Below are 113320 nucleotides of genomic sequence, written 5' to 3' on the forward strand. Positions count from 1 at the left end.
ACTCAACGACAGACCCCGCCAACGATTCGACTTCTGCACCCCAAATGAGATGATCAGAACCTTCCTGTTGCGATAACCGCTAGAAACCGCCCGCTGAAAACCACCACAAATGCCAGTCAGTTGCCAACCACCCAAGAAAAGGACCGCATCCATGGGCTTTGCCGACGAACTGAAGAACGCCTCCGCCGCCGATTGGGATGCGGCTGTCAACCATCCCTTCGTTGACCGGCTGATCGACGGCAGCCTCGAGGACGAGGACCTCCGCCGGTACCTGGTGCAGGACTACCAGTTCTGCGATGCCTTCACCGCACTCCTGGGCCAGGCAGTCGCCTCAGCGCCATCGCTCCCGTCGCGGCTGGTGTTCGCCAAGGTCCTGGGCGCCTTCGCCTCGGATGAGAACACCTATTTCCAAGACAGCTTCGACCAACTCGGCGTCCCGGAAGAGGACAGGCTCGCACCGGAACTGGGAACAGCAACCCGTTCCTTCGACGCCCTGATGCGCAGCGCGCTGGACACCCGCTCCTACCCGGACGTCCTTGCCGTCCTGCTCGTCGCCGAATGGCTGTATGGCGACTGGGCCGCGCGGGCCGGGGACATCGCCACCTGGCCGGCCGCGCCGAAGCATGCTGATTGGATCCGCCTGCACAACAACCCCGGGTACAACGCGTGGGTGACCTGGCTGCGCGGGGAATTCGACGCCGTCGAGCCCGTATCCGCCGAGGTGCGCGGGCGCGTTGCCATGACGTTCCGCGAGGCGGTACGCCTGGAACGTGAGTTCTTTGACGCCGCACTGGAGTCGTCGCCCGTCCACTGAGTCAGGGACTCTGCAGCTCCACCAATGTGAGGTCGAGGATCTGCAGATCAGTGCTTTCCACCGGCATGATGCCTTGGATGAAGGCTTCAAACTCTTCTGCGCCTGCCATGCCACCGCGGGCAAAGAACTCGATCCACAGGTCAGTCAGGGTCAGGTCACCTTCGGCGAGGACGTCCGTCGCCTCACGCCGGACACTCTCCTGATTCACCACGTCCGGAACCTTCCGCTCCGTCATTACTGACACCCCCCGGCAGGTCAGTCCTTGTACGTCTTCTGTCTCGGCACGCCTATATTATCAGCATACTTAGCAATGGGCCATGGGGGTCCGGCTCTTCGGTATGGTCCAAGCTGGGGCACTGCTCCAGGACCCCGGCGAGGTCGGTCCAATGCCAACTGTCCGGGCAGCGGTGGTTGTCGCAGAATTGCCACGTCATGGAGATCCCCGTTCACGGTCGATGGGGCCCGCCCTCATGACGGCCCGCCGCCGATTAGTGCCGGAATGGGCTATTAGTGACGCAGAAAGGCCAGTGAGCTGCGCCCTACCGGGTAAAGGTGTAGATGAGCGCCGAGACCAGGGACAGGGCCGCGATTCCGTAGCCGACCACCAAGGCCGAGATGGCGAAGGGACGTCCGCGCTCCCCGCGCTGCTCAATCTGCTTCAACGCAACATGCCCGGCACCCACCACGAACACGGCGATGATGGCCATGCCGGCGAGGAACAACCCCACGACCGCCAGCGCCGCCATGGCCGCCGAGACGATGGCGAGGTTGTTGACCGGCTGGCTCTCCCCTGCGGGCTCTGCTCCGGTTTCCGACGATTCGGCGCGAACACTCTCCATTGACATGTTTCTCTCCCCATTTGGTCCGTGCCAAGGAGTCTAACCGGGGCACTCGCCGATTCCGCGTTGCAAGGCCTGTTGTGCGCGCCCCAACCCAAAAATGACGCGCACAGCGGGCCACTCAACGGTGTTTGAACTCCGGTTGCCGCTTTTCGGCAAACGCGGCCATGCCTTCTTTTTGGTCCTCGGTGGCGAACAGCGAATGGAACACCCGGCGCTCGAAGACCACACCCTGCGCGAGCCCCATCTCGAACGCCGCATTGACGGCCTCCTTGGCCACCATCGCAGCCGGCTTGGACTTTGATGCGATGACCTCGGCCGCCTTCAACGCCTCGTCCACCACCTCGGCGGCGGGCACCACGCGCGAGACCAGTCCGGACCGCTCAGCCTCGTCGGCTTCCATGAAGCGCCCCGTGAGGACCATGTCCATCGCTTTCGCCTTGCCCACGGCCCGGGTGAGGCGTTGGGAGCCGCCCATCCCCGGGATCACGCCCAGGTTGATCTCCGGCTGGCCGAACTTGGCGTTGTCCCCGGCGATGATGAAATCTGCCATCATCGCCAGTTCGCAGCCACCACCCAAGGCGAACCCCGAAACAGCAGCGATGACCGGGATCCGCAAACGCGTGAGGTCCTCCCAGTGCCGGAACCAGTCGGCCGCGTACATCTCCATGTAGCTGTTGGAGGACATTTCCTTGATGTCGGCACCGGCAGCGAAGGCCTTGGCTGATCCGGTTATTACCACCGCGCCCACGCCCGGATCCCGGTCCATGTCCGTCACCACCGCAACGAGTTCATTCATGAGCGCCGTGTTCAACGCATTCAGCGCCGACGGCCGGTTCAGTGTCACCAGGCCAACCCGGCCCCGGCGCTCCACCAGAATGTTCTCGAACGTCATGCTCTCCCTCTCCACAGCAGTGGCCATCAACAAACCCTCACTCAGATTTTTCACGGATCTCGGTGATGATGCCGGAGAAATCCCGTGCCGCACCGTCTCCTGCCGCAAATGCATCGTAAATCCGGGAGGCCAAAGGACCCATTTCAGCCGCGACCCCCGTACTCTCCAGGGCATTCACCGCCAGGCGCAGGTCCTTGGCCATCAGGGCCCCAGCGAACCCGGGCTGGTAATCGCGGTTGGCAGGGCTGGTGGGCACGGGACCGGGAACAGGGCAGTTGGTGGTCAGCGCCCAGCACTGCCCCGAAGCGTTGGATGCAACGTCGAACAGGGCCTGATGGGTGAGCCCCAGCTTTTCACCGAGCACGAACGCCTCGGACACGGCGATCATGGACACTCCAAGGATCATGTTGTTGCACACCTTGGCGGCCTGCCCCGCCCCGTGGTCGCCACAGTGGACAATCCGCTTGCCCATGAGTTCAAGGATGGGCTTCACGGTGTCGAAGTCCTCCGGCAAGGCCCCCACCATGAACGTCAAGGTCCCTGCCTCAGCACCCACCACTCCACCGGACACGGGAGCATCCACCGAACGGTGGCCGGCATCCACCGCCAGCGATGCAGCTTCCCGGGCCTCGTCGACGTTGATGGTGGAGCAGTCCAGGAACAGCGTGTCCGGCCCGGCAACGGAGAGCAGCCCTGGCCCGCCCACTCCGCGGTAGGCGTCCAGTACGTGCTTGCCGCTGGGGAGCATCGTCAAGACCACGGCCGCCCCGGATACGGCGTCCGCTGCCGAATCCGCCATGGGCACTCCGTGCCCTTTCGCCGCTTCCACAGCTGCCGGAACGGGATCGTAACCGATCACATCGTGCCCGGCCTTGATCAGGTTGGCCGCCATGGGACCGCCCATATGGCCGAGGCCGAGGAAAGCGATGAGTCCCGTTGCTGATGCTGCGTTCTCTGTCATTTTCGTCTCCTCAACTGGGTTGGACTGACTCACACCGATTGGACTGGCTCAACTGCTTTGGACCTGCCCGACTGCCAGCCCCAACTCCCGCTCGCCGAGCGGCGCGAAGTAGGCCTCGACGTCGGACGTGTGGACCTCCGCAAGCGACGCCGGCTTCCACTGCGGGTTGCGGTCCTTGTCCACCACCTGCGCGCGGATGCCTTCCCGGAAATCCGGACCGGACAGGCAACGAAGTCCCACGCGGTACTCCTGGTCGAGCGCCTCTTCGAGGGTCATGCCGTGTTCAACGGACAGCCCCCGCACGCGCCGCAGCGACTCCAAGGTGACCTTGACCGACGTCGGCGATTTGCCCTCGATGGTGTCCGCGGCAGCAGAGGCCTCGCCGCCGGTCCCACGCAAACGCCGGACGATCTCCTCCGCGTCATCGCCCGCGTAACAGGAATCGATCCACTCCCGCTGGGCCGCCAGCGGCGAGTCCGGCGCGGCGTGGGCAAAACGCCCGACGGCGTCTGCCGCCGTCGAGCTTTCCAGCGCTTCGGCGAGTGCCGGGAGGCTTTCGGACCGCACGAACGAGTCCGCGAGCCCGAGGAAAATGGCGTCCGCGCCGCTCAGGTGCGCCCCCGTGAGCGCGGCGTGGGTTCCCGCCTCGCCGGGTGCGCGGGACAGCAAGAGGGTGCCACCGACGTCGGGCACGAACCCGATGGTGGTTTCCGGCATGCCGGTACGCGTCCGCTCGGTGACCACCCGGACGGAACCGTGCGCCGAAACACCAACGCCGCCGCCGAGGACCAGGCCGTCCATGAACGCAACGTACGGCTTGGGGTAGCCGGCGATCAGGGCGTTGAGCCGGTACTCGTCGGCCCAGAATTCGGCCGTTTCCGTGCCGCCGTGCAGCATGTCCTTGTAGATGGCCACGATGTCGCCGCCGGCACAGAGACCGCGGTCACCGGCGCCCCGCACCAGGACGGTCCGGACGGAATCGTCATCAGCCCAGGCAGCCAACTGCTGCAGCATGGCTTTCACCATGCCCGCATTGAGGGCGTTGACTGCCCGGGGCCGGTTGAGCGTCACGATGCCGAGGTGCCCGCGTCGCTCAAAAAGGACTTCTTCCTCCTGCTGCTCTGTTTCATTGCCCGCCACTCCCATCAACTGCCCGCCGGCATCACGAAGCTGGCGCCCTGGCGGATGCCTGAGGGCCACCGCGAGGTGACGGTCTTGGTCTTGGTGTAGAAACGGAACGCATCGGCGCCGTGCTGGTTGAGGTCGCCGAATCCGGAGGCCTTCCAGCCGCCGAACGTGTAATAGGCGATCGGCACCGGAATCGGAACGTTGATGCCCACCATGCCCACTTCGACGCGGCTGGCGAAGTCGCGGGCGGCGTCGCCGTCGCGGGTGAAAATTGCGACGCCGTTGCCAAACTCATGTTCGCTGCAGAGCCGGAGCGCCTCGTCGTAGTCGGCGGCGCGCAGGATGCTGAGGACGGGACCGAAGATCTCTTCCTTGTAGATCTTCATGTCCTTGGTGACGTTGTCGAATAGCGTGGGGCCAACCCAGAAGCCGCCGTCATAGCCGTCCACCGTGAGGCCGCGGCCGTCCGTGACCAGGGTGGCGCCTTCGTCGACGCCGGACTGGATGTAGCCTTCGATCCGTTCCTTCGCCGAGGCCGCCACCACCGGGCCGAAGTCCACGTCCTTGTCCATGCTGTGCCCCACACGGAGGTCCTTGACCCGTTCAGCCAGCTTGGCAACCAGGGCGTCTGCGGTTTCCTGCCCCACCGGAACCGCCACGGAGATGGCCATGCAGCGCTCGCCCGCGGAACCGTACCCGGCACCAATCAGGGCGTCGGCAGCCATGTCCAGGTCGGCGTCGGGCATGACCACCATGTGGTTCTTCGCCCCGCCAAAGCATTGCGCGCGCTTCCCATGCGCCGCCGCCGTCGCATAGATGTACTGGGCGATCGGAGTGGAACCCACGAACCCGATGGCCTTGACCCGCGGGTCTTCAAGCAGGGCATCTACAGCTTCTTTGTCGCCGTTGATCACGTTGAAGACGCCGTTCGGGACGCCTGCTTCGCTGTAGAGCTCGGCAAGCCGCAACGGTACGGAGGGGTCGCGTTCGGACGGTTTCAGGATGAAGGCGTTGCCGGCGGCGAGCGCAGGGCCCGACTTCCACAACGGGATCATGGCCGGGAAGTTGAACGGCGTGATCCCGGCAACCACCCCCAGCGGCTGGCGCAGCGAGTGGACGTCGATTCCCTGCCCCGCACTGTCCGAGAACTCGCCTTTGAGCAGGTGCGGCGCTCCCGCGGAGAACTCCACCACTTCGATGCCGCGCTGGATGTCGCCCTTGGCATCGGCGAAGGTCTTGCCGTGTTCGGAGGAGAGGAGTGTTGCGAGCTCGTCCATGTTCTCGTTGACCAGGTCCACGAACTTCAGCAGGATCCGACCGCGCCGCTGCGGGTTCATGGCGGCCCACTCGAGCTGGCCCTTCTCCGCATTGGCTATGGCGTTGCGGACCTCCTCGGCGCCGGCCAACGGGAGCCTGGCCTGGACCTCGCCCGTGCAGGGATCGTAGACGTCACTGAAACGGCCGGATGTGCCGTCGATCCGTTGCCCGTCTACATAGTGTGAAAGCTCGCGCACCATGGTGGAAATGCTCCTTTGCATTCGTGAATGATCGCCGTGCCGATCGGCTGTGGCGCCTGGCTGGAGCACCGCGGCAAGACGTCGCCAACTGTGATCCAGATCATCTCTGAACCCGAATATACTCGGACTTCCTACTAATTTCCAGAGGGCACCATGCGTGCAGCCACGCGGGCGTCAGTGCACCTCCTTCAGCTCCTTGTACGCCTCCAGGGCCTCTTGCCGGGTGGTCTTCAGATCAACGATTTCCTCCGGATAGTCCGGTGTCCCGAACTCCGGAATCCAGTGGGCGATGTACTTACCCTGCGGATCGAACCTGGTCCGCTGCGCCTCCGGGTTGAAGATCCTGAAAAACGGGGAGGCATCCGCTCCCGAGCCGGCAACCCACTGCCAGTTGGCCGGATTGGAGGCCGGATCGGCATCCACCAGCGTGTCCCAGAACCACTGCTCGCCCACTTGCCAATGGATGCCGAGGTTCTTGACCAGGAAGCTCGCGGCCACCATGCGCACCCGGTTGTGCATCCAACCGGTGTGCCACAACTGGCGCTGCCCGGCATCAACCATGGGAAAGCCGGTCTCCCCCTTCTGCCAGGCCCGGAGTTCCTGCGCGGCCGACTCGTGGCCGGGGTGCTTGCCGCCTTCCGCGTGGCCTGAGGCACCTGGCCAGGCCCAAGGGAACCGGTCGAATTCGGTGCGCAGGTTGGCCGTCGCCAGATTCGGATTGTGGAAATACTGGTGCCAGCAGAATTCCCGCCAGCCCAGTTCGGAAGCGTAGATTCCGGCGCTTTCCGAGCGTTTGGCCCCCAACGCATGCCACACCTCGAACGGACTGAGCTCGCCCCAGCGAAGATACGGCGACAGGCTGCTGCTCCCGTCCTGGTCCGGTCGGTTGCGGCCATCCTTGTACTCGTCCAGCCCCTGTGCCACGAATGCCTTCAAACGTTGGTGTCCCGCAGCTGCCCCAGGGGTCCAGCGCTCCCGCAGGCCACCCGCCCAGTCCGGCCTGGTGGGCAGCAGGTGCCACGATTCCAGGTCCTCGTAGGCCGGAAGGTCGCCAGTGAAACCGTGCCCCTTGGCCGGGATGGCCAACGGCTTGCGGAAGTCCAGCCCGGAGACGGCCTTCCAGAAGGGGGTGAAGACCTTGTACTGGCCGCCGGTCTTGGTGGATACCTTCCACGGTTCGTGCAACAGGGATGCCTGGAAGCTCTCCACATGGAGCCCCTCATCGCCGGCCCACGACTTGATATCGGCGTCGATGGTCCGTTCAACTTCGCCGTAGCGCCGGTTCCAGTACAGCGCGCCGGCACCTGCCGCCGTCGTGGTCTTCCGGACGATCTCCGCAGCGGGCCCGCGGCGCAGCAGCAGCGGGATGCCCAGCGCATCGAGGTCCTCGCGCAGGGCCGTCAAGGAGTGGTGCAGCCACCACCGCGCGGCGCCGCCGTGGGGGCGGATTCCCGGCGATTCTTCATCGAGGACGAAGAGGGCCACGGCCGCTCCATCGTCGACGGCGGCACGCAGGGCGGGATTGTCCCGGACCCTGAGATCGTCACGGAACCAGACGATGGATGGCTTCACTTGAGTCCCACTTCCGGGTCTAGAAACGGCAAATGCCCCTAAGAAGGCATCTTAGGGACACCTGCTGTGCGAACACTCAGACGGCAGCCGGGAGGGCCTCGTCGTCATCGGTCAACGGCACAGGGGGAACGCTGACCTCGTAGGCTTCCGGCACGCTGTTCAGGACGTAGTCACGGGCGGCGTCACCCACCATGCGCAGTCCCGGGTAGTAACGGTTGCCGTCGCGCTTGTGGTGCTTCACGCCGTTGAGGCGAATGGACGTGCGGAAGGCGCTGTCAGGGACGGGAATCTTGTTCCCCAGGACGCACCAGCTGATGTAAAGGCCGTACAGGGCATCGAGGTCCAGGCCCTCTTCGCTGTCTTCTTCGTACACAACGCACTCCCGCAGGAATGCGCCAATTTGGGTATCGGTCATTGGATAGGCCTCCGGCCATAAAAGGGCCGCCGGTCTGCATCAGCGAGTACTGCAAGTCTCACTATAGACGCAATTCTCCGCCCACACGCCGGGGCGAAGGTTAACTCTCGGTTGCGACCCGTCCGCGCCGCAATTTGGCGCCTCCGGGGCCTGGCGGGTCTGGTTTCCGGGGGTCCTCCGGCGTAGCGTCGAGTACGTCCCTGCCGACGCTTAATAAGGAGCTTCACGTGGCTGGATGGAATGCTGACACGGCCGCCGGTCCCTTGGGTTCCGGAACCGTCACGCTGGTTGAGGGCTCGTCCTTTTGCATCTCTGCCTCCAACGGGGACATCCGGCCGGAGCTTCCGCACGGCGTGTTCCACCTGGATACCCGGATCCTGTCCCGTTGGGAACTGACCATCAACGATCAGCCCCTGGAATCCCTGGCAGCGGAGACCAAGGAACCCTACCGGGCGCTCTTCGCCTGCCGCGTTCCACGCGCCGACGGCTACGCCGACAGCCCGCTGCTGGTGGAACGCCTGCGGGAGGTGGGCGCCGGGATCCTCGAGGAAATCACAGTCCGCAACTACTCCAGGCAGCCCGCCGAATGCCGCATCACCCTGGTGGTCGAGGCCGACTTCGCGGACCTGTTCGAGGTCAAGGAAGCCCGCATCACGCGCGATTGGCATGAAACGCGGCGGATCGAAAACGACTCGCTGGAAATCCGGGGCGTCTGGGAGGGCATCAGGAAGTCGGTGGTCATCCGGGCCGAGGGCGCAGGCGTCGGGGCCAAGGCCCTGGGCTTCAGGGTGACGGTTCCGGCGTTCGGTAAATGGAGCACGCACGTGAGCGTCGCCCCCACGTTGGAGGGGAGTTCGGTCCCGTTCACCCATCCGGCCGGCGGCGAGCTGTCACCGAGTGACCGGCGCCGGCAGGAATGGGTTGCGAAAATCCCCGCCCTGCAGATCGGCAACCGGTCCATTGAGCGCACGCTGCGCCGCAGCTACGAGGACCTGGGCGCCCTGCGCATCCAGGATCCGGACCATCCGGACAGGGTGGTGGTGGCTGCCGGCGCCCCTTGGTTCATGACGCTGTTCGGGCGCGACTCGCTGTGGGCCTCGGAGATGGCCCTGCCGGTTGACCCGTCCTTGGCGTTGGGCACGCTGCGGACGCTCGCTGACCGGCAAGGCACCGAGGTCAATACCGAGACCGAGGAAGAGCCAGGCAAGATCCTGCACGAGGTCCGCCTGGATGTCAGCACGGGGCAGGCCTTGCAAGGGAACTCCGCCTATTACGGCAGCGTGGATGCCACTCCCCTGTTCGTGGTGGTGCTCGGTTCCGTGAGCCGCTGGGGATTCTCCAAGGACACCATCACCGCCCTCCTGCCCAACGCGGACCGCGCCCTCGATTGGATCCGGAACTACGGCGACCGGGACGGCGACGGTTTCGTGGAGTACGGCCGGCCCAACGAGCACGGCCTCATCAACCAGGGCTGGAAGGACTCCTGGGACGGCATCAACTTTGCGGACGGCACGCTGGCGCAGGCGCCCATCGCGCTCGCCGAGGTCCAGGCGTACGTGCACGGCGCCTATGTGGCGCGCGCCTGGATGGCCTACGACGACGGCGACCTCGCGTTGGCGAATGAGCTGCGGGAACGCGCGGATCGCCTCAAGCAAAGATTCAACGAAGACTTCTGGCTGCCGGACAAGGGCTACTACGCCGTGGCCTTGGACCGGGACAAACGGCCCGTGGATGCCTGCGCCTCCAACATGGGCCACTGCCTCTGGTTCGGGCTCATGGATGAGGACAAGGTTCCATCCGTGGTGGAGCACTTGATGTCGCCCAGGATGTTCAGCGGCTGGGGCGTCCGGACCCTCGCCACGGACATGGCCGCCTACAACCCGGCCAGCTACCACAACGGGTCGGTCTGGCCGCACGACAATGCCCTGATCATGTCCGGTCTCCTGCGCTACGGGTACGTCGAGGAGGCTCAGAGGATCGGTACCGCGCTCCTGGAAGCCGCCGAGTACTCCGGCGGACGGTTGCCCGAGCTCTTCTGCGGCTTCGACCGGGGGCAGTTCACGGAACCCGTTCCCTACCCCACGGCCTGTTCACCGCAAGCGTGGGCCGCCACCACGCCCATCCACGTGGTCACCTCGCTCATGCGCTATGACACGCACATTTCCCTGGGCGGCATTTGGCTTGATCCCGTTCTTCCACGCGAATTCGGGGATCTCCACATCAGCAACGCCCCCATGGGGGATGCCCGGATCACGATCGACGCTTCAGGCGACCAAGCCACGGTCCACGGCATCCCCGACGGCCTCACGGTCCACCGCGGACAACGTCCGTGGATGTCCGAGCTGGTGGAGTGGGCGCACCAGGGAAAGCCGCAGGACTAGGCGTCGATCACCAGGTCGGTCTGCGCCGTGGAGCAGCAGGGCAGGAACTTGCCGGCATCGATTTCCCGTTTCCGGATTCCTCCCTGGTGGTTCATGTCCACGTCGCCGGACAGCTTGACCACCTTGCAGGAGCCACACATGCCCTCCTGGCAGTTGGCACCAATCCGTACACCCGCACGCTGGGCCACCCCCAGGATGTGCTCGGAAGGATCGATCCGCACGTTGATGCCCGTACGGAGGAAGGACATGGTGAGGCTGCCTGTTCCCACGGTGTCGAAATTCGAGGCATCCGGAGTTGCGGCTTCCGGCTCCGGGCTGGCTTCAGGGGCCTCCGGGCCGGTTGTTTCCGGTTCCACGGTTTCCAGCGGCAGTCCGGTCGCCTCCAAAGTACCCTCGGCGTCGTATCCGGGTTCGTAGATCCCGAAGGCCGCAGGCTGGCTCTCAAAGTAGTCCTCGGCGGAATCCGAGATCTCCTCGGCGATTTCCTCCGCGATATCCACGGCAAGTGCCAGTTCGGCCGCGTATTCAAGGAGCGTCTGGCGGTCCCCCGAGAAGAACTCCATGTAAATGGAGGTATCGTCCACGCCCACCTTCTGGAGGAGTTCGGTGGCGGTGTTCAGGTAACCTTCCGGGCCGCAGGCATAAACTTGGCGGCCGTTGGCGTCGGGGGCAACCTCGTCCAGCATGGCTGCTGTCAGCCGTCCGCTGAGTCCCTCCCACTCTTCGGGCTTGTTGCGGTCTCCCAGGGAGTAGAACACCTTGATCCGCGAGTCCACGGAGGCGATGTAGGCCAGCTCCCGGTGGAAGGCGAAGCCCCCGGCTTCCGCGCCGTGATAGAGCACCACTACATCGGCATGCCCGGGCAGCGAGTGGATGGTGCGGACCATGGACATGATGGGCGTGATGCCCGCGCCGGCGGCGAGGAACAGATACCGTGCCCGGCGGTCGGCGTCGGGCAGGTGGAAGGCACCCACCGGCCCGAGCATCTCAAGGACGGTTCCCGGCCTGACGTTCTGGTGCACCCAGGGTGAAACCAGACCGGCAGGGTCGAGCTTGACGGTGATGTTGAAGGTCCACGGTTCCGTGGGCGAACTGGACAGCGAATAGCTGCGGTCCACCGGATCCTGGTCTTCACCATTCACAGGAAAGGCGATGTTGACGTACTGGCCTGCGCGGAACGCCAGCGGTGCACCGTCAGTGCGACGGAACACGAACGTCATCAGTCCGCCGGCCTCGGGAACGGTCTCGACGCATTCGGCCATGAACTCCTGCGGGTGCCATGGACCCAGGGCGCGGGCAGCGCGGGCGGGCGCCTCAGTGCTGCCCATCACCCGGTTCCACGGCATCTCAAGACCGCGGATGCGCTGCGGTTCCTGGATTGCCGTTTCGGTGAGGACTTCGATCATGCCAAGTGCTCCTGAACACGCTGTACGTACCAGTTGATGAAGGCCCCTACCTGGTATTCGCTCTTCATGTACGGGCCGGGTTCGTAGGCGGGGCTGGCCGCGCCCTGCTGGCACAGCTCCACGAACGCCTTGTCCTGGATGTTGGTCTGCTCCCAGGTGTAGGTGAGCTTCTCGCGGTCGTAGTCGACGCCCTCCACGGCGTCGTCGGCAACGAGCCAGGTGGTGCGGACCAGGGTCTGGTGTTCGTTGATCGGGAAGACACCAAACGTGATCACATGGTCGCTCTGGAAGTGGAACCAGCTGTTGGGCTGCAGGTGCATGGAGCAGCGGCCCAAGCGGAAGTCCCGCAGGTCGCCGAGGAGCTTCTTGGAGAGCCTGCGGCCATCAGCCGAGAACGACTCACCCTCGCCATCGAGCGATTCCCGCGAAATGCGGATTCCCGCGATACGCGTGTCCAGCTCTTCCACCACCTCGTAAGGGAGGCCATAGCGGCGGCACCGCTCTTCAAGGGAGGACTGGGCTTCCTTGTTGCGCTCCCACACCTCTTCCAGGTGGGTGGGGATCAAGCCCTCCGTCAGGCCCCAGGTGGGGAAGAGCGAGCAGGCAAGCTCGGGGTGGCCGTCACAGTGGTAGCACTCACGGTTGTTCTCCATGACGAGCTTCCAGTTGCCCTCTTCGATGATGTTCTGCTGGTAGGCAATCTTCGTCTTGGAGAGATCGTGCGGAGCGAGGTAGGGCTCGAAGATCTTGGAGGTCTCGTCGAAATCCGTGGGCGGTTCGTTGGCGATGCAGACGAAGATGAGGCCGGCCACCTCGCGGCTGTGGGCGCGCTTGAGGGCAAAGCAGTTCTTGTCGAACTTCGCCTCGCCGGGAGCCGAAGCGTGGATCAGGTTGCCCTCCGGGGAGTAGGTCCAGGAGTGGTAGCCGCACACCAGGTTGCCCGTGGAGCCGGCAGCTTCGGTGAGGACGCGGGCACCGCGGTGGCGGCAGACGTTGTGCAGGACGTTGACTTCGCCTTCATCCGTGCGCAGCACGATGAGGGAGTAGGGGCCGTAGTCCACCGTGATGTAGTCGCCCGGCTCCGGCAGTTCCGCGACGCTTCCGGCGAAGATCCAGTGCTGGCCGAAGATCGCTTCCATGTCGATCTTGAAAAGGGTGGGGTCGGTGTAGAACGGGGCGTCGAGGGAATAGCCCGTGCGACGGAACTCGAACAACGCGGAGATTTCCGCCAGCTGTTCGGCAGGCAGCGTTGAGGCAAGTTTTCCGCGGGTGTTGAGGGGTGCGTTCGCTGGAGCAGTCATGGGTTCCTCCCGGGAGGCTGGGTCAGTGTCTGGTGATTCGTGGGACCGCGGGTGCGTCGTCGCGACCGGCGTTGTCGAAGTCTTCGTAGTAAGAGATTAGGGATTCTTGAACTGCAACAAAAGCGCAAGATTCAGTAGATAACCATGCACAATAGGTGCATGATCGATCCACGTCTCATTACACTCCGGGTGTTCGCCCGGTGCGGCACCGTCGGGGCCACGGCTGAGCTCACCGGTTACTCCCCCTCGGCCGTCTCAGCGCAACTGCGCGAGCTCCAACGCGTGCTCGGTTTGCAGCTGCTCACCAAGGACGGACGGGGTGTGCGGCTGACCGCCACGGGCCGCTTCCTGGTGGAAGGCTCGGACGCCCTCATTGCCGAGTGGGAGAGCCTCCGCGCCGCAGCCATGGAGGCCGGCGACCAGGTGCAGTCCCGCTTCGGTCTCGGTGGATTCTCGACGGCGGCCGCCCAGTTGCTTGCGCCGCTCGCCGCCACGCTGCGCGCCACACGTCCACAATTGGAGGTCCAGGTCCTCGAGGCCAACCCGTCCCGTTGCTTCGACCTGCTGGTGGCAGAGCGCATTGACCTGGCGGTGATCGTTGCCATGCAATCAGACAACCATGGCGAGGACGATCCCCGCTTCGAGCAGACGGTCCTCCTGGACGATCCTTTGGACGTGATCATTCCCGCGGACCATCCGCTCGCGTCGCGGGAAACCGTGACGCTGGAGGAGTTGGCATCGGAACCGTGGATCACCGAGACCGCAGGGTCCACCTATCACGCACTGTTCACCGCAGCTTTCACGGCCGTGGGGGTGACCCCGCGGATTGCGCATGAGGCGGTTGAGTGGGAAACCCAGATCGCGTTCGTGGGCGCCGGCCTGGGCGTGGGCCTGCTGCCACGCCTGGCGCCCCTGAACAACGCCGAAAACGTGGTCCGGCTGCGCATCACGGGCAAGGGGAAGCCGGCGCGCCGCATCGTCGCCGCAGCGCGAAGGGGCAGCATGTCGTCGCCGCTGATCAAGGAGTCACTGGACGTCCTGCAAAAGAGGGCGCAATGGATCCTGACGGCCCGCCCCGAGAACGAGGCGTAAACCTGGCGCGCAGCATCCATCCGCGCACACCGCCGAGACCCGCGATATGCCGGACGGTCTCCATGAAAGGCGATCACCCGGCGTCGTAGATCAACTCCAGCACCTCATGCTGAGGGCAGTGGCGATCCGGCAGCGTGCGTGAAAGGGGCCCTGCGCCCGACTGCCGCGGAAATGGCGGCTGCGTGCGAAGAAGGGGCCCCGCCCCCGACTGCCGCGGAAACGGCGGCAGCGAGCGGCGGGGAATAGCACGCAGGGGATTGCCGCTGTCCGGCCCAGGCTGCGCGGGAGCGATCAGGCGGCAAACAGCGCCTGGCGCACCGCTTGCTCAAAGCCGCTGACGTGGACGCGGGCCAACTCGGCCGCTTTCGCCTCATCGCCGTCAATAACGGCCTGCAGGAGATCCACGTGCTCATGGACGTGGTGTTCCAGGTTGGGCAGCCGGTCCAGCACCATGCACCAGATCCGGGTTGCCAGGTTGTCATAGCGGATCAGGACGTCTTCCAGGTGCGGGTTTGCCGCGGCAGCGTAGATGCCTTGGTGGACGCTCGCATCCAGCTTGAGCGTTTCCACCACCGTGGCCGCGCGGAGGTCGAACGCCTTGACTTCGGCCGCTACGCGCCGCAGGTGTTCCCGGCTGGCGGGGGTCGCAACCCGGGCTGCCCTGGCTGCCGCCACCGGCTCCAGTTGGACCCTGATCTCGGAGATGAAGGCCAGGTCTGTCACTTCCACGCGGGTGGCGAAGGTGCCCCGGCGCGGATAGGTCACCACCAGCCGATCCAGTTCCAGCCGCTTGAGCGCTTCCCGCACGGGGGTGCGCCCAATCCCGATCTCTTTGGCGAGCTGGTCGTCATTGAGGAGGTCGCCCGGCTTGATGTCGAGTGTCAGCAGCCGGTCACGCACGCTCTCGTAGGCGATGTCCGCCAAGGACTTCCTGCTGGCGTCCGCAGCAGGTGCCAGAGTTTCGAGTGCCATGATGCCGAGCCCCTTCCGCGGTGACGAAAAAACCTATTGACCCCGTTCCAAGGTCCAGTATACGCTGATCTCAATCCTAATATATCAGTACGCATTTCAGGAATATATCTAGGAAACCCATCTAAGGAGGACACATGACCCTCGTGGCTTCAGACTCACACCTCAGCACCCTGCCGGCTGAACGCGGTCAGCTCAAGGAAGAGCAGGCCCAAAAGTTCGTACTCACACTGTCGTGCGTCGAACAGCCCGGCATCATGCAGGCAGTCACCACTTTTCTCTTCGACCGTGGATTCAACATCGAAGAGCACCAGCAGTTCGATGACAGCCTGCGCCAGACCCTGCACCTGCGCACTGCCTTCTCCGGACCGTCGAGCTACTCGCCGGAGCAACTCGAGGACGAATTCCGTTCCATCGCGGACCGCTTCGACATGAAGTTCAGCTTCCACGACCAGACCAAGCAGCGCGTCCTGGTGATGGTTTCCAAGTTCGGCCACTGCCTGAACGACCTCATCTTCCGCTGGCGCGGCGGCAGCCTGGGTGGCGAACTGGTGGCCGTGGTTTCCAACCACGAGACCCACCGTGCCATGGCCGAGGCGGCCGGACTGCCCTTCATCTACGTTCCTGTCACCCCGGACACCAAGGCCGAAGCCGAGCAGAAACTCCTGGACCTGGTGGACGAATACCAGGCGGACCTGGTGGTCCTGGCCCGGTACATGCAGGTTCTTTCCGATGACTTGTGCCGCAAGCTCGAAGGACGCGCGATCAACATCCACCACTCCTTCCTCCCCGGTTTCAAGGGTGCCCGCCCCTACCACCAGGCCTACGACCGCGGCGTGAAGCAGGTAGGTGCCACGGCCCACTACGTGACCGCCGACCTGGACGAGGGACCGATCATCGAGCAGGAAGTGATCCGCGTGGACCACAGCTACGGTCCCACCGCCCTTTCCACTGTTGGCCAGGACGCCGAAGCCCTCGCCCTGTCCCGCGCCGTCCGCTGGCACTGCGAACACCGCGTCCTGCTGGACCAGACCAGCACGGTCGTTTTCCGGTAACCAGCCCGCCCTTGCCCCGCACGACTTACTAGCAGGAGAATCTTTCATGGCATCGACGCCCCGAATTGTCATTATCGGAGCCGGCATCGTCGGCACCAACCTCGCCGACGAACTCGTTCAGCGCGGGTGGAACAACATCACCGTCCTGGACCAAGGCCCCCTGAACATGCCGGGCGGCTCCACCTCGCACGCCCCGGGCCTGGTGTTCCAGACCAACCCGTCCAAGACCATGGCGCTGTTCGCCAAGTACACAGTGGAGAAGCTGCTCTCCCTGACCGAGGACGGCCAGAGCTGCTTCAACCAGGTGGGCGGCCTTGAAGTGGCCACCACGGAGACCCGCCTCACCGACCTCAAGCGCAAGCTTGGCTACGCACAGTCCTGGGGCATCGATGGCAAGATCCTCACCCGCGAGGAGTGCAAGGCGCTCTACCCGCTCATCAACGAGGAAGACATCCTGGGCGGCCTCCACGTCCCCTCGGACGGCCTCGCCTTAGCAGCCCGCGCCGTGCAGCTCCTTATCAAGCGCACCGAAGCCGCAGGGGTCAAGTACCAGGGCAACACGGAAGTCACCGGCATTGAACAGTCCGGCCGCCGGGTCACCGGCGTGCAGACGGCCGACGGCGTGATCCCGGCTGACATCGTGGTGTCCTGCGCAGGTTTCTGGGGTGCCAAGATCGGCGAAATGATCGGCATGTCCGTGCCGCTGCTCCCGCTGGCCCACCAGTACGTCAAGACCACCCCGGTCCCGGCGCAGCAAGGCAAGAACGAGCTGCCCAACGGCGCCCAACTGCCCATCCTCCGCCACCAGGACCAGGACCTCTACTACCGCGAGCACGGCGACCGCTACGGCATCGGCTCCTACGCCCACCGCCCCATGCCCGTGGACCTGGACGAACTGGGCAAGTACACCCCGGAAAGCATCAGCGAGCACAACATGCCCTCGCGCCTGGACTTCACCCTGGAGGACTTCCTCCCGGCTTGGGAAGCCACCAAGCAGATCCTTCCGGCCCTGCGCGAGAGCGAAATCGAAGACGGCTTCAACGGCATCTTCTCCTTCACCCCGGACGGCGGCTCCCTGGTGGGCGAGTCCAAGGAAGTGGACGGCTTCTTCGTGGCTGAGGCCGTGTGGGTCACCCACTCCGCCGGCGTTGCCCGCGCCGTGGCCGAGGTCCTGGTGGACGGCAAGTCCACGATCGACCTGGGCGACTGCGACATCCACCGCTTCGAGGAAGTACAGCTCACCCCGGAGTACGTCAGCGAAACCTCGCAACAGAACTTCGTGGAGATCTACGACGTCCTGCACCCGCTCCAGCCCAAGCTCTCCCCGCGCAACCTGCGCGTCAGCCCGTTCCACGCCCGCCACAAGCAGCTGGGTGGCTTCTTCCTCGAAGGCGCAGGCTGGGAGCGCCCGTACTGGTTCGAGGCCAACGCCGAACTGCTCAAGGAAATGCCGGACGAGTGGCAGCCCCCGGCACGTGACGCTTGGTCCGGCATGTTCAGCTCCCCGATCGCCGCTGCGGAGGCCTGGAAGACCCGCACGGCTGTGGCCATGTACGACATGACCCCGCTCAAGCGCCTGGAAGTCTCCGGTCCCGGAGCCTTGAAGCTGCTGCAGGAGCTGACCACGGGCGACCTCGCCAAGAAGCCCGGCGCCGTGACCTACACCCTCCTGCTGGACCACGCCGGCGGCATCCGAAGCGACATCACCGTGGCTCGACTGGACGAGACCACCTTCCAGCTCGGCGCCAACGGCAACATCGACACCGCCTACTTTGACCGCGCAGCACGCCACCAGACCGAAAACGGCGGAGCCGAAGACTGGGTCCAGGTCCGCGACACCACCGGCGGCACCTGCTGCATCGGCCTCTGGGGTCCGCTGGCCCGCGACCTGGTGGGAACCATCAGCAACGACGACTTCAGCAACGACGGCCTGAAGTACTTCCGCTCCAAGGAGGTTGTCATTGGCGGGATCCCCGTCACGGCAATGCGTTTGTCCTACGTTGGCGAACTGGGCTGGGAGCTCTACACCAGCGCCGACAACGGCCAGCGCCTGTGGGATGCACTGTGGAAGGCCGGCCAGCCGTTCGGTGTCATCGCCGCCGGCCGCGCCGCCTTCAGCTCGCTCCGCCTCGAGAAGGGCTACCGGTCCTGGGGCACGGACATGACCACCGAACACGACCCCTTCGAAGCGGGCCTCGGCTTCGCGGTCAAGATGGCCAAGGAAAACTTCGTCGGCAAAGCCGCCTTGGAAGGCCGCAGCGAAGAAAGCTCCGCACGTCGCCTGCGCTGCCTGACCGTCGACGACGGCCGCAGCCTCGTCCTCGGCAAGGAACCGGTGTTCTATAAGGACCAGGCCGTTGGTTACGTGACCAGCGCAGCCTTCGGCTACACCGTCAAGAAGCCGATCGCCTACGCCTACCTGCCCTCGGCCGTCTCCTTGGGCGACTCGGTGGAAATCGAGTACTTCGGACGCCGGATCCAGGCCACCGTCACCGAGGATCCGCTGTACGACCCCACCATGAGCAGGCTCCGCGGCTAACCCGGCCCTCCAGCCGCCACAGGCAGCGTCCCGGACCCGATTCACCCCGCAACCGGGTCCGGGCGCTGCCTTCGCTCTTTCTCCAGCCAGCACTTTCGCCACCCGGGATGACCCCACTCCGGACGCCCGCCCAGGAAGACACATGATCAGCTCAGAAACCATCAACGACTACCTCGCCCGGCTCGCGGCGCGCCAGCCGACTCCGGGCGGTGGTGCAGCAGCAGCCTTGCACGCAGCACAGGGCGCCGCCCTCGTGGCCATGGTGGCCCGCTACACCACCGGTGAGAAATATGCCGCCCACGCAGGACTCGTGGAGCGCATCACCAACGACGCCGACCAGTACAGGCTCGAGGCCCTGGGCCTCGCCGACGCCGACGAAACCGCCTTCCAAGGCGTCATCGATTCCTACAAACTTCCGGCCGGCACGGACGAACTCAAGGTTGCCAGGAAGGCAGCCATCGACGCAGCCCTGGTGGAAGCCGCCCAAACCCCCGCACAGCTCATCAAACTGTCAGGCAGCATTGTTGACCTCGCCACCGAGCTCTTCGAGGTGGCCAACATGAACGTCATCAGCGACGTCGCCGCTGCAGCGGACGCCGCCCGGGCCGCAGCCACCACCGCCCGGGTAAACATCGACATCAACGTTGTGGCCATCAAGGACCAGGCCATCCGGGCCGAACTCGCGGGGCGGACCGACGGGCTCGAGGACAAAGTGGTCCTCGCCGCCGATTCCCTGGTGAAGCGGGTCCGCGAAAGGATCCTCGCATGAACACCGCCACCCTCTCCGGCAAGCGCCTGGCCTCCCTCATCCAGCAGCGCGCCCAGGACCAGGCCCGGCTGGCCCAACACGAAGGCATCCACCCCACCCTCGCCGTGGTGGTGGCCACCGATGACGAGTCCACCCACTGGTACGTCCGGTCCATCGAACGGGCGGCAGACAGGGCAGGCATCGACTGCCGGATCGTGGACCTTGGACCCGATGCGACGGAACAGGTCCTCGCGAGCGTCTTGAAGGACCTCAGCTCCGAGCCCTCGGTGCACGGCATCATCCTGCAGACGCCACTGCCAACCGGCGTTGCGGCTGACAGCCTGGTGGGGCTGATCGCTCCGGAAAAAGACATCGACGGCGCCAATCCCCTGAGCCTGGGCCGCTTGGCTGTGGGGCGGCCCGCTTTCGCTCCGGCCACGGCCCGCGCGGTGGTGGAGCTTCTTGAGCACTTCGAGGTGCCGGTAGCGGGCCGCAACGTGACCGTCGTCGGGCGTTCCGCGGTGGTGGGCAAGCCGTTGGCGCTGCTGCTGCTGGAACGGGACGCAACCGTTACTGTCTGCCATTCCAAGTCAGGTCCCCTGGAGACGCATACCCGGCCGGCCGACGTCGTGGTTGTCGCCGCGGGCCGCACCGGCCTCCTGACGGGCGCGCACGTCACCGAAAAGACGGTAGTGATCGACGTCGGCACCAACGTCCTGCCCGACGGAACCTTGGTGGGTGACGTCGACGAAGCGAGCGTCACCGGAAGAGCGGCGGCCTTGACGCCGGTACCCGGCGGCGTAGGCTCAGTGACTACCGCACTCTTGCTGCTCCACACCACAGAAGCCGCCCGGCTTCAGGCCGGGGTTCCGGCATCCGCCGAACAGCCCGTGGCAGCCGGCGCCGCCTGACCCGCGGCATCGCCGCCCGTTCCTGATCTGGAGGGAAGACCACCATGGCTTCCAAAGCACCACGCCATAACATCGACGAGTCGAAGCTGACCGTCACCAAACCCAAGACCAAGGCCGTAGGCATCCCTGCCGTAGCCAATGCTTTGAAGATCTCGTTCGAGCAGATGGGCGCGGTGCGCAGCGTGCAGACGCTGATGGCCGTGAACCAGCTGGATGGGTTCGACTGCATGGGTTGCGCCTGGCCGGAGCATGAGAAGCGCAACGCCGCGGAATTCTGTGAGAACGGTGCCAAGGCAGTCGCCGAGGAAGCCACGCGGCGCCGGGTCACCCCGGAGTTCTTTGCCGCGCATTCCGTAGCGGACCTGAAGACCCGCGATGATTACTGGCTGGGACAGCAGGGACGGCTGACGCATCCGATGTTCCTCGATGAGGGTGCCACCCACTACGTGCCCATCGACTGGGACGAGGCCTACGAACTGATGGCCGGGGAGCTCCGAGGCCTGGCGTCGCCGGACGAGGCTGTTTTCTACACGTCCGGCCGGACCTCCAATGAGGCCGCCTTCGTGTACCAGCTGTTGGTCCGCGGGATCGGCACCAACAACCTGCCGGACTGTTCCAACATGTGCCACGAATCGTCGGGCTCGGCCCTGGTGCAGACCATCGGGATCGGCAAGGGCTCAGTCAGCCTGACGGACCTGGAGACGGCATCGCTGATCTTCGTGGCTGGACAGAACCCGGGGACCAACCACCCCCGCATGCTGAGCGCCTTGGAGAAGGCCAAGAAAAACGGCGCCATCATCGTCTCCATCAACCCGCTCCCCGAAGCCGGACTCCTCCACTTCGAGAACCCGCAGAACGTCTCCGGCATGCTGGTGGGCACCGAGCTGACCGACGACTTCCTGCAGATCCGCGCCGGCGGGGACCAGGCACTCTTCCAGGGCCTTGGGAAGTACCTGCTCGAGGCTGAAACCGCAGGCCGTTCCACGCCGGGATTGGACACTGTGCTGGACCACGCGTTCATTACCAACCACACCGTGGGCGTGGATGACTACCTGCGGCACCTGGAGAAGGTGGAGTGGGAAGACATTGTTGAAGCCTCCGGCCTGACCCTGGAACAGATCCACGCCACCGGCGAACGGCTCCTGGCTTCCAACGCCACCATCGTGTGCTGGGCCATGGGACTGACCCAGCACAAACACTCCGTACCCACCCTGCGGGACGTGGTCAACGTCCTGCTGCTCCAAGGCAATATCGGCAAACCCGGTGCCGGTGTGTGCCCCGTGCGCGGCCACTCGAACGTCCAGGGCGACCGCACCATGGGCATCTTCGAGAAGATGCCTTCGACGTTCCACGACCGGCTGGACCACGAGTTCGAGTTCCTCTCACCACGTGAGCACGGCTACGACACCGTGGCGGCCATCCGTGCCATGCGGGACGGCAAGGTCCGGTTCTTCATGGGCATGGGCGGCAACTTCGTCCGGGCAGCCCCGGATTCCCTGGTCACCGAGGACGCGCTGGCCAACACGGCCCTGACCGTGCAGATCTCCACGAAGCTCAACCACTCCCACCTCTCCACTGGCCGCCGGGCCCTCATCCTGCCCACCCTGGGCCGCACCGAGAAGGACGCCCAGGCCTCGGGCGACCAACGCGTCACCGTGGAGGATTCCATGAGCGCCGTCCATGCCTCCCGGGGACGCCTCAAGCCCGCCAGCGAGCACCTGCACTCCGAGGTGGCCATTGTGTGCAACCTCGCACACAAGCTCTTCACTGATGCCGAGGGCCGGCCGTTGCCCAATACTCCCCGGGCATCCTGGATCTCCCTGCGGGACGACTACTCCTTGGTGCGGAAGCACATCCAGGCAGTGATCGATGGCTTTGAAGACTTCGAGGAACGCATCGCCCATCCGGGCGGCTTCGTGCTGCCGCATCCCCCACGGGACGCCCGGGCGTTCGATACCCCCACCGGCAAGGCGCTCTTCACCGGGAACGAGCTGGAATACATCAAGATCCCCCCGGGCCGCCTGGTACTGCAGACCCTGCGCTCGCACGACCAGTACAACACCACCATCTACGGCAAGGACGATCGCTACCGCGGCATCCATGGCGGCCGGCGCGTGGTCCTGGTCAGCCAAGCCGACATCGACGAACTCGGCTTCACCGACGGGCAGATGGTACATCTGGTCTCGGAGTTCCAGGGCGTCGAGCGCCTGGCGGAAAACTTCCGGATCGTTGCCTATTCAACCCCCAAGGGCTGTGCTGCGGCCTACTACCCCGAAACCAACGTCCTCGTGCCCCTGGATTCGGTGGCCGACACCAGCGGGACGCCTACGTCGAAGTCCGTCATCATCCGGATGGAAGCCGCCTAGGTCCTGTACAGAGTGTGATCGGTGCCATAGTATGTGACTGATATATCTTTCCGATGCTTTGGAAGATATCAGTGGCCCCTCTCGCCACCCACAGCCTTCCCCATGAAAAACGCCAGTGACAAGACATGAATCAAAGGAGAAGCATTGTCTGACATCACCCAAGCCAACGCGGAGGCCGTCCTGGCCGCCGCCCTCGGATCAGCCCGCGAAACCGGCACGGCCATGAACATCGCCGTCGTCGATACCGGCGGCAACCTCAAAGCCTTCACCCGCATGGACGGGGCCTGGCTGGGCAGCATCGATATTTCCATCAAGAAGGCCCGCACGGCGCGCTATTTCGATATGCCAACGGGATCCATTGGTGGGTTGTCGCAGCCCGGCGGACCGCTCTTCAACATTGAAGTCTCCAACGGCGGGCTCATCACCTTCCCCGGCGGCATTCCGCTCCAGGACAGCAACGGCACCGTAATCGGAGCGATCGGCGTCAGCGGCAGCACCGTGGAGAACGACCACACGGTGGCATCGGCAGGAGCGGCCGTTCAACTCCAGGACGCCGCCTAGAGCCAAAAAGTTGTCCAGTTGCCCGTGAACGGCGCTTCGGTGGCCTGAAACCTGGGGAGGTATTTCCTCACCGAAGCGCCGCTTTCGGGCAACTGGCCAGTCCCATTTCCATCAGCAAATGGCCAAAGGAGTGTCATGTCAGGAAACAGAGCAGTCGCCTACAAGGAACCCGGTGTAGTTGAGATCATCAACACCGAGTATCCGACGTTCGAGCTCAAGGACGGCCCGGGCGTCAACCCTGCAAATGTTGGCAGGAAGGTGCCCCACGGCGTCATCCTGCGCACCGTGACCACCAACATCTGCGGTTCGGACCAGCACATGGTCCGCGGCCGGACCACGGCACCGCAGAATTTGGTCCTTGGCCACGAAATCACCGGCGAAGTGGTTGAGGTTGGACCCGACGTCGAATTCACCAAGGTGGGCGACATCGTCTCGGTGCCGTTCAATATCTCCTGTGGCCGCTGCCGGAACTGCAAGGAACGCAAGACCGGCATCTGCCTCAACGTCAACCCCGACCGTCCCGGCAGCGCCTACGGTTACGTGGACATGGGCGGCTGGGTGGGAGGCCAGGCCGAGTATGTCCTGGTTCCCTACGCCGACTGGAACCTGCTGCGTTTCCCGGACCGTGACCAGGCGCTCGAGAAGATCATGGACCTGACCATGCTCTCGGACATTTTCCCCACCGGCTTCCATGGCGCCGTCACCGCAGGTGTCGGCGTGGGCTCCACGGTGTACGTGGCAGGCGCCGGCCCCGTGGGTATCGCTGCGGCCGTGGGCGCCCAACTGTTGGGTGCCGCCGTCGTGATTGTGGGCGACATGAACGAGGACCGCCTGGCCCAGGCACGTTCGTTCGGTTGCGAAACCGTCAATGTCTCCAAGGGCGACCCGAAGGACCAGATCGAGCAGATCCTCGGCGTTCCGGAAGTCGATTCCGGCATCGACGCCGTGGGCTTCGAGGCCCGCGGCCACGGCAAGGACGCCTCCCACGAGGCCCCTGCCACGGTGCTGAACTCCCTCATGGATATCACGGCCGCCGGTGGCGCCCTGGGTATCCCGGGCCTGTACGTCACCGGTGATCCGGGCGGAATCGATGAGGCAGCCCAGCACGGCTCGCTTTCGCTGTCCCTGGGTACCGGTTGGGCCAAATCCCTGTCCTTCACCACCGGGCAGTGCCCGGTGATGAAGTACAACCGCCAACTCATGATGGCGATCCTCCATGACAAGGTCCAGATCGCCAAGGCCGTCAACGCCAAGGCCATCCCGCTCGAAGACGCACCCCGCGGCTACGCGGAGTTCGACGCCGGAGCGGCAACAAAGTTCGTACTGAACCCCAACGGATACGTGAAGGCTTAGTACGGAACCACAGATACCGGGAGTGGCAGGGTAAGCACCACGGGAAGGCCCTGCCGCCCCCGGCATCTGCACTTAACAGCACCCCCGCACCACTTAACAGCACCCGCGCACCAGGAAGTGGCCGCCATGCTCGCACAGGTCGTCGCCGACCCTCCTACCACCAGCCCGCCCTGCGGGAATCAACACGCGCCCGGTTGGGCCCCGGCGCGCCGACTTGCCTTTGACTGCGCCGCACCGCTTGGCTCCCTCTTGGTACCGCTTCGGGACGGGATCGGACGCGAGCTGACCTCCGCCGTGACAGCAACCCGGGCCATCCCGCACTACGCCTCCTCGGCCATGGACGGCTGGTCCATCAGCGGCAGCGGGCCATGGACCCTCACCACGCCGGGAGCGCCGTTGGAACCGCACCAGGCAAGCATCATCGCCACAGGCGGCCTGGTACCCGCAGGAGCCTCAGGCATCCTCCGCAAGGAAAGCGGCCTCGTGACCGCCAACGCGCCAGGACACCTTCTGCTCAAACCCGACGCGAAGCCCGGAGAAACCCTCCCGGGCCGCCACATCAGGCCTGCCGGAGAGGAAGCCGCCGCCGGCGATGTCCTCATTCCCGCAGGGACCCTCCTGAATCCGGCACACATTGCCCTCGCCGCCGTAGCAGGCCACGACGAGGTGGAGGTTCGGCGCAAGCCGATGGTCGCCGTCGTACTGACCGGATCGGAAGTGGTCACCTCAGGTGAGCCCGGCCCCGGGCAAGTCCGCGATACCTTCGGGCCACAGCTCGGAACGGTCATTTCCCAACTGGGTGGCCTGCCCGGGGGTCAGCTGAGGATTGGCGACTCCTACCAGGAATGGCTGTGGGCCCTCTCCGGCCCGGACGGCCCGTGGGCGGATGTCACCATCACTACCGGAGGCACGGGTAAATCCGGGACCGACCACTTCCGCGCTGCAATTGCCGCGATGGGCGGACGGTTGCTGCTCGACGGCATAGCCATGCGGCCAGGCCACCCCGCGGTCCTGGCGGAACTTCCGGATGGACGGTTCGTGATCGGGCTCCCGGGAAATCCGCTGGCCGCCATGATCGCCCTCATTACCCTTGGCGGACCGCTGCTGGCCGCCCTCGGAAACCGGGACCTGCCCGCCGCCGTGGACTTGACGTCCGGCGCGGACATCGACGCCGACCCCGGCAGGACACGACTGGTTCCCTGCACCGTCGAGCACGGACTCGCCTTGCCCGTACCGCACACCGGCCCGGGAATGATGCGGGGACTGGCTTGGGCAGATGGGTTCATGGCTGTTCCACCCGAAGGCGTCGAGGCCGGCCAGGGAGTTCCCGTCATGTCCCTGCCGTGGACTGCGCCCAGCAGGTGGCCCGCATGAGCCAGGAGGCCGCATGAGCCGCTGAGCGTCCCGAGGGGCGGTCCGGGCCGGTCTAGGATGAGAATCATGGCCGCACCCAGCAACCCGGACATCGACAAGGACGCAGACGCCCAGGGCGGAGGCGTCCAGTCAGTGGACCGCGCCCTCCAGATCCTGGAAATCCTTGCCCGCGAGGGAGACGCCGGCGTCAGCGAGATCGCCGAGGAAATGGGCGTGCATAAGTCCACGGTGTCCCGGCTTGTGGGTTCCCTGGTCACGCGCGAACTGGTCCGGCAGAACAGCGAGCGGGGCAAGTACCAGCTCGGCTTCGGAATCCTGCGCCTGGCCTCCTCCATCCCCGGCAGGCTGAGCGTGGTGCACGAGGCCAGGGAAGTCCTGGAAGCACTGGCCTCCGAATACAAGGAAACCGTCAACCTGGCTGTGCTGCGCTCCAATTACGCAGTCAACGTGGACCAGGCCATGGGTCCTTCCACCTTGGCCACGTACGACTGGGTGGGCAGCCTGACGCCGCTGCATGCCACTTCCAGCGGCAAGGTGCTCCTGGCTGCCCTGACGGCGGACGAACGGAGCCAGGTCTTCAAGGCCGTCGGGCTCCCCGCTCGGACGCCGAGGACCATCACCAACCGCGGGGTGCTCGAAAAGCAGTTGCACGACGTCGCGCGGAACGGGTACGCGGTGGTGCATGAAGAGTTCGAGATCGGGCTCACTGCCGTTGCCGTGCCCATTTTCAACCACTTGGGAAATGTCATCGCGGCCGTGAGCATCTCCGGCCCGGCGTTCCGCTTTACGCCCGAGGACCAGCCGGGGCTCATTGACGGCCTCCGCGAAGCAGGCCTGAGCATCAGCGCCAAGATGGGCTATCGCCACCGCTAGGCCCAAGCCTCGGGCAGCCGCACCCTCCCGCCAGCCCCACCTTTGCGCCAGCCCCACTGGCAGGCTATAGCGCAACGTTCTTCACCATACGCAACGATACGCTTTGCGGCCAATTGATATATCAATGTGCTGTTAAAGAGCTGCTACCTCTTGACTTTGAGTGTGAGGCAGCGCACTCTGTTGCTTACCGCGAATGTTGTTGATTACTGCGGAACGCCCCGGATCCCCAACCAGGCCCAAGCATCCACACATACACGCAAGCCCATGATTCCGAGCAAAGGACCCGCTCATGGCTATAAACAGTGGCACCAAACCCTTAACACCGGAGGAGTTACCGGCCGGCGACCAGCCGGCCGATGCTCCCTCTACCGAAACCCGCACCACGGAAACGCCCAAGGACACCCTCAGCGTCTCCCCCAACGAAACCAACCCCGCAGTCCTCGACGTTGAGGACGGAGGCGCAGAGTCCCTCCCCGACTCGGAAGAGTACGAGCAGATCCTGGAAGAACTGCGCCACGCCAAAACCGAGCAGGCCGTCTCTGCCCGCCGGAACCGCAAACTTACCCTCGACAAAGTCACCTTCGGGATCACGGGCGCCATCGCCGTCGCCTTCGTGGTTTGGGGCTTCGTTGGCCGTGACAGCCTGTCCGATACCTCCAAGGGAGCCCTCAGCTGGGTCATGGAGTACACCGGCTGGCTGTTCATGGTGCTCGCCTCGCTGTTCGTGATCTTCGTGCTGTGGCTTGCCCTGGGCAAGTTCGGCAACATCCCGCTCGGCAAGGACGGCGAAAAGCCCGAGTACAAGACCGTGTCCTGGGTGGCCATGATGTTCGCCGCCGGCATGGGCATCGGCCTCATGTTCTACGGCGTGGCCGAACCGCTCTACCATTACATCTCCCCGCCGCCGGGGACGGTGGATGGCCGCACTCCGGCAGCCGTCCAGACAGCCATGGCCACCTCGATCTTCCACTGGACGCTCCATCCGTGGGCCATGTACGCCGTGGTGGGCATCGCCATGGCCTACGGCACCTACCGGCTGGGACGCCGGCAGCTGGTCTCCGCGGCCTTCACTTCACTGTTCGGCATCCGCATGGTGGAGGGTCCGGTAGGGAAGTTCATCAACATTCTGGCCATCTTTGCCACCCTGTTCGGCACCGCTGCGTCCTTGGGCCTCGGCGCCCTGCAAATCGGCAGCGGCATGACGTCCAACGGCTGGATGGGTGAAGTGGGGACGCCGATCCTGGTGGTCATCGTCGCTGTCCTGACATTCTGCTTCGTAGCCTCAGCAGTGTCCGGCATCAGCCGCGGCATCCAGTGGCTCTCCAACATCAACATGGTCCTGGCAGTGGTGCTGGCCGTCATCGTGTTCGTCGCCGGACCCACGTTGTTCATCCTCAACCTCATCCCGTCCTCGATTGGCGACTACGCCCGCGACCTCGCAGAAATGTCCTCGCGGACCGAAGCCGTAGGCGACGACGCGCTGCGCAGCTGGCTGACCAGCTGGACCATCTTCTACTGGGCCTGGTGGATCTCCTGGACGCCCTTCGTCGGACTGTTCATTGCCCGCATCAGCCGCGGCCGCACCATCCGCCAGTTCGTCACCGGCGTGCTGCTTGTCCCGAGCATCGTCAGCGTGGTCTGGTTCTGCATCTTTGGCGGCGCCGCGTTCAACGTCCAGCAAGAGGCAGACAAGGCCGGAACCCCGGGACTCGTGACCATGGTGGACGGAGCACCGTCCATCAACTTCGACGGCGCCCTCTTCGACCTCGTCAAGAACCTCCACATGCCGGACTGGCTCACTGGGGCCGTCATTGTCCTGGCCATGGTGCTCGTAGCCATCTTCTTCATCACGGGCGCAGACGCGGCCTCGATCGTCATGGGCTCCCTGAGCTCCAACGGTGCGGAACATCCCCGCCGCGGAGTGGTCATCTTCTGGGGTTGCCTCACAGGTGCCGTTGCCGCCGTCATGCTCCTGGCCGGTGGTGACGAACCTTCCGAGGCCCTGTCCGGGCTGCAACGGGTCACCATTGTGGCGGCACTGCCGTTCATCATCGTGATGCTGCTGCTCTGCTTCGCCCTGGCCAAGGACCTGCGGCGCGATCCGCTCTCCCTGCGCCGGCGGCTTGCCACTTCCGTGGTGGAACGGGCCATCCGCACCGGCGTGGAACAACACCGCGGAGTCCAGTTCGATCTCGTGACCAAGCACGACTGCGCCGAAAAATGCCCCGACGCCGATTGTCCCGGCGGCACGCCCACGGGCAGCCTTCCGACAGTCGACAGCCCACGGGCAGACAACAACTGATCCCCAGCCACCCAGCAGTTAGGTAGTACCGCCATGACCCAAACTCCCGTAGAGGCAGCCGTCCGAGTGATTAACGATTCAAAGGACCGGATGTCCGTCACCGTGGATGGCACCAACCCCGTGACCGTCCGGATTGAACTGATCGGCGGCTGCCCGTGCGGCTCCGAGCACACGAAGACGGGCTCCTACGTGGACAGCGACCTGGGCCGCTGACCCTCTGAAGAACCCCTACAACACACAAAGCAGGCGCCGGTTAGATCCGGCGCCTGCTTTGTTGTTTCCGGAGTTCAGGAAAGCCGTGCGACGCTCCTGCGGGATGCCCGCGGCTTGGAGCCATCGGAAAACAGCTCAGGCGTGGCCCCCTGGATCCGTTCAATATCCTTGAAAACACCGCGTAGGTGGAGGCGGAGCGAGGCGTCGGCGGCGGCTTGGTCGCTGTTCTCCAGTCCGTCCACGACGGCGGTGTGCTGCTTGATGAGCGTGGCGACATGTCCGGCGTCGATGAGGCTCAGGCGACGGGCACGGTCGAGGTGCGCTTTGGCCGAATTGACTGCGTTCCAGGCGGCTTCGTGGCCTGCCAGCTGCAGCAACTCCCGATGGAAGTCCTCATCCAGGCGGAAGAACCGGTCGATGTCGCCGGCTGCTTCGGCATCCCATTGGGCCTGCAGGATCTCGCGGAGGCCGGCGATCCCCGAAGGCTCGGCGACAACATCGGCCAACGATGCGCATTCGATCGCTTCGCGGATGAACTGCGCCTGCCCAACCCGGGCCAGGTCCACCAAGGAAACGAATGAGCCAATCTGCGGAAAGACCTCAACAAGCCCTTCTTCCCGAAGGAGGATCAGGCTTTCGCGGACAGGCGTGCGGCTGACCCCCAGCTCCTGCGCCAACTCGTTTTCCGACAGCGGCGAACCAGGTGGCAGTTCCAGGGAGATAATCCGGCGGCGCAGCACATCCAGGGTCCGGTCCCGCACGGAAAGTCGGGGGGCGGAGGGGTCCGGTTCCGGTTTCTTGGTAGCCACAGCACCAGTCTAAGCCATCGTTGACAAACTAGAATGGTAGTGCTTGTATGGTAGTTATCACCGCGGGTTCGGAAGCCTCTGATTCCTCCTTCAACCCGCCACTCATTCCCCCATACAAAATCTCCCTGACTTCATCGCCTGCAAAGGAGCAAATGATGACCGAAAGCGTTGCGCCGCCGGTTCACGATGCCAAGCAGGCCCGCAAGACCGCGGGCGCCTCCTTCATCGGAACCATGGCCGAGTACTACGACTTCTTTATCTACGGAACAGCTTCTGCGCTGGTCTTCAACAAGATCTTCTTCCCGGACATCGACCCGCTGGTAGGCACGCTGGCCGCCTTCTCCACCTACGCGGTGGGCTTTTTCGCCCGCCCCCTCGGTGGGATCGTCTGGGGCCACATCGGCGACCGGATCGGGCGAAAGAAGGTACTCGTCTGGACCCTGCTCATCACGGGACTCGGCACCTTCGCCATCGGCCTCATGCCCACTTACGAGACCATCGGACTCTGGGCTGCCGTCATCCTGGTCTTCGTGCGCCTGCTCCAGGGCTTTGGCGTGGGCGGTGAGCAGGGCGGCGCGGTGCTCCTCACCGCAGAAGCAGCACCCCAGAAGCGGCGCGGCTTCTATGCCAGCCTGGTCCAGATGGGGTCCCCGGCCGCTTACCTCGTCCCGTCCGCGCTCTTCGCCTTCCTCACCACCCAACTCTCGGAGAAGGACTTCCTCGCCTGGGGCTGGCGCATCCCGTTCCTCCTCAGCATCGTGGTAGTGGCCATCGGCCTCTACATCCGGCTTCGGGTGAATGAGTCGGCAACCTTCAAGGCCGCGAAGGAAAACGCCAAGCAGCAGCAAGCCCCCATGAAGCTCGTGTTCCAACAGAGCCGCAAGGAAGTCTTCCTCGGCATGGGATCGAAGTTCGTCGAAGCCGCAGTGTTCCCCTTCTACACCGTGTTCCTGGTGGCCTACTCGAAGAACCTTGGCAATGATTCTGCCTTCGTGCTGGAGGCCATCATCATCGCGATCGTCGTGGAACTCGTCATGATTCCGGTGTGGGGCTGGATCACGGACAAGATCGGACGCAAGAAGGTGTTCCTCGGCGCAGCAATCCTCAACCTGGTGCTGATCTGGCCGGCCTTCGGCGCCATCGCGAGCGGAGACACCCTGCCGATCGTTGCCGTCCTCGTCGCCGGTCTGGCGCTGGGACACGCAGGAACCTACGCACCGCAGGCCTCGTACTACCCCGAGCTCTTCCCTGTCCGTGGCCGTTACACCGGTGTCTCCATCGTCTGGCAGTTTGGCGCCATGATCGCCAGCGGACCGTTCACTGTCATTGCGACTGCGTTGCTGGTCGCCGGAGGCGGTTCGATCGGAGGCGTGGCCATCTACGTCTCAGCCCTGATCCTGGTCAGTGTCGTCTGCCTGTCGTTCCTTCCCGAAACCGCCCCCAGCCAACGTGGCGGCAAGGAGTACGCCGAGTGGGCTGTCCCCCAGGAACCCGTAGCAGGCACCGCCGCCAACCCGAGCACGAGCTCGCTCAAATAGCCACGAAGCAAGAGGAACAACCAGTGAAGATCACCGATGCACGGGTAGTGGTGTCGTCCCCGGGACGGAACTACGTGACGCTCGTTATTGAAACAGAGGACGGAATCACCGGCATCGGTGACGCCACCCTCAACGGCCGGGAACTCGCAGTCGCGTCCTATCTTGCGGAGCACCTGTGCCCGCTGCTGATCGGACGCGACGCGCGCCGGATCGAAGATGCCTGGCAGTACTTCTACAAGGGCGCCTACTGGCGCCGGGGCCCGGTGACCATGACAGCGATCGCCGCGATCGACGTCGCACTCTGGGACATCAAAGGCAAGGCCGCCGGCATGCCGGTCTACGAACTCCTGGGCGGCGCCGCCCGCGAGGGCGTCATGGTCTACGGCCACGCAAGCGGCACCACCCTGGATGACCTCAGCGCCGACTTCCAGCACCACCTGGACCTGGGCTACAAGGCCATCCGGGCCCAGGCCGCGGTTCCCGGACTGGACAAGACCTACGGGATTGCGCCGGTGGACGGGAAATTGTACGAGCCGGCCAGCAGCAACGTGCCGCAGGAGGATACGTGGGAAACCTCCGCGTATCTGGACTTCGCACCGAAAATGATGGCCCACGTCCGCGATCAGTTCGGCTACGGAGTGCATGTCCTGCACGACGTCCATCACCGGCTCACCCCGATCGAGGCCGGGCGCCTGGGCGCGTCGCTGGAGCAGTACCGGCCGTTCTGGATCGAGGATCCCACCCCGGCGGAGGACCAGTCGGCCTTCCGCCTGATCCGCCAGCACACCACCACGCCTATTGCCGTGGGCGAGGTCTTCAACTCGATCTGGGATTGCCAGCAACTGATCACCGAACGGCTGATCGACTACATCCGGACCTCCGTTTCGCATGCGGGTGGCATCACCCACCTGCGCCGGATCTTCTCGCTCGCCGACCTCTACGGCGTGCGCTCGGGGTCCCATGGCGCCGGCGATCTCTCACCCGTTTCCTTCGCGGCGGCCTTGCACGTGGACCTCAGCATCCCCAACTTTGGGGTGCAGGAGTACATGGGCCACCGCGATCCCGCCGGGGAAGTCTTCAAGACCACTTACACCTTCACCGACGGCTACATGCACCCCGGCGACGCTCCCGGTATCGGCGTCGAATTCAACGAAGAAGCAGCCGCCGCATTCCCCTTCGACCCCAAGTACCTGCCCATCAACCGCCGCCTCGACGGTTCGATCCACGATTGGTGAATCCTGTGACCCAAGACCTGCAGCGCAAGCCGTTCGACGTCGTCGTCATGGGCGAAATCCTGGTGGAAGTCGCCACCGACATTCCGTTCGGCCACGGCGTTCCGGCCCAACTGGGCATCTCCGGTGATGCCCTCAATGTCGCTGCTGCGGCCGCAGCCGCCGGGGCACGCACGGGGCTGCTCGCCATCCTGCCCGACGACGATCTCGGCAAAGCGATCGCGGCCAGGATCGCGGAACTCGGCATCGCGACGGATCTCCTGACGTTCCGTCCGGGCCAGCAGGGCGTGTACTTGGTGCATTCCGATCCGCTGGGCCAGCGTGAATTCTCCTACGCCCGTTCCGGGAGCGTCGGATCCACGCTGGGCCCGTCGGACATCGACGAGTCCGTCTTCGCTTCCGCGGGTGCCGTGCTGGCCGGTGGAATTGCCTGCGCCATCTCCGAGTCCTCACGGACCGCTGTCTTCAAGGCAGCGTCCTTGGCCCAGCGCTTCATCTACGACCCCAACTACCGGCCAAGGTTGACCACCGCATCCGCCGCCGCAAGAGCCTTGGCTGAGCTGGCCCCGCAGGCTTACCTCGTGACGCCGTCATTTCCCGGCGAAACCAGCGCGCTGCTTGGAGTGTCATCAGCAGAGGCTGCTGCCGCAAAGCTCCTTGCCATGGGTGCTGCCGGTGTTGCAGTTACCTGCGGCGCTGAGGGTGTCCACCTTGCAAGCCCCGAACTCTCCGAGTGGGTGCCCTCCGTTCCGGCCCCTGCGGTTGTGGACCAGACCGGGGCCGGCGATGCCTTCGTTGGCACCCTGGCCGCCCGCTTGGTGTTGGGCGACCCCCTTCCGCAAGCGACGCGCTACGGTGCTGCTGCGGCCTCACTGGTGGTCGGCGGCAAGGGTGGCACGGGCTTCATTCCCACCTTTGAGCAGACCACCGCACACGCTGAAGGGCAACCGGTATGCGCCTGAGCCTCGCTTCCCTGGGTGAGACGCCGCTTGGCCTCGACCGCACGGCCCTCACGCCCGGCATCGTCCACTTGGGCCTCGGTGCCTTCGCCCGCGCCCACACGGCTGTCTTCACCGAGGGAGCGATGCAGTCCTCCGGCGAACCGGCGTGGGGAATCATCGGCGTGACGCAGCGTTCGGACACTGTGGTGCAGCAACTCGCACCCCAGGACGGGCTCTTCACCGTGGCCGAGCGCGGAGATGGGGCTGCACCCGCCCGTCTGGTATCCAGCGTCATCGAGGCCATTTCCGGGCGGGACAACCCGGCCGCAGTGGTCGAGCGCATCGCCTTGCCCTCGGTCTCGGTGATCACCCTGACCATTACGGAAAAGGGGTACCGGATGGACCCCCAGACCGGCTCGCTGAACCTCGGCGATGCTCAGGTCCAGGCCGACCTCGCCGGACATCCACCACAGACGGCCATCGGACAGCTCACGCGCGGACTGCAGGAACGGTCCCGGCTGGGCTCAGGGCCGATCACCGTGGTTTCCTGCGACAACCTTCCCGGCAACGGCGAACTCACGCGCCAGCTGGTCCAGGCATTCGTCGCAGCACTCCCCGCCGCCGAAGCTACAAACCTCCTGGCGTGGATCGCCACCAACGTCAGCTTCCCCAGCACCATGGTGGACCGCATGGTCCCCGCCACGACGGCACGCGACCTTGACGCCGTCGAGCATGAACTGGGCCTTCGCGATGAAGCCGCCGTAGTCGCCGAACCCTTCATGCAGTGGGTCATCGAAGACAACTTCGCCGGTCCCCGCCCGCGCTGGGAAGACGCAGGCGCGGTCTTCAGCACCGACGTTCCCGGGTGGGAAGCCGCGAAGCTCCGGTTACTGAACGCGAGCCACTCCCTGCTTGCCTACCTCGGCCTGGCCGCCGGCAACCCAACCATTGCAGAGGCCGTGTCCGTGCCCGCCTTCCGCGCCGCGTGCGAACGCATGATGTTCGACGACGTCCTGCCAACCCTCCACCTGCCGGACGGCCTGGACGGCGAAACGTACTGCAAGCAGGTGCTTGGCCGCTTTGCGAATCCGGCGCTGGGTCACACCACGGCGAAGGTGGGCAGCGACGGTTCACAGAAAATCGGGCTGCGGCTGCTCAGTACCGTCCGGGCAAACCTCGACGCCGGCCGCCCACCACGCTGGGCGGCGCTCGCCGTGGCAGCGTGGATGCGTCACGTCGCGGTCACGCCTGCTGAGGCCCTGAATGATCCCCTGGCGGCTGAACTGAAGGACGCGCTGCCGCGGGAGTTGTCCGCGCGGGCAGTGGTCCACGCACTGCTGGGTGTACGGAGCATTTTCGATGAAGCCACGGCAACTGACGCCGGTTTCGCCGCGCTGCTTGAACACTGGTACTCCGTCGTCGACGAACACGGGCTCCCGGGCCTGGGAAACGAGATCCCCCATGGCTGACGCCGCCTCCGTCCTGACCATCTCCCCCGTCGTTCCGGTGGTGACCATAGAGGACCCCTCACATGCAGTTCCCCTGGCCCGCGCGTTGGTGGACGGTGGAATCCGCATCATTGAGCTGACCCTGCGGACCGGCACAGCACTGGATTCCCTTCGTCTGATCGCTGACGAGGTGCCCGAAATCCTGGTGGGTGCAGGGACCATCCTCACCCCGGCCCAAGCCGACGCCGCGGTGTCCGCAGGCGCAAGCTTCCTGGTCAGCCCCGGAGTCACTCCCGGCTTGTTGCGCCACATGCTGACGCTGGATGTTCCGCTGCTTCCGGGCGTCGCGACGGTTGGGGAAGTCATGGCCGTCCTGGAGCATGGATTGAAGGTCATGAAGTTCTTCCCCGCGGGACCGGCCGGAGGACCTCCCTACCTGTCGGCGATCGGCGCACCCATCCCGCAAGTCCAGTTCTGTCCCACCGGCGGCATCAGCCTGGCGTCCGCACCGGACTACCTCAAGCTGCCCAACGTGGCGTGTGTCGGCGGCAGTTGGCTCACCCCGCGCTCCCTGGTTGAAGCCGGGGATTGGACCGCCATATCGGAACTGGCCCGCGAGGCGTCCGCCCTCCAAAGCCAGGCCTGACCTTCTAAAGAACCCTTACAAACAACAAAGCAGGCGCCGGGATCCCGGCGCCTGCTGCGTTGTGTTGGGACTGATGGACCAGAGGCCTACTTGGGCATCAGCACGGTGTCGATCAGGTAGACCGTGGCGTTGGCAGTGTGGACGCCGCCGCAGATCACGTTGGCACCGTTAACCGTCAGGGCATCCTTGGTGCCGGCAACGGTCACTTCGCCACCCTGGACCGTCTTGTGCGTTCCAACGATCTGGTCCGGGGTCAGCTGGCCGGGGACTACGTGGTAGGTGAGGATCTTGCTCAACGTGGCGTCGTCCGTCTTGAGCGCCTCGATCGTGGCGGGGTCGATCTTTGCGAAGGCATCGTCAACCGGAGCGAACACCGTGAATTCGCTGCCGTTCAGGGTGGAGACCAGGTCCACCTTCGGGTTCAGCTTGCCCGAGACAGCCGCGGTGAGGGTCTTGAGCAACGGGTTGTTGGAAGCGGCAACAGCTACCGGATCCTGTGCCATGCCCACAACCGAACCGGCGCCGTCCGGAACCTGTGAAGCATAGCCGGCGCAACCCGGGCCAACCAGGTCACGGGCCGGATCCATGGCGGCGCTGGAGGCCATGGCGGAGCTGGACGAAGCCGATGGCGACGGCGCCATGGACGAGGCCGACGGTGCGGCGGACGAAGACGCGGAAGAGCCGGAGCTACCTGAACCACCACAGGCCGTGAGTCCGAGAAGGGCGGCGGCAGTGAGGCCAACGAAGGCGAGGGCGGGGCGCTTTGTGGACAACATCTCATTCTCCTTGTTTGTGGAACCAGGGCGTTGGATCCAGTGGGTGTGGGACACGGCCTGCCTGCGACGCTTTTGCCTCACCTGCGGTTTGTGTCTCACCAGCTATTCGGAGGGTGTGGCCGCGCGGATGGGTGCGGATTGAAAAAGTTTTATGGAAACGGGAATAGGCCCGTTTTCCAAGCCCGCACCAAGCCATCGCCGTCCCGGCTCCGAACTCCCCGCAGATATCCGGAGCGGGCACCACCAGCCGCCGGCCCGGCGAAGTTTGGGAGAAAGAAATGCTGCAATTGGCACTCATAGGCCTGCTCGGTGGGCTCATTACGGGGATCTCGCCCTGCATCCTTCCGGTCCTCCCGGTCATCTTCTTGTCCGGCGGCGTCCAGGGTGCCCGGCCCGGATCGGCCGCGTCCGGTGGAGCCCCGAGGGACAAAACGTCCGACGGCGGCAGCACCTCAGGCGGCGAGGTCGCCGCCAGCGGAAACCTCGCTACCGCCGTCGAGCGTGAATCCGAAGCCAAAGCAAAGCGGCGGGCGGGATGGCGTCCCTACCTGGTGATCCTCGGGCTGGTGATCAGCTTCAGCACGTTCACGCTGGTTGGCTCGTTCCTGCTCACGCTGGTCAACCTGCCGCAGGACCTGCTGCGCTGGATCGGGCTGGTGGTCCTGGTGCTGATCGGGCTTGGCCTGATTTTCGACCGCTTCCAACACATCCTCGAAAAGCCCTTCTCCTGGATCCCGCAGCGCAGGGTCGGTACCGAAAATGGTGGGCTGGTGCTGGGACTGGCCCTCGGCGTCGTCTATGTCCCCTGTGCAGGACCAGTGCTGGCCGCGATCGCCGTCGCGGGTGCCACCGGACAGGTGGGGCCGGAAACCATCGTGCTCACGCTGACTTTCGCGCTGGGTGCCGCCATTCCGTTGCTCGTGTTTGCCCTGGCGGGCCGCCGCGTGGCCGAGCGGGTCAAAGCGTTCCGGAAGAACCAGCGCAAGATCCGCATTGCGGGCGGGATCATGATGATTGCGCTGGCCATCGGACTCGTGTTCAACCTCCCGCAACTGCTGCAGAAACTCGTCCCCGACTACACCTCCTCACTCCAGGAGCAGGTCCAGGACAACGACGCCGTGAAGAAGGCCCTGGACCTCGGCGGCCTGGTGAACGATCAGAATAAGGACCTGGACAAGTGCAGCAACGGCGGCACCTCGCTGGAATCGTGCGGGACAGCGCCGGATATCAAGGGCATCCAAGAATGGTTCAACACGCCCGGCAACCAGGCCGTGAACCTGAAGGACCTCAAGGGCAAGGTGGTGCTGGTGGACTTCTGGGCCTACTCCTGCATCAACTGCCAGCGTTCAGTGCCGCACCTCACCCAGTGGTACAGCAAGTACAAGGACTCCGGGCTGGAAATCATCGGCGTGCACTCCCCCGAGTACGCGTTCGAAAAGGAAACGCGGAACGTCATGTCCGGCGCGCAGAACCTCGGCATCACGTACCCCGTGGCCATCGACAACAACCTCTCCACGTGGACCAACTACCGCAACCGCTACTGGCCTGCGCACTACCTCATTGACGCCGACGGGACCGTCCGCCACATCAAGTTCGGCGAGGGCGGCTACCAGACCACGGAAAAGCTGATCCGTGAACTGCTTCAACAGGCCAAACCCTCCGTCCGACTCCCGGCACCTGTCGAAGCCTCCGACGACGGCCCGATTGCAGGTGCCACCACTCCCGAGACGTACTTGGGCGTCACCAAGAAGGTCAATTATGGGGGCACGGAACCGTACAGGGCGGGGGACGGCGTGTATTCGGCCCCTTCGGCTCAGCCTGCGGACAGCTTCGCCTTGACCGGTTCCTGGAACCTGGGGACCCAGTCCATTGCGCCCACCGCGGCGGGCTCGTCCATCTCGCTGAACTACCACGCCAAGCAGGTGTACATCGTGGTCAGCGGCGAGGGTTCGCTGGGTGTGATCCGGGACGGCAAAGCCAGCACCGTGGCCGTGTCCGGGACGCCCACCCTTTACAAGATCGTGGATGATTCCGAGATCCGTGAGGGGTCACTGGAGGTGAGGGTCCCGCAGGGAATCCAGGCGTACTCGTTCACATTTGGCTAAAGCAACGCGGGGTCACTCACGGCCCATGTTGACCCTCAGGATGGGCCACAAGTGACCCCGCGTTGGAATGGTGACAGGATGGGCCGATGGCTATCGAAGTTCGTCCCGCCACGGTGTTCGACGACGTCAAGACCATGGTGGGCCCCAAGAAACCCGACTCCAACGTGTGCTGGTGCCTCAGCTACCGCATCCCGTCCAAGCTCAACCAGAGCCTCCAGAAACAGGAACGCGGCAAGTACGTCGAGGGGCTGGTGGCCGAGGATCCGCCTCCCGGGGTATTGGCGTACGACGGCGACGAGGTAGTTGGGTGGGCGGCCGTCCACCCGCGCGCGGACACGAGTTTCGCAACGAACCGGAAGATCCCCCACGTGGATGATTCGGAGGTCTGGTCCGTGTGGTGCATCCGCGTGAAACCAGGGCACCGCGGCAAAGGGATCTCGCACCACCTCCTGCAGGGGGCCATCGACTTCGCGAAGGCGCACGGCGCACCGGTCCTCGAGGGCTACCCCGTGGACAACAAGGGCGGCAAAGTGGATCTCACCATGGCCTACGTGGGCACGCGGAGGCTCTTCGAGAAGGCCGGGTTCAAGAAAGTCGCCGAGACCACGTCCGTCCTCAACGGCTTCCCGAGGGTCCTGATGCGCCTGGACCTCACCTGACGCCCCCCCAACTGGATCGCATTTGTGCGCGTTTTGAGCCGTCAAAACGCGCACAAATGCGACTCAGTTGGGTCAGGATCCCTGCAAACGTGCGGTCATCCGGTGTGCTTCGGCCATGAGCAACTTGCCCAGGAACTCCTGCCGTTCCCCACGGAAACGCGGCTCGATCCCCGTCAAGGACAACGCCCACGCCGGTTGCCCCTGCCGGTCGAAGACAGCGGCGCCCATCCCCCAACTTCCTTCAAGGACCAGCCCGGGATTCACTGAATAACCGGCCAACCGGGTCCGTTCGAGGTTGTCCCGGACCACGTCCGCGGGATGCCCGACGGCGAATTCCCCGGCGTGCGCGGCCCAGTCCGCCAACAGACTTTCCTGCTCGCCGGGATCCATGAAAGCCATGATCGCAGTTCCGGCCGAAGCCACACCCAACGGGAAACGAACGCCCTCATGCAGCACAAAGGACCGGACCGGGAACGACCCTTCTTCACGCAAAACGCAGACTGTTTCATTGCCGCGGCGGATGGAAAAGAACGCGCTCTCCCCGGTTTCGGCGGCCAAGCGGCGCAGGGAAGGCCGGGCTAGGTCCTCCATGGGGAAACGGGCCGCGGCAACGGAACCCAGCAGGAAGACCTCCGGCCCCAGAACCCACTTTCCCGTGGCTTCCTCGTGTTCCACCAAGCCCTCCGCCGCCAAGGACGTGAGCAGTCGATAGGCCGTGGGCCGCGTCAGTCCGGACTCCCGCACAACCCCAGCGAGGGACATCCCGGCGGGCTTGCGCCCCACCAAACGAAGCAGCGCCGCGACACGGCCCACCACTTGGGCGCCCTGGACCGGGTTCGACGACGGCACCGCCTTTGGGGGCGCCGCCGCTCCCGAGGACGCCACCGCTTTGGCGCGCCCTGTTTTCTGGTCAGCCATAGTTACTCCCAAAGATTCATCCACAATATGGACACCTGTCACTCTATCGTCCACAGCATGAGTCGGGAAGCCCGGCTGGCCTTGCCCAACGGAGTGACCACTCCTAGGCTCAGTACCCAAGAACCCCAAGTCCACAAAGTGGATACTCAATGAGGAGCCGCCCCATGTCGAAGCTGCATCCCAACGCGGGCCAAGCGCTACAGGACCTTCTGGCAGACGGCCAGACGATCGCGGTCGGGGGCTTTGGCCTCAGCGGCATCCCGGCCGACCTGATCGACGCCGTCCGCGAGTCGGGCGCCAAGGACCTCATCATCGTGTCCAACAACATGGGCATCGATGGCAAGGGCCTGGGCGTCCTGATCGAGGCCGGGCAGGTCCGGAAGGTCATTGCTTCCTACGTCGGCGAGAACAAGCTGTTCGCCGAGCAGTATCTTGCGGGCAAGCTCGAGGTCGAGTTCACCCCGCAGGGCACCCTGGCCGAGCGGCTCCGTGCCGGAGGCGCGGGCATTCCCGCGTTCTACACGCGGACGGGGGTGGGGACCTTGGTGGCCGAGGGCAAGCCGCATGAAGAGTTCGACGGCGTCACGTACGTCCGCGAGCGCGCCATCACCGCGGATATCGCCTTGGTCCACGCGCACACGGCGGACACGGACGGCAACCTCGTGTACCGCTACACCGCACGGAACTTCAACCCCGTCGTCGCCACTGCCGGCAAGGTGACCATCGCGGAGGCGGAGGTGATCGTGCCACTCGGCGAGCTGGATCCGAACCATATTGTCACCCCGGGCGTCTACGTCCAGCGTCTGGTGCAGGCAAGCAACCGGGTCAAGGACATCGAACAACGCACGGTCCGGCAGCGCCCCGAACCCGTCCCGGCCTAAGCAAAGGAGCACACACCATGGCATGGACACGTGACCAGATGGCCGCCATCGCGGCCGAAGAACTCAACGACGGCGACTACGTCAACCTGGGCATCGGCATCCCCACGCTGGTTGCCAACAACCTGCCCGACGGCGTGCGGGTGGTCCTGCAGAGCGAGAACGGCCTCCTCGGCATGGGCCCGTTCCCGTACGAAGGCGAGGAAGACGCCGACCTCATCAACGCAGGCAAGCAGACCGTCACCATCAATCCCGGCGGCAGCATCTTCGACTCCGCCACCTCGTTCGGAATGATCCGCGGCGGCCACGTGAAGGTCGCCATCCTCGGTGCCATGCAGGTATCCGGCAGCGGCGACCTCGCCAACTGGACCATCCCCGGCAAAATGGTCAAGGGCATGGGCGGTGCCATGGATTTGGTTGCCGGCACTCCGCGCGTGGTGGTCCTGACCGAGCACAACGCCAAGGACGGTTCCGCCAAGATCGTCACCGAGTGCACGCTCCCCCTCACCGGGCTCAAGTGCGTGGACCGGATCATCACGGACCTGGCCGTGTTCGACATCGCGCCCGACCCGGAAACCGGTGAAGCGCACGACGGCGGCACTCGCCTGCTGCTGACCCGGCTCGCCCCGAGCGTCACGGTCGAAGAGCTGCGCGACAAGACCGACGCGGAGTTCACGGTCGCGCTGACGCACACATCTGTCGAAGAGACCCTCGAAGGAGCCAACGCATGAGCCTCAAGGACCAGTTCGGCAAAGACATTCTGCTCACGGGCTGGGGTCACAGCAAGTTCGGCAAGCTCGCCGACGAAACTTTGGAAACCTTGATTGTCCAGGTTGCCGGTGAAGCGATCCGGAACTCCGGCCTCGAGCCGAAGGACATTGACGAAATCTACCTGGGCCAGTTCAACTCCGGCATGCAGCCCCTGGGCTTCACGTCTTCGCTGGCATTGCAGCTCTCGGCTGACCTCGGCAACATTCCGGCCACGCGTACGGAGAACGCCTGCGCCTCCGGTTCGGCAGCCTTCCAGCAGGGCGTCAAGGCCGTCCTTGCCGGAACGGCGCGGAATGTCCTGGTGATCGGTGCCGAGAAAATGACCGACGCCGGTGCGGACGTTGTGGGGGCAGCCCTCCTTGGAGCTTCCTACGAGATGGCCGGGAAACCCTCGACCACAGGCTTCACGGGTCTCTTCGCAGAGGTAGCCAAGCACTACGACAAGCGCTACGGCGGCAGCATCGCAGGCCCTGGTTTCGAAGCCGGCCTGGGTGACGTCCTCGGCTCCATTGCCGCCAAGAACCACCGCAACGGCATGGACAACCCCTATGCCCAGATGCACCGTGACTTCGGCGAAGAGTTCTGCCGGACCATTTCGGACAAGAACCCCATGGTCGCCGAGCCCTTGCGACGCACTGACTGTTCGCCGGTCTCGGACGGTGCTGCCGCCGTCGTACTTTCCACCCAGGAAACCAACGGCGCAACCGCAGCTGTGCGCCTGGCCGGATTTGGTCACGCGAACGACTTCTTCCCCGCGGAGAAGCGCGACCCCACCGAGTTCGCCGCCACGCGCGCCTCATGGGAGCGGGCGTTCGGGATGGCGGGAGTTGGCGTCAACGATCTGGACTTCGCCGAGGTGCACGACTGCTTCACCATCGCCGAACTCATCATGTACGAGGCCATGGGCCTGACCCCGCGCGGTGAGGGCTCCCGGGCTATTAAGGAAGGCTGGGTCTACAAGGACGGGAAGCTGCCAGTCAACGTCTCCGGCGGGTTGAAGGCCAAGGGCCACCCCGTCGGCGCCACGGGCGTTTCGCAGCACGTGATCGCTGCCATGCAACTGACCGGCACCGCCGGCGACATGCAACTCCCCAACGCCCGCCGCGGCGCGGTCCAGAACATGGGCGGCGTGGGGATCGCGAACTACGTGAGCATCCTCGAATCCCTCTAGCACCCAACTGGGGGACAGCAAACGTTCCACTGAGCACTCAGTGGAGCAAGTGCTGTCCCCTACTTGGGTCCGGCGGGGTCAGCGGTTCCGGATCAGCGCCGCGATCTCAGCAAAGCCGAGCCGCTCCGCGTTCTGCAGGGCAGTCCGGCCTTGGGGATCGCGGATATCCGGGTTGGCCCCTGCCGCAAGGAGTTGCCGGACCACGTCCTGCTGCTTGGGCCCGCCATTGTTGAGCAGGATCGCTTCCTGCATGGCAGTCCAGCCCAGGTTGTTGACGTGGTCCACCGGCACTCCGGCCGCGATCAGGATCCGCACAGTTTCCGTGTGTCCGTGCTCGCTCGCGGGGATCAGGGCAGTACCGCCGTACCGGTTGATGCTGCGGGCATCGGCCCCGGCTTGCAACGTCAGCTGCAGGACCTCGTTGAACCCCTCGGCTCCGGCGTACAGGAACGCGGAGTCCTGGATCTCATCCTTGGCGTTAACGTTTCCCCCGGCCGCGATCAGTTCTTTGACCCGCAAAGGATCGTTGGCTTTTGCGGCCAGGATCAGGAGTCGATCGGTTTCCATCTGTTCCTCCGGTGACAGTTTGGGCGGCACAGACGACGCCGCGGGTCCACGACCCGCGGTCGACGCAGCTGAGCTGGGGGCTGCTTGAGTGCTGGCCGGGCTGGAAGGCAAGGGAACCGCCGTCGTGCTTGACGGACCGGCCGTCGGTGAACCAGCAGGGCCCGCAGGAGACCCCGGGGCGCAGCCGGCCACAAGTCCGGCGATCAGCAGCAGCCCCGACCCCACCACCGGAGCTTTTGTAAACGAAACACTCCCAGGGCGCGACCAGGAGCGCAGCATCCGTTCAAAAGCTCCGGAGGGGGACTTCATCTCCAAAGGCTACTTCGCCGCTGCGGCAAGCGCCTCGGCACCCGCGGTTGCGCAGGCTTCGTCGAGGGCACCATCGGGAGCACCGCCGACGCCGATGCCTGCCACGGAGACGCCGTTGACCTTGACGGGCACGCCGCCTGCCAGGAAGAGGGTGCCGGGGAGGTCGGCGATGGACGGGCCGTTGCCGTTGATGCGCTTGGCCAGTTCACTGGTGGGTGCGCCGAAGGCGGCCGCAGTGTAGGCCTTCTGCTTGGCGGCCTCGATGGTGTGTTCGGCGGCGTTGTCACCGCGGAGGAGTGCCTGGACGGTGCCGAAGCGGTCCACCAAGGCAACGGTCACGAACGGAAGCTTGTCCGCCTGGCACTTGGCGAGCGCAGCATTGACGGCCTTGCTGGAGGCACCAACGGTAATGCGGTTCTGGGCAACCACGTTCTCTGCGGCGGGTGTGACCTCTGCGGGAGCCTTGGCGGCAGCGACGACCGGCGCGGCTTCGGGGGCAACAGCGTTGGCCACAGCCGTGATCCCACCAGTGAGCAGCAGTGCTCCGGCAGCGGCGGCGGCAATCATCTTGTTGGACTTCTTCATGGGTTCTCCTTGGCACGTTCTTGGGTACATCTCCATGCTTCCGGTCGACACCCCGCGCCCACATCGGCCAGCCGCCGGTCCCGGGCTCATCCTTTCCGTCGGCGGTATCAGCCAAAAGGTGGAGAGACCTGCAACCGTGCGGGACCTAGCATGGAAAGAGCGCCCTCAACCGAACGGGAACCACCCATGACACCTGCCCCCAAGACGCCGTCGCATGGCCACCTGGATGGCCGCATCGACGTGGTGGTCCACCTCGGCTTTGCGGTGCTCATGGTCGCCTCGGGCGTCAGGTACGTCATGCGCCACGCACCCGCGGACAACCTCTGGGCCGTCGCGCTGGCCGCGGCCGTGTGCGCCCTCTACGCTGCAACAGCCGTCCTGGCCCGGCGGAACCGCGGCCCGTGGCTTCCGTGGATGGTCGCCCTGCTCGCAGCCTGGGCAGCGCTGGTCATCGTGGCGCCCAGCTTCGCGTGGTGCTCGTTCGCCATCTTCTTCCTCTGCCGCAGCGTTTTCCGCGGCTGGCCCGCGTATGTTGCCGGCGGCGCAACGGCTGCCGCCACCGCCGTCGGGCTGTTCCGCCTGAGCGACTGGACCGATGTCGCCATGGTGCTGGGTCCGCTGGCCGCGGGCGTTCTGCTGACCTTGATCTACGACAAGATCGAGCGCGACGCCGCTGTGCAACGGAAGTTGCTGGCGGACGTTTCCACGGCCCAGGACCAACTCGCCGCGAGTGAGCGCGCTGCCGGAATTGCGGCCGAGCGCGAGCGCGTTTCCCGCGAGATCCACGACACCGTGACGCAGGGCCTGGCCAGCAGCCTGCTCCTGCTGGAGGCCACCCAGCGCTCCTGGCCGGAACCGTCAGCCCAGGATGACCTGCTCAAGGCCACCGGACTCCTCCGCCGGAACCTGGCAGATACCCGCAGCCTGGTCCACGAACTTTCGGCTCCGGGCCTCGAATCCGGTCCGCTGGAAGAGGCCCTGGAGCACGCGGCCAGGCAGTACGTGCCCGCCATCAGCGTTCACGTCACCGGTGACCCCCGGGACGTCCCGCCGGAACTTCGGCACACCCTGCTCCGCGTCACCCAGAGCGCCGCGGCCAACATCGGATTGCATGCCGAGGCCCGGCACGCGAGCTTGACGCTGGGCTACCTCCCCGGGGCGGTCACTTTGGACATGTACGACGACGGCCGCGGCTTTGATCCCGGAGCGGTGCCTGCCCCGTCGGAAGCCGGAGGGTACGGGCTGCGGGCCATGCGGCAGCGGGTGGAACAGTTGGGCGGACAATTGTCCGTGGAAAGCACACCCGGCGAAGGCACCATCATCGCGGCCCAGTTGCCCCTACGCTCTCCGGAGGAGACCCCGTGACCACCATCTCCGTGCTCCTTGTGGATGACCACACCGTGGTCCGGAGCGGACTGAAGGCGCTGCTTGGCACCCAGGCGGACATCGCCGTCGTCGCCGAAGCCGCCTCCGGCGAGGAAGCATTGCAGGCCGCCGAAGCGCATTCCCCGGCCGTGATCCTGATGGACCTGGCCATGGGGCCCGGCATGGACGGGATCGAGGCCATCAAGCAGGTGCGGCAGCGCAATCCGCGGCAGGCGATCATTGTGTTCACCACCTATGACTCCGACGCGGACATTGTCCGGGCCGTGGATGCGGGCGCCATGGGCTACCTGCTCAAGGACGCGGCACCGGAGGAGATCTTCGCCGCCGTCCGCGGGGCCGTGCAGGGCAAGAGCGTCATGAGTGCACCCGTGGCCTCCAGGCTGTTCCAGCAACTCCGCAATCCGGACGAGGTCCTTACGCCGCGCGAAGCGGAATTGCTCAGCCTCCTCACCCAGGGCCTCAGCAACCGCGACCTGGGCAAACGGCTGTTCATCTCCGAAGCGACCGTCAAAACGCATCTTGCCCACATCTACGCCAAGCTCGGCGTGGAAACCCGCGCCGCCGCCATCGCCACAGCGATCCGGCGGGAAGGAATGCGCTGAGAAAAGAGATTCTCCGTTGCAGCGGCCGCTGTCGTGGGGCTCTCTGTAACTCGAACGCTCCGATGAGCCCGCTTCGATAGCATGTCCGCGCCAACTGCCCCGAAATGTGCTGATAGGCCGAAAGAATGTCAGTGCGCCCTGCAAACGTATGTTCAGGCCCGCCCCAGGCCCATCGACACCATATTCGAGGAGTGCGGCAATGAACACCGAGAACGCAGCAGAGAAGAGCAAATCGATTCGAGAGGAAGTCAAGGAACTCTTCGGCCTCAGCTGGGACAGGTTCGTTGAATGGGTCGTCATCGCTTGGCTTTCCCTGTGGTCGTGGGGCGGCCTCGCGGAGAGCAACGGATACATGCCTAAGCAACTGCCCCTTGAGTGGACTCGGACCGGGCTTGAATCGCTCTCCGTCGCCGTCCCCACGTGGTTCTCTGACATTCCCGTATGGCTTTCCTCTCCAAGTCGCAGCTGGCTGGCAATAGGATTCATCCTTCTGGCTGTCGCAAGCCAGACATGCTCTCTCCGCCGTTTCCAGAACACTGGTCTCAGGGTGGTCGCCCTGCTGGCATTGGTAGCGGCCATCGAGGCACAGCAACAGTACTGGCCACTTTTTCATTTCATCTGGATCGCGGCCATTCCGGCCGCGATCGCCGTTGCCCGTGGGTTCATGCCAGACCAGCGAAAAGTTGACCCGCTCACGGAGAGCTTCTATTACCACGGCGGAGTAGTCAGCAAGTTTGTGGGCTCTGTGCTTTCGCTGCTAGTCCTGCCGGTGCTGGCGCCCTTCGTTCTCATTGGGTCACTCGTTAGCAGTTACAAAGTAGAGGTAACTCGGGAGCCCGCTGTCGAGGCGCTCCAGCAAGTCACCTGGGAACTACATAACAAAGGCACCGCTTTGAAAGACTTGGATGCCCTCACGTTCCTCTCTGCACTTCTCCCAGTCCTGGCACTCAACAAAGGCTGGGCGGGCCGTAGAATCGCGTGGCACCTGCAGTGGGCACTTGGGGGGCCGAGGGGCGCACGCCCCGTCCGCAGCCAACGCTAAACTTAGCGGCGGTCGCGATCCGGCAGCCGCATCCTCGTAGAGGGCACGGATCGCTCGTGACGAATAGGCCTTGTCCCCGGTGAACCCGGGCCGGGGCAGGTCCGCGACCGTCCAAGACCGGCACAGAGCGACATTTGGACGAACCCTGCGAAGCAGGAACGTGAACAGCACGGATCTGTATCACCGAGTTCCCTGTTGTAGCGGATCCGTTTCCCATAAACTGGCGCTATGTCCGACGCCTCAGGACGCAAGATGTTCAAGCACTCCGGAACGGCACTCCTGTTCCGCGGGATCCTGGCTGTGCTGTTCGGCTTCGCCATCGCAGCCCTTCCCGTGTCCACCGTTTTCGCCTTGGTGTTCGTGTTCGGCGTCTTCGCGATCGTCGACGGCCTCACCAATGTTGCCCACTATTTCTACGATCCCTCCCGCCATTCCCGGTGGTCCCTGATCGGCGGCTTCATTTCCATCGCCGCGGGCCTTGTGGCCGTCGCCTGGCCCGGTATGACGGCGGCTGCCCTTGCAGTGTTGATCGGATTGTGGGCGCTGATCCTGGGCGTCTCCGAAATCATCCTGGCCTTCGCGGCCCGAAGCACCATGAGCGGCTGGCCTGTCTGGCTGCTCACCGGTGTGGTGACGGCCGTCTTCGGGCTGCTGGTGATCGTCAACCCGGGCCTCGGGTTCCTTGCCATGGCGGGCTTCCTGGCCGCGTTTGCCGTGATCGCCGGGCTGCTCCTGATCGTGTGCGGCATCAGGCTCCGCCGGGGCGCACGAAGCCCCTTGGTCTACGCCAACTGACGCGGGTCGCAGAGCGTCCAGACCGGTAGCAATCCTTTCGAAGGGGATGCGCGAGGCCCCAAGTTCGGTAAGTTAGTGGCTGTGAAGATAGCTACCTGGAACGTGAACTCCCTCCGTGCCCGCGCCGACCGCGTGGAAGCCTGGCTTGAGCGCAGCGACTGCGATGTCCTGGCCATCCAGGAGACCAAATGCAAGGACGACAACTTCCCGTGGGAGCTCTTCGAGCGCATGGGCTACGAGGTGGCCCATTTCGGCGTCAACCAGTGGAACGGCGTAGCCATCGCCTCCCGGGTGGGCTTGGAAGACGTGGAGCGGACCTTCATCGACCAGCCGGCCTTCGGCAAAGCGGGCAAGAACCCTGCCCAGGAAGCCCGCGCCATCGCGGCAACGTGCGGCGGGATCCGTGTGTGGAGCCTCTACGTGCCCAACGGCCGTTCGCTCGATGACGAGCACATGCCGTACAAGATCAAGTGGCTGGAAGTACTCCAGGGCCAGGCTGCCGAATGGGTCCAGGCAGATCCCAACGCCCAGATCGCCCTCATGGGCGACTGGAACATCGCACCGTTCGACGACGATGTGTGGGATATCCAACTCTTCCGCGACAACAACTTCACCCACGTCAGCGAACCTGAGCGCGCTGCGTTCCACGCGTTCGAAACCGCTGGCTTTACCGACGTCGTCCGCCCCTACACCCCGGGTCCCGGCGTCTACACCTACTGGGACTACACGCAGCTGCGCTTCCCCAAGAAGGAAGGCATGCGCATCGACTTCTGCCTCGCTTCGGCGCCGCTGGCCGCCCGGGTTACGGGCGCGTCGATCGACCGCGAGGAGCGCAAGGGCAAGGGCGCCTCTGACCACGCTCCCGTGATTGTGGAACTCGCGGACTAACCACCCAACGACTCGGAGTGAAAGGGGCCGGCTGGACATGAGTGGAAACCTGTACAGGGGCCAGGCCGGCCTGCCCTTTTCGTCTTCGCTGCGCATCTACGAGCCGCTCGAGGCGTTTCCGGCCGAACAGCAGCGCCAGCTCGTGGCGGACGGGGGCAGGATCGGTTCCCGGGCCGCCGTCGAAAATGCGGAACTGCAGGCCTCGCTCGGACGCATCACGCGCACCGGCGGTGACCCTTTTCCGACCGGACGAACCGACCTTGTGCGCATGACCCGCGTGCCCAACGGGCGGCACGCCGCACCGGATGACTCCGGTGAAGAGACGCCAGCGGACGACGCCGGTCGCCTGCTTTACTGCCCCAGCCAACTGGTGATCCGGGCCGGCTTGGCGGCAAACGCCCTCATGGACGGGGTGCACAGCCCGCTCGCGGACCTGCTGATTCCGGTGTCGCAGCGCGACAGGCACCAGGTCCGGATTGACCGCATCAACGCCGGGGACGACGCCAAGCGCGTCCACACCCGTGCTTCGACGTGGGGCATCCCCTTCAGCTGGTTCTCGCTCTTCGCTGAGTCGGACCGCAAGGACGTTGTGGAGTCTGACGGACACATTGTCACCGTCCGGGTGTGGACCCCGCTCACCGAAGCACTGGACCGGGCACGCTTCGCCGTGGCCCACTTGGCCCTTGCCGCACCGGACCTGGACATGCTGGACGATCTCACCCAGCTCACCGAATGGCTGGAACTGTTCCACGTCCAGTCCATGGTGGAGCTGGACTACGGGGCCGTGGCGGACAAGGTGTATCCGGACGAATCCCCCATGGATGTGCGCCTGGGCATCGAGTGCCTGGCCGAAGGCGACATGACGGGGGCGGCTGCGGCATACAGGCGCCTGGCCTCGCGCTGGATCCCCATCCGGCAACTGGCCCGGGCTTCCTAGCTTTCCCTACCGGCAGGGCGGGGCAGTTGTCTCGCGGACGATCAACTCGTGCGGAGCCGTCTGCGAGCGGACGGCCCCGGCATGGCCGTCGAGTTCGTCAAGCAGCATCCTGGTGCCCAACTCGGCTTGGTTGTCGGGCCGCTGGCCTACCGTGGTCAGGCCCAGGGATGCCGAGAAATCGTGGTCGTCGATGCCGATCACGGACAAGTCCTCGGGTACCCGCACCCCGTGGCGAGCCGCCTCGAAAATGACGCCCATGGCCATTTCATCCGACGAACAGAAAATCGCCGTCGGCTTCCGGCCGGGCTGGCTCCACAAGCGGTTGAAGGCCTGCTGTCCGCTGGCCACGGTGAAGTCCCCCCACTCGTCCCATTCGGGACGGACGTCCAGTCCGGCGTCGGACATCACTTCCTGGAAGGCGCGGATACGGACCCGGGGAACATCGAAGTTCAAGTCCGTTTCGTCGTCGCCGTGCAGCAGCGCGATGTCCTTATGCCCCAGGTCCAGCAGGTGCCGTACGGCGGTGGAAGCCGCATCGTAGTCGTTAATCCCTATGTAGGCGCAGTCCTCGACGTGACCACCAACCACTACCAGCGGAATGTCGATCTTGTGGAGGTGTTCCAGTTCTTCCTCGCTCAGCGCCATGCAGAGGACCAGGAGGGCGTCGATCTGCTTGTAGACCATGGTGGAACTGAACAGCCGCTCACGGTTGCTCCCGTGGCCGCCGAGGTTGAACAGGGAAAGGTTGTACTTGCGGGAGTGCAATTCCCGGTCTGCCCCCTCGATGGCCTTGGAGAAGAACCAGCGGCTCACGAAGGGAGCCAACACGCCTATGGTTCGAGTCCGCCCGGTAGCCAGGCCTGAAGCGGAAGAACTGGCAACGTAGCCCAGCGAGGCCGCTACCTCAAGGATCTTTTCGCGGGTTGCGGGTGAGACCCGTGGCAGTCCGCGCACAGCCCTGGAAACTGTCGCTGTGGATACCCCGGCGGCGGCTGCGACGTCTTCGATGCTGACGCCCGTATGGCCACCGCGCTGGGACCGTTCGTTCGTTTTAGCCACTAAAGCCCCCTCATTAGGTGCATGCCGAAGGCCGAGGGCTCCTCCCAGACGGCGTCGTTAAGCCTATCCGCCTGTGTGCCCTTCACCGATTTTGCACGGCTTGATGTCGACCCACTGTTAAGTTGAGGTGCTGTTCGATTGTGGCGCCGCGTCAGGTGGGGCGCCGGGTCAATTGAGTCGCCGGGACGTCCTTTCCGGGAGTTTGCGGCGGAGCCGGATCATGCCCCACAACGCAAGGACAGTGGCCAGGAGGCCCAGGGCCCAGCCCAAGGCGGGCTGGGCCGTAAGTTCCATGTACACCGTGACGGCCAACAGGACCAACGCCCAGAAACCCAGGAGCCCGATGATGATGTCGAAATCCTCGCCGGAGCGCACGCGCTTGGTATGCGGATCGACTTTCCGGGCCGCCGCAGCTTGCTGGCGCCGGCTTGCAGGGCTGCTCACTTCACTGCACCTGCCGTGAGGCCGGCGACGATCTTACGCTGGAAGACCAGCACCAGGATCACCAGCGGCACCGTGACCACAGTGCCCGCTGCCATGATGGCGGTGTAAGGCTCCTGCTGCGGCTGCGAGCCGGCGAAGTAGGCGATGGCCACTGTGACCGTCCTGGTGTCATCGTTGGACAACTGGCTCGCGATCAGGAACTCGTTCCATGCGGAGATGAACGCCAGGATGGCCGTGGTGAAGGTGGCCGGAGCCGCGAGCGGCAGGATCACCTTGCGGAAGGCCTGGCCTTGCGTGCAGCCGTCGATGCGGGCAGCTTCTTCAAGCTCCCACGGCATCTCCCGGAAGAACGAGGTCAACGTGTACACCGTCAACGGGAGCACGAACGAGATGTTTGGGATGATCAGCGCCTGGTAGGTACCCATCCAGCCGATGTTGGTGAACAGCTGGAAGAGCGGGGTCACCAAGGCGACGCCCGGGAACATCGAGGCCCCCAGGATGAAGCCGAGCACCAGGAACTTGAACCGGAAGTTCAACCGGGCCAAGGCATAGGCGGCAAACACGCCTACGATCAAGGCGATGATCGTGGTGACGGCACCCACGAACAGGCTGTTCAGCAGGTTCTTGCCGAAGTGGTTGCCCAGGCTCTCGTCGAAGACGGTTGCAAAGTTGTCCCAGGTGAAGTGCGTGAAGAACGGCGTGGTGTCGAAGGTAAATCCAACATCACGGAAGGCCGTGACGATCATCCAGTAGAACGGCGCGAGGCACCAGATCAGGATGACGATTGCGCTGACGTAGGTACGGAACGAACCCCAGTTGAATGGACGCTTCGGCCGTTCAGAGGGAGCTGTGGAAGACCTTGTTGCTGTGGCTGTTGCCATGTCACTTCGCCTTTCCGGACGATGACGCGGCATCGACCGCGTTGGCCCCTAGGAATCTCACAAAGATAAAGGCCACAAGGAAGATGACTATGAAGGTGATGGTGGATAGCGCCGCCGCCGAATTGAATCCTTGCCTGATTTGTTGGACCACCAGGATGGACAGGGTGGTGGTGCCGTTGGCGCCACCGGTCATGATGGCAGGAAGGTCGTACATACGGAGGGCGTCCAGCACACGGAACAGGATGGCGACCATGAGCGCCGGCCTCACCAACGGAAGGGTGATCAGGCGGAAGCGCTGCCACGTGGACGCACCGTCCACCTTGGCGGCCTCGTAGACCTCGTCCGGGATCAGTTGCAGGCCTGCCAGGATCAGCAGTGCCATGAAGGGTGTCGTCTTCCAAACATCCGAAATGATGATGGCCCATTTGGCGGGCCATTCAGAACCGGTCCAAAGGATCTGGGTGCCGAACAGTTTGTTGGCGATGCCTTCGAAAGCGAAGATGAAGAACCAGAGCTTGGCCGTGACGGCCGTCGGGATGGCCCACGGAACCAGCACGGCTGCACGGATCAGGCTGCGGCCACGGAAAGCGCGGGCCATGATGATGGCCATCCAGAAGCCGAGCACCGTTTCAAAGGCAACGGTGACCACGGTAAAGAAGAACGTGGTCCCCATGGAGTCCCAGAATTGGGCGCCCAGGGTGCCCGGAGGACACGCGACCGCTCCGCCTCCTGGCGCGGTACATTGCTGCGCCAGCCAGTGAACGTAGTTGTCAAAGCCGGCGGGACCACCCTCGGAGAAGAATCCGGTGGCGGGGTCCAGGCCGGAATCCTTTTGGAACGACATGATGATGGCGTTGACCACCGGATAGATGATCACGATCGCCAGGAGGATCAGTGATGGAGCCAGGAGCGTGGAGGCCCAGCGTCCCTGTGTTACTTGCTTGCGGTCCGCGCTTTCGCGCCCGGGCATCTTGTGTTCGGCAGCCGACGTCGTCTGCGGTTTTTGTAGTTCTGTTGACATGACAAGACTCCTGTCAGAGAGAAGGCCGTTGCCGGAGTCCGGCCGTCCGCCCTTGAGGGCAGACGGCCGGACGAGGGCCGGGGTGGCTACTTGGCTCCGGCCGACTCAATTGCCGACTGCATGTCGGAGATGGCCGAGTCCACGGTCTTCTCACCCTTGAGCGCTGCATAGGCGTTGTCCTGGACGGCCTTGGTGACGGCCGGGTAGAACGGCGTCACGGGACGCGGAACAGCGTTCTCGATGGACGTCTTAAGGACCGGCAGGTATGGCAGCTTGGTGACCAGTTCCTGATCGTCGTACAGCTTGGTCAGGACCGGGGCAAGGGAGCCCTGGGTGGCGTAGAAGCGCTGGGTCTCTTCGCTGGTGATGTACTTGATGAAGTCCGCAACGGTCGCCTTGTTCTTGGAGTAGACACTCATGGCGATGTTGTGACCACCCAGCGAGGAGGCACCGGGGCCGTCCTTGCCCGGAAGGGGAGCCATCTTGAAGGTGTCCTTCACCGTGGAGGAACCGTCGGTCTTGGCCAGGTTGTAGACGTACGGCCAGTTGCGGAGGAAGAGGAGCTTGCCGGCTTCAAACGCCTGGCGTCCTTGCTCTTCCTGGAAGGTCACGGCCTCGGTGGGGATGTTTCCGTCCTTGTAAGCCTGGACCAGGTTGTTGAGGCCCGCCTTGGCTTCGGCGGAGTTGACGGCCGCCTTTCCGGAATCGTCCACGATCTTGCCGCCGGCGGAGTTGATGGCTTCTGCCGCGTTAACCGTCAGGCCCTCGTACTTGGCGAACTGGCCCGCGTAGCAGCCAATGTTGTTCTGCTTGGCGATATCGCACATCTTCATCATCTCGTCCCAGGTCTTGGGCGGGGTGGTGACGAGGTCGCCGCGGTAGTACAGGATACCGCCGTCCGAGCTCTGCGGAGCTGCGTACAGGGTTCCGTTGTAGGTGGCGCTCTTGACGGTGGATTCGAGCATGCCGTCAGTTGAGATGGCAGTCTTGTCCTTGAGAGGCTGCAGCCAGCCCTTTGCCGCGAATTCAGCAACCCAGATGAGGTCGACGCTCATGACGTCGTAGTTGGCGTTCTTCGCCTGGAAGTTCTGGACGAGGTCGTCGTGCTGCTGGTCAGCCTGGTCCGACTGCTCCTTGAACGTCACCTTCTCGTTCGGGTGTGCGGCGTTCCACTTATCGATGAGGGGGCGGACAACGTTGCTGTTGTCCTTGCCCTGCACATACGTGATCGGCCCGCGGCCGTCGAGGTTGTTGGCTGCGTCGCCGCTCGCACCGCCGGTGCTCGAGCCGCCGCCTCCGCCCCCGCCGCCACACGCGCTGAGGGACATGGCAAGGACTCCGGCGATCGCTGCCGGAAGAAGGTACTTCTTCGATTTCATGCTGGGAACTCCTCGGTGAGTGGACCAGGTAATTTCCGCGATGCGGTTGATGTGGTGAGGCTCACACTAGCGAGGTACACCGACGCAATGCAAGCGCTTACACCGAAGTTAATCACAACGATACCAAGCAGCCTGATTGCTGGGGATTTTGGTAGGCGCACGCCCGCGCGATAGCACCGTCGGCGGCGTACAGGCGAGTCCGAGACGACAAAGTTCGATTTGATTGCCCAAGGTTGCCTATGGAACAGTGGGAAGCGTGGATGAATTCGAAGCACTCCAGACCATCGGCCGCCTCATCAAGGAAGAACGGCTGGCCCAAGGGCTGAGTCAAGTGCAGTTGGCCAAGCAGGCCGGAACCGCCATCAAGACCGTGCGCACCCTCGAATCGGGCACGCGACGCACCCAGGAGATCAACCAGCGCAAGCTTGAACACGCCCTGGGTTGGCGTGCGGGCTCAGTGTCCGAGGTCCTCAAAGGCAAATCCACGTTCGCGCCGGACCAGATCACTCCGGACGATATGCGGAGCAGCGACGGCGCCCGCCCCCTGGCCAATCCCTACATCGGCATACCGGCCGCACCCATCGCCAAGGCAGCCCACCTCAGCGATGAGGAACTCCTCGCCGAACTGACCTACCGCATGATGCAGCGCACCAGGGACTAAAGTGACTTCCGGCGCACCATCTCGTTGATCCAGCTGGGCGCGAAGGGGGAGGTGCAGTTCGGCGGCGTCGGATAATCCTTGAGGACCTCCAGCCGCTCTCCGATATCCAGCGCCCTGGGCCGATGTTCCGCGTGCTCGATCCCGATCTGGGCCAGGCAGGTGTTCATGGCCCACTGCAGGCGTGGAGAAGCAACTTTCATATCCTGCTCAATGATGTCCAGGAGACGCTCAAGCTTTAGGTCCCCGGGTGACTTGACCACACATTCGGAAGTCAGCGCCCACCCTGCGCTGGCGACCACAGGGTCAGGATCGTCGAACCATTCCCGGCGCAACTCCTCGGCGTGGGGACTCTTCTTCACCACGTAGTTGACCAGCCAGTCCTGCACCTTCGGCGTCCGCGCGGCACGCAGCATTGCGTCCAGCTCTTCGCGCTCGAAGGCCTTTGGCCGGCAAATCAGCAGCGCCAGCAACTTCGCAGCCGTATCGTCCGTGGCCCAGAGATCCCGCGCAAGTTCCTGCTGGGTCTTCAACCGCTTGGCTACCGCGCGCAGCTTGCTGAGATTGACGCCGTGATCGTCGCCGTGCTTCTCATTGACCTCGCGTGATCGCGGATCCTCAAGCGCCGCAAGTTCCGCCATTACCTCGGCCACGACGGCGGCATGCGCCGGGGATGCGGGCGAAGTCGCACCGGCCACCGTTGTTCCGGCCATCCCTGGCCTCCTGTTCATGAAGTTTGTGGGTCCCAGCCTACTGGGAGCGTCGGTAGGCGGCGGTGGCATGGAGGCAGCGGGAGGTGCTCAGGCATCGAGGCAGCGAGGCTGCGTCAACGCACTGGCACGCCAGCGCACTGACACACCGTTAGCGTACGTGCCTCACCGGGATAACGTACAGGCCTCACCGGGACGGGTCAGCCCACCCGCAAACGCACGACGGCGGCCCATCGCCCCCGGGATTCCCGTTGACCATGGACCGCCATCATTCCGGACGGTGCGGCTTACTTTTCGCCCTTGAACAATCCGGCAATCTTGGAACCAAGTCCCTTGACGTTTTCGGCTACGTCGCCAGCGATTTCCTTTGACTTTTCAGCCACATCGCCTGCGAGTTCCTTCGCGTTTTCCCCGACATCGCCCGAGAAGAATTCCTTCACGTTTTCTGCAGCATCCGTGGCGAATTCCTTCACATTTTCAGCGGCATCTCCAGCGAATTCCTTCACATTCTCCACTGCATCGCCCGCAAATTCCTTGGCATTCTCCAAGGCCTCGCCACCGAATTCCTTGGCGTTTTCCGCAGCGTCTCCTGCTGCCGCTGCTCCCGTGGTTTCTTCACTCATGGTGTTCTCCTCTGTGACGGTTGGAACGAGGACCACGCACGGCTGACGTTCACTCCGGGCCGGCCTCAACGTGCCAAGGGAGCCTTTCCCCCTGCCCTTTCAAACTATGGGCAAAAACAGCGGCTTGGCAACGCCGGACCCCATCAACGCAACAATCGTCCGCCGGGCCAGGCTCAGCGGACCCGCTCTGCCTTGGTAAACCGCGCCCGTGCCCCGGAAACCATATGTACCAACACAGGCGTCTTTTTTCCGATGACCAGATCCAAGGCCTCAACCATTTGGGAGATTTCCGCGGCCAGGATATGGGGAGCCACGCCTTGCCGGGGCTGAATCCGGATCCGTAATCCCGGCTGGCCCTTCACCTCATACGTAGCCACGGACGAGCCGGCAAGGTCCGTGCGTTCCGCCAAAGCCGCACGCAACGCCTGCTCCGCTACGCCCCCGCCAATCCGGACCGACCCCGGAACGTGGCTGTCGTCGTCGCCCGTCACCAAAAGGTTCGCGCGCCCTTTGCCCTGTTGCGAGAGCCAGGCGACCATGACCGCAATCACCACAACCAGGACCAGGCCCGCGACAATCCACAGCCAGCTTTCCTCGCGACCTGGGAACCGCGTTTGGCGGAAGGCCTCTTCGGCTCCGGCCCAGGCGGAGGCCGCCCAGCCGTGCCACCAGGACGCCACCGCGGGAACGGTGGCCAAGAGAACCAGCAGCAACCCAATGGCCAGAAGTTTGGCCCCAATGATGAAAAGCAGCACCCGGTTCAGCGCCCGCGGTGTTCCGTTCATGCGCCGATCACCCCCGAGGTCCCCAGGTTCACCCGGACATCCGGCATGGGCACCGGCGACATTTCTTCGAGTTCGGCCCGTACCGCCGAAAGGACCGCCTCCTCGCTGACCCGGCTACCCGACGTCGGCCTGACATTCACCACAACCAGCCGCTGCGACACCACCACCATCACCTGTTCAGGAGTGACGTTGGCGGCCGCCCGCGCGCGGCGGGCCAACGCCGAGGCCAGGACTTCGTCGTCAACCACGACGGCGATCCGCGGGTCCCGGAGCAAATGCCTCGCCCGCCTGCCAGGCAGCAGGGCATGAAGGAAGAAGAACAAACCAACCATGGCGATCACGGCACCGGCGGCACCAAGGAGGAGCGGCTGCATCCCGGCGGGAAGGGCGATGATGCGTTCGGCGGCCGTCCCGGGATCGATCAGCCACGGGGGCTGTCCCACCGCACGCACGCCGGATTCCAAAAGCGCATAGACGCACAGCAGGATCACCAAGACCGCCGCAATCCCTGCCGCTCCAGCACGGGACGAGTGCGTTTCCCGGCGCAAGATCCTGCCCATGGCCGGGTCTTCGCCAGCCACGGTCTGACGCGGATCAGTCGGGTTTACGTCCTGTGGTAGGAGCCCTGTTTCCTGGTCCTGGGTCACTGGACCCGGCCTCCTTCCGTGACCTGCGCGCCGCTGATCCTTATATCCACACGGCTCAACTGGGAGCCGCTGAGCTGTGTGACGCTGTCCAGCACCTTCGCTTTGGCAGAGACAGCACGGTCCCAGATCGAACCACCAAATCCTTGGACCCGTTGGGGCTGGCGCAGTACTTCACTCAAAGAAGGCACGCTGATAGGTGCCACGATGGACAAAGCCAGCAGGCCGTCGTCGTCCGACCAGTCTGCGCGGATGTCGCCGGGGGCGACACCAAGCGCCTCAGCGGCCGCAGCTTGGGCCAACGATGTCAGAGCCTGGGTACTGATCCGGTTGTGGCCGGCCAGGCTGGTGGTGGGTTCCACAGCCTCAGCCACGCTCATGACGACGAGCGCCGGCCCGTAATGGCGTCGAGGACGCTGCGGAGATCGAGCTTGCCGTCCGCCGCGCGTCCCAGAAGGGCGCCGATGCCCATGAAGAGCAAGGAAATGACGAAACCCCAGAACCCAAACTGGAAGGACATGAACGCCACGAAAGCTCCGATGGCGATGCCCACCACGGTCATGCTCATTGGAGTGCCTCCCTCTCCACCGATCCTGTCCTGGCTCCCGCAGGCTTTGGCGGCGGAGCAATGTAGACGTCGGTGACCTCGATGTTCACTTCGATGACCTGCAGGCCCACCAGTTCTTCGACGGCGCGGTAGACCGCGGCCCGCACCTGGTTGGCGACGCCGTGGAGCGGGTGTCCGTAGACCGCCACCAGGTTGATGTCCACGGCAACCTGGGTCTCGCCAACTTCGGCGCGGACGCCGGCAGCGTGGTCCGAACTGCCAACAGCGTCCCGGATGGCGCCGAGGGCACGCGATGGACCCGAGCCCAGGGAATAGACGCCGGGAACGGCCCGGGCGGCTATGCCCGCCACTTTGGCGACGGCGGCCTCGGAGATGATGGTGCGTCCGGTTCCCAGGACCTCTGCCTCGGGCACAGGATCCAGCCGCAACTCCTGACCTGGCACGCTCTGATCTGACAAATGATCTGACACGGAGCACTCCCCTTCTCTTGAATACCACCCTAGCGCCTGCCTCCGACGCTTTGTGAGAGAAGGGAGTGCGCGGCGCAGCTACTTGCAGTTCTTATCCATCCAGTCCTCGATCGGCTTCATCAGTTCCTCGAACTCGGGTTCCCCGTACTTGCTGAAATCCGTGCCTGCCGACTCCGTAAAAGCCCGCAGCTTTTCGAAACTCGGTTTCAGTTCATCGGGCACTTTGTCCTGCATTTGGGATAGTTCCTGCTTGGCCTTTTCAATGTCCTCCGGCTTGCCGCCAACCAAGGCCGCCAGCGGAAGGAGCGTCACGCTCAACATGGCAGCGCTGACGGAAATACAGGCTTCGGACAATGACGTGAATTCACCGTAGGGGCCGTTGGCTGAACCCGTGCCGGCGCCGGTACCCGTGGTTGGGCTGGTGGAAGGAACCCCCACCGAGGGGGCAGCACTCGGTTGGGCCGACGCGCTGGTGGTTGGTGTGGGTGTAGGGATGGGCAGCGGGAACGCGCAGGCACTGAGGGCCAGCGCAGTCCCCACAAGAATTCCAAGCAATTTCGACGTACGTGACCTACTGATCGTGACCATGGTGTCCCCCGTTTGGATGTGTGCGATGACGAACAGGCGAGGCAAGACTACGCCAGCCCACGTGCACTGACCAGAGCCGGGTTATCCACATACCCGCTTTTCCGGGATGAGTCCCTGAGCGCGGCCTGCCTAGACTGGCCAGCACTACGCCACAACAGCCGCTGGGGAGCCTGTCATGCCACACCATTCCTTTGCCCAATTCCTGCCTGCCCAGGGATCTCTCTGGATCCGAACTACCGTCTTGGCAGTGTCCGCAGTGCTGCTCTTGGGCGGCTGCCAAGGCGGCACCCCTTCCGAAACAAGCACGACGACGGCGCCGCCCACCTCAGGCTCCTCGGCGCCGGGCTCTTCGTCGCCGGGGACGCCCGCGCCCGGCACTGCGGGGGCCTCAACTGCAGGTAGGCCCACGCCGTCCGGCGTGTACAAGCCAGCGGATGCGACGGGCAAGGCCCAGAACGTGCCGGTGCCGGTGATGCCCGCCTTGGCGAAGGAGAACTCGAAGGAGGGGCTGGAGGCGTTTATCCGGTATTGGTACGCGCAACTCTCCTACGTCGACGAGACCGGTGACATGTCGGGCTGGCTTCCCCTGTTTGTGCAGGAGTGCAGGCTTTGTCTGGGACTTCGGGAATCCGGGGATGACGGCTACCGGAACGGGCGATGGTTATCCGGTGGGCGGATTACCGTTGCCACTGTGGAGCACCAATGGATCGACGGGGCGACGCGACAGTGGTCCAAGGTGCAGGTAATTCAGGATGCAATCGACTATCACAACCCTGATGGCAGCGCCGGGCGGGCCCGATCCGAAGCATCAAATGACGCCTTCGCACTGTTTGCTACATACGGAGATAACCGATGGACGGTGGTAGACCTTGGCGTCATCGCGTAAGCCAGGGATCGGCCGTCCACGCTCGCTGGTTACTCTTTCAATCGTTCTGGCGACAGTTCTCACATCGATAGGCCAAATTGCCGCAGCTGACGACGTGTGGGCGGTAAACAACGCTGGCGATCGAGGTATAGATCTGGGCGTTCGTTTCCATATCGATCCTGAGAGCGGCCAATTGCGCCCAAGCGTGTCGTCGGACACGCAAGAAGGGGCCGAGGATCCTAACCAGTACATGGCCGACACTCACTGCCGCGCCGACGGTCCTGACACCATTGATCCAGGCTGCCTCGCTTTGACGTGTCCCCCGTCGAGCACCAGCAGTGCAGCAGGGGTACCGGTGATCTGGAAGGAAGCACCACGGTCCATCACCAACCCGGGCTGGACCGATTGGGTCCCCGTCAGCGGTCCCACCTGTCTCTACGCCGCAGAACCCCAGAACGTCCTGGCCGATATTGCAGCCCGGATCCTCACCGACTTCCAACAACTCCCCGTCAACCCAGGAACCCTCGAAGCCCAACCCTTCCCCAACACCCTCAAAGGCGGACCCACCAACTTCTACACCACCACCACCGAACAGCAATTCGACACCACCATCCTCGGCCAACACGTCCACCTCACCGCCACCCCCACCACCCACACCTACACCTTCGGCGACGGCACCACCCTCGGCCCCACACCAGCCACCGGCTACCCCACCCCCGCCAACACCTGGCTCACCACAGAAACCCGCACCAGCCACACCTACACGGCCACCGGCAACTACCCCACAACCCTCACCACCACCTACACCGGAACCTACTCCGTCAACAACGGCCCACCCCTGCCCATCAACGGAACCCTCACCCTCACCACCACACCCAAAACCATCCACGTCTTCAAAACAGAAACAGCCCTCGTCGCCGACACCTGCGAACAAAACCCCCACTCCTGGGGCTGCCCCGGCACAAACACCCCAACCAAGCACTAACGAAGCCGGCACCACCGGAAACCAACACCACCGAAAAAGCCCGCACCACTCACGCCCCCCACAGTCACCCCGCACCGCCACCACCAACATTGGCCCCCAAACGCGCCCAGAACGCGGGAAAGACCCACCAACCGGGCCCAAAGTAGGTCGCGAAGGAACACCGGCGCGGGACCTCAGCCCGGCCTGATGCGAGACAGAGACACCCGAAGGGCCGCATCGCAAACTACTGCAGGACTTGCCTAAATCATCAGCATGCTTACAATGAACACCGAGCCGACACATCGGCTCGCCCGAACGTTGAAAAGGAGCGCAGTCATGGCAACGGATTACGACGACCTGCGTCCAGAGGTCAAAGAAGCCCAGGAACAATCCCTCGAGGCACTTCAGACGGCGAAAGCCCCCACTGCGATGACCGCAGTCCTGGAAGTAGAGGAAAGCGACGAGGCAGACTCCAACGGTCCTGCCGGCGAATTCATCGCCGAGGAGCTGATCGTCAACGTCGTCCCGGCGCAAGAGGACGAATTCACCTGCTCTTCATGCTTCCTGGTCCACCACCGGTCACAGATCGCGCGGGAAAAGGGCGGGTTGCTCTACTGCACGGAGTGCGAGGGTTAGGCGGATCGCGGCTCCATCGGCCGGAGGCAGGCTTCCGGCCGCCGTTGATTCCCGCCGGCCAACTCCAGTCGATGCTGGTTCCCTCCACCGGCCGCCCACTTTCCAGCGATCCTTCCAGCGAGGCCTATCCCTGCTAAACGAGCCCCTACCAAAGGCGCCCGGACTCAAGCATGGGCAGGGCGATGGGCCGGGAAACCGGCAATTCCAGCCCCAGCCCGGCCAAGGATTCGCGGGCCATTGAGACGTCGTTAACGCACACGCCTTCCACACCCAGACCCACGGCCTCGACGATCTGCTGGGCCGTGACCAACGTCCACGGATACACGGCAAGGCCAGCGGTGTGTGCCCTGGCCACGAGTTCGGAAGTGAGAAGCCCGACTTCCGGCGCTACCGCAGAGGCGCCTGTCGCAAGCGCGGCCTCGATCAGGGCGAATGGCTCAAACGGATACAGCCCCAGAGACGCAATGGCGACCTCCCGACACAGAGCCACCATGGGGATACCCGGGAGCATCGCGGCCATGGCGCGGATGATCTGCGGATCGAAGCTGCGGACACGAAGTGCCTGTTCGTGCTCGTGGGCCTTCAACACCTTGGCCAGGGCAGCCACCATCGTCTGGCCGTAGTCGTTCCAGGGGGCATTGTCAGTCTTCACCTCGATGTCCAGGACCACTTCCCCAGCCCCGGCAAAACGCAGGAGGGCCAGCAGTTCCTCGAGGGTGGGCGTCCTGGACTCCACGTCAACCGAGGTTGTCGTGGCAGCGTGAATCTCCACCGCGGCCTCCCGCAGCAAGGCCTCCCGGATGTCGAGGGAACCGACCACGGCATCATGGCGGAGCGCCAATTGCCCGTCGGCCGTGAGCCAGATGTCCACCTCGATGGCACCCACCCCCAGCCGCAGTGCTTCGACGAATCCGGCCAAGGTGTTTCCGTGCCGCGTCGCGAGGACCCCGCGATGCCCTTGAATTTCAATCATGGGTCTCTCCTTAGAGCGAAGGGATTCCACTATTCGGCCTCGTCAACCAAGGAGACCTCGGTGACGGAGCCGAGCTGCGAAAGCCTGCTGACGATGGTGGACGGAGCCGCGGAGCCTTCGATTTCGAGTTCAATCTCGATGAATTCGGCGGTAATCGTTGCTTCATCCCGCTGTATAAGTCGCTCAACAACACGTTTCGTTTCGCCGGAACCGCGGGTGGTTGTAAATCCCTGTACCTGGAAGCCCTCTTCCGTGCAGGTGCTGAGCACATCGCGAAGCGCCCCCACTCCATCAAGGTAGGTGACGCGCAGTACCCACCGGCCTGGTAAACCGAAGCGCAATTTCCGGGACATCACGGGGTAGGCGTACACAATGACAAAGTGCGCCGCCGTCACGAAGACTGCGGGCCACACCAGCCCTGCCCCGGCCGACGTTCCCACGGCCGCCGTGACCCAGATGGACGCCGCCGTGGTGAGTCCGCGCACTTGGTTGCGCCGCACAAACACCAGGCCGGCCCCAATGAAGCCGATGCCCGAAACCACTTGTGCAGCGAGCCTTGAGGGGTCCAGCCGCACAAGGTCCACCATCAGCACGTCACTGAACCCGTACTTGCTCACCACCATGAACAAGGCAGCACCGAGGCCCACCATGGCGTGGGTTCGCATGCCTGCGGACTTATTCTTGCTCTGGCGTTCGAAACCAATCGCAGTGGACAGCAGCAGCGCTACCGCGAGGGCCACGCACATCTGCCACCATTGGGTTTCCGCACTGAAAATCAATCTCTGCTCCTGTTCGGAATTTCGACCAAGAGCCCTTTTCTGTGGCGTGACCGTCCAAGCCGGAACCCAGGGGCTGGAGGAATTCCAGGACGTCGCGCACAGTTCTTGAAAAATCCACGCTTGATAGATTTGTAAGGACATTAGCACATTGAAGCCAGTGCTCTGGCAGTAAGGCCTTCACCGGCATCTTGCGCATCGAGCGCGCAGTCTGTAGCTTGGCACAAGACAAAAGGTTAGATTGTCCGGTCAAATGCCCCTTTGATCCTTTCCAGCCTCGTTAATCGCTGCCCCCAGACGGCAAGGACAATGAAGTCAGAGGTCTGTGGTGAGCGTTGTTGACGCAAATCATGGGGGCAAAAGTGGGCCCCCATCGTCCGGCAAAAGTGGCAGGGCAGATCCCGGGATAGCCGGGGGCCATCCGTCGAGTCCCCCCAAGAACCGCCGTTGGAATGGACGGACGCGCCGCGATGCCTGGACCTTCGTCCTGTTCGCAGCCCCCAACGTGATCCTCATCGTGCTGTTTACCTACCGCCCGCTGCTAGCCAACTTCTATTTCTCCACCTTGGACTGGACCCTGGGCGCCGCAAACGCCACCAGTGTTGGCCTGGGGAACTATGTGGAATTCTTTTCGTCCTCGGACGCTCCAACAGTCCTGGGCACCACAGCCATCTTCACCGCGATCACAGTGGGCGGGGCCATGGCTCTGGGACTCCTGATCGCGCTGGCCCTCAACCAGAAACTCAAGGGGCGCACGTTTGCCCGGGCCGTGGTGTTTGCCCCGTATGTGCTCTCCGGCGTTGGCGTCGGCCTGGTGTGGCTCTTCATTTTCGATCCCACCTACGGAGCGCTGTCCTGGTTCCTCCGCTCCTTGGGCCAAGCCAGTCCACAGTGGGTCAACGACCCCAAACTGGCCCTGGTCATGGTGATCGTGGTGTACGTCTGGAAGAACCTTGGCTACTGCGCCGTGGTGTATCTTGCAGGACTCCAGTCAATCCAGCCCCAACTGATGGAGGCCGCCGCACTGGACGGAGCCTCGAGTTTCCGGCGTTTCCGTTCAATCGTTGTCCCGCTCCTGTCCCCCACAACGTTCTTCCTGCTGATCACCTCGTTGCTCAGCTCCCTGCAGGCCTTCGACATCATCAGGATCATGACGCCGTCCGGAAACGGGACCAGCACGTTGATTTTCGAGTCGTACCTGCAAGCCTTCGGTTCTTACAACAGGGCGGGGTATTCAGCCGCCATCTCCGTGGTCCTGTTCCTTGGCCTGCTGGTCATGACGGCGGTCCAATTGCGGTTCGTCGAGCGAAAGGTCCATTACTCATGAGCGCCCCATCCGCGGACGTCTTCCAGGAACGGACCAGGCCCCTGTCCTGGCAAAACCTCGGAAAGACCATTGCTGCCGGCTACATTCCCCTCATCCTCGCCACGCTGGTGGTCTTCGTCCCCCTGCTGTGGATGATGTTGTCCTCGCTCAAGGAACCCGGCGAGATTGTCACCACGGACTTGGCGATTCTGCCCAGGAATCCGAACCTGCAGAACTACGTGGAAGCAACATCCACCGTTCCGTTCCCGCGGTTCTTCCTCAACAGCGTGATCGTGACCGCCGTCGGCTCAACGCTCAAGTGCGTCTTGGCCGTGTTCACGGCCTACGCGTTGGTGTTCATCAGGTTTCCCTTCAAGCGGGTCATCTTCCTGCTGATCCTCGTGGCCCTCATGGTTCCGCCGCAGGTTTCCGTCCTGCCCAACTATGTGTTGATCGCCAGCATGGGCGGGCTGAACACGTATTGGGGCATCATCCTCCCCGGCTTGGGAACGGCATTCGGGACGTTCCTGTTGCGCCAGCATTTCCTGACCTTGCCACCGGCCATCCTGGAATCCGCGGAAATCGATGGTGCCGGACACTGGCGGAAGTTGTGGCAGATCGTTGTCCCGGTCTCGGTGCCCAGCATTGCCACCGTGGCATTGGTGACCATCGTCTCGGAGTGGAACGAGTACATCTGGCCGCTGATCGTCACCGACCACCCTGACATGATGACGCTCCCCGTCGGCCTCACCCAGCTGGTGAACAGCGAGGGCAGCACCCAGAACTGGGGCATGCTCATGGCCGGCGCCGTGATTGTCCTGGTACCAATCCTGATCATCTTCGCCGCGCTCCAAAGGTACATCGTCTCCGGCCTGACCCAGGGGTCAGTCACCGGCTAAGGCAGCAGGACCACAGCATCTCGCAACAGAGCCATTACCCAACAGAAAGGCAGCCTCAGCATGTCCACCCCACTTTCACGCAAGCAATTCCTCAGTGTCGCGGGAGCAAGCTTCGGAACGCTGGCCCTCGCCGCATGCGCGGGCCCATCAACCACCGGCGGTTCAGCCAGCACCGCGGCGTCCACCGATTGGTCCAAGGTCAAACCTGCGAGTTCCATCAGCTTCATGTCCAGCCACCCGGGCAAGTCCCGGGATACCGAGTTGAAGCTCATTGAGGCCTTCCAGAAGGCGCACCCGGACATCAAGGTAAACCTCATCACGGGCGGAGCGAACTATGAGGAAGTAGCGCAGAAGTTCCAGACAGCGCAGGCCGGCAACGATGTCCCCGATGTTGTAGTGGCCTCGGACGTCTGGTGGTTCCGGTACGCAATGTCCGGCGCCATCCTCCCCATCGACGGCCTCCTGCAAGCGGCAAAAGCAAGCACGTCCGACTACGTCGCCGGGCTGATCTCCGACTACAAGTACGACAACAAGCAGTGGGCCGTGCCGTACGCGCGCTCTACCCCGCTGTTCTACTTCAACAAAGACCACTTCAAGGCGGCCGGTGTCCCTGAAGAGGCACCCAAGTCCTGGGAAGAGTTCGCGGGGTGGGCTACCAAGATCAAGTCCGCCAACGCGGGCCAGGCCGGTTACCAGAATGCGTACCAGTACCCCGCGATTGCAGGCTACGCCGGGTGGACCCTGCAGAACGTCCTGTGGGGCTTCGGCGGCGGGTGGTCCAAGGAGTGGGACATCACTACGGACTCCGAAGCCTCAATCAAGGCCCTCCAATGGGTGCAGGACTCGATCGTGAAGGACTCCTGGGCCGGCGTCTCGTCCAAGAACGCCATCACGGACCTCCAGGCAGGCGCGGTCAGTGCCACCATCAGCTCTTCGGCGGACCTCGCTGCGACCCTCAAGGCGGCAAAGGAGGCCAACATGCGGATCGGCGTCGGCTTCCTTCCGGGCGGTTCGGTGAGCCAGTCCCCCGTGTGCCCCACCGGCGGCTCGGGCCTGGTGATTGCCAGCAAGACCTCTCCGGAACGGCAACTGGCCGCGGCACTGTTCATGACCTTCGTCACCAATGCGCAGAGCACGGCCACCTTGGCGGCGGCCACAGGCTACGCACCCGTGGCCGAGGGCGCCGATATTTCGCCCATCCTGAGCCAAACCCCCGAGTTCCAAACCGTGGTGGACCAGCTGAAGGCCACCAGGACCCAGGACTACGCCCGCACGTTCCTCCCGGGCGGCGACCAGGAACTGGCGAAGGCCGCTACCAAGATCATGAACGAGAAGGCGGACGTCAAGGCAACGCTGACCGATCTCAAGGGAGCGCTGGAGTCCATCTACACCAAGGACGTGAAGCCGAAGCTCAAGTCATAGGGATAAAGCACGACGTCGGCATCCAGAGCGGGTGCCGACGTCGCCCCTTAATCCCTGACCGGAGACAAACAAACAGTTAAAAGAAGAAAAGCACCAGCTCCGAAGAACTGATGCTTCCCAGTGGTGGCTCCGACCGGCGTCGATCCGGTGACCTTTCGATTTTCAGTCGAACGCTCTACCAACTGAGCTACAGAGCCTAGGTGACAAGTCACCTTGAGAACCGGAATTTCTTCCGGCGCTCAGAGCGACCCTGACGGGACTTGAACCCGCGACCTCCGCCGTGACAGGGCGGCGCGCTAACCAACTGCGCTACAGGGCCTTGCTTTGCAGTATCGCTACCGCGTTTTTTCCAAGGCTTCTAGCTTACCAGACTTTTTCTGTCCGATTTACCACTTGCCTTGCGTACCCCCAACGGGATTCGAACCCGTGCCGCCGCCGTGAAAGGGCGGTGTCCTAGGCCGCTAGACGATGGGGGCCTGAACTCAATTCGAATTTCGCAACAGGAAACAACGCATTACGCGTTCTTTTCTGCTCTCGCTCGTCCGAACTGGACTCTAAAACTTTAGAGCATGGACGGCCATATTCCAAAATCGAGAACGGTGTGACCTCGAACACCTACTAAATGGGGCCTTTCAAACATTGGCAGTTTCTTGCCGTGAAGCGTCCGAAAACCGCCAGCCCTGCCGCCTTCCGCAGGACTAGATTGGCCCTATGACATCCACCCCGGCCGGACCAGGCCAGCCCACCCAGGGCCTCAAGCGCACCATCCCCGCGCCAGCAGCCTCCATCAGCAAGTCCGGCATCGCCGCCGTCATCGTCACTGTCGTCCTGTGGGCGTCGGCGTTCGTCGGCATCCGGGCCGTTGGCCCCAGCTTCTCCCCCGGCTCCTTGACGCTCGGACGGCTGGCGGTTGCCGCCGTCGTTCTTGGACTCGTGGTGCTGCCCGGCCTCAAGGTGTGGCCGCAAGGCCGCGAATGGCTGCCGATCGCGGCCTACGGGGTGATGTGGTTCGGCGGTTACAACGTGGCGCTCAACGCCGCGGAGCACATGCTGGACGCCGGAACCAGCGCCATGCTGATCAACGTGTCGCCGATCCTGATCGCGGTCCTCGCCGGCGTCATCCTCAAGGAAGGCTTCCCGCGGTGGCTGCTGATCGGCAGCGCCGTGGCTTTTGGCGGGGTGGCGATGATTGCCCTCGGTTCCGGGCAACGCTCGACGGCGGACGTCGCCGGTGTGCTCTTGTGCTTGCTTGCCGCGGTGCTCGCCTCAGTCAGCGCGATCCTGCAGAAGCCCGTCCTGCGGAAATTCACGGCAGGGCAGGCGACGTGGTTCGGCATCATGATCGGGGCGGTGTGCTGCCTGCCCTGGACCGGCCAACTGATCGGCGAAATCCAGACGGCCCCGGTGCCCGCAACACTGGGCCTGGTGTACCTGGGGATCTTCCCCACGGCCATTGCCTTCACCACGTGGGCCTACGCACTGTCCCTGATCCCGGCGGGGAAGCTGGCTGCAACCACCTACCTGGTTCCGGGCACCACCATCCTGATTTCGTGGGCCCTGCTCCAGGAAGTGCCCACCGTCTGGGGACTCGCAGGCGGCGTTGTGTGCCTGGTGGGCGTCGCCCTGACCCGACGGAACCCCCGAGCGAAAACTACCCTGCGCACGTCCAAGGCCAGGACGCGCGCAGGGCACGGATAGGCAAACACACCAAGGAAGCAGGAGCCTAGCGGGCCATGCCTGCCAACAGTTCGCGGTGCGTGGGCGGGTTGGCGCCCGGTCGGCCAACGGTGATGGACGCGGCCATGGACGCCGTGGTTCCGATCCGCTCGAGCACGGTGGGCGCCATCCCATCGCTGCCGCGCAGGAGCAGGCCCATGATGAGCGCGGACATGTACGAGTCGCCGGCGCCGATGGTGTCCGCGACGTCCGAGGGGATGGCCGGGACGTTGAGCTGCATCTGCCGGGTAGCCATGAGCGAACCGTTGGAGCCCTGCGTCACCACGGCGAGTCCCGTCCCGAGGGAGAGCAGGTGGCTGGCCGTGTCCTCCAGCGCCTTGCCCGGGTAGAGCCACTGCGCGTCGTCGTCGCTCATCTTCACCACGTCGGTGAGCGGCACCAGCTCCTCGAACAGGGTCAACGCCTCATGGTGGCTGCCTACCAGGTCCTTGCGGATGTTGGGATCGTACGTGACCATGCAACCACCCTGCGCCTGTTCCAGAAGGCTCCGGACCACACTGGCGCCCGGCTGCAGGAACGTGGCAATGGAACCGGTGTGCAGGATCTTCGGCGCGTACGGAAGCACCAAGGGAGACAGCGCCCAGTCGATGTCGAACGTGTATTCTGCGGAGCCGTCGGCTGCGATCTGGGCCGTCGCCGTCGCCGTCGTGCTCAGCGACTTGGAACCCGGCAGGAGCACCACGCCCGCGCTTTGCAGGTGCGTCGCGATGGCGTCCCCGCGCCGGTCCTTGCCAATGGCGGTCAGGAGGCCCGTCTTCACGTCCAGGCGGCCAAGCCCGTACGCGACGTTGGCGGGTGAGCCGCCGGGGTACTCCGTGCTCCCATCAGGCGATTCCACAATGTCGATGAGCGCTTCACCCACCACGACGACGTCGAGGGGTTCAGGCGCGAGGGAAGGGCTGGCGGTCATGCGGTTCCTGTTCGTTGGTTGGGGAGGTGCGGAGGCGCGGCCACGGAATGCCGGTCAACGAGGGGACATTCGAACAATTCAGTGTGGCCCGGGGACGGCGTACCGGCAAGGATCAGCTCCACGGCCCGCCTTCCCATGTCAATGAAGGGCAGTTCCAGGGTGGTCAGGCCCGGCCGCAAGTGCGGCGCGAGCGACTCCTGGTTGTCGAAGCCCACTACGGACACGTCGTCCGGCACGGTGAGCCCCAAGGACGCGAGCGCCTGGTAGGCACCCCACGCCGTGCGGTCGTTGCCGCAGAAAATCGCAGTTGGCGGCTGGTCCAGCGCCATGAGTTGGAGCGTCTCCCGGTGGCCACCGGCTTCCTGGCCGTCGCCCGCACGGTGGAGGTCGCCGTCGTAGGCTATGCCCGCCCCGGCCAGCGCCTGCCGGTACCCTTCAAGACGCCCGACGACGGCAGGGAGCCCGTCTTCAACCGCGCCAATGTTGATGAAGCCGATGCGGCGGTGGCCCGCGTCGAGAAGCTTCCTGGTGGCGGTATGGCCGCCCAGGACTTCCGACGGCGCGATGCTCGCGAACGTGCCGCTGCGGTCCCGGGCATTAAGCACGACGGCGGGAACCTCGCCCAGCGCGTCCGGGACATCCACTACCTGGTGGTACATGGACGCGTACACCACACCGGCAACCTTGTGGGACAACATGGCCTCAAGGGACGCCGCTTCGAGGTTCTTGTCGCCGCCGGTGTTGACCGTGAGCAGCAGCATCCCGGCTTCCCACGCGCGGGCTTGTGCTCCCTCGATGATCTTTCCGGCGAAGGGCGCGGTGGCCACGTGATCGCCCACGAAGCCGATCATCCCTGCCACCCCGTCACGGAGGACCTTGGCGTGGGCGTTGGTCCGGTAGCCCAGTTCCCGCGCCGCCTGATGAACCCGCAGCCGGGTTTCGTCCGAGACCCTGGCTCCCCCGGCATCGTTGAGGACCATGGACACCGTGGCCTGCGAAACCCCGGCGGCGGCCGCCACGTGGTGCATCGTGGGGCCGGAACCTGGGGTTCCAGGCCTGGTTCCATTGCGGGACATGGGGGACCTGACTGTGGTGGGAGTGGAGGTTTGGTTATACGCATAACCAAACCTCCAAAACAGTATCTGCCAACACATCCAGCGTCAATGCTCCCGGCGCGGACTAGAGTCGAACCATGCCCGCGAATCTTCCTCCCGGCCTTCCGATCGTTCCCGACGGCGACCGCCCCTCTTCGCCGCTGCCCTCGCTTCCGGCCCGCGAAGCCGTGCACAGCCCGGCCGAAGATTCCGGGCTGCCCCAGGGTGCACCGCTCGAGATGTCACCGGAGGAATTCGAGGCCGCCGTCAGCGACGCCTTGCAGTTGATTCCACCCAAAGCCGCGAGCGCCATGGACAACGTGGCGATCTTCATCGAGGACGATTACACCCCGCAACCCGGCGAAGATCCGGACACTGTGCTCCTTGGCTTGTACGAGGGCGTTCCCCTGACCGAACGCGATTCGTGGTGGGAAGCCGGTTCCCTGCCGGATCGGATCACCATCTTCCGCCAGCCGATCCTGGACATCTGCACCACCCGCGAGGAAGTCATCGATGAAGTGGCCATTACCGTGGTCCACGAGATCGCCCACCACTTCGGGATCGACGACGACCGCCTCCATGAACTCGGGTGGGGCTAGCCTTGTAGGCATGGGGCACGACCACAACCACTCCCACGGAGTCACAGCAACCGGCAAACACCGCAAGAGGCTTATCGCCGTCCTGGCCATCACCTTGGGGGTGGTGGGCATCCAGGTGGTTGGCGCCGTCGTTTCCGGTTCGTTGGCCCTGCTCGCTGACGCCGGCCACATGCTCTCCGACGCCGCCGGCGTGTTCATCGCCTTGATGGCAGCCTGGATCGCCACCCGACCGGCAAGCGACCAGCGCACCTACGGCTACCAACGCGCCGAAGTCCTTGCCGCCCTGGCCAACGCGCTGATCCTCATCGTCATCGCCGTGGTGATCATGATCGAGGCCATCCGCCGCTTTGGCGAGACTCCGGAGATCCATACGGACATCATGCTGGGGGCCGCGGTCCTGGGTGCCGTGGCCAACCTCGTCTCGCTCCTGGTCCTGCAAGGGGCACAGAAGGAAAGCCTCAACGTCAGGGGTGCCTACCTGGAGGTCCTCGGCGACCTGCTGGGCTCCATCGCCGTCATTGTGGCCGCTGTCGTCATCATGACCACGGGCTTCAGCGCCGCCGACCCCATCGCTTCCATGCTGATCTCGCTCATGATCATCCCCCGTGCCTGGCATCTGCTCCGCGACGTGGTTGACGTCCTTTTGGAGGCAACTCCCAAAGGCGTGGACGTCAACATGATCCGTGAACACATCCTCGCTGTGGATGGCGTGGTGGAAGCACATGACATCCACATCTGGACCATCACCTCCGGAGTGCCCGTGTTCTCGGCGCATGTGGTGGTGGAGGACGAGGTCCTGAATGCCAGTGGGGCGGACAGCATCCTGGACCAGTTGGGCTCCTGCCTGGGACGGCACTTCGATACCGAGCACTGCACGTTCCAACTGGAACCCGTGAGCCATTCAGAACACGAATCCCACCAACACGCCTAGCCTCCCGCCGGGATGATCGTCCCCGCGGCACCGTCCACCGTGATGGTTTGTCCCGTAGTGAGCTTGACCGTGGCATCAGGCACACCCACGACGGTCGGGATGCCGTACTCGCGGGCCACCACGGCGCCATGCGAATTGGGGCCACCCATTTCCATGACCAGCCCACCGGCGGTGAGGAACAGGGGCGTCCATCCGGGGTCCGTGGAGGGCGCCACCAGGATTTCCCCGGGCTCCAGATGCGCTCCGACGGGATCCATGATCACCCTCACGGGGGCCGTGACGATGCCTGCGGAAGCGGGGCTTCCGGTGAGCGATCCTGGCGCGCCCGGAGCGGTGACGAGAGCACCGGCAGCCTCCGGCTCCGTTCCGTCCGACAGCAGGACACGGGGAATGTGCCTGCGCCGCAGCTCAAGCCGGTAGGCCTCCCGGCGCTCGGCAACCACGTGCTGCAGGCCGGTCCCGGCAAGGGCGATCTCCACGTCGTTGAAGTCCAGGAAGAAGATGTCCAAGGCGTCGTCGAGCAGCCCCGCCTCCGCCAGGTCCTCACCCACCAGCACCAACTGCTCCCGGGCCGCGGCCAGGCCGAGGACCAGGTTGTACTTGGGGAGTTCCCGCATTCCCGCAAAACGTCGGGTCCGGTCCAGGGCCGCCCGCACGATTCCGGCGTGGACCGGGCTCTTGGCACGGGCCCGCGCCACCAGCCGGGACACGTGTTCTTCAGCCGCCCGGGCGGCGTCCTCGAATTGCCGGGCAGGGTCTCCGACCCCTGGCTCCAGGCGGAGGTAGTTCGCCACCACGCCAAGGATGTGGGTGGGGTCCTCTGACCAACGCGGCATGCCGAGGTCGATTTCCGCGACGGCGCGGTGTCCGTAGGCGGCCAGGAAACGGTCCAGGCCGGACTGGGAGCGCGGGGGAAGCATGCCGTTCTTGTAAGCATTGGTTAGCTCGGCCGCCGTCCGGGAGGCGAAGAACTCCTTGGCTTCGGGGTCCTGGCGGATCTTCGACGCCAGATTCCACAGTTCCAGATCCATCTCAGTGGTGACATTGTTGGGCAGTCCACGGATCACGGTTTGAAGTTCGTCATAGGACACGTCCGGTCCCAGGAGTTTGCGGACCAGAGCCAGCATGGCAAAGCCCACGGCGGGAAGCGGCAAGACCTGTGGCACGGTGGCGAAGATTCTCTGCCCCAGGATCTCCTCGACGCGCTGCAGCCGTTGGCGGCTCGTTGCCGTTTCCGGTGCTGCCAACGATTCCTGGAGACCCTGGTCAAGCCTGTCCACGCGCCGCATTGCCGCCGCCGGCCGGAACAGCGCCCGGAAAATGGTCTCGGGCACCCGGTACGCGGCGGCAACGGGTCCCACGTGCCGGATGAGCTTGAACGGCGTCCTGTTGGTGACAGCGAAACGGGGATCATCGCCGAGTCCACGGATCAGGGCAGCCGAGCGGGCTTCCATGATGTCGAAGACCCTGGGCACGATCAGCCGCCCTACCCTGCTGCGGAGCACGGACGTGACATCAAAGAAGATCCGCTGCCCTGCTTCGTAATACGGCGACGGCCCGGAACGCGGATGAGTCACGGCGAAGCGTGCTTTGCCCGCCACACAGGAGGCGATGAGGCGGATCCCGGCCAGTCCCATGGGTGTCAACGGACGGGTGAGTCCTTGGGCCAGGCTGAAGTTGAGGAAGGCGTGTTCTCCGGGAATGTCCGGCTTCCGCGTGGTTTGCGGATACAGGGTGGTGATGGGACGTGCCTGGGTGAGCCAGAGCTTTCCCTCCTGGTCGATGGCCCACTCGGTGTCCTGCGGAGCGTCGTAGTGCTCTTCGACCCGCTGGCCGAGCGCCGCCAACTCCTTGATCTGGACATCGCTGAGGCAGGGCTCCGGAGGTACCTCGGAGACGCCCTGTTCCACCCGTTCCGTGCCGCCGCCGGCCACGGAGCGGATTTCCACGTGCCTGTCACCGAGTGCGCGTTTCAGGATACGGCCGCCCTGCATGTCCACCACGTATTGGTCCGGGTTCACAGCCCCGGACACCACAGCCTCGCCGAGTCCGGGACTGGCGTCGATCACGGCTTCCCGACGGCGGCCGGTCACCGGATTCGCGGTAAACATCACCCCGGCGGTGGCTGACTGGACCATCTCCTGGACCACCACGGCCAAGGACACCGTGGAATGGTCGATGCCGTTGGTGGACCGGTAGCTGACGGCCCGGTCCGTCCAGAGGGAAGCCCAGCATTTACTGACGGCGTCCAGGACGGAATCCACGCCCACGACGTTCAGGAACGTGTCCTGCTGGCCCGCGAAGCTTGCGAAGGCGAGATCCTCCGCAGTTGCCGAGGACCGGACAGCGACCGGAACGTCGGTTCCCAAGGCCACATACGCGGCCTGTACCTCCTTGGCGACTTCCGGCGGAATCCCTGCCTCGAGGACCAAGGACCGGGCACGGGCCGCAAGGGAGTTGAGGCGGGCAGGGTCCGGGCCGGTCGGGGAGCCGTCGCGCACCGGCGTCGCGCCCGTCGGGGCACCGCCCGAAGCGGCAGGTTCCGGGCCGGTCGGGGAGCCGTCGCGCACCGGCGTCGCGCCCGTCGGGGCACCGCCCGAGGCGGCAGGTTCCGGGCCACCCGTGGCGTGGGCGCCCGTCGGGTCCGCGCCGGAAACCTCGGCCTCCATCGCCGCGAAGACCCCTTCCATTCCGGCAGACGCCAGCGAATGGCGGTAGGCCGCCGTCGTCAGGCAGAAGCCCGGAGGCACCGGCAGCCCGGCCGCCGACAGTTCACCGAGGTTGGCGGCCTTACCGCCAACATCCGCCAGCATGCCTGCCCGGATCTCCTCCAGCGGCAGGATGAACGCGGAGCCGCCAGCATCCTGCGGCGGCTCTTGTGCCCTTGCCTGCGGTTCCTTTTCCCGTGCGCCGGGAACCTGGCCGTCCATCGACCGGCGCCGTTACCTTATGCAGCCCCGAGCATGGGACCGAAGTTGGCCCGGTCGGCAAGCCGCGGGTCCTCCCGGTCCGGGACCACCAGCACCGGACCCTTGGCGTGGTGAAGGACGCCGTCGGACGTAGAGCCAAGGAGCATCCCGGCAAAACCGCCGCGGCCCCGGGTACCCAGCACCACAAGCTCAACGCCCCTGCTTGCTTCCACCAGGACATCCACGGGTGAGCCGTCGGTCAGTTCGGTTTCCACGGTCAGTTTGGGGAAGTGGCTGCGCAGCCAGGCGACGCCTGCGTCCAGTTGCACCTTGATGTCCGCGAACAGTGCATCCCTGTCCAGCGGCGCGGGAACCCAGGCGAGGGAGCCGCTGTATTGCGGGACGGCACAAATGACCCGGAGCTTGGCTCCCATTCGTTCTGCCTGCTCGGCAGCTTCCAAAACTGCGATGCGGGCCTGCTCGGAACCATCGACGCCTACCACTACGACGTTCTCCACCGTGCGCGGACCGGCCTTGGCGTGCTCGGCCTTGATGTGGCGGTCCTCGGTGTTCTCCCCGAGGCGATCGGCGCAGTACAACGGCACCGTAACCGTGGGGCATTTTGCGTGGGCCGGGAGCGCGCTGCTCACCGAACCCAGGAGCCGCCCAACGAAACCTCCCCGGCCCCGGCTTCCGAAGACCAGCAATGCGGCCTCGGTTGAAAGGTCCAGCAACACCCCGGCGGCATCTCCATTCTCCACGGAGGCATCCACGTCCAGGTCATAGCCGGCCACCTTGTCCATGGCCTGTTTGACGATTGCTTCCGCACCCTCGCGGATGACGGAATCGTCCACGGTGGCGTAACCGCCGTCCAGGCCGGAGGCCGCGAAAATCGGCACTGAATAGGCCGTGACGATATGCAGGGGAAGTTGGCGGCGTTCAGCCTCGCGGGCCGCCCACACCAAAGCGCATTGACCGTGTTCCGAGCCGTCTACTCCGACGACGATTCCACCGGGTGCAACGGCTTCTCCGTCGCCGCTCCGGGGTTCTTCAACGTGACTGCCGTGCTGGTCCATGGGGCCCGCCTCTCCACCTGCTGCTTTTGTTCCGGTCATTCTGCCAGAGGTTTCACCCGCAAGGTGACACGCCCGGCCTGGTGCGAATATCCGGGGAAGGAGAAGTTCAGGGCATCCCCTTCCACTGCCCACTATTCTCGGTTGCCAAGGCCGAATCAAGGCGACTTTTCGCCCGCCGCATAACGGTCCGGGCTCGGTTTCAGGTGTGGTTGCCGGACTCTGGATGAACAAGTAAAAACACGCTGCCATTGAGGCTATCCACGGCCCCAAAAGTTCTGTAGTGTTCGAGTCACCGAATGGCCGGCAAGCGTGTTCCAGGACACACCCGGCCATTTGTTTGCGGACGCTGGGGGAGCTTGGACGCGAAACAACGCGATGCCTTCGGGCACACACGTCAAGGAGGAACCAAGCAGTGTCACTCACGCCTGATTCCGGCACAGAGCGCACCACCACCGTGGTGATTGGAGCCGGGCTTTCCGGCCTGGCCGTGGCCAGCGAGCTCAGCCGCTACGGCGTTGGCTCAATTGTGGTGGACGGGTTTGGATCCCTGTCCACATCCGGTCCCTCCGTCCACACGGGAATGCTGCAGCGCTGCGATGCTGCCGACCCCGCGGCCATGCTGGAACGCAACCAAATCCTCCGGCACTTGCGGAACTACGCAGCCAGCCATCAGCTCGACGTGCGGAGCACCACCAAGGCGGTGCGCCTGGACTTCCTGGGAGCCAGCCAGGGCCTGCAACTCGGCGAGCGGAGCGTGGCGGACCTTTCGACTCCCGGCATCGGCGTCCCCGGCCTGGCAACGGCGGGCCTCGCCCCGTTCGAGCCGGCACCTCGACAATGGGCCGTACACACGGCCAGCGGCATCCTCCTGGCGGACCACATCGTTGTGACGCGTTGCGCCCAAAGCCAGTTGCGCCGGATGTTGGCCGAACTGGGCATCGCGATCGGGCAGAACCTCGTGGCAGCCATGCGGGCGGTGGGGATGCACCTTGTTGGCGTCGGAGAGCTCATCACCCCTACGCCCAAGGAAGTGCTCCGCCAGGCAAAGGCAGTGGGACAGGCCATCTCGTCGAAGGTGGCGCTCCCGGCAGGACCGGGCATCGCGATCGCCTGAAAACCCGGCAAGGCCAGTACCTCGGCAGTCTGACCAGTCCTGCCCCCGCCGCAGCGAGCAGCGACGTGCCGGGACCTTGAGTCCCCAGCTAGCCCTTAACAACCAAAGGCCGGCACCCGGAGAGCAATCTCTCCCAGGTGCCGGCCTTGGTGTTTAAGCGTGAAGCTTAGGCGCCAGCGCGTACGTACGTGATGGGGCCGGTTGCGGTCAGCCAGCTGATCGGGTGGATGCCGGTCTGGTTGCCGTTGATGCCGCCACTGATGGCCTGGCCGTTGCCGATGTAGATAGCAACGTGGCCGGACTGGACAATCATGTCGCCGGGCTGGGGATCGCTGACTACCTTGCCGTAGTTCAGGAACTGCATCGGAGCGAGGTCACCCACGGGGATGCCTGCCGAGCCGAGTGCGCGCTCCACCATGGCGGTGCAGTCCTGCATGATGCCGATCTGGGCGTAAGCCGAAGCAACCATGGCTGCGTTGACACTCCCGGCAGGTGCTGCTGCTGCAGGAGCCGCGGCGGCGGGAGCAGCCGCGGTAGCTGCAACGGTAGCCTTGGCCGTGGTGGCAGCCGCAGTGGTTGCCTTCTTGGCCGGAGCCGCAGCCACGGGGGCCGGCTTCTCGATCACGGGAGCTGCCACGGAGGAAACCGCGGGGCGCTCGAAGTTGATGGTGGCAGTTGCAGCTGCGGTGACCACCTTGTTGGGGGTCTCCGCAACGGTTTCGGCAACCGTCGCCGGGCTGGAGTCACGCTGGACCGGGGCCTGTGCGGGGGTCTCGGCAGCGTGGGCGGCAATGGAGCCGGTCAGGACAAGGCCGGAAGCCGCAGCAATAACGGCTGCCTGGCGGCCAGCGCCCGAAGCGTTGCTGGCAACGGCCTTGGAGATGGAGATGAACGGATTGGGACGTGCGATGTCCGCCTTACGACGGCCGCGAAGAATGCGTGAAGACATGAAAAAGCCTCTCCCGATGCCTGCGAGGTTAGCTGTCGGATTCGGATGGGAGTCACCCGGTCACTATCCCCCGCTGTTCAGCGGAAGCTTCGTGACTTCACCCCAAGGCGCGCTCAATGGCGGCCTAAAATGGGTTCCCCGTCTCTGCCGTAGGTTTGTCTGCGAACGGATTCCGGACTGCGGCAGAGCTAGGCAATCAGGCCGGAAGTGCCCCAAATAGGGATCGGGCACAGGTACTACCGTAACGGATGATCACGCCAAAGTCACATTTGAGTAACGAGGAGTTGGCTTTGCGCGTGTCGCGGTAACCCTTTCGAGATTTTCGCAGGTATGTAGAAAACCGCGTCATTCCGCGGAATTATCGCCCTCGGCCTCGTTGGAAGCGGCCAACTTCCTGCGGGCTGTAACAGCCAGGAAAACCACCAGGCCGACTGCCACCACGGCGAGGCCCACAATGCTCCACGGGAAGGGCTGGGAGGCGGCCGGAGCCGACTCGCCGGAGCCGGTCCCCGGAGCTGCCGTTCCTGCGCTCGGAACCACCGCTCCCGAGGCCGAAGCGGACGGCGAGGCGCCCGCGGAGCCGTCTGCCGCCGTCGTGCTTCCCGTGGTGGCCGTGAACTTGAAGGTGCCCTCAATGGGGTGCGAATCGGAGCTGACCACGCGCCACACCACCGTGTACTCGCCGGCCGGCGCTCCCGGGCGCAACTTTTGGACTGCCTGGTTGTCGATGATTTCGACGGCGCCGTCAGCCCAGTTTTCGCCGCCCGCGGTGACCGTCACCCCGGAACCGATGGCCAGCGGACGGTTGTTGAAGGTGATGGAGACCGACGCCGGGACTGCCGCCACGGTGGCTCCGTTGGCCGGAGTGGTGGACTCGGCGACGTCGTGCGCGGACGCGGGGGCGGCACCGAAAAGTACCGCCGAGGCGAAGGCAAGGGCGGCAACGACGGCGGCCAGAAGCGGGCGGATGGTACGCATGGGGCGGTTTCTCCTAATGTTGGCTTCCTTACAGACTAGGCGAATCGTCCGGGCGCCCCGTAGCCGCGGGCATAGGATTTGAGAGCACACTCACCCGATCCCCGGAGACCTTCATGCTTAAACAAGGTTCTGCCATAGACCGCTACTTCAAGATTTCCGAACGTGGTTCCACGTACTCACGGGAAATCCGGGGCGGGTTCGCGACCTTCTTTGCCATGAGCTACATCGTGGTCCTGAACCCCCTGATCCTCTCCGGAGCCGACTCCAGCGGAGCCTCCCTGGGCTTCACGGCAGTTGCAGCCACCACCGCGTTCGTTGCGGGCATCCTGACCATCCTCATGGGAGCCTGGGCCAAGCACCCGTTCGCCGTGGCCACGGGCCTGGGAGTGAACGCCTTCGTTGCCGTCACCGTCGCTTCACACCCGGGGCTGACGTGGCCGGACATGATGGGCCTCGTGGTCTTGTCCGGCCTCACCATGTTGATCCTGGTCCTCACGGGCTTCCGCACCGCTGTGTTCAAAGCTGTCCCGGAAGCCCTTAAGACCGCGATCGTGGTGGGCATCGGCCTGTTCATTGCCCTGATCGGCCTGGTCAACGCCGGTTTCGTCCGGCGCATCCCCGACGCCGCCGGAACCACGGTTCCCCTGGGACTCGGCGTGGACGGCAAGCTCATGGGCTGGCCAACACTGGTGTTCGCCGTCGGCCTGATCCTGACCATCGCCTTGGTGGTCCGCAAGGTCCGCGGCGCGATCCTGATCGGCATCGTCGTATCCACCGCGCTGGCGGCGATTTTGGAATTCACCCTGCACATCGGCCCGAGCTTCGACGGCAAGAACGTCAACCCGCGCGGCTGGTCCCTCGTGGCACCGACGCTCTCGGAATGGGGCGCTCCGGACCTGTCCCTGATCGGCAAGGCGAACCCTTTCGGCGCTTTTGAACATCTAGGCTTCATCGCCGCTGCCCTGCTGGCCTTCGTGATCCTGCTCAGCATCTTCTTCGACGCCATGGGCACCATGGTGGGCCTGGCCAACGAGGCGGGAACCGTGGACAAGCATGGCAACATCCCCAACGTGGACCGCGTGCTCCAGGTGGACGCCCTCGGCGCGATTGTTGGTGGCGGCGCGTCCGTCTCGTCCAACCAGATCTTCGTCGAGTCCGGAGCCGGCATCGGCGAAGGTGCGCGGACCGGCCTGGCGTCCATCGTGACCGGTGCGCTGTTCCTGGTGGCCATGTTCTTCACGCCGCTCATCAACCTGGTTCCGTTCGAAGCCGTCGCCCCCGCGCTGGTGGTGGTGGGCTTCATGATGGTGTCCCAGGTGGGCAAGATCGACTGGCAGGACTGGGGCGTGGGCATCCCGGCGTTCTTGACCATCGCCCTCATGCCGTTCACGTACTCGATCGCCAACGGCCTCGGGGCGGGCTTCATCTCCTACGTCCTGATCCGTACCTTCCAGGGCCGCGCCCGCGAAGTGCACCCGCTCATGTGGGCTGTTGCAGCGGCGTTCCTGCTGTTCTTCGGCATTGGCACCGTTGAGGAACTGCTGGGCGTGAAATAGGCATTCCGGTATTTCAGACACTCCGGACGCGGAACTGCTGGCTTTGGCAGTCCGGGTCCGGTGTGCTTTAAGCATGGAAACCAGCGCCTTCACCGTAGACACCACCCCCAGGCCGTGGACCGGACGCTTCGACGGCGACGGCGACGAACACCGCCGGTGGTGGCAGGCCGTGGCTCCCCATGCTCCGGAGGCCGCCGCAGCCGCCTCGCGCCCCGCCGTCGTGCTTGGTTTCTGCAGCGACGCCGGCGTGAAGCGCAACAAAGGGCGCGTGGGTGCCGCCGCAGCTCCGGCCGCGATCCGTGCCGCGCTGGGTCCTTTGGCCTTCCACCTGGACCGCGACGTTTTCGACGCCGGCGACGTTGTGGTCGAGGGCGACGCCCTGGAAGCAGGCCAGGAGCGGGCAGGACGCGCCATTGCGGGACTGCTCGACGGCGGCAACCTCACCGTGGTGCTGGGCGGCGGGCACGAGACCGCGTTTGCCAGCTACCTGGGCGTTGCCGGATCGGAGGCCGTGCGCAGCGGAAAACGTTTGGGCGTGCTGAACCTCGATGCCCACTTCGACCTGCGGGATGAGCCGACACCGAGCTCCGGAACCCCGTTCCTCCAGATGGCCCAGGAGGAGGCCGCCGCGGGGCGCGAACTGCAGTACGCCGTCGTGGGTATTTCCGAACCCAACAACACGCGGACCCTGTTCGATACCGCGGACCGGCTCGGCGTGAAATACCTGCTGGACGAAGACTGCTCACCGGAAGCGGTGGAGACCTTCGTGGCCGACTTCCTGGCCGGGATCGACGTGCTGTACCTGACGATCGACCTCGATGTGTTGCCCGCCGCGGTGGCGCCGGGCGTGAGTGCCCCGGCCGCGTATGGCGTGCCGCTGCCGGTGATCAGCGCGGTCTGCAAGCAGGTTGCCGCGAGTGGCGCGTTGCTGCACCTGGACGTGGCTGAATTGAACCCTGAGTTCGACATCGACTCCCGTACCGCCAAGGTTGCGGCCCGGCTGGTGAACACGCTCCTGGCCTAGCTGTTTCCTTGCGGCCATCCTGCGCATAGCCTGTGTGGATGGGCGCAACTCCTGTGCAGGACAAGTGGACTGTCCAGAACAAATGGACCTGGGTCTCCGGGCCCGTGGCGGTTGCCCTTGGCCTCGCTGCCCACGTTGTCTCCGGCGGAAGCGCGCCGGCCATCCCGGTACTGCTTGGTTTCGTGGCCCTTGCGGCGTTGGGCGCGCAGCTCATTTCCCGCTGGATCCACGGGCCGCTGCTGTTGCTGTTGGTTTCCGGAGCAACGCAGCAGCTGCTGTTCTTTGGCTTTGACGCGCTGGGAGGTTCCATCCCCGGGCTCGGCTCCCTGGACCACCTCCACGGCACCGGCCGGATTCCGGAAGACCTGCCCGTTCCCGCGCCCGGCGGCACCCCCATCCACGCAGGGGACCTCATGCTTTACACGCACGCCGCGGCGGCGATCCTCACGCTCCTGATCGGCGCCGGCGTGGCCAAACTGGCGGGAAGGTCATGGCGGGGGCGCATGCTTCATGCCACGCAACCGTAGGAAACAGTGACGTAGTGCGGCGACCAGCGACGTAGCCCGGGCGTCAGGCTGCGTAGCCCTGCGAAAACCGGAGCAAAGAACTTTGCTTGGCTACCCCGGCCGAACCTAGTGTCGTTGGCACGTGGTGTACCCAAGAGGCCAGGGAGCTGCCTGCAAAGCAGCGCACGCGGGTTCGAATCCCGCCACCACGTCTGATGGGTCCGTGGCCCTCGCCGGGTTGGCAACTCGGCGGAAGTCTTACTGCGCGGCGTCGAAGCCTGCGAGGAGCCGGCGGGATGCGGTAACCATATGGGAGCGCATCTGCTGGGTGACAGCGTCAACGTCCCGGGCCTTCAAAGCTTCATAGATCGCCGTGTGTTCCTTGAGGGCAGCTTCTGCGTGGCCTTCGTCCGTCAGGGCGCGGTCCACCCAGATCCTCAGCAGGGAGCGGATGCTCTGCAGGAGCTCCTCCAGGACCATGTTTCCGGAGGCGGCAGCGATCTCGCGGTGGAAAGCGGCGTCTGCTTCGACATAAGCTGCCAGGTCATCGAGGTTCCTCTCCATGGCATCGAGGTTGGCGCGCATGCGTTCCAAGGCCTCGTCGGTGACCCGCCCGGCGGCCAACTCCACGGCTTGCACTTCCAGGCCGCTGCGGAGCTCAACGAGTTCCCGCGTGCGCGGCTCCCCCAGCATCAAGCCCCAACTGAGCGTCCGCGGCAAGAGTTCGGAGACGCCGTCGCGCAGGTACGTCCCGGAACCCGGCCGGACGATGACGATGCCGAGAATCTCCAAGGCGGCCAAGGCCTCGCGAATGGCCGAGCGTCCAACACCCAACGACGCTGCCAGCGTGCGTTCGGCCGGCAGCCGTGTGCCCGGCGCGATATCACCGCTGGTGAAGTAGGCGAGCAGGCGCTCGGCCACTTCGGACACGACGGAGCCCTGCTCCATGGGCGCAAGAGCCGCCGTCATTTGGGCCGCTGCGGCGGCGGGATTCACAGGCATCCTCAAAGCGTAGCAACCGGATGACCAATCAGGGGCAGCGTCGGAGGACGCTTCCAAAAGGAACACATCAACCGGTTGACCAATTCTGATTCCAGTCCTATGGTTTAAGTCACAAGCTTCGTTTTGGCCGGACCCAGACCGGCAATCCACGAGTCAGCCCGGCGCATCCAATGCAGGATCTGCGGGGACACCAACATCTAGGAGTCAATGTGGACACCACACAATCGGTGGTAGAGAAATCCGCAATCAAGAAGGTGGCGATCCGGCTGGTGCCGTTCGTCGCCCTGATGTTCTTCATCAATTACCTGGACCGCACGGCCATCTCCTTCGCCGGCCCCAATGGCATGAACAATGACCTGGCGTTGTCCGCAGCCCAGTTCGGTTTCGCCTCAGGCGTCTTCTTCATCGGCTACATCCTGCTGGAAGTCCCCAGCAACCTTGCCCTCCACAAGTTCGGCGCCCGCCGCTGGCTTGCCCGCATCATGGTCAGCTGGGGCATCGTGTCCCTGCTATTCACCTGGGTGGGCAACGTTGAGCAGCTCTACATCCTGCGGTTCATCCTCGGTGTTGCAGAAGCCGGCTTCTTCCCCGGCGCCATCCTGTTCCTGAGCCTCTGGGTCCCGTCCAAGCATCGCAGCAAGATCCTTGCCCTGTTCTACTTGGCCCAGCCGCTGACCACCGTGATCGGTGCTCCCCTGGCCGGTGCGCTCATCCAGCAGCACGGCGTGTTCTTCGGCCTTGAAGGCTGGCGCTTCATGTTCTTCGGCGTCGCTGTCCCGGCCATCGTGATCGGTGTCATCGCCTGGTTCTACCTGGCCGACAACCCCGCCAAGGCCAAGTGGCTCACCGCCGAGGAAAAGACCTGGCTGACCGGCGCCCTGGAGAAGGAAAAGGCCCAGACTGCCGCCAGCAACAAGCACGTCAGCGTCCGCACCGTGTTCGGCAACGGCCGTGTCTGGATGCTCTCCCTGATCTACTTCGGCTTCATCTACGGCCTCTACGCCCTGGGCTTCTTCCTGCCGACCATCATCGCGGGCTTCGAAGGCCTCTACGGCGCCAAGTTCGACGTCTTCCAGAAGGGCCTCATCACGGCCATCCCGTACCTCCCGGCAGCATTCGCCCTGTACTTTTGGTCCAAGGACGCCACCAAACGCGGCGTCAAGACCTGGCACATCGCCCTCCCGGCACTGATCGGCGGCCTCAGCATCCCGCTGGCTCTCTTTGCCGGCTCCCCCGCTGCGACCATCGCCGTCATCACCATCACCGCCATGGCCATTTTCGCGGCACTGCCCAACTTCTGGACCGTTCCCACGCAATTCCTGACCGGTGCAGCCGCCGCAGCGGGCATCGCCCTCATCAACACCGTAGGCAACCTGGCAGGCTTCAGTGCCGGCTACATCACGGGCTGGCTCAAGGACTGGACCGGCAACTATACGGTTCCCATGTTCGTGGTGGGTGGCTTCATGTTGCTCTCCTCGATGCTCATGGTGGTCCTCAGCCGCCAGGGCAAGGCCGCAGAAGGCACCTCTGCCGAAGCCCTCGACCCCCAGGGCGCCGGACACCGCTCAGAGCCGTAACCCTCCCAGATCCGGGGTGCCCTCCCGAAGGGCGGTCACCCCTCCCAACCACGCACACTTTCACGCCAACTGCTCCAGGAGCCCCCGCATGACCCGCTTGTTCAATGAACCCTCAGCCTTCGCTGACGAGATGATCGATGGTTTCGTGGCATCGCACGGCCGGTGGGTCCGCCGGGTTTCCGGCGGCGTAGCCCGGAGCACGCGTTCGACGCCGGACACGGTCGCCTTGGTGATCGGTGGCGGCTCGGGCCACTACCCGGCGTTCGCCGGATTGGTGGGCCAGGGCCTGGCGCATGGTGCGGCGATGGGGAACCTGTTCGCTTCCCCCTCCGCGCAGCAGGTCTATAACGTGGCCAAAGCCTCGGATAACGGCGCGGGTGTGCTGCTGGGGTACGGCAACTACGCCGGGGACGTCCTGCACTTCACCCAGGCCCAGGACAGGCTCCGCGCCGAGGGCATCGATTGCCGCAGCATCGCGGTCACGGACGATATTTCCTCGGCCCCGTTGGCGGAGAAGCACAAGCGCCGCGGCATCGCCGGTGACCTGACCGTGTTCAAGGTCGCCGCAGCCGCCGCAGAGGCAGGCCACTCCATGGACTCGGTGGTGGAGATCGCCGAACGCGCCAATGACCGGACCCGCTCGTTCGGTGTCGCGTTCACCGGCTGCACCCTGCCCGGCGCTCCCGAGCCGCTCTTCTCCGTTCCCGAGGGGCGCATGGCGGTAGGCATGGGTATCCACGGCGAACCCGGCATCGGCGAAACGGACATCCCGACGGCGGATGCCCTTGCCGAACTGCTCGTGAAGGACCTGCTGGCCGAGGTCCCGGACGGTGTCTCGGTGGAGGGTGCACGGGTTGTCCCGATCCTGAACGGCCTGGGTTCGGTGAAGTACGAGGAACTGTTTGTGGTGTACCGCCGCGTCGCCCAGCTCCTCGCAGAGGCGGGTGTGGTGGCGGTGGACCCGCAGGTCGGTGAACTTGTGACCAGCTTCGACATGGCCGGTACCTCCTTGACCCTGTTCTGGCTCGACGCTGAACTCGAGGAATTGTGGCTCGCTCCCGCCGATGCTCCCGCGTTCCGCCGCAGAGCGGTCACCGCCCAAGCGCTCGACGCCGAGGAACTCGCCTTTGACGCGGAGCAGTTGGCCGTGATCCCGGACGCGAGCGAGGAATCGAAGGCTTCGGCCGGCGCTGTGCTGGCCGCTTTGGACGCGGCGAAGGCCGTGATCGACGCAAACGTGGCCGAACTGGGCAGGATCGACGCCATCGCCGGGGACGGTGACCACGGCATCGGCATGGAACGCGGTATCCACGCCGCAGCAGCTGCCGCGGCAGACGCCGTCGTACGCGGTGCCGGTGCCGGGACCGTGCTCAACCTGGCCGCTGACGCGTGGGCCGACAAGGCCGGTGGTACCTCGGGTGCGTTGTGGGGCATGGCCCTGCGCGCGGTCGGTGCCGCCGTGGGCGACACAGTGGCCCCCAACGCCGCGGCCGTGGCCGCCGGGGTGGCTGAGGCGAAGCGTTCCATCATGGACTTCGGCAAAGCCAAGGTGGGCGACAAAACCCTGGTGGATGTCCTGTCCCCGTTCAGCGACGCCCTCACCGCCGCGGTGAACGACGGCGGTTCCCTCCGGGACGCGTGGGGTGCTGCCGCCACGGTCGCGGAGCAGTCCGCCGAAGCGACCGCGAACCTGCTGCCCCTCATGGGCCGTGCCCGACCGCACGCCGAAAAGAGCCTCGGAACCCCGGACGCCGGAGCCATCTCCATGGCCCTGATCGTCCGGGCCATCCACAACACCCTCATTGGTGAAACCGCCGCTAAGAACACTGTTAAGGAGAACGCATGAGCGCCACACTGCGCCTGGTCATCGGAGCCGACGACGCCGGATTCGAGTACAAGGAAGCCCTCAAGGCTGACCTGGAAGCGAACCCTTTGGTGGAGTCCGTGACCGATGTCGGGGTGGACGCGACCTCCCACACTCCCTACCCGTCGGTGGCGATCGCCGCGGCCGAACTCGTCGCCGCCGGCAAAGCAGACCGCGCCCTGCTGATCTGCGGCACCGGCCTGGGGGTGGCGATCGCCGCGAACAAGGTCCCCGGCGTCCGCGCCGTCACCGCGCACGATTCCTTCTCCGTGGAACGCTCCATCCTGTCCAACAACGCCCAGATTCTCACCATGGGACAGCGCGTCATCGGCCTGGAACTGGCCCGCCGGCTGGCCAAGGAATGGCTCACCTACACCTTCGACGAAAGCTCCGCCTCGGCAGAGAAAGTCACCCTGATTAAGGACTACGAAGGTGTCACCAGCTGCTAATCCTGTTGCCGCCAAGGCCGTGATCGGGGTGAGCCTGAAGATGTACTTCGGGCACGCCCGCTCCGTGGACTACTGCCGCGACGTCGCCACGATCGCCTACAAGCACCCGGCGGTGCAGAACGGCGACATTGAACTGTTTATCCTTCCGGTCCTGCCCGCCCTGCCCGAAGCTGCCCGCATCCTCGGTTCCGCGCAGGTGGGTACCGGGGCGCAGGACATCTTCTGGGAAGACGAAGGCGCTTACACGGGCGAAGTCGGCGGCAAGACCGTGGCCGAACTCGGTGGCCGGTACGTCGAAGTAGGCCACGCCGAACGCCGCCGGATCTTCGGTGAAGACGACCGCGTCATTGGCCTGAAAACCGCTGCCGCGTACCGCAACGGCCTCACCCCCGTCCTCTGCGTCGGCGAACTCACCGCAGGCTCCCCCGAAGAGGCGATCGCCCAATGCACCGGGGATATCGACGCCGCCCTCAACCGGGCAGCCACCCTCGGGCCGGCGGGCAGGACCATCGTGGCGTACGAGCCGCAGTGGGCCATCGGCGCACCCGAACCGGCCACCCCGGATTACATCAGCGCGGTGGTCCGCGGCCTCGACGCCCACCTGCGCTCGTTGCCGGGCCAGGAAGACAGCCGGGTCATCTACGGCGGGAGCGCCGGACCGGGCCTGATCACGGAATTGGACACCGCCGTCGCGGGTTTGTTCCTGGGCCGCTTCGCGCACGACCCCGCCGCGTTGAAGACCATCCTGGATGAGGCCGCGGCCCGCCTGGCCACGCAGGAGGTGGCAGCATGAGCAGGATTGGGCTCTCCAGCTACGCGTTTTTCTGGCAGCTCTCGGACCAGGTCAGTAACCCGCTGAGCATCCACGACGCACTCCGGAAGGCCGCCGAGCTGGGCGTGGACCTCTTCCAGATCTGCGATTACGCGCCGCTGGAGGACATGGACGACGCCGACCTCGCCGCCGTCCGTGCGACGGCGGACGAACTCGGGATCACCCTGGAACTCGGCACCAAAGGCATCCAGAAAGAACACCTCCGGAAGTTCCTGCACACCGCCGGAATCCTGGGCTCGGACCTGCTCCGGAGCATGTTCAACGTTCCCGGCCACACCCCCACCACCGACGAAGCCACGGCGATCTTCACCGAGGTCCTTCCGGAGTTCGAAGCAGCCGGGGTGAAGATCGCGATCGAAACCTACGAACAAGTCCCCACCGAACGGATCCTGGACGTCATCAAGACCGTCAACAACCCGTACCTGGGCATCTGCAGCGACCCCGCCAACACCGTCGCGGCCCTGGAGATGCCCCGGCAGGTCATCGACCAGGTGGCACCGCATGTGCTGAACATGCACATCAAAGACTTTGCGTTCAGCCGCAAACAGGGATGGGTCGGATTCACGTACTCCGGCGCACCCCTCGGCGAAGGACTCCTCGACTACGACTACATGGTCGACAAGATCCAGCCCAAAACCAGAAACATCAATCAAATCGTCGAACACTGGCTGCCCTGGCAGGACACCGAAGCAGAAACCATCCGCCTCGAAAACCAGTGGACCCAACAAAGCCTCGATTTCCTAAGGAGCAAGTGAAATGTCAGCAGAAACTTTGACCGTCGCCGTCATCGGAGCCGGAGGCAAGATGGGGATGCGCGTTTCCCGGAACCTCCAGAAGTCGGGCCACACCGTCTTCTACAGCGAGAACTCCCCCGCCGGCCAGGAACGCATCCAGGCTGAGGGCCGCGACATCACCGCCACCGACGACGCCGTGAAGGGCGCCGACGTCGTGATCCTCGCCGTCCCGGACACCGTCCTGGGCATCGTCTCCGAAGGCGTGGTCCCGCAGATGAAGTCCGGCGCCATCCTCCTGACCCTGGACCCGGCCGCCGCCTACGCCGGCCTGCTGGCCAAGCGCGACGACGTGGTCCAGGCCGTCGCCCACCCGTGCCACCCGTCCGTGTTCCTGGAGCGCACCACCAAGGAAGAATGGGCCGACACCTTCGGCGGCGAAGGCGCACCCCAGAACGTCGTCGCCGCGATCGACGACGACGCCCCGGCGGCAACCCGCGACAACGCCGAAGCCGTCATCCGCACCATCTACGCCCCCGTGATCGACGTCCACTGGGTCACCGTGTACCAGCTCGCCGTGCTGGAACCCACCCTGGTGGAGACCGTGGCGTGCATGATCGGCACCCTGCTGAACGAAGCACTGCACGAGACCGTCCACACCGTCGGCGTCCCCGAAGCAGCTGCCAAGGCCATGCTGTTCGGCCACGTCCAGATCGCCCTCACCAACGCCCTCCGTGGCTCCAACCCGTTCTCCGAGGCCTGCGAAATCGCCATCCAGTACGGCAAGGACACCATCATCAAGGACGACTGGAAGAAAATCTTCGACGACTCCGAACTCGACAACGTCATCGCCAAGATGCTCAAGCTCGACGCCGTCAAGCGCTAAGCGCCCGCGGGCAAACACATCAGCCCCTTGCCGGACTTCCGGCAAGGGGCTGAGTGCGTCTGGGGATAAGCGTCTGCATGAACTAATAAGTAGCCAACTCTCGATAAACTACTTCACAGCGGGCAACAGCCGGCTGTTTCGTTAAAAACGAAAGACCCGACGGCAATCGGGTCCTTGTTCAGCGCGGAGCGCTCTTTGGTGCGATATTCAGGACATACCCCTGAAGCCACACCTCAAGGGTATGCCCCGTTGCGTGCCGTGTGCAAACACATCGGCCGCAATCGCACCCTGTCCTCGAGAGGGGGTGCACCATGCCTCGTCAGCGGAAACGCTCCGAGCACTGGGGCCGCCTGAACTTCATGGTCAACCTCGTTCGCCTTGCGTACGAGATTGTCAGGGGGTTCTGGCACACCAAACCCTAGCGGGTTTGCGGTGGCCGCGGGCAGGATCCGCGGCCACCGGCCGCACTCCGGAAGACCTCCCTGATCCCTTTACCGCCGGCCCCTTGGAAGCGATCATGGGATGAGGCGCAGGGACTTCGCCGACCGCACCAGTACGGCCGCTACTTGCGCAGCCCCAGGGCAGCGGAGGCGCGACATGGCACCCACAATGGAGCCGGCGGACGGGTTTCTCACCGACTACTACGAGCACGTGGCCGACGACGACGTCCGCAACTACACCCCCGAAACCCTGCTGGAACGGGCCCGCTACCACCGGACCTTGGCTGAACGCCGCGAGCCCGGGCAGTCCGTGATCGGCATCCTGCACGAGGCCGATGCGAGCGTCATTGCGATCGTCACGGATGACCTCCCGTATCTCTTGCCCTCGGTGACCGCCGAGATCGCCAGGGACACGTCATCGATCCGTCTCCTGGTCCACCCCACGTTCCGGGTGGACCGCGACCCCGCCACCCACCGCCTGGTCGGCCTCCATCGGGGACCGCACCGCACGGGGCTGCCCACCGGCGTCGAACACCCACCGGAAACGCACGACGTCGGCAGCCTCACCGAAGCCTGGCTCGCGCTGGACATCCCACGGTTGGCGGATGAGGAAACCACCGCGCGGCTCATCTCCCGTGTGGAGGCCGTGGTGCACGACGTTCGTACCGCAGCCGAGGACACTGTGGCCATGCACGCACAGCTGGAGAGCGTGCTGCGGGAACTGGACAGGCAGTCCGACGCCGGAACGGACGAAGCCCAAGAGCTGCTGCGCTGGCTGGATGACGGAAACTTCGTGTTCCTGGGGTACCGCGGGCCGGATGGAACGGGGCTCGGGATCCTGCAGGACCTTCCGGCCGCGGAGACCGCCATGGACAACCCACATTCCGGGACGCCGATCCTCACGCTCACCAAGTCCAACCGCCGCTCGACAGTGCTGCGCCATGCGTACCTGGACGAGATGAGGGTCCGAACCCCCGGCGTCCCGGGCGGGCGCACCTTCGTTGGCCTGTTCTCCCCCAACTCCTCGGCCCACTCGGCCCTGCAGATTCCGGTCATCCGGGACACGGTGTCGGAGGTGCTGCGGATGTTCGGCTACCCCGCGGAATCACATCCCGGCAAGGAACTGGTGGCCGTCATGGACGCCTATCCGCGGGATGAACTGTTCCACATCGATGCCGAACAACTGGCGGTGCACGCCCGCGAAATCCTGCGCCTGCAGGAGCGTCACAGCACCCGGCTCTTCCTTCGCCCGGACTCCTACGGCCGGTTCATGACGGCACTCGTCTTCCTGCCCCGCCACCGGTACAGCACGGCCGTCCGGCTCAACATCGAGCGCGAGCTGCGCGAAGCCTTCGGCGCCGAAGAGATCGAGTTCGAGCTGCGGCTGGGAGAGTCAGCCATGGCACGGGTGTTCTTCCGGATCCTGATTCCCGGCGGCAACCACAGCGAAAGCGGAACCACTCCGCAGGGGGTGACTGCCGCCGTCGTCGATTCAGCGGTCCTCATCGATTCAACGGTCCTGGAACAGCGCATCCTTGCCGCCACGAGGTCCTGGGCCCAGGGCCTGGACGAGGCACTGCAGGCAAGGTATCCCCGGGAGGAAGCCACCCGGCTCTCGGCGCAGTGGGCCGGGGCGTTCCCGGCGAGCTACAAAGCCGACTATGAGGTGGAAGATGCCGTTGCGGACATCGCCAGGTTCGAAGGATTCCCGGCGGGAGACCAGATCGAAAACCGGGAACCGGATCCCATCGTCTCCGTCTACAAGCGCCCCGGCACCGCCATCCTGGCCGAGGACGCCCGCGTGCGCCTGTACTTGACCCGTCCGCAGAGCCTCACGCAGATCCTGCCGTTCTTCCACAACCTGGGGCTGAAGGTCCTGGACCAGCGGCCTTTCGATGTGCAGCGCGCGGATGGCCGGCAGTTTTTCCTGTACGACCTCGGGCTGAAGTACCCCCGCGGCGTGGACCCGCTGCCGACGGCTGACCTGCTGGCTGACTCGTTTTGCGCCTCGATGCGCGGCGATGCGGAGTCGGATGCCTTCGACGCCCTGGTGATCAGGGAGGGCATCGACTGGCGCCGGGTGGCGATCCTGCGCGCCTACGCCAAGTACCTGCGGCAACTGGGCAGCACCAACTCGTATGGTTTCATTGCGGATACCCTGCGGGCCAATGTCACGGCCACGCATGCGCTGCTGGAGTTGTTCGAAGCCAAATTCAACCCGGACCTCTTTGCGCCGGACCTGTTCGAACCCGGCCCCGGCGCGCCTGCAGGCGGCGGCGATGTCTTCGAAGAAGGCACCAGCGAGCTCAGCCACCGGACCCAGGCCATCCATCAAGCCCGGACAGCGTTGGCCGCAGCAATCGACGCCGTGCCGGTCCTCGATGCGGACCGGCTCCTGCGGCAACTCGCGAGCCTGGTGGAGGCCACCCAGCGCACCAACTTCTACCTGGACAAGCCGTACATCAGCGTCAAGCTCAACCCGTCCAGCATTCCCGCCGCACCTGCGCCCCGGCCCAAGTTCGAGATCTGGGTCTACTCGCCGCGTGTTGAGGGCGTTCACCTCCGCTTCGGGCCTATTGCCCGCGGCGGGCTGCGCTGGTCCGACCGGCGGGAGGACTTCCGCACGGAGATCCTGGGACTGGTGAAGGCCCAGACCGTCAAGAACGCGGTCATCGTGCCCACGGGCGCGAAGGGCGGCTTCTTCCCCAAGCTCCTCCCGGACCCCGCCGAGGACCGGGCGGCATGGCTCGCCGAGGGACAGGAAAGCTACCGGACTTTCATCCGTGGCCTCCTGGACATCACGGACAACCTGGTGGCCGATCCCGACGGCGGCCCCAACGGCACGGTAGTGGCGCCACCTCGCGTGGTCCGGCACGACGGCGACGACTACTACCTGGTGGTGGCCGCGGACAAGGGAACCGCTGCGTTCTCCGACCTCGCCAACTCGGTGGCGGCCGAGTACGGCTTCTGGCTGGGAGACGCCTTCGCTTCCGGCGGCTCCGTGGGCTACGACCACAAGCAGATGGGCATCACCGCACGCGGGGCCTGGGAGTCCGTGCGGCATCACTTCAGCGAACTCACCATCGATTCCCGCGCCGAGGACTTCACGGTGGTGGGCATCGGGGATATGAGCGGCGACGTGTTCGGCAACGGCATGCTCCTGTCCAACCACATCAAGCTGGTTGCCGCCTTCGACCATCGGCACATCTTCCTTGACCCCACCCCGGACCCGGCGGCCTCCTACCAGGAACGCGAACGCCTCTTCAAACTCCCCCGCTCGTCCTGGGCCGACTACGACCCCACCAAACTGAGCCCCGGCGGCGGAGTGTTCTCCAGATCGGAAAAATCGATTCCGGTCACCGAACAGGTCCGCCTCGCCTTGGGCATGGAGGAAAGCACGACGGCGGCCAGCCCGCCCGAGCTTCTGCGCGCGGTCCTCGCTGCCCCGGTGGACCTCCTGTACAACGGTGGCATCGGCACCTACGTCAAGGCCTCCACGGAATCCCATGCGGACGTCGGGGACAAGTCCAACGATTCCATCCGCGTGGACGCCCGGGATCTTCGGGCTCACATCATCGCCGAGGGCGGAAACCTCGGGGTGACCCAGCGGGGCAGGATCGAGGCAGCCCTTGCTGGAATCCTGGTGAACACGGACGCAATCGATAATTCGGCCGGGGTGGACTGTTCCGACCACGAGGTCAACATCAAGGTGTTCCTGGACCGGATGATCTCCGCAGGACGAATGTCCGCGGCGGAGCGGACCGGATTCCTGCACTCGCTCCAGGGCGAAGTGGGCCGGCTGGTCTTGAAAACCAACGACCACCAGAACACGCTCCTCCTCAACGACAAGCAGTTGGCAGTGGAGTGGAGTCCCAGTTTTGAACGGACCATGGACTGGCTGGAAGCGGCAACGGACCTTGACCGCCAGTTGGAATGTTTGCCAAGCGACGAGGAACTCCGGGCGCGGATCTTGACGGGCAAGGGCCTGACCACCCCTGAGCTGGCGGTCCTGGCGGCCTATGCCAAGATCGAGCTCGCCAAGGAACTCACGGACGGTGGCCTGGCGGACGATCCCTGGTTCTCGCAAACCTTGCACTCGTACTTCCCCAAGCAGGTCTCAGAACGGTTCGGCGAGCACCTTGCCACCCACCCGTTGCGCCGCGAAATCGTTGCCACGGTGGTGGCCAACGACATGATCAACATGGGCGGCATCTCCTTCGCCTTCCGGGCCATGGAGGAGACCACGGTGTCCGCCACTGCCGTGGCCAGGGCGTTCGTGGTGATGCGGGAGATCTGGGACTTCGATTCCGTCATGGAGACCATCGCCCAGCTTCCGTCCAGCACGCCGAGCGAGCACGGAGCGGCCGTGGCCCTGGACATGCGACGCCTGCTGGATCGCGCCGTCCGCTGGTACGTCACCCATGATTTCCGGGACAAGCCGGTGGCGGATGCCTTCGCCCGGCTGGAACGTCCCATGGCGTTGATGCGGGCCAACTTCACGGGATTCCTGCACGGCATCAACCTGGCCCACTCCTTGAAGCGCCTGGCCCACACCGACTCCGTGGGATTGCCGCACAGCCTGGGCATCCGGGCCTCCGAGCTCCTGGTGAGCTACGGGCTGCTGGATATCTCCGCGATCGCCGAGGAACTCCAGGAGCCGGTGGAAGCTGTGGCCGAGGTGTATTTTGCCGTGTTCGAGCGTATTTCCGCCATCCCCCTCCTGGAACACATCACCATGCTCTCCAGGGACACCCATTGGGAATCCCTGGCCCGGGCGGCTTTGAGGGATGACATGTACCTGGTGCTGGCGGACATGACCAAGGCCGTGGTCCGGCACACTCCCCGCTCAGCGACCGTCAGCGATCCCGTAGAGCGGATCATGGACTGGGAACGGGGAAACATCGAACAACTGGCGCGCATCCAGGAGACCATCCAGGAAGCAATCAAGCCAGGTCCCATGGACATTGCCGCGCTGTCCGTGGCTGTGAAGCTGCTCCGGGCCATGGTCCGCCGGTGAGACACACGTCACTTAGCTGCCAGTCATCTTACAAATTTTTGGGTGAGAGGTTCTATAATCGATGGGTCGCCCTCGCATGCGGCACGTAATAGGAGGTCCCCCAATGACTGCAATGACGGCAGAACGCGAAATCCGCCTGTCCTTTTCCGAGGCAGGCGAGATCCACGACGGACTCGATCGCGCCGTGGATACCCTGATCGAAAGCGCAGCAGCAGAAGCTAACTGCGGCATACTGGTGACGCGCCACGAGCCCGGCACCTACACCGTGGCCCTGGACGAATCCGTTCCCTTCGGCCAGACCCACGAAGCCCTCGCCGCCTGACCACACCCACGAAGGCAGGTTCTTGGCAGCGAAGCCAAAAACCGGGGCCTGTCCCTTTCCGCTCTACTACCCGCGGAAAGGGACAGGCCCCGGTTTCTGTTTAAGCTCCCCAAGTAGGTCGCAATTGTGCGCGTTTTGAGTGCTCTAAACGCGCACTACTGCGACTCAGTTGGGTTGTTATGCCCGGCGGAGGGTCACGCCGTCGGACTTCATGAAAAGCTCCTTGCCCTCTTCGGTGACCCCGGGCCCCGAATGTTCAAGCCACACCACATTCCCGCTGCTGGAAACTTCCTCGATCTGGCCGGTTGCGATGACGTGGGCGTACTTGACCACTTCCACCAATTCGCCCACCCGGAGTTGCCTCCAGTCGGACACCGTAGCCGTGTGAGCGTTTCGCCTGGACAGGACTGCTCCGCGTGCCTTCATTGAACTTCTACCCCTTTGTGGATGTTCGTTGTGTATTGACTTGTGTAAGACGGTTGACCGTCAAGCCCACGACATCGTTGGCGTGGACGTGACGTACACCATAAGTATTACTACATTTGCCACGTTCCGGAGACTGCGTTGCGAACAATTTCCGGAACGTGACAAACATGCGCCTTATATGAGGCTTTTATTCGACGTCAGGCCAAAATCCCGACGGCGGATTCGGCTGCCGCACGGACGGCACCCGAGCCGACCAAACGGTCAGCCGCTTCGAGCTCAGGCGACAGGAACCGGTCGGTGCCCGGACCCTGGACCACTTCGCGAAGCACCTCAAGCACTGCCGTGCCGGCAGGACCTGGGGTGAGTTCGCCGTCGGACAGCTGCGTGCGCATATCGATGGCGCGGGCGCTGGTGACAAGCTCGACGGCGAGCACCCGCCGCAGGTTCTCGACGGCCTTGCGCAGCTTCCGGGCAGCGTGCCAGCCCATGGACACGTGGTCTTCCTGCATGGCGGAGCTCGGGATGGAGTCCACCGATGCCGGCACGGCCAGCCGCTTGTTGTCCGAGACCAGGCCGGCCTGGGTGTACTGGGCGATCATGAGGCCCGAATCCACGCCCGGATCTGCTGCGAGGAAGGCCGGGAGTCCGTGCGAACGGGCAGGATCCAGCATGCGGTCCGTCCGGCGCTCGGCGATGGAGCTCAGGTCGGCAACGGCGATGGCCAGGAAGTCCAGCACGTAGGCCACCGGTGCGCCATGGAAGTTGCCGTTGGAGGTCACGCGGCCGTCCGGGAGGACCACCGGGTTGTCGATCGCTGCGGCCAGCTCGCGGGATGCCACCAGCGCGGCGTGGTCCACGGTATCGCGGACAGCTCCGGCAACCTGGGGTGCGCAACGCAGCGAATAGGCGTCCTGGACCTTGGTGTCGTTGATCCGGTGGGAAGCGACGATCGGCGAGTTGGACAGCACCCGGAGCATGTTGTCCGCGCTGGCAGCCTGGCCCGGGTGCGGGCGCAGTGCAGCGTGGAGCTCGGGCAGGAACACCTGGTCCGTGCCGAGGAGGGCCTCGACGCTGAGCGCCGCGGTGACATCCGCCGTCGCGAGCAGCATGCGGATGTCGGCGATGGCCATCAACAGCATGCCGAGCATGCCTTCGGTGCCGTTGACGAGGGCCAGGCCCTCCTTCTCGGCGAGCGTGACAGGCTCGATGCCGTGCTGCGCGAGCAGCTCGGCAACAGGCGCCTTGCCCGCCACGCCGTACAGTTCGCCGTCGGGCCCTGTTGCTTCGCCTTCGCCCATGAGGACCAGCGCGCAGTGGGACAGCGGGGCGAGGTCGCCGGAGCAACCCAGCGAACCGAACTCCCGGACCACCGGGGTGATGCCCGCGTTGAGGACGTCCACCATGGTCTGCAGGACGACGGGACGGACACCCGTGCGGCCCGATGCCAGGGTCTTGGCGCGGAGGAACATGATGCCACGGATGACCTCGCGTTCAACGGCCGGGCCCATGCCGGCGGCGTGGCTGCGGATCAGCGACTTCTGCAACTGGGTGCGGAGTTCGTTGGGAATGTGGCGGTTGGCCAATGCGCCGAAGCCAGTGGAGATGCCGTAAGCCGGAACCTCGCTCGTGGCCAGATCGTCAATGTGGGTGCGAACCTTGGCAACCGTGTCCAGGGCGTCCTGGGAGATGGTCACCTTGGCGTCGTGGCGTGCGACGGCGACAACGTCTTCCGGGGTCACGCCGCTGGAGCCGAGGGTGACGGTCAGCTGTTCGTTTGAGGTGATGGTCATGGGGTTACTTGCCTTCGTTCATGGGGATGCGGACGCCGCGTTCGTGGGCGACGTCGATGGCGCGGTCGTAGCCGGCGTCGGCGTGGCGGATGACGCCCATTCCGGGGTCGTTGGTCAGCAGCGCGGTCAGTTTCGCCGCGGCCAGTTCAGTGCCGTCGGCCACGGAGACCTGTCCGGTGTGGATGGACCGGCCGATCCCGACGCCGCCGCCGTGATGGATGGACACCCAGGTAGCACCCGAGGACGCCGCGGTCAGGGCGTTCAGCAGCGGCCAGTCAGCGATCGCGTCCGAGCCGTCCTTCATCGCTTCGGTTTCACGGTACGGGGACGCGACCGAGCCCGAATCCAGATGGTCACGGCCGATCACGATCGGGGCCTTGACCTTGCCCTCGGCAACGAGCTTGTTGAACAACAGCCCGGCCTGGTGCCGTTCACCGTACCCGAGCCAGCAAATCCGTGCCGGCAGGCCCTCGAACTCCACCCGCTCGGCCGCGGCATCAATCCACTTATGCAGGTGCTTGTTCTCCGGGAAGAGTTCCTTGATCGCCTCATCCGTGACGCGGATGTCCTCCGGGTCACCGGAGAGCGCCACCCAGCGGAACGGGCCCAGGCCCTCGCAGAACAACGGACGGATATAGGCCGGGACGAAGCCGGGGAACTCGAACGCCCGGTCATACCCGCCCTTGCGGGCCTCATCGCGGATCGAGTTGCCGTAATCGAAGACCTCGGCGCCGGCGTCCTGGAACTCCACCATCGCCTGCACGTGGCGGGCCATGGAGGCCTGGGCTTTCTTCGTGAACCCTTCCGGGTCCGCTGCGGCTTCGGTGTGCCACTCGGCCACGGTGATGCCCTCGGGCAGGTAGGACAACGGATCATGCGCGGACGTCTGGTCCGTGACCACATCAATGGTCAGCTCGCCTGCCTTGTGGCGACGAAGGAGTTCGGGGAAGACCTCGGCGGCGTTGCCCACATACCCGACCGACCAGCCACGGCGCTCGGCCTTGGCCTTGGTGACCTTGGCGATCGCGGTGTCCAGGTCCGTTTCGACCTCATCCAGGTAACGCTTCCCGGCACGGCGACGCAGGCGGGTCTCATCAACATCGATGATCAGGCACGCACCGTCGTTCAGGGTCACCGCCAGCGGCTGCGCACCGCCCATGCCACCACACCCACCGGTCAACGTCAGCGTCCCCGCCAACGGCCCCTCCGCGGAACCTTCCGCCGAGGGGGCGGGGTGGCGTCCGTCGGCCTTGAGTTTCTCACCGACCGCGGCGAACGTCTCATACGTGCCCTGCAGGATGCCCTGCGTGCCGATGTAAATCCACGACCCCGCGGTCATCTGCCCGTACATCGTCAAACCCTCGGCCTCCAAGCGGCGGAACTCAGGCCACGTCGCCCAGTCCCCCACCAGGTTCGAGTTCGCCAGCAACACCCGCGGCGCCCACTCATTCGTGCGGAACACACCCACCGGCTTACCCGACTGGACCAGCAGCGTCTCGTCCTTCTCCATGGTTTCCAGGGTCCGGGTGATCGCATCAAACGCAGCCCACGAACGCACCGCACGACCCGTACCCCCATACACAACGAGGTCATCCGGACGCTCAGCAACCTCCGGATCCAGGTTGTTCATCAACATGCGCAACGGCGCCTCAGTCTGCCACGACTTAGCGGTGAGCTCCGTGCCACGGGCAGCTTTGACCGGGCGGGCTCCTGTAGTGAAATCGGCGGGTGCCATGATGGCTCCTTCATCTCTCGGTAAATGTCTGGGTGAAAGATCTTCTGTATCCAGTAGAGCCTGTTCCCGGGGCGCCCGGAACGGCTTTTCGACGGGTGCTGTCCGGGATTACAGACCGCTGCCGCACCCTCGCATTCACGGCAAAACAGGCGCATGCTGAAGCCATGGGAACATTCCACGTGTCCACCTTCATTGCTGCTCCACCGGAGCGTGTTTTCGCCACCTGGACGGACCAGGACCGGTTCAAGGAATGGATAGGCGGCGTCACCGGCGTGACGGATCGCGTGGGCCCGATTGACGAGCCCGGCAGCCGCTACACGGTGTGGTTCGGGCGGATGGCCAGCCCCACCGAAGTCTTGGCTGTCGAGCGGCCACGGCATATCCGCACGCGCTTCGGCAACGCGATCCTCAAGGGCGAATCGGATGTCACGTTCCTGCCCGAGGATGCTGGAACGCGCCTCAACCAGGAGTTCGTCACGCGGGGATTCATTGCGGGAATCTTTGGGCGCCTCTTCGCAACGGGCTCCTACAAGGGCAGCTTCAAAGGTGAGCTGGAAGTGTTCAGAAGGCTCGTCGAGCGCGAGACCCCGGAGCCTCCTGGAACTTCCTAAGCTGCAGGCCTCGTCACCCAAGTAGGTCGCATTAGTGCGCGTTTTGACGGCTCAAAACGCGCACTAATGCGACCTAGTTGGGGCGGGGGCAGGCAACTCAGACGGCCGGGCGCCCGTGGATCCGGACCGACAATTCATCCGCCGCCTTGCGGATGCGGGCAGCAAGGACCGGCCATTGCTCGGCCGGCACTTTGTCCTCCAGGAACGTCACGGCGACTGCCGCCGTCGGCCACCCCACGTGGTCCGTCACGGCGGCGGCGATGGAGCCGAAACCCGGCGTGATTTCACCGTTTTCCGTGGCGTAGCCTCGCTGCCGCACCTGGTCCAGGTGCGAGGACAAGGCCGAGTACTTCATGATGGGGAACTCCACCTCATGCCGCGACGTGAAGGCTGCAGCATTGGGGTACAGCGCGCGGACTTGCGATTTGGGCAGCGCCGCCAAAATGGCGCGGCCGCTCGCGGTGAGGTGGCTGGGCAGGCGAACTCCGACGTCGGTCACCAGGCTGGGGCGGTTCTTGGCCCGCTCCTCCACGATGTAGAGGACGTCGCGACCGTGCAGGACGGCCAGGTGCGCGCTCTCACCGATGACATCCACCAACGAGGCAAGCATGGGCCGCCCCAGACGGGAAAGGGGCTCCTGCCGCGAGTAGGCCGAGCTGAGCTCAAAGGCGCTGATTCCCAAGCCGTAGCGCTGTTCTTCATGCAGGTGCAGCACAAAGCCGTTGGCCTCCATGACCCCCAGCAGGTGGTAGACGCTGGAGCGCGGCAGGCCGAGCGCCGTGGCGATGTTCGACGCCGCCATGGGACCGCGGCGCGACGCCAGCAGCTTGAGGATGCGCAGGGTGTTTTCGGCGGCCGGAACCTTGGAAGTGGACTTGCCGGGTGCCAGTGGCGTGGTTGTCATGGTGCCTCACTGCTTGGGTACTCAAGGGTGACTTTCCAGGCAACTTTCCCACCGCCTGTCCGGTATCCCGTACTCAAGAATGCACAGAACTGCCACTGACTTCCTAGCCCTCCCCGATCGCGAGCGTCCGGAATACCAGACTCTCACGGCACAGAACGGTCCCGCGGGCAGGGGAACCTGGACGCATGGAAAAGCCGCCCGGCGGTTGCGATCGCCGGGCGGCTGACTTGGGGTGGGCTGGACTATCCCTGACCGGCGGGCTGGGGCTGCCCGTCCACGAGGCGGTTCACGTTCCAGGGGTTGGCGTCTTTGAGGGCGGCGGGGCACAGTTCCTCGGGGAAGTTCTGGTAGGCAACGGGACGCAGGAAGCGGTCGATCGCGAGGGTGCCGACGGACGTGGTCTTGGCGTCCGAGGTGGCCGGGAACGGGCCGCCGTGGACCATCGCGTGACCGACTTCGACGCCGGTAGGCCAGGCGTTGATGATGATGCGGCCTACCTTGCGTTCCAGGGTGGGGATCAGTGGTGCCGCGGTGGCGTAGTCGGCTTCCGTGAGGTGGAGTGAAGCGGTGAGCTGGCCCTCGAGCTTGGCGGTGGCTTCGATGAGGTCTTCGATGCCTTTGTAGCGGACCACGAGGGACGCGGCACCGAACACTTCCTCATGGAGGATCGGGTTGTTGATGAACACGTCCAGGTCCGCGCCGAACACGGCGGGTGCGGGCGCGTTCTGGCCCGGGCCTTCGGTGCCGCGGCCCAGGATTTCGACGTCGGGGGCGGCTTCGAGGGCGTCGTAGCCGTGCTGCCATGCCGTGGCGATCCCGCCGGTCAGCATGGTCTGGCCATGGAGAGGGGTGACTTCTCCAGTGACGGCTGTTGCGAAGCGTTCCCCTGCCTCCCCTGCCGGGACGAAGACCAGGCCGGGCGAGGTGCAGAGCTGGCCGGAGCTGCCAGTGACAGAGCCGATGTACTGCTTGGCCAGGGCTTTGATGTCCTCTTCGGAGCCTTCGAGGGCTCCCGGGAAGACGTAGACCGGGTTGATGGAGGACATTTCGGCGTAGACCGGGATTGGCTCCGGTCGTGCCGCGGCGGTGCGCATGAGGGCAGTGCCGCCGGCGCGGGATCCGGTGAAGCCCACGGCCTTGATCGCAGGATCCGCAACAAGGGCCTGCCCGATGCTCGAACCTGAGCCGTAGACCAGCGAGAACACGCCCGGATGCAGGCCCAGGTCCTTCACGGCCTTGGTGATGGCCTGGCCCACGAGCTCGGCCGTGCCCGGGTGGGCGTTGTGGGCCTTCACGATCACCGGGCAACCCGCAGCGAAGGCCGAGGCCGTGTCGCCGCCGGCCACGGAGAACGCGAGGGGGAAGTTGCTCGCACCGAACACAGCCACCGGGCCCAGGGGGATCTGGCGCTGGCGGATGTCCGCGCGGGGCAAGGGCGTACGCCCGGGAAGGGCGGGATCGATGCGGACTCCGCGGAAGTCGCCCTGGCGGACAACGTTCGCGAAGAGCCGCAGCTGCCCGGTGGTACGGGCACGTTCACCGCGAAGACGGTCCAGTCCAAGCCCGGTTTCCAAGGACGCGCGTTCGACGAGTTCCTCGCCGACTGCTTCGATGTTTTCCGCGATAGCGTCCAGGAACCGGGCGTGCTCCTCCGGGTCCAGGGCGCTGAAGGAACCGAAGGCGTCCTCGGCGGCCGCAGTGGCTTCCTGCAACTGCTTTTCGCTGATCAGGCTGTAGGCGGGTTCCAGCTGTTCATTCGTGGCAGGGTTGATGCCGAAGGCCGAACCGCTGGTGCCGGGAGTGGCCTCGCCGGCGATGAGGGAGTGTCCGTGAAGAGTCATGGGGAGCTTTCTGGGTTAGTTTCCGTGTCCGAGGTGCCAGATGCCGAGGGCCGAGAGGAGCTCGCGGGGATCCCACACCACCCATTCCTCGGCGAGTTTATCGCCGTCGAACGTCAGGAAAGAGGCACCGGTCACGGTGACGTTCCTGCCCGTGGCGGGGACATCCATGAACTCGCCCGTGTGCGTGCCCGTGGTCTGCCAGTGGATGGCAACCTGGGTGCCGTCCTCGATGATCTGCAGGATGTCCGTGGACGAGTCCGGGAACGCCGTGTGCATGGCTTCGATGGTTTTGCGGAGGCTGGCGAAGTCCTCGCTGCCGGATTTGGAGCGGCGGACGTAGCCAGGGCTGAGCAGCTGCTCGAACGCGGCGAGATCGCCGTTGCCCCAGGCGCCGTTCCAGGCCTTCAAAATGGTGTCGCGACGGCTCATGATGCGCTCCTTGCGAGTTCGGGTGCCTGTGCTGGAGCGACGGGTGCCGGGGCGACGGGTGCCGCAGCGGCAGGCGCCGGGATGTCGATGGGCACGTACTGGCCAAACTTGCCGCCACGGAACAGCAAAGCATCGCCCGTTCCGTCTTCCATGCTGGTGACGGCGCCCACCACCATGTAGTGGTCTCCCACCAAGACCTCCGCCGTGACGACGCAGTCGATGTAGGCCGTGGCACCTTCCAAGTGCGGGGTTCCGAGGGGACCGGGCGTGGAAGGGAGGCCCGAGAACTTCTCAGGGCCCTTGCGGGACAAGGACTTGCAGATGGGGATCTGGTCATCGGCGAGGATGTTCGCGGTGAACTTTTGGAGCTTCCGCAGCTTGGGCCAGCTCGACGAGGACTTGTCCACGCAGAACATCACCAGCGGCGGCTCAAGGGACAGCGACTGGAACGTGCCCACCACGAGGCCGAGCTTCTCGTCGTCGTCATTGATTCCGGTGATGGCGGTGACGCCGGTGGGCAGCTTGCCCAGGATTTGGCGGTAGAACGCCGGCGTGATGTCGCTCATGGCTATGCCTGTTCCTCGTGCAGTTCTTGATGTACTTGGCGGCCGACGCGGAGGCCGGATTCGATGGCTCCGTCGAAGAAGCCTGCCCAGATGTTGGCGATGTCGCCGCTGGCGAAGTGCAGGGCGCCTTCGGAGGCCTGTTGGGCTGCGTGGTATTTGGTGAGTTGGCCGGGGCGCTGGACCAGCCAGGTTTCCTCGGCGTAGGGGTCTTCGCCCCATTTGTGGCCGGTGACTTCGATGACTTCCAGGTCATCGCGCCACACTTTGATGGCTTCCTGGACCTGCTCGATGTCCGTGACGTCGATCCGGTTGGCGTCGGCGCCGAAGCCCACCAGCACGGCGTCGTCTTCGCCGAGGAATTCGGTGCGGATCACAGAAAGTGGCTTGTCCTGGGCCGAGTAGGCGAAGAAGGGCTTGATGGGTCCCTTGACCCGGATCCAGGCCTTGACGCCCTGGGAGGCGGTGCGTTCCCGGCTTGGGGCGGTCTTGCCTTCGGGCAGGGCGGGGGTGACGTCGAGTTTGTGCAGGACGTTGACCGGCAGGGTGATGACGATCTTCTTCGCTTCGATGCGTTGCCCGTCGCCGTAGGTGACCGTGCCGCCGTCGTGGTTGTGCTCCACCTTGGTGACCGGGGAGTTGAGGCGGATGTCCGCGGTGGTGTCTTCGGCGATGGCGTTGACCAGGCCGTCGTTGCCGTCCTTGAGGCGGTAGATGGCCGAGGCCTCGTGCATGAGGTGCCAGTGCCCGGAGGAACCGGCGGTCCAGCGGAGGGCGTTGACGTAGGCGCACTGGTTAAGGGGTGCGTTGAAGTGGCCCACCCAGGCGGCTTCGTTGGCGTTGCGCTCGTCCTCGGAGAGGTCCAGCTTGTCCAGCATTTCCTGCAGGTTGTACTGGTCGGCTTCGGCGAGGTTTTCCACGGTGAGGGGGGCGTCCGGGCGGGGCAGCCACTTGACGGTGTCTTCGAGCAGGCGGGTCATGCCGGGGTCGATGAGCTTCATGAAGTCGTCCAGGTTGCCGCGGCGGACCTCGTTGCCGGCCAGCCAGAACGTCTCTTCCGAGCGGGGGCCGCGGGAGACTTCGAGTCCGTAGCGGGTGACTTCGGCCCAGACGTGGGGCTGGGTCCAGTGCAGCCAGTTGCCGCCGAGTTCCAGGTTCTGGCCGAGCCGGCGCTCGGTCCACAGCCGGCCACCGAGCCGGTCGCGGGCCTCGAGGACCACCACGTGGTGGCCTCGGTTGGTCAGTTCGCGGGCGGTGATCAGCCCGGCCAGTCCGGCGCCGATGACGACGACGTCAGCCTGTTCGGTGTCAAAGAGTTCAGTCATGGGTATCTCCGTTGATATCGGTGGGTGCTTAGTTCGCCGGGGCGAGGTGCTGGGTGCGGTGTCCCGTGGCCGGGTGGCCGTCGAGGGTGAACTTCTGGCCGAAAAGCGTCTCGCGCAAGGTCACCGCGTCCCGCTCGTGGTCGCGGAGCGGCGCAATGAGTCCTTGGGCGCGGAGTGCGGGGAGGGCGAGTTCGATGAAGTCTTCCCAGCTGCCCGGTTTGGTGGTGTAGCTGAGGTTGATGCCGTCGATGTCGGCCTCGTCGCGCCAGCGGCGGAGTTCCTTGGCAACCGTCTCGGGCGAACCGATGACGGTGGAACCGGTGCCGCCAACGGCCAGGAATTCGGCGATCTGGCGGGGAGTCCAGTCGCGGTCCGGGTCGGCCTTGGAGAACATGTCCACCATGGACTGGCCGGCTTTGGTGCCCACCGAACGCAGCGGAGTGTCGAGTTCGTAGTCGGACATGTCGATGCCGGTCCAGCCGCTGAAGCGGGCCAGGATCCCATCGATCGGGGCTGTGTCTACGGCCTTCCGGTACTTTGCCTGGGCTTCTTCGTCGGTGGGGGCAACCACGACAGTGAGCAGGATGACGATCTTCACGTCGCGCGGGTCGCGGCCGGCGTCGGCCACAGCCTGGCGGAGCTTGTCCACGGACCGCCGGGTTCCCTCCACGGACGTTCCCTGCAGGAACACCACTTCGGCGTGCTTGCCGCCGAACTCCATGCCCCGCGATGAGGCGCCGGCCTGGAACAGGACCGGGGTGCGCTGTGGGGAAGGCTCACACAGGTGGAAACCCGGGACCCGGAAATGCTTGCCCTCATGGTTGATGGGGTGGACCTTGGCAGGGTCGATGTACGTGGCGGTTTCGGCGTCGTTGACCACGGCATCATCCTCGAAGGAGGACTCCCAGAGCTTGTAGACCACTTCCATGTACTCATCAGCCATGTCATAGCGCTCAGCCGGGGTGAGCTGCTGCTCCTTGCCCAGGTTCCGGGCGGCGGCCTCGGAGTAGGACGTCACGATGTTCCAGCCCACCCGACCACCGGTGAGGTGGTCCAGGCTGCTGAACTTGCGGGCCAGCAGGTAGGGCGGCTCGTACGTTGCCGAAACAGTGACGCCGAAGTTCAGGTGTTTGGTGACCGCGGCCATGCCACTGATGAGGACTGTCGGATCATTGATGGGAATCTGGGCAGCGTCCCGGAGGGCCGCGTCCCCGTTGCCGCGGTACACATCGTGGTAGCCCACGTTGTCCGCGAAGAAGATCCCGTCAAAGCCGGCGCGTTCAAGCATCTGGGCGATTCCCGTCCAGTACTTCAGGTCGGTGTAGCGGTGCCCTTGGTCGCCGTCGTTCCTCCACGACCCGGAGGTCAGGTGGGAAGGGGCGAAAACATCAAAGGCGAACAGGCTCAAAGGCGCATTATTCATGGCAGCGGTGCTTCCTTGGACTCGTGCCGGGCTATGCAGGCAACTTCACTTGCGACGTTCACTTGCTGAACGCTTCGTTCAATTTAGAGCGTGGCTTGGCTCACTGTCAAGGGGTTCCCGCGGGGCCTTCAACAAAGGAAAAACTCTTGACAGCGAATGTGGCGCATGCCATATTTTTGATCACGTCGTTCAAAGAATGAACGTTTGAGATTTCGCCCCGCCACCCCAACTGCGCACGGGCGCAAGATTCCGGCCACAATTCCCAGCGATCCCCAGTACGGCTCAAGCGTGGATGCGGGACGTGTGGCGTACCTCCAAAGGAAAGAAGGACAACGATGTTCGATCAGTCCAGAGCACAACGTGGCGCGCCTCAAGGCGCCACCCGGCGGTTACGGGCAGAAGACTGCATCATTGTGGACAACCGCGAGCTGCGTAAGGCGCAAGTGGGCGCCGGCGTGGGCAACTTCATCGAGTGGTACGACATTGGCATCTACGGCTACCTGGCCGTGACCATGACGTCCGTCTTCACCGAAGGCATGGACGAGCGCATGGGCCTGTTGGTCACCCTGTTGGGCTTCGCGGTCTCCTTTGTGGTCCGCCCTCTCGGCGGCATGATCCTGGGACCCTTGGGGGACAAGATCGGCCGCCGCAAGGTCCTCTTCTTCACCATGGCACTCATGGCCGCGGCCACCACCACCATCGGGCTGCTGCCTTCGGCGGGACAGGTGGGCCTCTGGGTGATCATCCCCCTTTACCTGCTCAAGATGCTGCAGGGCTTCTCCACCGGCGGCGAGTATTCCGGCGCCGCCACCTACATCGCCGAATTCTCCCCGGACCGCAACCGCGGCTTCATGACCGCCCTCCTGAACTCCGGCTCCATGCTGGGCTTCGCCGTCGGCGCGGGCGTGGTGGCCGCAACCACGGCGCTGACCACCTCTGCGTGGGGTGCCCAGGCAATGCACGACGGCGGCTGGCGGCTTCCGTTCCTGCTCGCCCTTCCGCTGGGCATCCTTGCAATCTCGCTCCGAAGCCGCATTCCAGAATCGCCGGCGTTCGAAGTTGCCCACGATAAGACCACCAACCCGGACGTCAACCCGCTCTTCGTGCGGCACAACCTGCCCAACATCCTTCGGTTCTACTGGCCGCAAATCCTCATCGGCATAGCCCTCATCGCAGCCGACGGAACCTCGTCCTACATGCTCACCAGCTACATGCCCACCTACATCGAGACGGAGGTGGGCTCTCCCGCCGTCCACACCGCGGTAGCCGCCGTCGTGGTCCTGGTACTCCAGGCCGTGCTCATTCCGCTCGTCGCGCGCTGGTCGGACCGCATTGGCCGCAGGCCCATCTACACCATGGCCACCATCGGCAACCTGGTGCTGCTGATACCCGCGTTCGCCCTCATGCACGTCGGAACCCTGTGGTCCCTCTACCTGGCGATGTTCCTGGTGATGGTGCCCAGCGCGTTCTTCCTGGCACTCACGGGCGCCGTGATGTCCGAGCTGTTCCCCACCGCTTCCCGCTACGGCTGCGTGGGCGTCACGCACAACCTGTCCATCTCCATCTTCGGCGGCACCACGCCCTTGGTCAGCCAGATCCTTGTTGAAGTCACAGGAAACCCGTATGCACCGGCTTTCTACATCATGTTCTTCTCCGCAGTGGCGCTCTTCGCCGTCTTCAAGATGCGGGAATCGGCAGCCCATCCCCTCCTTGGCTCGGTGCCCGTGGTCAGCAGCCGGCAGGAAGCCGTGGAGCTGGCCGCTGGACAGGACAGCAACGAGCGGCTGGATACTGGCACCATGCTGCTGACCCCGGCTCCGTCAGGCACAACCCTCGAACGCGCGTAGCCCCGGCATAGGATGGGTGGGACATTGAGCACGAGGGCACCCAGCCTTGGCCACGAAGACCGGGAGCGGCATGGCATCGGAAGCAGAACAGGCAGACGTCGACGGCGGAGCATCAGCGCCGGACGAGGCCGCGGACCTGACCAACAAGTCCGTCATCAAGGCCACCATCCTCCTTTCCGAACTCGGCCGGCACCGCCAGGGCATCACGGTGACCGAACTGGCCCAGGCCGTTGGCATGACGCGCCCCACTGCGTTCCGCCTTCTCTTGAGCCTGGAGCAGACCGGCTTTGTTGACCGCGTGGACAACCGCTACCGGCTCGGGTGGGAAATGTCCCGCTTGGGCCGGCTCGCGGATCCTTACGCCGGAGCCGTGGCCCGAATCCAGCCAATCCTGGATGACTACGCAGGCAAGCTCAAGGAGACCGTCAGCTTTGCCATGGTGCGCGGCGAACTGGCCTACGATGTCATCGCCGAAGCGTCCGCTTCCAGGTACCTGAACGTATCCTTCTACGTTGGCGAGACCTATCCGCTGCACGCCAGCGCGACGGGCAAATTGATGCTCTCCGAATTAAGCGACGAAGCAGTGTCCGCAGCGCTGCCCAAGAAGCTTGCGTCCTATACCTCCCACACCATCACCAGCCGGGAGGGATTGCTCAAGGATCTTCGACGGATCCGCGAGCAGGGCTACTCCATCATGGACAACGAGCTGGAGGAGGGCCTCTTCGTAGCGGCCTACCCGGTTCGCGAGGTGGACGGAACCCTCATGGGCATCGTGTCAGTGAACGGCCCGGTCCAGCGGCTGAAGTCTGAGCAATTGCCCGGCACCATCGACCAACTGCGCAAGGCAGCTGAGGAAATCACCAAAGCCCTGTCCTAGCGGCAGCCTGCCGAGGCACGACGCCGGTGCCGCACCTGCGGCGGCCGTCCCACCGGCGGTGGCTCCGCGCCGCCGTCGGCCGCCCCCTTGGCTGCCACACACCGCCGCCGACCGTCCCGCCCTGGCTGCCACGCGCCGCCGTCGGCCGTCCCACCGGCGGTGACTCCGTGCCGCCGTCGGCCGCCCCGCCCTGGCTGCCACTCGCCGCCGTCGTACTATCCGCGCGCCTGAACAAGGTCCGAATCTCTTGACGCACTCACCCATGTGCGCATACCTTGAACGAAACGTTCATTGAACGAACACTTCCAACCTCTTCCAAGGTGCCACCATGAGCCTCCATACCCCAACCCGCAACGCCCTCCCAGCCCGGCCCGTCCCGAACTGGTCGAAGCTCTCCCGCAACGACCGCGTCCAGGTGTTTCACCGCGACGGCCGCGTGACCACCGGGCTGATCGAGATGATCGCGGTAGACCGCAGCGTTTTCTGGCTCATCCAGGATGACGGCCAAGGGCGCCTCATGGTCTGCCGCGGCGACAGGCCACAGGTGGTCAAGAGTGCCGCAGCCCAGAAAGCCCCCTGGCTGCACGACTAAACCATTGCGCGCAAAAGGTGAGGCGTGACACAATGGACTAACGTTCATAAAATGAACGTCACGTTCAAAAATTACCTCTGTTGGGCCGATACATCGCCGTATCCGCCACCGGAAAGAAGGGACGGGACCATGTCCATCTCCATCACCCACCGAGTCCTCGCCAATGCCTTCGGCCGCCGGACTACCACCTACCGCCAGCCTGCTCCCGTGCACGCTCCGGAACAGGACGCCAACCAGGGAAGTGTCAGCTGCGCCCCCTGGGAAGGCCTGTATCTTGAGCCGGAAGCCTCCCTGGGCCAGGAACTCGACGCCTTTCTCGCCGGCCTGCTGCACGGAGAATAGGAAGGCCCTGGGGGTCGCCGCCCCAAGCCACCGCAAAACCCGATTGTCTGCGATCAAAGACAGCAATGCCCCGTGAGACCGATCACAAGGTCTCCAAAAATGGTCTGCTGGTTAGCGATCCCCTCCCAAAGACGAGAAGGTTTTACCATGCAACACACCACGCTGGCCGAAAAGGACACTGTCCTCCAGGCCGCCGGATCGGCGCTCAGCCGTGGCCTCAACGTCCGCCACATCCGCTTCATGGCACTTGGATCCGCCATCGGCACGGGGCTCTTCTACGGTTCGGCCTCGGCCATCCAAAAGGCGGGTCCCGCCGTCCTCCTGGCCTACATCATCGGCGGCGCCGCCGTCTTCATGGTGATGCGGGCACTCGGCGAAATGGCGGTGCGCCACCCGGTCTCCGGCTCGTTCGGACAATACGCCAGCCGCTACCTGGGACCGTTCGCAGGCTTCGTTACCGGTTGGACGTACGTGTTCGAAATGGCCATCGTGGCCATCGCCGACGTCACGGCCTTCAGCATCTACATGGGCTTCTGGTTCCCCCAGGTGGATCGCTGGATCTGGGTCCTGGCGATCATCCTCTTCCTCGGCGCGATGAACCTGCTGAGCGTCAAAGTCTTCGGGGAACTTGAGTTCTGGTTTTCCCTCATCAAGGTTGTGGCTATCATCGCCATGATCATTGGCGGCGCGGCGATCGTCGTGTTCGGCTTCCAAACAGGGAACGACGGCGGTGGCGTGGCACCGGGACTGGGGAACCTCGTCAACCACGGTGGATTGTTCCCGAACGGCTTCGAAGGCCTCTTGGCCGCGTTCGCCGTCGTGATGTTTGCGTTCGGCGGGATCGAAACGATTGGCATCACGGCAGGCGAGGCCGCCGATCCCAAGAAAGTCATCCCGCAGGCCGTGAACACCGTCCCGGTCCGCGTCCTGCTGTTCTATGTGCTGACCCTTGGCGTGCTGATGAGCATCTTCCCCTGGAACGACATCGGCAGCAACGGCAGCCCGTTCGTGCAGATCTTCGCTGGCCTTGGCATTCCCGCAGCGCCGCACATCCTGAACGCCGTGGTGATCACGGCCGCGTTGTCCGCCATCAACAGCGACATCTTTGGGGCCGGCCGCATCCTCTTTGGCCTGGCCCAGCAAGGCCACGCACCCAAGAGCTTCGGCAAGGTCTCCCGCCATGGCGTTCCGTGGATGACCGTGGTGATGATGGGTGGCATCCTCTTGGTCGGTGTGGTGCTGAACGCCGTCATTCCCGAGGACGTGTTCGTGGTCATCGCCTCCATCGCCACGTTCGCCACCGTGTGGGTCTGGGTGATGATCCTCGCCTCGCACGTAGCCATGAAGCGCGAGATCAAGGCCAAGGGGCTGCCTGCGTCTGAGTTCGGATCGCCCTTGTGGCCTCTCGCGTCCATCGTGACCATGGCGTTCATGGCGTTGGTGATCGTGATCCTGGGCGTCTTCGAGGACACCCGCGTGGCCCTCTATGTTGGTGCAACCTGGTTGGTGCTGCTGTTCGTGGCCTACAAGCTGTGGGTGCGTGGCGGTGGCCTACGCCGCGCGGAACTCGTTGACGAGACGGCTTCCCTCCCAGTGGTGAAGGTTCTCTAGAGCCTCCAGGCACTGGTTGGCGCACCCCTTTCCGCCCGATGCACCCCTTCGGCCGGATTAGCGCACCCCTTTCCGCCTGACGCACCCGTGCTACTGGGCGCGCCGGGCGGAAACGGGGGCGCCGAAGGAACTGGGCGCGCCGATTACCTCGCAGGCAAGTCCTACCTCGCCGACCAGCCGCCGTCCATGGTGTAGCTCGCGCCGGTGACCATGCCGGCGTCGTCCGAGGCCAGCCAGGCCGC

General features: G+C 64.7%; 106 protein-coding genes, 4 tRNA genes and 1 riboswitch (1 of these 111 cut by a window edge). Of the genes, 59 read left to right on the top strand and 51 right to left on the bottom strand.

Going from position 1 to position 113320, the window contains the following annotated elements; genetic code table 11:
- Positions 1 to 151 precede the first annotated feature (151 nt).
- On the top strand, positions 152 to 814 hold the full coding sequence (locus ACIPY3_RS15360) for a TenA family protein (protein WP_400335410.1): 663 nt from the start codon (positions 152 to 154) through the stop codon (positions 812 to 814).
- A gap of 1 nt (position 815) precedes the next feature.
- Here the strand turns inward: ACIPY3_RS15360 and ACIPY3_RS15365 are convergent, their stop codons facing one another.
- The 8 genes from ACIPY3_RS15365 to ACIPY3_RS15400 form a co-directional block, all read right to left on the bottom strand.
- Positions 816 to 1049, bottom strand: coding sequence for a hypothetical protein (locus ACIPY3_RS15365; protein ID WP_400335413.1), 234 nt, complete (start codon positions 1047 to 1049; stop codon positions 816 to 818).
- A 304-nt stretch (positions 1050 to 1353) separates the two neighbouring features.
- Complete coding sequence (locus ACIPY3_RS15370) at positions 1354 to 1659, bottom strand: DUF4190 domain-containing protein (protein WP_397326590.1); 306 nt, start codon at positions 1657 to 1659, stop codon at positions 1354 to 1356.
- A gap of 115 nt (positions 1660 to 1774) precedes the next feature.
- Entirely contained in the window at positions 1775 to 2548 is a 774-nt protein-coding gene (locus ACIPY3_RS15375; RefSeq protein ID WP_400335415.1) for an enoyl-CoA hydratase, read from the bottom strand.
- 37 nt (positions 2549 to 2585) lie between these two features.
- Positions 2586 to 3509: a 3-hydroxyisobutyrate dehydrogenase gene (gene mmsB, locus ACIPY3_RS15380; RefSeq protein ID WP_400335417.1), complete on the bottom strand. Its 924-nt coding sequence runs from the start codon at positions 3507 to 3509 to the stop codon at positions 2586 to 2588.
- A 48-nt stretch (positions 3510 to 3557) separates the two neighbouring features.
- Entirely contained in the window at positions 3558 to 4655 is a 1098-nt protein-coding gene (locus tag ACIPY3_RS15385) for an enoyl-CoA hydratase/isomerase family protein (RefSeq protein ID WP_400335732.1), read from the bottom strand.
- Positions 4655 to 6154 (bottom strand): CoA-acylating methylmalonate-semialdehyde dehydrogenase, encoded by a 1500-nt coding sequence (locus ACIPY3_RS15390; protein ID WP_400335733.1) that lies wholly within the window; start codon positions 6152 to 6154, stop codon positions 4655 to 4657. Before ACIPY3_RS15390 ends, ACIPY3_RS15385 begins: the two co-directional genes overlap by 1 nt.
- A gap of 174 nt (positions 6155 to 6328) precedes the next feature.
- The gene (locus ACIPY3_RS15395) at positions 6329 to 7726 is read right to left on the bottom strand and encodes a cryptochrome/photolyase family protein (protein ID WP_400335419.1); all 1398 of its coding nucleotides are present in this window, start codon (positions 7724 to 7726) and stop codon (positions 6329 to 6331) included.
- A 76-nt stretch (positions 7727 to 7802) separates the two neighbouring features.
- On the bottom strand, positions 7803 to 8141 hold the full coding sequence (locus tag ACIPY3_RS15400; protein WP_400335421.1) for a hypothetical protein: 339 nt from the start codon (positions 8139 to 8141) through the stop codon (positions 7803 to 7805).
- Between the two features lie 227 nt (positions 8142 to 8368).
- Here ACIPY3_RS15400 and ACIPY3_RS15405 point away from each other — a divergent pair, with 227 nt between their 5' ends.
- Positions 8369 to 10522, top strand: coding sequence for a glycogen debranching N-terminal domain-containing protein (locus ACIPY3_RS15405; protein ID WP_400335423.1), 2154 nt, complete (start codon positions 8369 to 8371; stop codon positions 10520 to 10522).
- Here the strand turns inward: ACIPY3_RS15405 and ACIPY3_RS15410 are convergent.
- Complete coding sequence (locus ACIPY3_RS15410) at positions 10519 to 11928, bottom strand: ferredoxin reductase (RefSeq protein WP_400335425.1); 1410 nt, start codon at positions 11926 to 11928, stop codon at positions 10519 to 10521. The two genes, ACIPY3_RS15405 and ACIPY3_RS15410, sit on opposite strands and share 4 nt — an antisense overlap.
- Positions 11925 to 13229, bottom strand: coding sequence for an SRPBCC family protein (locus ACIPY3_RS15415; protein WP_400335427.1), 1305 nt, complete (start codon positions 13227 to 13229; stop codon positions 11925 to 11927). Before ACIPY3_RS15415 ends, ACIPY3_RS15410 begins: the two co-directional genes overlap by 4 nt.
- A 159-nt stretch (positions 13230 to 13388) precedes the next feature.
- Between ACIPY3_RS15415 and ACIPY3_RS15420 the strand changes: the two genes are divergently transcribed.
- Positions 13389 to 14321, top strand: coding sequence for a LysR family transcriptional regulator (locus ACIPY3_RS15420; RefSeq protein WP_400335429.1), 933 nt, complete (start codon positions 13389 to 13391; stop codon positions 14319 to 14321).
- Between the two features lie 291 nt (positions 14322 to 14612).
- On the opposite strand, the gene ACIPY3_RS15425 is transcribed toward ACIPY3_RS15420, so the two are convergent.
- On the bottom strand, positions 14613 to 15293 hold the full coding sequence (locus tag ACIPY3_RS15425) for a GntR family transcriptional regulator (protein WP_400335431.1): 681 nt from the start codon (positions 15291 to 15293) through the stop codon (positions 14613 to 14615).
- Between the two features lie 134 nt (positions 15294 to 15427).
- Between ACIPY3_RS15425 and purU the strand changes: the two genes are divergently transcribed.
- From purU to ACIPY3_RS15480, 11 genes are all read left to right on the top strand, one after another.
- Positions 15428 to 16345, top strand: coding sequence for a formyltetrahydrofolate deformylase (gene purU, locus ACIPY3_RS15430; RefSeq protein ID WP_400335433.1), 918 nt, complete (start codon positions 15428 to 15430; stop codon positions 16343 to 16345).
- A gap of 46 nt (positions 16346 to 16391) precedes the next feature.
- Positions 16392 to 18884 carry an FAD-dependent oxidoreductase gene (locus tag ACIPY3_RS15435; RefSeq protein ID WP_400335435.1) on the top strand — a complete coding sequence of 831 codons (2493 nt, stop codon included), beginning with the start codon at positions 16392 to 16394 and terminating at the stop codon, positions 18882 to 18884.
- A gap of 142 nt (positions 18885 to 19026) precedes the next feature.
- Positions 19027 to 19653, top strand: a complete 627-nt coding sequence (locus ACIPY3_RS15440; RefSeq protein ID WP_400335437.1) for a cyclodeaminase/cyclohydrolase family protein — start codon at positions 19027 to 19029, stop codon at positions 19651 to 19653.
- On the top strand, positions 19650 to 20543 hold the full coding sequence (locus ACIPY3_RS15445; protein ID WP_400335439.1) for a bifunctional 5,10-methylenetetrahydrofolate dehydrogenase/5,10-methenyltetrahydrofolate cyclohydrolase: 894 nt from the start codon (positions 19650 to 19652) through the stop codon (positions 20541 to 20543). Before ACIPY3_RS15440 ends, ACIPY3_RS15445 begins: the two co-directional genes overlap by 4 nt.
- Positions 20544 to 20587: 44 nt before the next feature.
- Entirely contained in the window at positions 20588 to 22909 is a 2322-nt protein-coding gene (locus tag ACIPY3_RS15450; RefSeq protein ID WP_400335441.1) for an FdhF/YdeP family oxidoreductase, read from the top strand.
- 144 nt (positions 22910 to 23053) lie between these two features.
- Positions 23054 to 23470, top strand: coding sequence for a heme-binding protein (locus ACIPY3_RS15455; RefSeq protein WP_400270051.1), 417 nt, complete (start codon positions 23054 to 23056; stop codon positions 23468 to 23470).
- A gap of 135 nt (positions 23471 to 23605) precedes the next feature.
- Complete coding sequence (gene fdhA, locus ACIPY3_RS15460; RefSeq protein ID WP_400335443.1) at positions 23606 to 24823, top strand: formaldehyde dehydrogenase, glutathione-independent; 1218 nt, start codon at positions 23606 to 23608, stop codon at positions 24821 to 24823.
- A gap of 126 nt (positions 24824 to 24949) precedes the next feature.
- Positions 24950 to 26197 (top strand): molybdopterin molybdotransferase MoeA, encoded by a 1248-nt coding sequence (locus tag ACIPY3_RS15465; protein ID WP_400335445.1) that lies wholly within the window; start codon positions 24950 to 24952, stop codon positions 26195 to 26197.
- Between the two features lie 66 nt (positions 26198 to 26263).
- Positions 26264 to 27070: an IclR family transcriptional regulator gene (locus ACIPY3_RS15470; protein WP_400335447.1), complete on the top strand. Its 807-nt coding sequence runs from the start codon at positions 26264 to 26266 to the stop codon at positions 27068 to 27070.
- A gap of 289 nt (positions 27071 to 27359) precedes the next feature.
- Positions 27360 to 29372: a BCCT family transporter gene (locus tag ACIPY3_RS15475; protein WP_400335449.1), complete on the top strand. Its 2013-nt coding sequence runs from the start codon at positions 27360 to 27362 to the stop codon at positions 29370 to 29372.
- 33 nt (positions 29373 to 29405) lie between these two features.
- Positions 29406 to 29585: a hypothetical protein gene (locus ACIPY3_RS15480; protein WP_400335451.1), complete on the top strand. Its 180-nt coding sequence runs from the start codon at positions 29406 to 29408 to the stop codon at positions 29583 to 29585.
- Between the two features lie 74 nt (positions 29586 to 29659).
- Here ACIPY3_RS15480 and ACIPY3_RS15485 read toward each other — a convergent pair whose 3' ends face one another.
- Positions 29660 to 30394, bottom strand: a complete 735-nt coding sequence (locus tag ACIPY3_RS15485) for a GntR family transcriptional regulator (protein WP_400270057.1) — start codon at positions 30392 to 30394, stop codon at positions 29660 to 29662.
- A gap of 155 nt (positions 30395 to 30549) precedes the next feature.
- Here ACIPY3_RS15485 and ACIPY3_RS15490 point away from each other — a divergent pair, with 155 nt between their 5' ends.
- From ACIPY3_RS15490 to ACIPY3_RS15510, 5 genes are read left to right on the top strand one after another with little or no spacing between them, the layout of a single operon-like run.
- Positions 30550 to 31932 (top strand): MFS transporter, encoded by a 1383-nt coding sequence (locus tag ACIPY3_RS15490; RefSeq protein WP_400335453.1) that lies wholly within the window; start codon positions 30550 to 30552, stop codon positions 31930 to 31932.
- Positions 31933 to 31955: 23 nt separating this feature from the next.
- Positions 31956 to 33167 (top strand): D-mannonate dehydratase ManD, encoded by a 1212-nt coding sequence (manD, locus tag ACIPY3_RS15495; RefSeq protein WP_400335455.1) that lies wholly within the window; start codon positions 31956 to 31958, stop codon positions 33165 to 33167.
- Positions 33168 to 33214: 47 nt separating this feature from the next.
- Positions 33215 to 34126: a PfkB family carbohydrate kinase gene (locus ACIPY3_RS15500; RefSeq protein ID WP_400335735.1), complete on the top strand. Its 912-nt coding sequence runs from the start codon at positions 33215 to 33217 to the stop codon at positions 34124 to 34126.
- Entirely contained in the window at positions 34117 to 35574 is a 1458-nt protein-coding gene (locus ACIPY3_RS15505; RefSeq protein ID WP_400335458.1) for a mannitol dehydrogenase family protein, read from the top strand. Before ACIPY3_RS15500 ends, ACIPY3_RS15505 begins: the two co-directional genes overlap by 10 nt.
- Positions 35567 to 36199 carry a bifunctional 4-hydroxy-2-oxoglutarate aldolase/2-dehydro-3-deoxy-phosphogluconate aldolase gene (locus ACIPY3_RS15510; RefSeq protein ID WP_400335461.1) on the top strand — a complete coding sequence of 211 codons (633 nt, stop codon included), beginning with the start codon at positions 35567 to 35569 and terminating at the stop codon, positions 36197 to 36199. Before ACIPY3_RS15505 ends, ACIPY3_RS15510 begins: the two co-directional genes overlap by 8 nt.
- Positions 36200 to 36285: 86 nt before the next feature.
- Here the strand turns inward: ACIPY3_RS15510 and ACIPY3_RS15515 are convergent, their stop codons facing one another.
- Positions 36286 to 36975: a fasciclin domain-containing protein gene (locus tag ACIPY3_RS15515; RefSeq protein ID WP_400335462.1), complete on the bottom strand. Its 690-nt coding sequence runs from the start codon at positions 36973 to 36975 to the stop codon at positions 36286 to 36288.
- Positions 36976 to 37253: 278 nt separating this feature from the next.
- Here ACIPY3_RS15515 and ACIPY3_RS15520 point away from each other — a divergent pair, with 278 nt between their 5' ends.
- Both ACIPY3_RS15520 and ACIPY3_RS15525 read left to right on the top strand, forming a co-directional pair.
- Positions 37254 to 39080 (top strand): cytochrome c biogenesis protein DipZ, encoded by a 1827-nt coding sequence (locus ACIPY3_RS15520; protein WP_400335463.1) that lies wholly within the window; start codon positions 37254 to 37256, stop codon positions 39078 to 39080.
- 86 nt (positions 39081 to 39166) lie between these two features.
- A complete protein-coding gene (locus ACIPY3_RS15525) occupies positions 39167 to 39739 on the top strand; it encodes a GNAT family N-acetyltransferase (RefSeq protein WP_400335464.1) in 573 nt (190 codons plus the stop codon).
- A 72-nt stretch (positions 39740 to 39811) separates the two neighbouring features.
- Here the strand turns inward: ACIPY3_RS15525 and ACIPY3_RS15530 are convergent, their stop codons facing one another.
- On the bottom strand, positions 39812 to 40555 hold the full coding sequence (locus ACIPY3_RS15530) for an IclR family transcriptional regulator (RefSeq protein ID WP_400335738.1): 744 nt from the start codon (positions 40553 to 40555) through the stop codon (positions 39812 to 39814).
- A 266-nt stretch (positions 40556 to 40821) separates the two neighbouring features.
- Here ACIPY3_RS15530 and ACIPY3_RS15535 point away from each other — a divergent pair, with 266 nt between their 5' ends.
- From ACIPY3_RS15535 to ACIPY3_RS15545, 3 genes are read left to right on the top strand one after another with little or no spacing between them, the layout of a single operon-like run.
- On the top strand, positions 40822 to 41538 hold the full coding sequence (locus tag ACIPY3_RS15535; protein ID WP_400335466.1) for a CoA transferase subunit A: 717 nt from the start codon (positions 40822 to 40824) through the stop codon (positions 41536 to 41538).
- Positions 41539 to 41555: 17 nt separating this feature from the next.
- The gene (locus ACIPY3_RS15540; RefSeq protein WP_400335468.1) at positions 41556 to 42266 is read left to right on the top strand and encodes a CoA transferase subunit B; all 711 of its coding nucleotides are present in this window, start codon (positions 41556 to 41558) and stop codon (positions 42264 to 42266) included.
- Entirely contained in the window at positions 42263 to 43477 is a 1215-nt protein-coding gene (locus ACIPY3_RS15545; RefSeq protein WP_400335469.1) for an acetyl-CoA acetyltransferase, read from the top strand. Before ACIPY3_RS15540 ends, ACIPY3_RS15545 begins: the two co-directional genes overlap by 4 nt.
- Positions 43478 to 43555: 78 nt before the next feature.
- On the opposite strand, the gene ACIPY3_RS15550 is transcribed toward ACIPY3_RS15545, so the two are convergent.
- Together ACIPY3_RS15550 and ACIPY3_RS15555 are read right to left on the bottom strand one after the other, a co-directional pair.
- Entirely contained in the window at positions 43556 to 44323 is a 768-nt protein-coding gene (locus ACIPY3_RS15550; RefSeq protein WP_400335741.1) for an ankyrin repeat domain-containing protein, read from the bottom strand.
- Between the two features lie 39 nt (positions 44324 to 44362).
- Positions 44363 to 44938: a heme-binding protein gene (locus ACIPY3_RS15555; RefSeq protein WP_400335471.1), complete on the bottom strand. Its 576-nt coding sequence runs from the start codon at positions 44936 to 44938 to the stop codon at positions 44363 to 44365.
- A 186-nt stretch (positions 44939 to 45124) separates the two neighbouring features.
- On the opposite strand from ACIPY3_RS15555, the gene ACIPY3_RS15560 reads away from it, so the two are divergent.
- From ACIPY3_RS15560 to ACIPY3_RS15585, 6 genes are all read left to right on the top strand, one after another.
- Positions 45125 to 46303, top strand: coding sequence for a sensor histidine kinase (locus tag ACIPY3_RS15560; protein ID WP_400335474.1), 1179 nt, complete (start codon positions 45125 to 45127; stop codon positions 46301 to 46303).
- Complete coding sequence (locus ACIPY3_RS15565; RefSeq protein ID WP_400335477.1) at positions 46300 to 46926, top strand: response regulator; 627 nt, start codon at positions 46300 to 46302, stop codon at positions 46924 to 46926. Before ACIPY3_RS15560 ends, ACIPY3_RS15565 begins: the two co-directional genes overlap by 4 nt.
- Positions 46927 to 47125: 199 nt before the next feature.
- Positions 47126 to 47968, top strand: a complete 843-nt coding sequence (locus tag ACIPY3_RS15570; RefSeq protein WP_400335480.1) for a hypothetical protein — start codon at positions 47126 to 47128, stop codon at positions 47966 to 47968.
- A 228-nt stretch (positions 47969 to 48196) separates the two neighbouring features.
- Positions 48197 to 48763, top strand: a complete 567-nt coding sequence (locus ACIPY3_RS15575; RefSeq protein WP_400335482.1) for an HdeD family acid-resistance protein — start codon at positions 48197 to 48199, stop codon at positions 48761 to 48763.
- An 81-nt stretch (positions 48764 to 48844) separates the two neighbouring features.
- Positions 48845 to 49651, top strand: coding sequence for an exodeoxyribonuclease III (locus tag ACIPY3_RS15580; RefSeq protein ID WP_400335484.1), 807 nt, complete (start codon positions 48845 to 48847; stop codon positions 49649 to 49651).
- Positions 49652 to 49688: 37 nt separating this feature from the next.
- Positions 49689 to 50588: a hypothetical protein gene (locus tag ACIPY3_RS15585; protein ID WP_400335486.1), complete on the top strand. Its 900-nt coding sequence runs from the start codon at positions 49689 to 49691 to the stop codon at positions 50586 to 50588.
- 6 nt (positions 50589 to 50594) lie between these two features.
- On the opposite strand, the gene ACIPY3_RS15590 is transcribed toward ACIPY3_RS15585, so the two are convergent.
- From ACIPY3_RS15590 to ACIPY3_RS15610, 5 genes are all read right to left on the bottom strand, one after another.
- Positions 50595 to 51647 carry a LacI family DNA-binding transcriptional regulator gene (locus ACIPY3_RS15590; protein ID WP_400335488.1) on the bottom strand — a complete coding sequence of 351 codons (1053 nt, stop codon included), beginning with the start codon at positions 51645 to 51647 and terminating at the stop codon, positions 50595 to 50597.
- Positions 51648 to 51815: 168 nt separating this feature from the next.
- A complete protein-coding gene (locus ACIPY3_RS15595) occupies positions 51816 to 52091 on the bottom strand; it encodes a hypothetical protein (protein WP_400335490.1) in 276 nt (91 codons plus the stop codon).
- On the bottom strand, positions 52088 to 52972 hold the full coding sequence (locus ACIPY3_RS15600) for a carbohydrate ABC transporter permease (protein WP_400335492.1): 885 nt from the start codon (positions 52970 to 52972) through the stop codon (positions 52088 to 52090). The genes ACIPY3_RS15595 and ACIPY3_RS15600 overlap by 4 nt, the downstream gene beginning before the upstream one ends.
- A 1-nt stretch (position 52973) precedes the next feature.
- A complete protein-coding gene (locus ACIPY3_RS15605; protein ID WP_397326219.1) occupies positions 52974 to 53993 on the bottom strand; it encodes a carbohydrate ABC transporter permease in 1020 nt (339 codons plus the stop codon).
- A gap of 86 nt (positions 53994 to 54079) precedes the next feature.
- Positions 54080 to 55372: an ABC transporter substrate-binding protein gene (locus ACIPY3_RS15610; RefSeq protein ID WP_397326220.1), complete on the bottom strand. Its 1293-nt coding sequence runs from the start codon at positions 55370 to 55372 to the stop codon at positions 54080 to 54082.
- Between the two features lie 256 nt (positions 55373 to 55628).
- On the opposite strand from ACIPY3_RS15610, the gene ACIPY3_RS15615 reads away from it, so the two are divergent.
- Positions 55629 to 56033, top strand: coding sequence for a multiprotein-bridging factor 1 family protein (locus ACIPY3_RS15615; protein WP_400335494.1), 405 nt, complete (start codon positions 55629 to 55631; stop codon positions 56031 to 56033).
- Here the strand turns inward: ACIPY3_RS15615 and ACIPY3_RS15620 are convergent.
- From ACIPY3_RS15620 to ACIPY3_RS15655, 8 genes are all read right to left on the bottom strand, one after another.
- Positions 56030 to 56743: a DNA alkylation repair protein gene (locus ACIPY3_RS15620; protein WP_400335496.1), complete on the bottom strand. Its 714-nt coding sequence runs from the start codon at positions 56741 to 56743 to the stop codon at positions 56030 to 56032. The genes ACIPY3_RS15615 and ACIPY3_RS15620 overlap by 4 nt on opposite strands.
- 284 nt (positions 56744 to 57027) lie before the next feature.
- Positions 57028 to 57363, bottom strand: a complete 336-nt coding sequence (locus tag ACIPY3_RS15625) for a hypothetical protein (RefSeq protein WP_400335498.1) — start codon at positions 57361 to 57363, stop codon at positions 57028 to 57030.
- 173 nt (positions 57364 to 57536) lie between these two features.
- On the bottom strand, positions 57537 to 58148 hold the full coding sequence (locus ACIPY3_RS15630) for a hypothetical protein (protein ID WP_400335500.1): 612 nt from the start codon (positions 58146 to 58148) through the stop codon (positions 57537 to 57539).
- The gene (locus tag ACIPY3_RS15635) at positions 58145 to 58795 is read right to left on the bottom strand and encodes a DUF6286 domain-containing protein (RefSeq protein WP_400335502.1); all 651 of its coding nucleotides are present in this window, start codon (positions 58793 to 58795) and stop codon (positions 58145 to 58147) included. Before ACIPY3_RS15635 ends, ACIPY3_RS15630 begins: the two co-directional genes overlap by 4 nt.
- A complete protein-coding gene (locus ACIPY3_RS15640) occupies positions 58792 to 59172 on the bottom strand; it encodes a hypothetical protein (RefSeq protein WP_400335504.1) in 381 nt (126 codons plus the stop codon). The genes ACIPY3_RS15635 and ACIPY3_RS15640 overlap by 4 nt, the downstream gene beginning before the upstream one ends.
- Positions 59169 to 59360: a DUF2273 domain-containing protein gene (locus ACIPY3_RS15645; RefSeq protein ID WP_021471114.1), complete on the bottom strand. Its 192-nt coding sequence runs from the start codon at positions 59358 to 59360 to the stop codon at positions 59169 to 59171. The genes ACIPY3_RS15640 and ACIPY3_RS15645 overlap by 4 nt, the downstream gene beginning before the upstream one ends.
- Positions 59357 to 59803: an Asp23/Gls24 family envelope stress response protein gene (locus tag ACIPY3_RS15650; RefSeq protein WP_400335507.1), complete on the bottom strand. Its 447-nt coding sequence runs from the start codon at positions 59801 to 59803 to the stop codon at positions 59357 to 59359. Before ACIPY3_RS15650 ends, ACIPY3_RS15645 begins: the two co-directional genes overlap by 4 nt.
- A gap of 105 nt (positions 59804 to 59908) precedes the next feature.
- Positions 59909 to 60370: a hypothetical protein gene (locus ACIPY3_RS15655; RefSeq protein ID WP_400335510.1), complete on the bottom strand. Its 462-nt coding sequence runs from the start codon at positions 60368 to 60370 to the stop codon at positions 59909 to 59911.
- A gap of 295 nt (positions 60371 to 60665) precedes the next feature.
- On the opposite strand from ACIPY3_RS15655, the gene ACIPY3_RS15660 reads away from it, so the two are divergent.
- The 3 genes from ACIPY3_RS15660 (at position 60666) to ACIPY3_RS15670 (ending at position 62883) form a co-directional block, all read left to right on the top strand.
- Positions 60666 to 61304, top strand: a complete 639-nt coding sequence (locus tag ACIPY3_RS15660; RefSeq protein WP_400335513.1) for a DUF6318 family protein — start codon at positions 60666 to 60668, stop codon at positions 61302 to 61304.
- Between the two features lie 229 nt (positions 61305 to 61533).
- Positions 61534 to 62268 (top strand): hypothetical protein, encoded by a 735-nt coding sequence (locus ACIPY3_RS15665; protein ID WP_400335516.1) that lies wholly within the window; start codon positions 61534 to 61536, stop codon positions 62266 to 62268.
- A 315-nt stretch (positions 62269 to 62583) separates the two neighbouring features.
- Positions 62584 to 62883 carry a DUF4193 domain-containing protein gene (locus tag ACIPY3_RS15670; RefSeq protein ID WP_400335519.1) on the top strand — a complete coding sequence of 100 codons (300 nt, stop codon included), beginning with the start codon at positions 62584 to 62586 and terminating at the stop codon, positions 62881 to 62883.
- A gap of 145 nt (positions 62884 to 63028) precedes the next feature.
- Here ACIPY3_RS15670 and ACIPY3_RS15675 read toward each other — a convergent pair whose 3' ends face one another.
- Both ACIPY3_RS15675 and ACIPY3_RS15680 read right to left on the bottom strand, forming a co-directional pair.
- Positions 63029 to 63856 (bottom strand): glycerophosphodiester phosphodiesterase, encoded by an 828-nt coding sequence (locus ACIPY3_RS15675; RefSeq protein WP_400335521.1) that lies wholly within the window; start codon positions 63854 to 63856, stop codon positions 63029 to 63031.
- A 29-nt stretch (positions 63857 to 63885) separates the two neighbouring features.
- Positions 63886 to 64635: an MgtC/SapB family protein gene (locus ACIPY3_RS15680; protein WP_400335523.1), complete on the bottom strand. Its 750-nt coding sequence runs from the start codon at positions 64633 to 64635 to the stop codon at positions 63886 to 63888.
- A 403-nt stretch (positions 64636 to 65038) separates the two neighbouring features.
- Here ACIPY3_RS15680 and ACIPY3_RS15685 point away from each other — a divergent pair, with 403 nt between their 5' ends.
- From ACIPY3_RS15685 to ACIPY3_RS15695, 3 genes are read left to right on the top strand one after another with little or no spacing between them, the layout of a single operon-like run.
- Positions 65039 to 65959: a carbohydrate ABC transporter permease gene (locus ACIPY3_RS15685; protein ID WP_400335744.1), complete on the top strand. Its 921-nt coding sequence runs from the start codon at positions 65039 to 65041 to the stop codon at positions 65957 to 65959.
- Entirely contained in the window at positions 65956 to 66837 is an 882-nt protein-coding gene (locus ACIPY3_RS15690) for a carbohydrate ABC transporter permease (RefSeq protein ID WP_400335526.1), read from the top strand. The genes ACIPY3_RS15685 and ACIPY3_RS15690 overlap by 4 nt, the downstream gene beginning before the upstream one ends.
- Positions 66838 to 66897: 60 nt before the next feature.
- Positions 66898 to 68259 (top strand): ABC transporter substrate-binding protein, encoded by a 1362-nt coding sequence (locus tag ACIPY3_RS15695; RefSeq protein ID WP_400335529.1) that lies wholly within the window; start codon positions 66898 to 66900, stop codon positions 68257 to 68259.
- 121 nt (positions 68260 to 68380) lie between these two features.
- Here the strand turns inward: ACIPY3_RS15695 and ACIPY3_RS15700 are convergent.
- From ACIPY3_RS15700 to ACIPY3_RS15710, 3 genes are all read right to left on the bottom strand, one after another.
- Positions 68381 to 68456: transfer RNA gene (locus ACIPY3_RS15700), tRNA-Phe, on the bottom strand.
- A gap of 48 nt (positions 68457 to 68504) precedes the next feature.
- A tRNA-Asp gene (locus ACIPY3_RS15705) sits at positions 68505 to 68578 on the bottom strand.
- A gap of 84 nt (positions 68579 to 68662) precedes the next feature.
- A tRNA-Glu gene (locus ACIPY3_RS15710) sits at positions 68663 to 68735 on the bottom strand.
- Positions 68736 to 68970: 235 nt separating this feature from the next.
- Between ACIPY3_RS15710 and ACIPY3_RS15715 the strand changes: the two genes are divergently transcribed.
- Positions 68971 to 69957 (top strand): DMT family transporter, encoded by a 987-nt coding sequence (locus tag ACIPY3_RS15715; protein ID WP_400335532.1) that lies wholly within the window; start codon positions 68971 to 68973, stop codon positions 69955 to 69957.
- A gap of 25 nt (positions 69958 to 69982) precedes the next feature.
- On the opposite strand, the gene ACIPY3_RS15720 is transcribed toward ACIPY3_RS15715, so the two are convergent.
- Both ACIPY3_RS15720 and ACIPY3_RS15725 read right to left on the bottom strand, forming a co-directional pair.
- Positions 69983 to 70906 carry a carbohydrate kinase gene (locus ACIPY3_RS15720; RefSeq protein ID WP_400335535.1) on the bottom strand — a complete coding sequence of 308 codons (924 nt, stop codon included), beginning with the start codon at positions 70904 to 70906 and terminating at the stop codon, positions 69983 to 69985.
- A complete protein-coding gene (locus ACIPY3_RS15725) occupies positions 70903 to 71982 on the bottom strand; it encodes a LacI family DNA-binding transcriptional regulator (protein ID WP_400335537.1) in 1080 nt (359 codons plus the stop codon). Before ACIPY3_RS15725 ends, ACIPY3_RS15720 begins: the two co-directional genes overlap by 4 nt.
- Positions 71983 to 72098: 116 nt before the next feature.
- On the opposite strand from ACIPY3_RS15725, the gene ACIPY3_RS15730 reads away from it, so the two are divergent.
- Positions 72099 to 72599 (top strand): metallopeptidase family protein, encoded by a 501-nt coding sequence (locus tag ACIPY3_RS15730; protein WP_400335539.1) that lies wholly within the window; start codon positions 72099 to 72101, stop codon positions 72597 to 72599.
- Between the two features lie 10 nt (positions 72600 to 72609).
- Positions 72610 to 73530: a cation diffusion facilitator family transporter gene (locus ACIPY3_RS15735; protein WP_400335541.1), complete on the top strand. Its 921-nt coding sequence runs from the start codon at positions 72610 to 72612 to the stop codon at positions 73528 to 73530.
- Here ACIPY3_RS15735 and ACIPY3_RS15740 read toward each other — a convergent pair.
- Positions 73527 to 76460: a PEP/pyruvate-binding domain-containing protein gene (locus ACIPY3_RS15740; RefSeq protein ID WP_400335544.1), complete on the bottom strand. Its 2934-nt coding sequence runs from the start codon at positions 76458 to 76460 to the stop codon at positions 73527 to 73529. The two genes, ACIPY3_RS15735 and ACIPY3_RS15740, sit on opposite strands and share 4 nt — an antisense overlap.
- Before the next feature lie 17 nt (positions 76461 to 76477).
- The gene (locus tag ACIPY3_RS15745) at positions 76478 to 77515 is read right to left on the bottom strand and encodes a universal stress protein (protein ID WP_400335747.1); all 1038 of its coding nucleotides are present in this window, start codon (positions 77513 to 77515) and stop codon (positions 76478 to 76480) included.
- A gap of 412 nt (positions 77516 to 77927) precedes the next feature.
- On the opposite strand from ACIPY3_RS15745, the gene ACIPY3_RS15750 reads away from it, so the two are divergent.
- Entirely contained in the window at positions 77928 to 78629 is a 702-nt protein-coding gene (locus ACIPY3_RS15750; RefSeq protein ID WP_400335546.1) for an FAD-binding protein, read from the top strand.
- Between the two features lie 166 nt (positions 78630 to 78795).
- Here the strand turns inward: ACIPY3_RS15750 and ACIPY3_RS15755 are convergent, their stop codons facing one another.
- Together ACIPY3_RS15755 and ACIPY3_RS15760 are read right to left on the bottom strand one after the other, a co-directional pair.
- The gene (locus ACIPY3_RS15755) at positions 78796 to 79578 is read right to left on the bottom strand and encodes an NlpC/P60 family protein (protein ID WP_400335548.1); all 783 of its coding nucleotides are present in this window, start codon (positions 79576 to 79578) and stop codon (positions 78796 to 78798) included.
- Between the two features lie 3 nt (positions 79579 to 79581).
- A riboswitch (cyclic di-AMP (ydaO/yuaA leader) is annotated at positions 79582 to 79773 on the bottom strand.
- 150 nt (positions 79774 to 79923) lie between these two features.
- Entirely contained in the window at positions 79924 to 80556 is a 633-nt protein-coding gene (locus ACIPY3_RS15760; protein WP_400335550.1) for a copper resistance protein CopC, read from the bottom strand.
- Between the two features lie 113 nt (positions 80557 to 80669).
- Between ACIPY3_RS15760 and ACIPY3_RS15765 the strand changes: the two genes are divergently transcribed.
- The 4 genes from ACIPY3_RS15765 (at position 80670) to ACIPY3_RS15780 (ending at position 83854) form a co-directional block, all read left to right on the top strand.
- Positions 80670 to 82112 carry an NCS2 family permease gene (locus ACIPY3_RS15765; RefSeq protein ID WP_400335552.1) on the top strand — a complete coding sequence of 481 codons (1443 nt, stop codon included), beginning with the start codon at positions 80670 to 80672 and terminating at the stop codon, positions 82110 to 82112.
- Between the two features lie 73 nt (positions 82113 to 82185).
- Positions 82186 to 83136 carry a formimidoylglutamase gene (hutG, locus tag ACIPY3_RS15770; protein ID WP_400335554.1) on the top strand — a complete coding sequence of 317 codons (951 nt, stop codon included), beginning with the start codon at positions 82186 to 82188 and terminating at the stop codon, positions 83134 to 83136.
- Positions 83137 to 83174: 38 nt separating this feature from the next.
- Complete coding sequence (locus ACIPY3_RS15775) at positions 83175 to 83663, top strand: hypothetical protein (RefSeq protein ID WP_400335556.1); 489 nt, start codon at positions 83175 to 83177, stop codon at positions 83661 to 83663.
- Between the two features lie 120 nt (positions 83664 to 83783).
- Positions 83784 to 83854: transfer RNA gene (locus ACIPY3_RS15780), tRNA-Cys, on the top strand.
- Positions 83855 to 83900: 46 nt separating this feature from the next.
- Here the strand turns inward: ACIPY3_RS15780 and ACIPY3_RS15785 are convergent.
- Entirely contained in the window at positions 83901 to 84644 is a 744-nt protein-coding gene (locus tag ACIPY3_RS15785; RefSeq protein ID WP_400335558.1) for a FadR/GntR family transcriptional regulator, read from the bottom strand.
- Between the two features lie 209 nt (positions 84645 to 84853).
- Here ACIPY3_RS15785 and ACIPY3_RS15790 point away from each other — a divergent pair, with 209 nt between their 5' ends.
- The 8 genes from ACIPY3_RS15790 (at position 84854) to ACIPY3_RS15825 (ending at position 96762) form a co-directional block, all read left to right on the top strand.
- Entirely contained in the window at positions 84854 to 86221 is a 1368-nt protein-coding gene (locus ACIPY3_RS15790; RefSeq protein WP_400335560.1) for an MFS transporter, read from the top strand.
- Positions 86222 to 86309: 88 nt separating this feature from the next.
- Complete coding sequence (locus tag ACIPY3_RS15795) at positions 86310 to 88067, top strand: dihydroxyacetone kinase family protein (protein ID WP_400335562.1); 1758 nt, start codon at positions 86310 to 86312, stop codon at positions 88065 to 88067.
- Complete coding sequence (locus tag ACIPY3_RS15800; RefSeq protein WP_400335565.1) at positions 88064 to 88534, top strand: ribose-5-phosphate isomerase; 471 nt, start codon at positions 88064 to 88066, stop codon at positions 88532 to 88534. Before ACIPY3_RS15795 ends, ACIPY3_RS15800 begins: the two co-directional genes overlap by 4 nt.
- Positions 88518 to 89327, top strand: a complete 810-nt coding sequence (locus ACIPY3_RS15805; protein WP_400335567.1) for a triose-phosphate isomerase family protein — start codon at positions 88518 to 88520, stop codon at positions 89325 to 89327. The genes ACIPY3_RS15800 and ACIPY3_RS15805 overlap by 17 nt, the downstream gene beginning before the upstream one ends.
- Positions 89324 to 90121: a sugar phosphate isomerase/epimerase family protein gene (locus ACIPY3_RS15810; RefSeq protein ID WP_400335570.1), complete on the top strand. Its 798-nt coding sequence runs from the start codon at positions 89324 to 89326 to the stop codon at positions 90119 to 90121. The genes ACIPY3_RS15805 and ACIPY3_RS15810 overlap by 4 nt, the downstream gene beginning before the upstream one ends.
- A gap of 1 nt (position 90122) precedes the next feature.
- On the top strand, positions 90123 to 90983 hold the full coding sequence (locus ACIPY3_RS15815; protein ID WP_400335573.1) for a phosphogluconate dehydrogenase C-terminal domain-containing protein: 861 nt from the start codon (positions 90123 to 90125) through the stop codon (positions 90981 to 90983).
- 597 nt (positions 90984 to 91580) lie between these two features.
- Positions 91581 to 96440 carry an NAD-glutamate dehydrogenase gene (locus tag ACIPY3_RS15820; RefSeq protein ID WP_400335575.1) on the top strand — a complete coding sequence of 1620 codons (4860 nt, stop codon included), beginning with the start codon at positions 91581 to 91583 and terminating at the stop codon, positions 96438 to 96440.
- Between the two features lie 112 nt (positions 96441 to 96552).
- Positions 96553 to 96762 (top strand): hypothetical protein, encoded by a 210-nt coding sequence (locus ACIPY3_RS15825; RefSeq protein WP_397325062.1) that lies wholly within the window; start codon positions 96553 to 96555, stop codon positions 96760 to 96762.
- Between the two features lie 177 nt (positions 96763 to 96939).
- Here the strand turns inward: ACIPY3_RS15825 and ACIPY3_RS15830 are convergent, their stop codons facing one another.
- The 3 genes from ACIPY3_RS15830 to ACIPY3_RS15840 form a co-directional block, all read right to left on the bottom strand.
- A complete protein-coding gene (locus ACIPY3_RS15830) occupies positions 96940 to 97188 on the bottom strand; it encodes a hypothetical protein (protein WP_400335577.1) in 249 nt (82 codons plus the stop codon).
- A gap of 197 nt (positions 97189 to 97385) precedes the next feature.
- On the bottom strand, positions 97386 to 98978 hold the full coding sequence (gene hutH / locus ACIPY3_RS15835; RefSeq protein ID WP_400335579.1) for a histidine ammonia-lyase: 1593 nt from the start codon (positions 98976 to 98978) through the stop codon (positions 97386 to 97388).
- A gap of 4 nt (positions 98979 to 98982) precedes the next feature.
- Positions 98983 to 100713: a urocanate hydratase gene (locus ACIPY3_RS15840; protein WP_400335580.1), complete on the bottom strand. Its 1731-nt coding sequence runs from the start codon at positions 100711 to 100713 to the stop codon at positions 98983 to 98985.
- 164 nt (positions 100714 to 100877) lie between these two features.
- Here ACIPY3_RS15840 and ACIPY3_RS15845 point away from each other — a divergent pair, with 164 nt between their 5' ends.
- On the top strand, positions 100878 to 101324 hold the full coding sequence (locus ACIPY3_RS15845) for an SRPBCC domain-containing protein (protein ID WP_400335582.1): 447 nt from the start codon (positions 100878 to 100880) through the stop codon (positions 101322 to 101324).
- Between the two features lie 97 nt (positions 101325 to 101421).
- Here the strand turns inward: ACIPY3_RS15845 and ACIPY3_RS15850 are convergent, their stop codons facing one another.
- The 6 genes from ACIPY3_RS15850 to ACIPY3_RS15875 form a co-directional block, all read right to left on the bottom strand.
- Positions 101422 to 102228 (bottom strand): IclR family transcriptional regulator, encoded by an 807-nt coding sequence (locus tag ACIPY3_RS15850; RefSeq protein ID WP_397325008.1) that lies wholly within the window; start codon positions 102226 to 102228, stop codon positions 101422 to 101424.
- Between the two features lie 242 nt (positions 102229 to 102470).
- Positions 102471 to 104069 (bottom strand): aldehyde dehydrogenase (NADP(+)), encoded by a 1599-nt coding sequence (locus ACIPY3_RS15855; RefSeq protein WP_400335584.1) that lies wholly within the window; start codon positions 104067 to 104069, stop codon positions 102471 to 102473.
- Between the two features lie 15 nt (positions 104070 to 104084).
- Complete coding sequence (locus ACIPY3_RS15860) at positions 104085 to 104498, bottom strand: ester cyclase (protein WP_400335586.1); 414 nt, start codon at positions 104496 to 104498, stop codon at positions 104085 to 104087.
- On the bottom strand, positions 104495 to 105064 hold the full coding sequence (locus ACIPY3_RS15865; RefSeq protein ID WP_400335588.1) for a flavin reductase family protein: 570 nt from the start codon (positions 105062 to 105064) through the stop codon (positions 104495 to 104497). Before ACIPY3_RS15865 ends, ACIPY3_RS15860 begins: the two co-directional genes overlap by 4 nt.
- Before the next feature lie 2 nt (positions 105065 to 105066).
- The gene (locus tag ACIPY3_RS15870; protein WP_400335590.1) at positions 105067 to 106386 is read right to left on the bottom strand and encodes a flavin monoamine oxidase family protein; all 1320 of its coding nucleotides are present in this window, start codon (positions 106384 to 106386) and stop codon (positions 105067 to 105069) included.
- A 28-nt stretch (positions 106387 to 106414) separates the two neighbouring features.
- The gene (locus tag ACIPY3_RS15875) at positions 106415 to 107809 is read right to left on the bottom strand and encodes an LLM class flavin-dependent oxidoreductase (protein WP_400335592.1); all 1395 of its coding nucleotides are present in this window, start codon (positions 107807 to 107809) and stop codon (positions 106415 to 106417) included.
- Between the two features lie 335 nt (positions 107810 to 108144).
- Between ACIPY3_RS15875 and ACIPY3_RS15880 the strand changes: the two genes are divergently transcribed.
- From ACIPY3_RS15880 to ACIPY3_RS15900, 5 genes are all read left to right on the top strand, one after another.
- On the top strand, positions 108145 to 109656 hold the full coding sequence (locus tag ACIPY3_RS15880; RefSeq protein ID WP_400335593.1) for an MFS transporter: 1512 nt from the start codon (positions 108145 to 108147) through the stop codon (positions 109654 to 109656).
- Positions 109657 to 109726: 70 nt separating this feature from the next.
- Positions 109727 to 110533 carry an IclR family transcriptional regulator gene (locus ACIPY3_RS15885; protein WP_400335594.1) on the top strand — a complete coding sequence of 269 codons (807 nt, stop codon included), beginning with the start codon at positions 109727 to 109729 and terminating at the stop codon, positions 110531 to 110533.
- Between the two features lie 328 nt (positions 110534 to 110861).
- Positions 110862 to 111125 carry a hypothetical protein gene (locus tag ACIPY3_RS15890; protein WP_400335597.1) on the top strand — a complete coding sequence of 88 codons (264 nt, stop codon included), beginning with the start codon at positions 110862 to 110864 and terminating at the stop codon, positions 111123 to 111125.
- A 129-nt stretch (positions 111126 to 111254) separates the two neighbouring features.
- Positions 111255 to 111467 carry a hypothetical protein gene (locus ACIPY3_RS15895; RefSeq protein WP_400335599.1) on the top strand — a complete coding sequence of 71 codons (213 nt, stop codon included), beginning with the start codon at positions 111255 to 111257 and terminating at the stop codon, positions 111465 to 111467.
- 147 nt (positions 111468 to 111614) lie between these two features.
- Entirely contained in the window at positions 111615 to 113078 is a 1464-nt protein-coding gene (locus tag ACIPY3_RS15900) for an amino acid permease (RefSeq protein WP_400335600.1), read from the top strand.
- Positions 113079 to 113239: 161 nt separating this feature from the next.
- Here ACIPY3_RS15900 and ACIPY3_RS15905 read toward each other — a convergent pair whose 3' ends face one another.
- Positions 113240 to 113320, bottom strand: the final stretch of a protein-coding gene (locus tag ACIPY3_RS15905; protein WP_400335601.1) for a 3-hydroxybutyrate dehydrogenase. Its footprint extends 669 nt past the window's final position; only the last 81 of its 750 coding nucleotides appear in the window; the start codon falls outside the window, past its right edge; it ends in the stop codon at positions 113240 to 113242.

Source organism: Paenarthrobacter sp. NPDC089714 (genome assembly GCF_044748905.1).
Lineage (GTDB): Bacteria > Actinomycetota > Actinomycetes > Actinomycetales > Micrococcaceae > Arthrobacter.

Excerpts from the sequence above, each read along its gene's own strand:
- ACIPY3_RS15360 (WP_400335410.1), top strand. The coding sequence starts at position 152 with ATGGGCTTTGCCGACGAACTGAAGAACGCCTCCGCCGCCGATTGGGAT.
- ACIPY3_RS15365 (WP_400335413.1), bottom strand. The coding sequence starts at position 1,049 with ATGACGGAGCGGAAGGTTCCGGACGTGGTGAATCAGGAGAGTGTCCGG.
- ACIPY3_RS15370 (WP_397326590.1), bottom strand. The coding sequence starts at position 1,659 with ATGTCAATGGAGAGTGTTCGCGCCGAATCGTCGGAAACCGGAGCAGAG.
- ACIPY3_RS15375 (WP_400335415.1), bottom strand. The coding sequence starts at position 2,548 with ATGACGTTCGAGAACATTCTGGTGGAGCGCCGGGGCCGGGTTGGCCTG.
- mmsB (WP_400335417.1), bottom strand. The coding sequence starts at position 3,509 with ATGACAGAGAACGCAGCATCAGCAACGGGACTCATCGCTTTCCTCGGC.
- ACIPY3_RS15385 (WP_400335732.1), bottom strand. The coding sequence starts at position 4,655 with ATGGGAGTGGCGGGCAATGAAACAGAGCAGCAGGAGGAAGAAGTCCTT.
- ACIPY3_RS15390 (WP_400335733.1), bottom strand. The coding sequence starts at position 6,154 with ATGGTGCGCGAGCTTTCACACTATGTAGACGGGCAACGGATCGACGGC.
- ACIPY3_RS15400 (WP_400335421.1), bottom strand. The coding sequence starts at position 8,141 with ATGACCGATACCCAAATTGGCGCATTCCTGCGGGAGTGCGTTGTGTAC.
- ACIPY3_RS15410 (WP_400335425.1), bottom strand. The coding sequence starts at position 11,928 with ATGATCGAAGTCCTCACCGAAACGGCAATCCAGGAACCGCAGCGCATC.
- ACIPY3_RS15415 (WP_400335427.1), bottom strand. The coding sequence starts at position 13,229 with ATGACTGCTCCAGCGAACGCACCCCTCAACACCCGCGGAAAACTTGCC.
- ACIPY3_RS15420 (WP_400335429.1), top strand. The coding sequence starts at position 13,389 with ATGATCGATCCACGTCTCATTACACTCCGGGTGTTCGCCCGGTGCGGC.
- ACIPY3_RS15425 (WP_400335431.1), bottom strand. The coding sequence starts at position 15,293 with ATGGCACTCGAAACTCTGGCACCTGCTGCGGACGCCAGCAGGAAGTCC.
- purU (WP_400335433.1), top strand. The coding sequence starts at position 15,428 with ATGACCCTCGTGGCTTCAGACTCACACCTCAGCACCCTGCCGGCTGAA.
- ACIPY3_RS15435 (WP_400335435.1), top strand. The coding sequence starts at position 16,392 with ATGGCATCGACGCCCCGAATTGTCATTATCGGAGCCGGCATCGTCGGC.
- ACIPY3_RS15440 (WP_400335437.1), top strand. The coding sequence starts at position 19,027 with ATGATCAGCTCAGAAACCATCAACGACTACCTCGCCCGGCTCGCGGCG.
- ACIPY3_RS15445 (WP_400335439.1), top strand. The coding sequence starts at position 19,650 with ATGAACACCGCCACCCTCTCCGGCAAGCGCCTGGCCTCCCTCATCCAG.
- ACIPY3_RS15450 (WP_400335441.1), top strand. The coding sequence starts at position 20,588 with ATGGCTTCCAAAGCACCACGCCATAACATCGACGAGTCGAAGCTGACC.
- fdhA (WP_400335443.1), top strand. The coding sequence starts at position 23,606 with ATGTCAGGAAACAGAGCAGTCGCCTACAAGGAACCCGGTGTAGTTGAG.
- ACIPY3_RS15465 (WP_400335445.1), top strand. The coding sequence starts at position 24,950 with ATGCTCGCACAGGTCGTCGCCGACCCTCCTACCACCAGCCCGCCCTGC.
- ACIPY3_RS15470 (WP_400335447.1), top strand. The coding sequence starts at position 26,264 with ATGGCCGCACCCAGCAACCCGGACATCGACAAGGACGCAGACGCCCAG.
- ACIPY3_RS15475 (WP_400335449.1), top strand. The coding sequence starts at position 27,360 with ATGGCTATAAACAGTGGCACCAAACCCTTAACACCGGAGGAGTTACCG.
- ACIPY3_RS15480 (WP_400335451.1), top strand. The coding sequence starts at position 29,406 with ATGACCCAAACTCCCGTAGAGGCAGCCGTCCGAGTGATTAACGATTCA.
- ACIPY3_RS15490 (WP_400335453.1), top strand. The coding sequence starts at position 30,550 with ATGACCGAAAGCGTTGCGCCGCCGGTTCACGATGCCAAGCAGGCCCGC.
- ACIPY3_RS15500 (WP_400335735.1), top strand. The coding sequence starts at position 33,215 with ATGGGCGAAATCCTGGTGGAAGTCGCCACCGACATTCCGTTCGGCCAC.
- ACIPY3_RS15505 (WP_400335458.1), top strand. The coding sequence starts at position 34,117 with ATGCGCCTGAGCCTCGCTTCCCTGGGTGAGACGCCGCTTGGCCTCGAC.
- ACIPY3_RS15510 (WP_400335461.1), top strand. The coding sequence starts at position 35,567 with ATGGCTGACGCCGCCTCCGTCCTGACCATCTCCCCCGTCGTTCCGGTG.
- ACIPY3_RS15515 (WP_400335462.1), bottom strand. The coding sequence starts at position 36,975 with ATGTTGTCCACAAAGCGCCCCGCCCTCGCCTTCGTTGGCCTCACTGCC.
- ACIPY3_RS15520 (WP_400335463.1), top strand. The coding sequence starts at position 37,254 with ATGCTGCAATTGGCACTCATAGGCCTGCTCGGTGGGCTCATTACGGGG.
- ACIPY3_RS15525 (WP_400335464.1), top strand. The coding sequence starts at position 39,167 with ATGGCTATCGAAGTTCGTCCCGCCACGGTGTTCGACGACGTCAAGACC.
- ACIPY3_RS15535 (WP_400335466.1), top strand. The coding sequence starts at position 40,822 with ATGTCGAAGCTGCATCCCAACGCGGGCCAAGCGCTACAGGACCTTCTG.
- ACIPY3_RS15540 (WP_400335468.1), top strand. The coding sequence starts at position 41,556 with ATGGCATGGACACGTGACCAGATGGCCGCCATCGCGGCCGAAGAACTC.
- ACIPY3_RS15545 (WP_400335469.1), top strand. The coding sequence starts at position 42,263 with ATGAGCCTCAAGGACCAGTTCGGCAAAGACATTCTGCTCACGGGCTGG.
- ACIPY3_RS15550 (WP_400335741.1), bottom strand. The coding sequence starts at position 44,323 with ATGCTGCGCTCCTGGTCGCGCCCTGGGAGTGTTTCGTTTACAAAAGCT.
- ACIPY3_RS15555 (WP_400335471.1), bottom strand. The coding sequence starts at position 44,938 with ATGAAGAAGTCCAACAAGATGATTGCCGCCGCCGCTGCCGGAGCACTG.
- ACIPY3_RS15560 (WP_400335474.1), top strand. The coding sequence starts at position 45,125 with ATGACACCTGCCCCCAAGACGCCGTCGCATGGCCACCTGGATGGCCGC.
- ACIPY3_RS15570 (WP_400335480.1), top strand. The coding sequence starts at position 47,126 with ATGAACACCGAGAACGCAGCAGAGAAGAGCAAATCGATTCGAGAGGAA.
- ACIPY3_RS15575 (WP_400335482.1), top strand. The coding sequence starts at position 48,197 with ATGTCCGACGCCTCAGGACGCAAGATGTTCAAGCACTCCGGAACGGCA.
- ACIPY3_RS15585 (WP_400335486.1), top strand. The coding sequence starts at position 49,689 with ATGAGTGGAAACCTGTACAGGGGCCAGGCCGGCCTGCCCTTTTCGTCT.
- ACIPY3_RS15600 (WP_400335492.1), bottom strand. The coding sequence starts at position 52,972 with ATGGCAACAGCCACAGCAACAAGGTCTTCCACAGCTCCCTCTGAACGG.
- ACIPY3_RS15605 (WP_397326219.1), bottom strand. The coding sequence starts at position 53,993 with ATGTCAACAGAACTACAAAAACCGCAGACGACGTCGGCTGCCGAACAC.
- ACIPY3_RS15610 (WP_397326220.1), bottom strand. The coding sequence starts at position 55,372 with ATGAAATCGAAGAAGTACCTTCTTCCGGCAGCGATCGCCGGAGTCCTT.
- ACIPY3_RS15620 (WP_400335496.1), bottom strand. The coding sequence starts at position 56,743 with ATGGCCGGAACAACGGTGGCCGGTGCGACTTCGCCCGCATCCCCGGCG.
- ACIPY3_RS15625 (WP_400335498.1), bottom strand. The coding sequence starts at position 57,363 with ATGAGTGAAGAAACCACGGGAGCAGCGGCAGCAGGAGACGCTGCGGAA.
- ACIPY3_RS15630 (WP_400335500.1), bottom strand. The coding sequence starts at position 58,148 with ATGAACGGAACACCGCGGGCGCTGAACCGGGTGCTGCTTTTCATCATT.
- ACIPY3_RS15640 (WP_400335504.1), bottom strand. The coding sequence starts at position 59,172 with ATGAGCGTGGCTGAGGCTGTGGAACCCACCACCAGCCTGGCCGGCCAC.
- ACIPY3_RS15645 (WP_021471114.1), bottom strand. The coding sequence starts at position 59,360 with ATGAGCATGACCGTGGTGGGCATCGCCATCGGAGCTTTCGTGGCGTTC.
- ACIPY3_RS15665 (WP_400335516.1), top strand. The coding sequence starts at position 61,534 with ATGGCCGACACTCACTGCCGCGCCGACGGTCCTGACACCATTGATCCA.
- ACIPY3_RS15670 (WP_400335519.1), top strand. The coding sequence starts at position 62,584 with ATGGCAACGGATTACGACGACCTGCGTCCAGAGGTCAAAGAAGCCCAG.
- ACIPY3_RS15675 (WP_400335521.1), bottom strand. The coding sequence starts at position 63,856 with ATGATTGAAATTCAAGGGCATCGCGGGGTCCTCGCGACGCGGCACGGA.
- ACIPY3_RS15690 (WP_400335526.1), top strand. The coding sequence starts at position 65,956 with ATGAGCGCCCCATCCGCGGACGTCTTCCAGGAACGGACCAGGCCCCTG.
- ACIPY3_RS15695 (WP_400335529.1), top strand. The coding sequence starts at position 66,898 with ATGTCCACCCCACTTTCACGCAAGCAATTCCTCAGTGTCGCGGGAGCA.
- ACIPY3_RS15715 (WP_400335532.1), top strand. The coding sequence starts at position 68,971 with ATGACATCCACCCCGGCCGGACCAGGCCAGCCCACCCAGGGCCTCAAG.
- ACIPY3_RS15720 (WP_400335535.1), bottom strand. The coding sequence starts at position 70,906 with ATGACCGCCAGCCCTTCCCTCGCGCCTGAACCCCTCGACGTCGTCGTG.
- ACIPY3_RS15725 (WP_400335537.1), bottom strand. The coding sequence starts at position 71,982 with ATGTCCCGCAATGGAACCAGGCCTGGAACCCCAGGTTCCGGCCCCACG.
- ACIPY3_RS15730 (WP_400335539.1), top strand. The coding sequence starts at position 72,099 with ATGCCCGCGAATCTTCCTCCCGGCCTTCCGATCGTTCCCGACGGCGAC.
- ACIPY3_RS15735 (WP_400335541.1), top strand. The coding sequence starts at position 72,610 with ATGGGGCACGACCACAACCACTCCCACGGAGTCACAGCAACCGGCAAA.
- ACIPY3_RS15740 (WP_400335544.1), bottom strand. The coding sequence starts at position 76,460 with ATGGACGGCCAGGTTCCCGGCGCACGGGAAAAGGAACCGCAGGCAAGG.
- ACIPY3_RS15745 (WP_400335747.1), bottom strand. The coding sequence starts at position 77,515 with ATGGACCAGCACGGCAGTCACGTTGAAGAACCCCGGAGCGGCGACGGA.
- ACIPY3_RS15755 (WP_400335548.1), bottom strand. The coding sequence starts at position 79,578 with ATGTCTTCACGCATTCTTCGCGGCCGTCGTAAGGCGGACATCGCACGT.
- ACIPY3_RS15760 (WP_400335550.1), bottom strand. The coding sequence starts at position 80,556 with ATGCGTACCATCCGCCCGCTTCTGGCCGCCGTCGTTGCCGCCCTTGCC.
- ACIPY3_RS15765 (WP_400335552.1), top strand. The coding sequence starts at position 80,670 with ATGCTTAAACAAGGTTCTGCCATAGACCGCTACTTCAAGATTTCCGAA.
- hutG (WP_400335554.1), top strand. The coding sequence starts at position 82,186 with ATGGAAACCAGCGCCTTCACCGTAGACACCACCCCCAGGCCGTGGACC.
- ACIPY3_RS15775 (WP_400335556.1), top strand. The coding sequence starts at position 83,175 with ATGGGCGCAACTCCTGTGCAGGACAAGTGGACTGTCCAGAACAAATGG.
- ACIPY3_RS15785 (WP_400335558.1), bottom strand. The coding sequence starts at position 84,644 with ATGCCTGTGAATCCCGCCGCCGCAGCGGCCCAAATGACGGCGGCTCTT.
- ACIPY3_RS15795 (WP_400335562.1), top strand. The coding sequence starts at position 86,310 with ATGACCCGCTTGTTCAATGAACCCTCAGCCTTCGCTGACGAGATGATC.
- ACIPY3_RS15800 (WP_400335565.1), top strand. The coding sequence starts at position 88,064 with ATGAGCGCCACACTGCGCCTGGTCATCGGAGCCGACGACGCCGGATTC.
- ACIPY3_RS15810 (WP_400335570.1), top strand. The coding sequence starts at position 89,324 with ATGAGCAGGATTGGGCTCTCCAGCTACGCGTTTTTCTGGCAGCTCTCG.
- ACIPY3_RS15815 (WP_400335573.1), top strand. The coding sequence starts at position 90,123 with ATGTCAGCAGAAACTTTGACCGTCGCCGTCATCGGAGCCGGAGGCAAG.
- ACIPY3_RS15820 (WP_400335575.1), top strand. The coding sequence starts at position 91,581 with ATGGCACCCACAATGGAGCCGGCGGACGGGTTTCTCACCGACTACTAC.
- ACIPY3_RS15825 (WP_397325062.1), top strand. The coding sequence starts at position 96,553 with ATGACGGCAGAACGCGAAATCCGCCTGTCCTTTTCCGAGGCAGGCGAG.
- ACIPY3_RS15830 (WP_400335577.1), bottom strand. The coding sequence starts at position 97,188 with ATGAAGGCACGCGGAGCAGTCCTGTCCAGGCGAAACGCTCACACGGCT.
- hutH (WP_400335579.1), bottom strand. The coding sequence starts at position 98,978 with ATGACCATCACCTCAAACGAACAGCTGACCGTCACCCTCGGCTCCAGC.
- ACIPY3_RS15840 (WP_400335580.1), bottom strand. The coding sequence starts at position 100,713 with ATGGCACCCGCCGATTTCACTACAGGAGCCCGCCCGGTCAAAGCTGCC.
- ACIPY3_RS15845 (WP_400335582.1), top strand. The coding sequence starts at position 100,878 with ATGGGAACATTCCACGTGTCCACCTTCATTGCTGCTCCACCGGAGCGT.
- ACIPY3_RS15850 (WP_397325008.1), bottom strand. The coding sequence starts at position 102,228 with ATGACAACCACGCCACTGGCACCCGGCAAGTCCACTTCCAAGGTTCCG.
- ACIPY3_RS15855 (WP_400335584.1), bottom strand. The coding sequence starts at position 104,069 with ATGACTCTTCACGGACACTCCCTCATCGCCGGCGAGGCCACTCCCGGC.
- ACIPY3_RS15860 (WP_400335586.1), bottom strand. The coding sequence starts at position 104,498 with ATGAGCCGTCGCGACACCATTTTGAAGGCCTGGAACGGCGCCTGGGGC.
- ACIPY3_RS15865 (WP_400335588.1), bottom strand. The coding sequence starts at position 105,064 with ATGAGCGACATCACGCCGGCGTTCTACCGCCAAATCCTGGGCAAGCTG.
- ACIPY3_RS15870 (WP_400335590.1), bottom strand. The coding sequence starts at position 106,386 with ATGACTGAACTCTTTGACACCGAACAGGCTGACGTCGTCGTCATCGGC.
- ACIPY3_RS15875 (WP_400335592.1), bottom strand. The coding sequence starts at position 107,809 with ATGAATAATGCGCCTTTGAGCCTGTTCGCCTTTGATGTTTTCGCCCCT.
- ACIPY3_RS15880 (WP_400335593.1), top strand. The coding sequence starts at position 108,145 with ATGTTCGATCAGTCCAGAGCACAACGTGGCGCGCCTCAAGGCGCCACC.
- ACIPY3_RS15885 (WP_400335594.1), top strand. The coding sequence starts at position 109,727 with ATGGCATCGGAAGCAGAACAGGCAGACGTCGACGGCGGAGCATCAGCG.
- ACIPY3_RS15890 (WP_400335597.1), top strand. The coding sequence starts at position 110,862 with ATGAGCCTCCATACCCCAACCCGCAACGCCCTCCCAGCCCGGCCCGTC.
- ACIPY3_RS15895 (WP_400335599.1), top strand. The coding sequence starts at position 111,255 with ATGTCCATCTCCATCACCCACCGAGTCCTCGCCAATGCCTTCGGCCGC.
- ACIPY3_RS15900 (WP_400335600.1), top strand. The coding sequence starts at position 111,615 with ATGCAACACACCACGCTGGCCGAAAAGGACACTGTCCTCCAGGCCGCC.